General features: G+C 45.0%; 82 protein-coding genes, 1 tRNA gene and 1 pseudogene (1 of these 84 running past the window's edge). 26 read left to right on the top strand and 58 right to left on the bottom strand.

All coding sequences use genetic code 11. The features are described 5' to 3' along the window. Nucleotides 1-129 (top strand): annotated as a pseudogene (locus ACDQ55_RS15175) (IS481 family transposase); the annotation flags it as partial. A gap of 289 nt (nucleotides 130-418) precedes the next feature. Here the strand turns inward: ACDQ55_RS15175 and ACDQ55_RS15170 are convergent. Further along, entirely contained in the window at nucleotides 419-1,528 is a 1,110-nt protein-coding gene (locus ACDQ55_RS15170) for an alkene reductase (RefSeq protein ID WP_420982254.1), read from the bottom strand. Between the two features lie 168 nt (nucleotides 1,529-1,696). Between ACDQ55_RS15170 and ACDQ55_RS15165 the strand changes: the two genes are divergently transcribed. Beyond that, nucleotides 1,697-1,891, top strand: a complete 195-nt coding sequence (locus ACDQ55_RS15165; RefSeq protein ID WP_420982253.1) for a hypothetical protein — start codon at nucleotides 1,697-1,699, stop codon at nucleotides 1,889-1,891. Between the two features lie 193 nt (nucleotides 1,892-2,084). Here ACDQ55_RS15165 and ACDQ55_RS15160 read toward each other — a convergent pair whose 3' ends face one another. The 5 genes from ACDQ55_RS15160 to ACDQ55_RS15140 form a co-directional block, all read right to left on the bottom strand. After that, the gene (locus tag ACDQ55_RS15160; protein ID WP_420982252.1) at nucleotides 2,085-2,888 is read right to left on the bottom strand and encodes a glycerophosphodiester phosphodiesterase family protein; all 804 of its coding nucleotides are present in this window, start codon (nucleotides 2,886-2,888) and stop codon (nucleotides 2,085-2,087) included. A gap of 1,295 nt (nucleotides 2,889-4,183) precedes the next feature. Continuing rightward, the gene (locus tag ACDQ55_RS15155) at nucleotides 4,184-5,662 is read right to left on the bottom strand and encodes a hypothetical protein (RefSeq protein ID WP_420982251.1); all 1,479 of its coding nucleotides are present in this window, start codon (nucleotides 5,660-5,662) and stop codon (nucleotides 4,184-4,186) included. Nucleotides 5,663-6,148: 486 nt separating this feature from the next. Continuing rightward, the gene (locus tag ACDQ55_RS15150) at nucleotides 6,149-6,592 is read right to left on the bottom strand and encodes a VOC family protein (protein WP_420982250.1); all 444 of its coding nucleotides are present in this window, start codon (nucleotides 6,590-6,592) and stop codon (nucleotides 6,149-6,151) included. Nucleotides 6,593-6,722: 130 nt separating this feature from the next. Beyond that, on the bottom strand, nucleotides 6,723-7,457 hold the full coding sequence (locus ACDQ55_RS15145) for a DUF6597 domain-containing transcriptional factor (RefSeq protein WP_420982249.1): 735 nt from the start codon (nucleotides 7,455-7,457) through the stop codon (nucleotides 6,723-6,725). Between the two features lie 445 nt (nucleotides 7,458-7,902). Next, on the bottom strand, nucleotides 7,903-8,376 hold the full coding sequence (locus tag ACDQ55_RS15140) for a DUF1572 domain-containing protein (RefSeq protein WP_420982248.1): 474 nt from the start codon (nucleotides 8,374-8,376) through the stop codon (nucleotides 7,903-7,905). A gap of 653 nt (nucleotides 8,377-9,029) precedes the next feature. Between ACDQ55_RS15140 and ACDQ55_RS15135 the strand changes: the two genes are divergently transcribed. Continuing rightward, a complete protein-coding gene (locus ACDQ55_RS15135) occupies nucleotides 9,030-9,590 on the top strand; it encodes a hypothetical protein (RefSeq protein WP_420982247.1) in 561 nt (186 codons plus the stop codon). A gap of 340 nt (nucleotides 9,591-9,930) precedes the next feature. On the opposite strand, the gene ACDQ55_RS15130 is transcribed toward ACDQ55_RS15135, so the two are convergent. The 3 genes from ACDQ55_RS15130 to rluF form a co-directional block, all read right to left on the bottom strand. Further along, a tRNA-Lys gene (locus tag ACDQ55_RS15130) sits at nucleotides 9,931-10,003 on the bottom strand. 238 nt (nucleotides 10,004-10,241) lie between these two features. Next, nucleotides 10,242-10,952 carry a 4'-phosphopantetheinyl transferase family protein gene (locus ACDQ55_RS15125; protein WP_420982246.1) on the bottom strand — a complete coding sequence of 237 codons (711 nt, stop codon included), beginning with the start codon at nucleotides 10,950-10,952 and terminating at the stop codon, nucleotides 10,242-10,244. Beyond that, nucleotides 10,933-11,676 (bottom strand): 23S rRNA pseudouridine(2604) synthase RluF, encoded by a 744-nt coding sequence (gene rluF / locus ACDQ55_RS15120; protein WP_420982245.1) that lies wholly within the window; start codon nucleotides 11,674-11,676, stop codon nucleotides 10,933-10,935. Before rluF ends, ACDQ55_RS15125 begins: the two co-directional genes overlap by 20 nt. A gap of 279 nt (nucleotides 11,677-11,955) precedes the next feature. Between rluF and ACDQ55_RS15115 the strand changes: the two genes are divergently transcribed. Next, nucleotides 11,956-13,899, top strand: a complete 1,944-nt coding sequence (locus ACDQ55_RS15115; protein WP_420982244.1) for a lectin-like domain-containing protein — start codon at nucleotides 11,956-11,958, stop codon at nucleotides 13,897-13,899. Here ACDQ55_RS15115 and ACDQ55_RS15110 read toward each other — a convergent pair. From ACDQ55_RS15110 to ACDQ55_RS15090, 5 genes are all read right to left on the bottom strand, one after another. Beyond that, nucleotides 13,892-14,902 carry an LLM class flavin-dependent oxidoreductase gene (locus ACDQ55_RS15110; RefSeq protein WP_420982243.1) on the bottom strand — a complete coding sequence of 337 codons (1,011 nt, stop codon included), beginning with the start codon at nucleotides 14,900-14,902 and terminating at the stop codon, nucleotides 13,892-13,894. The genes ACDQ55_RS15115 and ACDQ55_RS15110 overlap by 8 nt on opposite strands. A 74-nt stretch (nucleotides 14,903-14,976) precedes the next feature. Then, nucleotides 14,977-15,777, bottom strand: coding sequence for a type 1 glutamine amidotransferase domain-containing protein (locus ACDQ55_RS15105; protein WP_420982242.1), 801 nt, complete (start codon nucleotides 15,775-15,777; stop codon nucleotides 14,977-14,979). Between the two features lie 62 nt (nucleotides 15,778-15,839). Beyond that, a complete protein-coding gene (locus ACDQ55_RS15100) occupies nucleotides 15,840-16,943 on the bottom strand; it encodes a glycosyltransferase family 2 protein (RefSeq protein WP_420982241.1) in 1,104 nt (367 codons plus the stop codon). 115 nt (nucleotides 16,944-17,058) lie between these two features. Further along, complete coding sequence (locus ACDQ55_RS15095) at nucleotides 17,059-18,105, bottom strand: cyclic nucleotide-binding domain-containing protein (protein WP_420982240.1); 1,047 nt, start codon at nucleotides 18,103-18,105, stop codon at nucleotides 17,059-17,061. 236 nt (nucleotides 18,106-18,341) lie between these two features. Then, nucleotides 18,342-19,529, bottom strand: coding sequence for a M20 metallopeptidase family protein (locus ACDQ55_RS15090; protein WP_420982239.1), 1,188 nt, complete (start codon nucleotides 19,527-19,529; stop codon nucleotides 18,342-18,344). 253 nt (nucleotides 19,530-19,782) lie between these two features. Between ACDQ55_RS15090 and ACDQ55_RS15085 the strand changes: the two genes are divergently transcribed. The 3 genes from ACDQ55_RS15085 (at nucleotide 19,783) to ACDQ55_RS15075 (ending at nucleotide 22,979) form a co-directional block, all read left to right on the top strand. Beyond that, nucleotides 19,783-20,334, top strand: a complete 552-nt coding sequence (locus tag ACDQ55_RS15085) for a gluconate 2-dehydrogenase subunit 3 family protein (RefSeq protein WP_420982238.1) — start codon at nucleotides 19,783-19,785, stop codon at nucleotides 20,332-20,334. A gap of 11 nt (nucleotides 20,335-20,345) precedes the next feature. Then, nucleotides 20,346-22,055 carry a GMC oxidoreductase gene (locus ACDQ55_RS15080; protein ID WP_420982237.1) on the top strand — a complete coding sequence of 570 codons (1,710 nt, stop codon included), beginning with the start codon at nucleotides 20,346-20,348 and terminating at the stop codon, nucleotides 22,053-22,055. Between the two features lie 243 nt (nucleotides 22,056-22,298). Next, on the top strand, nucleotides 22,299-22,979 hold the full coding sequence (locus tag ACDQ55_RS15075) for a DUF2625 domain-containing protein (protein WP_420982236.1): 681 nt from the start codon (nucleotides 22,299-22,301) through the stop codon (nucleotides 22,977-22,979). 16 nt (nucleotides 22,980-22,995) lie between these two features. Here the strand turns inward: ACDQ55_RS15075 and ACDQ55_RS15070 are convergent, their stop codons facing one another. Next, on the bottom strand, nucleotides 22,996-25,362 hold the full coding sequence (locus ACDQ55_RS15070) for a glycosyl hydrolase family 95 catalytic domain-containing protein (protein ID WP_420982235.1): 2,367 nt from the start codon (nucleotides 25,360-25,362) through the stop codon (nucleotides 22,996-22,998). Nucleotides 25,363-25,524: 162 nt separating this feature from the next. On the opposite strand from ACDQ55_RS15070, the gene ACDQ55_RS15065 reads away from it, so the two are divergent. The 3 genes from ACDQ55_RS15065 (at nucleotide 25,525) to ACDQ55_RS15055 (ending at nucleotide 28,909) form a co-directional block, all read left to right on the top strand. After that, nucleotides 25,525-25,782 carry a hypothetical protein gene (locus tag ACDQ55_RS15065; protein ID WP_420982234.1) on the top strand — a complete coding sequence of 86 codons (258 nt, stop codon included), beginning with the start codon at nucleotides 25,525-25,527 and terminating at the stop codon, nucleotides 25,780-25,782. A 294-nt stretch (nucleotides 25,783-26,076) separates the two neighbouring features. Further along, nucleotides 26,077-27,744, top strand: a complete 1,668-nt coding sequence (locus ACDQ55_RS15060) for a lectin (RefSeq protein ID WP_420982233.1) — start codon at nucleotides 26,077-26,079, stop codon at nucleotides 27,742-27,744. 94 nt (nucleotides 27,745-27,838) lie between these two features. Then, a complete protein-coding gene (locus ACDQ55_RS15055) occupies nucleotides 27,839-28,909 on the top strand; it encodes a glycosyltransferase family 2 protein (RefSeq protein ID WP_420982232.1) in 1,071 nt (356 codons plus the stop codon). On the opposite strand, the gene ACDQ55_RS15050 is transcribed toward ACDQ55_RS15055, so the two are convergent. Together ACDQ55_RS15050 and ACDQ55_RS15045 are read right to left on the bottom strand one after the other, a co-directional pair. After that, nucleotides 28,875-29,975 (bottom strand): glycosyltransferase family 4 protein, encoded by a 1,101-nt coding sequence (locus tag ACDQ55_RS15050; protein ID WP_420982231.1) that lies wholly within the window; start codon nucleotides 29,973-29,975, stop codon nucleotides 28,875-28,877. The genes ACDQ55_RS15055 and ACDQ55_RS15050 overlap by 35 nt on opposite strands. A gap of 13 nt (nucleotides 29,976-29,988) precedes the next feature. Next, nucleotides 29,989-31,161, bottom strand: coding sequence for a glycosyltransferase (locus ACDQ55_RS15045; RefSeq protein ID WP_420982230.1), 1,173 nt, complete (start codon nucleotides 31,159-31,161; stop codon nucleotides 29,989-29,991). Between the two features lie 346 nt (nucleotides 31,162-31,507). Here ACDQ55_RS15045 and msrB point away from each other — a divergent pair, with 346 nt between their 5' ends. The 3 genes from msrB (at nucleotide 31,508) to ACDQ55_RS15030 (ending at nucleotide 33,991) form a co-directional block, all read left to right on the top strand. Beyond that, nucleotides 31,508-31,942, top strand: a complete 435-nt coding sequence (gene msrB / locus ACDQ55_RS15040) for a peptide-methionine (R)-S-oxide reductase MsrB (RefSeq protein ID WP_420982257.1) — start codon at nucleotides 31,508-31,510, stop codon at nucleotides 31,940-31,942. A gap of 265 nt (nucleotides 31,943-32,207) precedes the next feature. Continuing rightward, on the top strand, nucleotides 32,208-32,960 hold the full coding sequence (locus ACDQ55_RS15035) for a hypothetical protein (RefSeq protein ID WP_420982229.1): 753 nt from the start codon (nucleotides 32,208-32,210) through the stop codon (nucleotides 32,958-32,960). Between the two features lie 176 nt (nucleotides 32,961-33,136). Continuing rightward, nucleotides 33,137-33,991 carry a sugar phosphate isomerase/epimerase family protein gene (locus ACDQ55_RS15030; protein WP_420982228.1) on the top strand — a complete coding sequence of 285 codons (855 nt, stop codon included), beginning with the start codon at nucleotides 33,137-33,139 and terminating at the stop codon, nucleotides 33,989-33,991. Between the two features lie 135 nt (nucleotides 33,992-34,126). On the opposite strand, the gene ACDQ55_RS15025 is transcribed toward ACDQ55_RS15030, so the two are convergent. From ACDQ55_RS15025 to ACDQ55_RS14990, 8 genes are all read right to left on the bottom strand, one after another. Further along, entirely contained in the window at nucleotides 34,127-35,242 is a 1,116-nt protein-coding gene (locus ACDQ55_RS15025; protein ID WP_420982227.1) for an efflux RND transporter periplasmic adaptor subunit, read from the bottom strand. A gap of 43 nt (nucleotides 35,243-35,285) precedes the next feature. Further along, entirely contained in the window at nucleotides 35,286-38,558 is a 3,273-nt protein-coding gene (locus tag ACDQ55_RS15020; RefSeq protein ID WP_420982226.1) for an efflux RND transporter permease subunit, read from the bottom strand. A gap of 69 nt (nucleotides 38,559-38,627) precedes the next feature. Beyond that, nucleotides 38,628-40,007 (bottom strand): TolC family protein, encoded by a 1,380-nt coding sequence (locus ACDQ55_RS15015; RefSeq protein WP_420982225.1) that lies wholly within the window; start codon nucleotides 40,005-40,007, stop codon nucleotides 38,628-38,630. Nucleotides 40,008-40,109: 102 nt separating this feature from the next. Further along, a complete protein-coding gene (locus tag ACDQ55_RS15010) occupies nucleotides 40,110-41,447 on the bottom strand; it encodes a sensor histidine kinase (protein ID WP_420982224.1) in 1,338 nt (445 codons plus the stop codon). Next, nucleotides 41,444-42,127, bottom strand: a complete 684-nt coding sequence (locus ACDQ55_RS15005; RefSeq protein WP_420982223.1) for a response regulator transcription factor — start codon at nucleotides 42,125-42,127, stop codon at nucleotides 41,444-41,446. The genes ACDQ55_RS15010 and ACDQ55_RS15005 overlap by 4 nt, the downstream gene beginning before the upstream one ends. A 434-nt stretch (nucleotides 42,128-42,561) precedes the next feature. Continuing rightward, on the bottom strand, nucleotides 42,562-45,792 hold the full coding sequence (locus tag ACDQ55_RS15000; protein WP_420982222.1) for a S41 family peptidase: 3,231 nt from the start codon (nucleotides 45,790-45,792) through the stop codon (nucleotides 42,562-42,564). A 398-nt stretch (nucleotides 45,793-46,190) separates the two neighbouring features. Beyond that, on the bottom strand, nucleotides 46,191-47,072 hold the full coding sequence (locus tag ACDQ55_RS14995) for an oxidoreductase (RefSeq protein ID WP_420982221.1): 882 nt from the start codon (nucleotides 47,070-47,072) through the stop codon (nucleotides 46,191-46,193). Between the two features lie 97 nt (nucleotides 47,073-47,169). Continuing rightward, nucleotides 47,170-47,571, bottom strand: coding sequence for a hypothetical protein (locus tag ACDQ55_RS14990; protein WP_420982220.1), 402 nt, complete (start codon nucleotides 47,569-47,571; stop codon nucleotides 47,170-47,172). Nucleotides 47,572-47,845: 274 nt separating this feature from the next. On the opposite strand from ACDQ55_RS14990, the gene ACDQ55_RS14985 reads away from it, so the two are divergent. Continuing rightward, the gene (locus ACDQ55_RS14985) at nucleotides 47,846-48,691 is read left to right on the top strand and encodes a universal stress protein (protein ID WP_420982219.1); all 846 of its coding nucleotides are present in this window, start codon (nucleotides 47,846-47,848) and stop codon (nucleotides 48,689-48,691) included. A gap of 35 nt (nucleotides 48,692-48,726) precedes the next feature. On the opposite strand, the gene ACDQ55_RS14980 is transcribed toward ACDQ55_RS14985, so the two are convergent. The 4 genes from ACDQ55_RS14980 to ACDQ55_RS14965 all read right to left on the bottom strand — a co-directional run bounded on the left by ACDQ55_RS14980 (nucleotide 48,727) and on the right by ACDQ55_RS14965 (nucleotide 51,119). Continuing rightward, nucleotides 48,727-48,912: a hypothetical protein gene (locus ACDQ55_RS14980; RefSeq protein WP_420982218.1), complete on the bottom strand. Its 186-nt coding sequence runs from the start codon at nucleotides 48,910-48,912 to the stop codon at nucleotides 48,727-48,729. 224 nt (nucleotides 48,913-49,136) lie between these two features. Next, nucleotides 49,137-49,685 carry a lipocalin family protein gene (locus tag ACDQ55_RS14975; protein ID WP_420982217.1) on the bottom strand — a complete coding sequence of 183 codons (549 nt, stop codon included), beginning with the start codon at nucleotides 49,683-49,685 and terminating at the stop codon, nucleotides 49,137-49,139. Nucleotides 49,686-49,896: 211 nt separating this feature from the next. After that, a complete protein-coding gene (locus ACDQ55_RS14970) occupies nucleotides 49,897-50,118 on the bottom strand; it encodes a hypothetical protein (RefSeq protein WP_420982216.1) in 222 nt (73 codons plus the stop codon). A gap of 305 nt (nucleotides 50,119-50,423) precedes the next feature. Continuing rightward, nucleotides 50,424-51,119, bottom strand: coding sequence for an HAD family hydrolase (locus tag ACDQ55_RS14965; protein ID WP_420982215.1), 696 nt, complete (start codon nucleotides 51,117-51,119; stop codon nucleotides 50,424-50,426). Nucleotides 51,120-51,198: 79 nt separating this feature from the next. Between ACDQ55_RS14965 and ACDQ55_RS14960 the strand changes: the two genes are divergently transcribed. Continuing rightward, nucleotides 51,199-51,834 (top strand): Crp/Fnr family transcriptional regulator, encoded by a 636-nt coding sequence (locus ACDQ55_RS14960; protein WP_420982214.1) that lies wholly within the window; start codon nucleotides 51,199-51,201, stop codon nucleotides 51,832-51,834. A 39-nt stretch (nucleotides 51,835-51,873) separates the two neighbouring features. On the opposite strand, the gene ACDQ55_RS14955 is transcribed toward ACDQ55_RS14960, so the two are convergent. Further along, nucleotides 51,874-53,277: a hypothetical protein gene (locus tag ACDQ55_RS14955; RefSeq protein WP_420982213.1), complete on the bottom strand. Its 1,404-nt coding sequence runs from the start codon at nucleotides 53,275-53,277 to the stop codon at nucleotides 51,874-51,876. Nucleotides 53,278-53,712: 435 nt separating this feature from the next. On the opposite strand from ACDQ55_RS14955, the gene ACDQ55_RS14950 reads away from it, so the two are divergent. The 4 genes from ACDQ55_RS14950 (at nucleotide 53,713) to ACDQ55_RS14935 (ending at nucleotide 60,478) form a co-directional block, all read left to right on the top strand. Further along, nucleotides 53,713-55,218 carry a ferritin-like domain-containing protein gene (locus ACDQ55_RS14950; RefSeq protein ID WP_420982212.1) on the top strand — a complete coding sequence of 502 codons (1,506 nt, stop codon included), beginning with the start codon at nucleotides 53,713-53,715 and terminating at the stop codon, nucleotides 55,216-55,218. Between the two features lie 21 nt (nucleotides 55,219-55,239). Further along, a complete protein-coding gene (locus tag ACDQ55_RS14945; protein WP_420982211.1) occupies nucleotides 55,240-57,504 on the top strand; it encodes a hypothetical protein in 2,265 nt (754 codons plus the stop codon). A 90-nt stretch (nucleotides 57,505-57,594) separates the two neighbouring features. Further along, nucleotides 57,595-58,977: a radical SAM protein gene (locus ACDQ55_RS14940; protein ID WP_420982210.1), complete on the top strand. Its 1,383-nt coding sequence runs from the start codon at nucleotides 57,595-57,597 to the stop codon at nucleotides 58,975-58,977. After that, the gene (locus ACDQ55_RS14935; protein WP_420982209.1) at nucleotides 58,937-60,478 is read left to right on the top strand and encodes an NAD(P)/FAD-dependent oxidoreductase; all 1,542 of its coding nucleotides are present in this window, start codon (nucleotides 58,937-58,939) and stop codon (nucleotides 60,476-60,478) included. Before ACDQ55_RS14940 ends, ACDQ55_RS14935 begins: the two co-directional genes overlap by 41 nt. Nucleotides 60,479-60,569: 91 nt before the next feature. Here ACDQ55_RS14935 and ACDQ55_RS14930 read toward each other — a convergent pair whose 3' ends face one another. From ACDQ55_RS14930 to ACDQ55_RS14900, 7 genes are all read right to left on the bottom strand, one after another. Next, nucleotides 60,570-63,386 carry a M14 family metallopeptidase gene (locus tag ACDQ55_RS14930; protein WP_420982208.1) on the bottom strand — a complete coding sequence of 939 codons (2,817 nt, stop codon included), beginning with the start codon at nucleotides 63,384-63,386 and terminating at the stop codon, nucleotides 60,570-60,572. A 37-nt stretch (nucleotides 63,387-63,423) separates the two neighbouring features. Further along, nucleotides 63,424-66,165 (bottom strand): M14 family metallopeptidase, encoded by a 2,742-nt coding sequence (locus tag ACDQ55_RS14925; protein WP_420982207.1) that lies wholly within the window; start codon nucleotides 66,163-66,165, stop codon nucleotides 63,424-63,426. Nucleotides 66,166-66,180: 15 nt separating this feature from the next. Then, complete coding sequence (locus ACDQ55_RS14920) at nucleotides 66,181-66,801, bottom strand: hypothetical protein (RefSeq protein ID WP_420982206.1); 621 nt, start codon at nucleotides 66,799-66,801, stop codon at nucleotides 66,181-66,183. A gap of 31 nt (nucleotides 66,802-66,832) precedes the next feature. Beyond that, nucleotides 66,833-68,440, bottom strand: coding sequence for a SusD/RagB family nutrient-binding outer membrane lipoprotein (locus tag ACDQ55_RS14915; RefSeq protein WP_420982205.1), 1,608 nt, complete (start codon nucleotides 68,438-68,440; stop codon nucleotides 66,833-66,835). Between the two features lie 19 nt (nucleotides 68,441-68,459). Further along, a complete protein-coding gene (locus ACDQ55_RS14910; protein ID WP_420982204.1) occupies nucleotides 68,460-72,029 on the bottom strand; it encodes a SusC/RagA family TonB-linked outer membrane protein in 3,570 nt (1,189 codons plus the stop codon). Between the two features lie 210 nt (nucleotides 72,030-72,239). Further along, nucleotides 72,240-73,163, bottom strand: a complete 924-nt coding sequence (locus ACDQ55_RS14905; RefSeq protein ID WP_420982203.1) for a FecR family protein — start codon at nucleotides 73,161-73,163, stop codon at nucleotides 72,240-72,242. A gap of 163 nt (nucleotides 73,164-73,326) precedes the next feature. After that, on the bottom strand, nucleotides 73,327-73,911 hold the full coding sequence (locus ACDQ55_RS14900; protein ID WP_420982202.1) for an RNA polymerase sigma factor: 585 nt from the start codon (nucleotides 73,909-73,911) through the stop codon (nucleotides 73,327-73,329). A 171-nt stretch (nucleotides 73,912-74,082) separates the two neighbouring features. Between ACDQ55_RS14900 and ACDQ55_RS14895 the strand changes: the two genes are divergently transcribed. Further along, complete coding sequence (locus ACDQ55_RS14895) at nucleotides 74,083-75,198, top strand: acyl-CoA dehydrogenase (protein ID WP_420982201.1); 1,116 nt, start codon at nucleotides 74,083-74,085, stop codon at nucleotides 75,196-75,198. Nucleotides 75,199-75,254: 56 nt separating this feature from the next. On the opposite strand, the gene ACDQ55_RS14890 is transcribed toward ACDQ55_RS14895, so the two are convergent. The 4 genes from ACDQ55_RS14890 to ACDQ55_RS14875 all read right to left on the bottom strand — a co-directional run bounded on the left by ACDQ55_RS14890 (nucleotide 75,255) and on the right by ACDQ55_RS14875 (nucleotide 79,143). Beyond that, on the bottom strand, nucleotides 75,255-75,647 hold the full coding sequence (locus ACDQ55_RS14890) for an ORF6N domain-containing protein (RefSeq protein ID WP_420982200.1): 393 nt from the start codon (nucleotides 75,645-75,647) through the stop codon (nucleotides 75,255-75,257). Nucleotides 75,648-76,481: 834 nt separating this feature from the next. Then, nucleotides 76,482-77,453 (bottom strand): aldo/keto reductase, encoded by a 972-nt coding sequence (locus tag ACDQ55_RS14885; RefSeq protein WP_420982199.1) that lies wholly within the window; start codon nucleotides 77,451-77,453, stop codon nucleotides 76,482-76,484. A gap of 261 nt (nucleotides 77,454-77,714) precedes the next feature. Further along, nucleotides 77,715-78,467, bottom strand: a complete 753-nt coding sequence (locus tag ACDQ55_RS14880) for an SDR family oxidoreductase (protein ID WP_420982198.1) — start codon at nucleotides 78,465-78,467, stop codon at nucleotides 77,715-77,717. Between the two features lie 82 nt (nucleotides 78,468-78,549). Next, nucleotides 78,550-79,143, bottom strand: a complete 594-nt coding sequence (locus ACDQ55_RS14875; RefSeq protein ID WP_420982197.1) for a Crp/Fnr family transcriptional regulator — start codon at nucleotides 79,141-79,143, stop codon at nucleotides 78,550-78,552. Between the two features lie 338 nt (nucleotides 79,144-79,481). On the opposite strand from ACDQ55_RS14875, the gene ACDQ55_RS14870 reads away from it, so the two are divergent. From ACDQ55_RS14870 to ACDQ55_RS14845, 6 genes are read left to right on the top strand one after another with little or no spacing between them, the layout of a single operon-like run. After that, nucleotides 79,482-80,207: an HAD family hydrolase gene (locus ACDQ55_RS14870; RefSeq protein WP_420982196.1), complete on the top strand. Its 726-nt coding sequence runs from the start codon at nucleotides 79,482-79,484 to the stop codon at nucleotides 80,205-80,207. Then, nucleotides 80,179-81,024, top strand: coding sequence for a phosphoribosyltransferase family protein (locus tag ACDQ55_RS14865; RefSeq protein WP_420982195.1), 846 nt, complete (start codon nucleotides 80,179-80,181; stop codon nucleotides 81,022-81,024). The genes ACDQ55_RS14870 and ACDQ55_RS14865 overlap by 29 nt, the downstream gene beginning before the upstream one ends. Continuing rightward, nucleotides 81,014-81,568, top strand: a complete 555-nt coding sequence (locus tag ACDQ55_RS14860; protein WP_420982194.1) for a TerD family protein — start codon at nucleotides 81,014-81,016, stop codon at nucleotides 81,566-81,568. The genes ACDQ55_RS14865 and ACDQ55_RS14860 overlap by 11 nt, the downstream gene beginning before the upstream one ends. A 34-nt stretch (nucleotides 81,569-81,602) precedes the next feature. Further along, entirely contained in the window at nucleotides 81,603-82,217 is a 615-nt protein-coding gene (locus ACDQ55_RS14855) for a TerD family protein (RefSeq protein ID WP_420982193.1), read from the top strand. 22 nt (nucleotides 82,218-82,239) lie between these two features. Further along, nucleotides 82,240-83,340 (top strand): toxic anion resistance protein, encoded by a 1,101-nt coding sequence (locus ACDQ55_RS14850; protein WP_420982192.1) that lies wholly within the window; start codon nucleotides 82,240-82,242, stop codon nucleotides 83,338-83,340. Nucleotides 83,341-83,354: 14 nt separating this feature from the next. After that, nucleotides 83,355-84,320 (top strand): hypothetical protein, encoded by a 966-nt coding sequence (locus tag ACDQ55_RS14845; RefSeq protein WP_420982191.1) that lies wholly within the window; start codon nucleotides 83,355-83,357, stop codon nucleotides 84,318-84,320. Between the two features lie 163 nt (nucleotides 84,321-84,483). On the opposite strand, the gene ACDQ55_RS14840 is transcribed toward ACDQ55_RS14845, so the two are convergent. The 17 genes from ACDQ55_RS14840 to ACDQ55_RS14760 form a co-directional block, all read right to left on the bottom strand. Beyond that, nucleotides 84,484-85,305, bottom strand: coding sequence for a DUF475 domain-containing protein (locus ACDQ55_RS14840; RefSeq protein ID WP_420982190.1), 822 nt, complete (start codon nucleotides 85,303-85,305; stop codon nucleotides 84,484-84,486). A 199-nt stretch (nucleotides 85,306-85,504) separates the two neighbouring features. After that, the gene (locus tag ACDQ55_RS14835; RefSeq protein ID WP_420982189.1) at nucleotides 85,505-86,080 is read right to left on the bottom strand and encodes a TerD family protein; all 576 of its coding nucleotides are present in this window, start codon (nucleotides 86,078-86,080) and stop codon (nucleotides 85,505-85,507) included. Nucleotides 86,081-86,493: 413 nt separating this feature from the next. Next, on the bottom strand, nucleotides 86,494-87,219 hold the full coding sequence (locus ACDQ55_RS14830) for a basic secretory protein-like protein (protein ID WP_420982188.1): 726 nt from the start codon (nucleotides 87,217-87,219) through the stop codon (nucleotides 86,494-86,496). 188 nt (nucleotides 87,220-87,407) lie between these two features. After that, nucleotides 87,408-88,370, bottom strand: a complete 963-nt coding sequence (locus ACDQ55_RS14825; protein ID WP_420982187.1) for a D-2-hydroxyacid dehydrogenase family protein — start codon at nucleotides 88,368-88,370, stop codon at nucleotides 87,408-87,410. A gap of 134 nt (nucleotides 88,371-88,504) precedes the next feature. Beyond that, complete coding sequence (locus ACDQ55_RS14820; protein ID WP_420982186.1) at nucleotides 88,505-91,783, bottom strand: carboxypeptidase regulatory-like domain-containing protein; 3,279 nt, start codon at nucleotides 91,781-91,783, stop codon at nucleotides 88,505-88,507. A 10-nt stretch (nucleotides 91,784-91,793) separates the two neighbouring features. After that, a complete protein-coding gene (locus ACDQ55_RS14815; protein ID WP_420982185.1) occupies nucleotides 91,794-92,792 on the bottom strand; it encodes a fasciclin domain-containing protein in 999 nt (332 codons plus the stop codon). Between the two features lie 18 nt (nucleotides 92,793-92,810). After that, complete coding sequence (locus ACDQ55_RS14810; protein WP_420982184.1) at nucleotides 92,811-94,013, bottom strand: fasciclin domain-containing protein; 1,203 nt, start codon at nucleotides 94,011-94,013, stop codon at nucleotides 92,811-92,813. A gap of 24 nt (nucleotides 94,014-94,037) precedes the next feature. Continuing rightward, nucleotides 94,038-95,168 carry a fasciclin domain-containing protein gene (locus ACDQ55_RS14805; RefSeq protein ID WP_420982183.1) on the bottom strand — a complete coding sequence of 377 codons (1,131 nt, stop codon included), beginning with the start codon at nucleotides 95,166-95,168 and terminating at the stop codon, nucleotides 94,038-94,040. Between the two features lie 22 nt (nucleotides 95,169-95,190). After that, nucleotides 95,191-96,498: a hypothetical protein gene (locus ACDQ55_RS14800; RefSeq protein WP_420982182.1), complete on the bottom strand. Its 1,308-nt coding sequence runs from the start codon at nucleotides 96,496-96,498 to the stop codon at nucleotides 95,191-95,193. Between the two features lie 26 nt (nucleotides 96,499-96,524). Beyond that, a complete protein-coding gene (locus tag ACDQ55_RS14795) occupies nucleotides 96,525-98,204 on the bottom strand; it encodes a hypothetical protein (protein WP_420982181.1) in 1,680 nt (559 codons plus the stop codon). 19 nt (nucleotides 98,205-98,223) lie between these two features. Continuing rightward, the gene (locus tag ACDQ55_RS14790) at nucleotides 98,224-101,691 is read right to left on the bottom strand and encodes a TonB-dependent receptor domain-containing protein (RefSeq protein WP_420982180.1); all 3,468 of its coding nucleotides are present in this window, start codon (nucleotides 101,689-101,691) and stop codon (nucleotides 98,224-98,226) included. A 67-nt stretch (nucleotides 101,692-101,758) separates the two neighbouring features. Next, nucleotides 101,759-102,733: a FecR family protein gene (locus ACDQ55_RS14785; protein WP_420982179.1), complete on the bottom strand. Its 975-nt coding sequence runs from the start codon at nucleotides 102,731-102,733 to the stop codon at nucleotides 101,759-101,761. Between the two features lie 73 nt (nucleotides 102,734-102,806). Continuing rightward, nucleotides 102,807-103,400, bottom strand: a complete 594-nt coding sequence (locus ACDQ55_RS14780) for an RNA polymerase sigma factor (protein ID WP_420982178.1) — start codon at nucleotides 103,398-103,400, stop codon at nucleotides 102,807-102,809. A 460-nt stretch (nucleotides 103,401-103,860) separates the two neighbouring features. After that, nucleotides 103,861-106,287 carry a TonB-dependent siderophore receptor gene (locus ACDQ55_RS14775; protein ID WP_420982177.1) on the bottom strand — a complete coding sequence of 809 codons (2,427 nt, stop codon included), beginning with the start codon at nucleotides 106,285-106,287 and terminating at the stop codon, nucleotides 103,861-103,863. Between the two features lie 54 nt (nucleotides 106,288-106,341). Further along, nucleotides 106,342-107,712, bottom strand: coding sequence for an AMP-binding protein (locus tag ACDQ55_RS14770; RefSeq protein ID WP_420982176.1), 1,371 nt, complete (start codon nucleotides 107,710-107,712; stop codon nucleotides 106,342-106,344). 12 nt (nucleotides 107,713-107,724) lie between these two features. Next, nucleotides 107,725-107,970: an acyl carrier protein gene (locus ACDQ55_RS14765; protein WP_420982175.1), complete on the bottom strand. Its 246-nt coding sequence runs from the start codon at nucleotides 107,968-107,970 to the stop codon at nucleotides 107,725-107,727. Between the two features lie 34 nt (nucleotides 107,971-108,004). Beyond that, nucleotides 108,005-108,858, bottom strand: the 3' portion of a protein-coding gene (locus ACDQ55_RS14760) for an MATE family efflux transporter (protein WP_420982174.1). Its footprint extends 553 nt past the window's final position; only the last 854 of its 1,407 coding nucleotides appear in the window; the start codon falls outside the window, past its right edge; the stop codon is at nucleotides 108,005-108,007.

The raw sequence follows: 108,858 nt of genomic DNA, 5'->3' as shown, positions 1-108,858 counted from the left end.
TCTATGCAATCAGATTTAGATGATTGGATGAACTATTATAATGGACAAAGAACCCACAGTGGAAAGTATTGTTTTGGGAAGACTCCCCTGGAGACATTTACAGACAGTATTGGATTGGCTAAGGGAAAGCCTATTACAGACTGGTATTTAGATGCCGAAGTAACTTCCTGATGCTTTATCCACTAAAAATTTGCAGAGTCACAATGAGCGGGTAGCTCGGCAAATTTTTTAGTGGATAAAATATTCATAGATTTACAGCTGATTCGTTGGGCCCAAAATTAGCTGTCTGTCAGATTAAATATTGACTATTACAGTTTACAATATCCGCTAAAGAAACTCATAGAACTTATCCTGCATACAGACATGCCCGTATTGTAATAGCAAACATCTACTACTCTCCCATATAATCTTCCCAGGATTAATTATTTGAATTTTGATAATCCGTATAGCCTTTTTCGCCACCGGTGTAATAGGTACTTGTATCAGCCATCGCTAACGGAAAAGAATTTTGAAACCTCTCTACCAAATCCGGGTTGGCAATAAAAGGAGCCCCAAAAGAAACTATATCAGCATTTCCTGCAGCAATAATCCTGTTGCCGGTTTCCCAACCAAATCCAAGATTAGCCATAAGAGTACCTTTATAAAGCGCGCGAAAATGCTCGTAAAAGTTATCTTTCAAAGACTCTAACACGGTCTCTTTTAAGTCTAAAGATGGGCCAACCAATTCTATAAAAGCAATATCATAATTGTTTAGTTCACTAAATACATAATCAAAAGTTTGAATAGTATCTTCATCCGGTTTAATAATCCCTGCATTAAATGCTGCCGGTGTAAATTTAATACCTACTTTTTTTCCTGGAAAAACGCTAATTAGTGCCTCCAGTATTTCAAATAAGATCCTGCTTCTATTTTCTATACTGCCTCCGTATTCATCTGTTCTCTGATTGGTTGCCTTGCTCAAAAATTGCGGAATGAGTGTATATAACTGAGCATGCAGTTCAACACCATCAAAACCTGCATTCTTCGCATTGATGGCTGCCAGTTTATATTCAGCAACCGTTTCCTTGATTTCTTCAATTGTGTAAGCTTTAGGAGTTACGGTGTCTTTAAATCCTGTTGGGGTATATGATTTTTCCTGCGGATTAACAGCAGAGGGGCCTAAAGGTAAAGCGCCATCCAAATAATCAGGATGAGAGGTAGCTCCCGAATGCACCAATTGCAACATGATTCTGCCACCCTTCTCATGCACGGCATGAGTTACTTTTTCCCAGGCGTCGGTTTGGGCTTGGGTAAAAATTCCTGGGATATTAATGAAGCCGATAGCTCTTTTACTTACCCATGCACTCTCAGTTAATATTAATCCGGCACTTGCACGCTGGGCATAATATTGTACATGAAGTTCGTTGGGTGCCAATTCAGTATTGGTAGCACGAGCCCGTGTAAGAGATGCCATAACAACTCTATTGGGAAGTTTCAAATCGCCGAGTAAATATTCCGTCAATAACGTTTTTTGTTGTTCCTGTACCATGCTTTTTTTGGAACAAATTTGATGATAAAGTCACACCAATGCAATAAGGGTAAAAATATTCGTATAGGGATAATTTTATCCCCTATGGTATACTTTTAGCCTATACCTATTCTTATAGAAAGATATAGATAATGTACGAAAGATAAATTTGTGGGCTTACTATGACCCTTGCACGATACTGCTGCGCTAGAAAAAGCTCTTCAAATAAGCTTTCTTAATCCAACAGATAAATCGATTCTAATGGTTGCCGCAAAAGACATAGGAAAACTGGCAGCAGATTTATTAAAAGAAGAATGGATCAACCAGGAGTCATCAAGAGAGACTTCAAAAAAATGGATCATGCCCATTAGAAATTGGGCATGATCCTGAGTCAGTTTTTAACTATTTTGGGCAAAATTTAGCTTTTAAATTTTGACGTTTACAGGTCAATCTGCTACATATTATTCTCCGATTACTTTTTGGATTTGGTACGGAGTACATGAAAGCAGTACCTTCACTGGCAAATAACAATAAGCCAGCCATAGCGATATTTTAACCGGTGATCATTTTATCGTTTTTAGCGATGTAATTTTCTTTTCTGCAGATAACGCAGCAGTAAAGCCGGTCTGTCTGTCTGAATAACCGTTGCCCCATGCTCAATCAACCAGTCCCAACTGTCTTTTGTATTGCCTTCTTCTACGGCTTTATCGTCATCATGGCCCGCATTGAGCGAAGCCCATAATGAGTTCATCCATATTTTCGATTGCTGCTCAGTAATGAAAGCATTATTCGATAAAACAGCGGCAGTATCTTTCTGAAAAACCAGTTCAAAAGCATAAGGCCTCATGTAATGTAGGTAATCTGTAATAATCTGTTTTGCAAAAGGCTTATCAAGATTTACCACTGGCATATAAATGATACTATCGATTAATACAGGATATCGCTGCTTCAGATCTGCATAGGGAACTTCCGATTTGAAAATGGCCTGCTGCAATGTGCCGGTTTCTTTCAAAATAGCAAATGCCTCGTCATAATAATCGTAGCTCTTATCAAGATTCACCATCACTTTTCCTTTCAGGGCAATCATCACCTCCCGTAAGGTAGGGATGGGGTTATTGGTAACACGGCCAAGACCATTGCGCAAGCGGAACTTCCTGATCTCCTCCAGTGTGTAATCAGCTGGTTTGCCCTTGCCGTTAGCAACACGGTCTATCGTTTCATCATGCATGATAACGATCTCCCCATCTTTTGTTTTCTTCAGATCTAGTTCAACAATATCCACGCCCATGGCTGCTGCATACGTAAAAGCCAGCAATGAATTTTCCGGGGCATTACGCCAGTCGCCACGGTGTGCTACTACCAACACTTTGTTTTGCGCCATACATGTGCCAGCGCAGCATAAAAGAAAACACAATATTTTTATCCTATTCCTCGTCATAACAATCAATATTTAGTACCTACTATTTTGTGAAAAGATTACCTGATTAATAAAAAACTCCCTGAAGAATATCTTCGTCAATATCATTATATTGCGCAGTTAATTGTATTTCTTCCTTTGGTAGAGCCATAATTAAGCGTGCAAAGATAATTCTTCACAGGAATGAATCGGACTTGTGCTGTTAAATAAATAATATTATTTAACAGCACCTATAATATCTTGATACCCATTTCTTTGCATTTAATTTTGAAAGAAAAAATCTCCAATCCGGCAAGCTATAGCATACTGATCAAAATATAAATTATTTGTGCAACGTTCACTTCCTTACTGATATGTAGTATCCGGCCTTAGGTTAAGGGTGACTTCAAAAAAAATGGATCATGTGCAGTTGAACTGGGCATGGTCCTTAATCATTTTTAATCAAAGGGACAAAAATCCAACCCTTAGGCTGAGTCCTGATTCCGGAGAAGCTTTTACACTTACCCCCAAACTTCTGTTCAGCGTTTCCAGTACATCACCTAAAGCCACTCTGTCGAAGACCAGCTCACCATTCGCCAGGGGGAATAATCTGCTGCATTCAAAACCCTATTTGCGTTAAGTCCCGGCTTTGCTTGATATCTCTAAGCCTGTCATAGGCCTGCATATAAACCTTTATCCCAATATTTATTATAAATTCTCGAAAATGCATCGCTACTTCCTATTTTCAGTTCCTGGAGCAATATGTCGTCGCTAGTAACCTCCATGCGATAGATTTTGGACTCTATGCGTCATAAAGGTTAAATTATGGATTCAATATATATATCATCGTAAGACTATATCATAGTCATTGCCGCAATTTGACAATCAGATTCAGAAGGATTTATTCACAAACAAAGCTGGGGCCTTCCACAAAAGACAAGTAGCAGAAGAACTGGTTGCAGATAACGGCAGTTCTGCGGGATGTTTCAATGTTCTCTTTTTTGTTGCCAGCCAGATTGACTTAGAGAGATTTAGCGTTGTATGCTAAAAACAGAAAAGCCGCATAAATCCTGCGATTTATGCGGCTTTAAAACTGCTTGTTTTCTTTATTGTGATCCCGGTCGGATAATTCTCGAACCATTTCCTTGAAAATCTGAAGCAACTGGCTAAGTTATACACTTTAGATCAATGGTAATGTTCTATAAAGAATAGCAAAACATGTCACGTAGTATAAAGAAACATCCGGGTGATTTCAGGTGTTCTTTACTGCTTTAAAGGTATTAATGCCCTGAACCGCCAAGATTATATGACAATGCAACAAATGCTCCAACACGAATAGATTTTTGAGTCAAATCGCTTGCGTCAACATTTGAAAATTGGGCGTAATTACTATAATCTTTGTATTTACTCTTTAAAACATCAGCAAAACCAGCAGACACGCCCAAATTTACCACAAACCTTTTTGTTAAGTCATTACTGGATGGGAAGCCCAAACTCGTTCCTAAATAAATTTTAGTATTGGTCAAATCAGAAAAATTCGGAGAAAGACCACCCGACAAAGTCCATTGAACAGCCCATTTGGTTGTCTGATACCAATGTATGAAAATAACCGGGCTTAATTGAAGACGCTTATTCATGCCATCTTCTCTTAAAACAACCTTTGCAGTATCGGGGCCGGAAGTAACATTATCCGGATTCTTCTGGAATGAATAATCAGAACCGTTACCACCTATATTAAGGGATACACCGATACTAAAGTCGATTCGCGTTCCTCCTACTGTTTTTATTTTATTGGGAAGAATAGCCACCTTAAAGTTTCCATTTTTATCCTTTATTGAATCACTAAGTTGAAGATAGTCACCATTAGCTGTAGCAATAACTCTTGCAGGAATTTTAAATGACGAACTTATTGCAGTTTGAGCATTAACTGAAAATATAGCAACGTTTCTCTGTAATATGGAAAGATTTGCACCAGAATAAGCGTCATTGAGATTGCGTACTCTTTTATTTAAGCTGTCAGCCAATTCGTCGATTTCACTTTTACCATCTGCATTAAGGTCTGATTTTAATAATTCAAGGTCTGAGATATTCCGGGTAATATTTTGAATAGCTTTTGTTAGTAAGGTCAATTTTTTATTAAAAACAGGGACAATATCCTCGATGCTATTAATGCTGTAAACCTTAACTGGAGTAAAGATTGCATCATTCATCGCTTTTATATTATCACATTGAGGATTGTTTATCGCCATTTTTATAATAGTGTCCATATTCATGATGGCTTTTATATTCAGGATATTTATTTCAATACTTGAAAATTCTGATCCAATTTTATCCAGTATCTGTCGCTTATTTTTAATGAGGGCCTTAGCGTCGGGAATTGTCAAATTTGCACGAAACTTTAGTCCCTTAACTTGACAACTCTCTAGTCCTTGTATTGCCCCCACCTCCTTTTCTTCTATAGATTTTGCCGTAGAAATGTCGCTAAAACCAGCTTGCAATGTGCTTAGTCCATCTTGATAATTGTGATTTATGTCAGAAAAATTGGCATATGATCCATATAAAAATGTGTTCACACTATCATATGCTATGGAAATTGTGCTTCCCTCCTTTACATATTTTGGTAAATGCTGTTTGTCAACAAAATCGCCTTTACCTACATTAAATTTTACAATAAAATTGTCTTTAGATGATGTGGTTTGACTCTTTGAGATTGATATAGTAGTCAGAAAAATAATTACAATAAATAATGATCTCTTCATGGCTAAGGTTTGGGATGTGTTTGTGATAATAATGAGGTTAAATATTGGGGATATTCAATATTTCAATTAAATGATTATGATTTGAGGCACAATATTATATAATGATAATTTAAATATCTACAGTAAAAATACTAAAAAAGTCAATAAAAAAAATGAAATAACTATACGTAACATTAAACATTTCAGTCCATGAGGTATTCAGTTTCTATTTTGATTAAAAAATCTCAATTCCAAAATGCAAACTCACTGAAGCTATCAGGCAATTTTATTGCTGCACACCAACTTTTGGCTTACCCATCAGTAATGGTTAAATGACACCTTATGGTTAACAATAAAATAACATATAGATCCAACTTGAAGCATCTTGGCTGCCATATTTGAGAAAAACTGATAGTGCGAAAAAAACCAGCCACAAATGAAGCAGCAAATCATCTCAAAAAACGATTAATTAAAAATGCATACCTAATTTATCACATCGGATAATCGTTATAGGTGATCAATGGATTTATGATCAACAGCATTATGGTGTTCATCCAGCGGGATAAAAGTATTGTAGGCCACTTCCATTATGTTCCCCTCCACATCCTCAAAATAGAAGAACAAACCACCAAAGGGGGGAACCGTAGGTGCTGTCAATATCCTTACTCCTTTGCTTTTCAGCCTGGCATAAATATCCCTGACCTCCTGTTCTGTAGACACATTATAGCCAATTGTAACCGTACGGAAACCGCTGCCTGTTGAGGGTATTCCAATAAAGTCGGCCAACGCCTTACGTTTTCCAATACTAAAGAGAAAGCCGTTCATTTTATAAAAGACGATGTCCTTATTTTCCGCAATAGGTTTCCATCCCAATTTTTCCTCATAAAATTGCTTCATCACGTTAAGATCATCAGCCCCAATTGTTAATACGCTAATTCTTTGTTCCATCATCGTGTTTAATTTTTCTATTGGTTTACAAGCCTGAAGGCTACACAGCAGCCAATGAATAGTTTATTTACAAATTTCATTAGACGAAAATACAAGCAAAAGCGACCTGGATGTTTGGAAAAATCCGACAAAATCAAACCAGAGAAGGTGGTTGCCCGGTGAATTTCTTTATTTCTTTGGAAAGGTGGGCATGATCATAATAACCATAATGAAGTGCAATCTCCAGTAAGCTACTATTGACATCTCTGTGCTTAATAGCATTTAATGCCGCCTGGTTACGGACGATACTGATAAACGTCTTAGGATGTATACCGATTTGCTGTTTAAACCTTCGTTCCAGTTGTCGCTCCGACATAAAGTGTTTTTTCGCCAGATCCCTCACACTGATCCTCCCCTGATGAGTTTGCAAGTCGGCCACCAGATGAGTGATATTATCCTTTCTGGGAGATAGCTCACCGGCAAAAAAATGATTAAGATAGGCCGTAGATTTTTTTGCCGTTTGATACAGATTAGGACAAAAGGCCTTATCCAATTCCAATGTCTGATCAGTGATTTCATGCAGGGAACAATACTGATAAAAGTTCTGGAAGGCAGCGGGCTTAAACCGGATACCAAGCAAATTAGTTCCTGCTGCGACAGTAGCGCTGTTAAAAGTGGTCATCGTTCCTACCAGATAAACTTTTTCTGATTTTATCAAGAACTGGCCATGATCGGTCGTACAATCTGCTCCTAAGTTGAAGATGATATCGATGCAACCGTCCGGTAAAATATGCTGCGTCTTCATCGCTCCATAATCATGGGTAAGCGTCCAGTAAGTATCAATATAATCGGACAAAACAGGATGCGGAAGTAATTCGGTGTATCTCATCTCAAGGGTGAAAGCACAAATATAATAATATCAAAGCAGGTACCGGTTGTCGGTTGGGTTGGGTGTAATTTAATCAGCCCTATTTCCTAAACCGTGGTACTAATAAGCGTTTCAAAGAAAAAAGTTTGCACTAACTATTCCAATGTTACCTTTTTTGTTGCCAGTCAGATTGGCTTGGAGTAGTTGAGCTTTATATACTAACAACAGTTTTGAGGCCGCAGGAATTAAGCAGGTTCAAAACTGTTTATTTTCTTTGATGCGATCATGCTGTAACTATATCAAAAGCTTATAGAGCACCGCTTTCAAACGAATTTTAAAGCACTGTATTCTCTTAGAATAGCTTATTTCGTACGGGTTTGTAGTTGATTTACCAATATACGAAAATCCTTGCTAAATCAGCACAAAATACATTTGCAAATTAACAATGAAGTATACACGCTTTATATCAAGCCAGGACCGGGTTGATAATTTTCTTTATCAAAGAAATCTGCCCAAGGTGATAATGCGTATGCTCAATAACTCCGAGTAGGTTTCTGTAATAATTTCCGTATTTGGGATCTTCAAAATCTTGGAATAATTTTGTTTCATCTAAATTTTCAATGTGTAAAGCTAACTGCTCAGCTTCAGTAAAAGTTTTAGTTACTAATTCCTGCCACTCTTCTTCAGAGGTTATAGGATTTAGATCGAAGCTAAATTTATCACTTGCGTTTAAGGGTTCCCCTTGTAAGACCTTTAAAATAGCACTCACATAATAGTTAATGTGAAAAACCAAAACAGCTATAGTATTTAGGTCATGAACCTTTGCGGTCGCCTGTTTCCAATTTACATCTGCTAATGTGTCTTTAAGGTTTATACTCGTCCAGTTACCGCCAAAATGAACATCCCTGAAGTGCTTTGACACTTGTTTAGTTGAAGTCATAATAAAACATTTGGGTCAATATAAAATAGAGGACGCTTAGTATCGCTTGCTAAGCGATCATTCCTTTCTTGAAAAAATTCAAATCTTTCGATCCACAGTTTTAATATAGTTAATTCGAACTCAGTTCATCCACTTCCATTTCTAAGCATCAATATACTAGAAATTTAGAAATAATTTCCTCTTCTAATCCAGTAAACCGACAAAATTCCACCACTGTCACCGTATCCCCTTCTTTTTCCCATTGGCCTGACATATTTGCTATAGGATCTTCCTTGCGGTGTGCTCACTCCTGCCGGTTATATTCATCAAGTCTTTTGTAAAAAAACCGATTCAATATATTTACACAGTTTGTGAGATAGTGCCTTTATGCCTTAAAATTACAAATCATATAATTTTATCCAAACGGAAAATCCACTCTGAGACGGACTTGGTAAGCGGGATCTAAACATTGTTCATTCTTGAAAATCAAATTAAGTTCAACCTTTTTGAGGTAGACTTGTTAGTTATTCACTTCGTGGGCAAAATAACCCAAACAGTTTTTGTATTCTGTAATACATTCATTCTTTGGTCAAAATCATCCTTTTTAGCATTAGACATTTCCGACTGGCAGTATCCTTAATAATCTTTTAACTCCCTCTTAAAAACCATTTATCATGTCCAAGCAACAAAATCAAACTGAAACTACAGCTGCGTCTACTCTGGATGCCAAATCAACAATCCTGATTGTTGTGGATCGACAATCCACATCACAGTCTTTCAAGGAGAGTAATCATTCATTTACATGCCCTACCGGTACAATTATGATCGGACGGCACCACAGTGGTGATGAAAACGGCCAGACTTTATATATGTATGCAACATTAAAAGCTGTGGATAGTTCCGGTAATACCGTGCCTGGAACATTTGAGGTCGAAAATAGTGGTTGGAGTAGTCCACAGAAAGAATCATCCAGTGATTTCGCGGCTCCCCGCAATCAGGTAATCACAGCAAGAGAGCACCAGGGCGATGAAAATGGCCAAACATGGTATAAGACAGGCCAAATATATTTCAACGACAGATTATGCTATATAGAACCTGAAGGGGATGATCTTAAGATTACTGTTAAGGAATCCGCAGGAGTATGGGCAAAAAAAGATCTTCCTATAATTCACAGAAAGCACACTGGAGATGAGAATGGTAATACGACGTATTACTTTGGGAAGATAGTATCTTAGTGATAATCTCTGGAATGGAATTAAAATAGTTAGAACTCATTTAACCAGAAAATTCGCTATCATGGCGGATTTTCTGGTTAAATGACAATAGAATTCAAATTCTATTGTCTGCATTAAATCACCTTTCAGATGTTATTACAACGGAGGAAATTATGAATGATTTTTAAGTATCCAAAAAATTCATCTATTAAAATTCATCTCAAAAATTGTAACTTAGATACTGATACGTCAACCCAAATAAAACTAAGTAAACCAGAACAGCGAATCTGCACTTTGATAGACTATCAAATAGACCCAAAACTTGAAACCCGCGCCAAGCGCAGGTTTCAAGTTTCTTCCGTGATCCCCTTGGGACTCGAACCCAAGACCCATACATTAAAAGTGTATTGCTCTACCAACTGAGCTAGGGAATCCTTTCCTGTAAAAGGAGTGCAAATGTAGGAATTATCCATTCACTTCCAAATTTTTTTCCTAAAAAAAAATAATTAACCTCAACGACTATATGAAAAAACTACTCTTAATGGCGTAAATCTTATACCTACGGAGCTGATGGGCAATAACAAGAAACAACCTACTATCACTTTCTAGAAAACCAGCATATATACCTCTGGAACCTGAAAAATATAAACGACAAAGCCGCATAGGCTTGCTCTAAACAGCAGGACTAGTAAGCGCTTGCACGGCAATAATATCTATCTGGCTTTTCTCTGGTAATACCAGGGCACAAACAATATTCCCTGCTATCCAGCAAATAGCTTTGTATTGTACAAAATGAGTGAAGGTACATTCGAGCGCACCATTTTCTACAATGGCTGTTTTAATTTGGAACAGGGAAAGGTCGGTCGTAAAACCGGTTTTAAGGACTTTGGACAGCGCTTCTTTGGCAGTCCAGAAGAGTAGCTGTTTTTCTGTGCCGCTATATGGCAATAACGCCATCAGGTCTGCTTCCTGTATGGTAACTGGAGGGATATACGAATAGTTGGTGATCGCCTCTATATCTACTGCCATGGGATGCGATTCCGGGAAAACGATAGCCATTGACACCTCTTCACTGTGCGCAATACTTACCTGCAGGTTACTGTACCCCGGACAATATAGAACTGGCTGACCAAATACGCCGGAGGTGATTCGTATATTGGCAGGCGCTATATGGGTAAAATGAGCAGCAGCCAGCTTTGCAGCGTGGCGGCCTAATAAATATTGTTGCTCGGCGGCGCCGGTCAGGTTGTCTTCTTCTTCCGGGTGTAGAAAGTTATCGGGAGAGGGCAGCGGCAAAGCTGATACAGCCATTACTACCGGAAAAAAACGTTCTGCCCGGGTAACTGTTATCGGTAATACCCTGTTACTCGTCCATTCCTTCATGGTGGTTACCTTTTTCGGTTTTACTGCTATTAGCGACCATATCATTAATGCTGTTGATCTCTTCCTTCGTAAAATACCGCCATTTACCTGGTGCCAGGTCTTTTAACGTCATGTTCATGATACGAACCCGTTTCAATGTTTGCACTTCATAACCCAATGCCTCACACATCCTGCGGATCTGCCGGTTGAGGCCTTGCGTAAGAATGATTCTGAAACGGTTGGGGCCTTCCTGTTGCACGAAACATTTCTGCGTTACAGTACCCAGAATCTGGACGCCATTGCGCATCGCCTTCACAAATTCCAGGTCAATAGGCTTGTCTACTGTTACGATATATTCCTTTTCATGTTGATTACCTGCCCTAAGAATCTTGTTCACAATATCGCCATCATTGGTGAGAAAGATAAGGCCCTCTGAACGTTTATCCAGCCTTCCTATCGGGAAGATACGGGAAGAATAGTTCACGTAGTCGATAATGTTGGTCTTATCCTTCAGGTCTGTAGTACAGGTGATTCCTTTGGGCTTATTAAGCGCGATATACACGGTGGCCTTTTTCTTTTTCAATGGCTCTCCATCTACTTCCACCACATCGCCTTCTCTCACGCGATTACCTTTGGAAGCAAGGTTATCGTTGATGGTTACCCTGCCTTGTTCTATATATTTATCCGCTTCCCGACGGCTGCAGAAGCCGGTTTCACTGATGTATTTATTAACGCTTATATCCATAATTACCCTTGAAATCACCCGCAAATTACTTAAAACCGGGCAAATACGTTATAAAGCCCCAGCAGATGAAATTAATCCACTATTGCCAACATAACTGAATCTGGCGTGCAGTACATTAACCCGGCAGATTCCTTCACACATAAAGATCCATCAACTATGATGGTTAGCCCTTTTTTGGGAGGGCCGGCTAATGAAAACTTAATTTGTCCTTTGATGTTAATCACTAGGTCTGTATCTTGTTCCCTTGGCAAACTATCCACTACCTTGTTATAGCATAATATGAAAAAAAGATTATGCATTATTTGCAGTCTGTTGTTAATAGCATGTACCCAACTACCAGGTCAAACGCTATTACCATATATCCTCAACGGGGCCGCCACCCAGCGCACTTGTAACTGCTATATATTAACACCCGATCAACAAGGTATCAGTGGCACGGTATGGAATAAAAACAAAATCAATCTCCAGCAATCCTTCAACTATGTGTTCGATGTAAATCTGGGTTGTAAAGATGGCAATGGAGCCGACGGCATCGGGTTTATCCTGCAAACACAAGGCACTAACCTGGGCGCCACAGGGCAGGGATTAGGGTTCAAAGGTATTTCTCCTTCCTTAGGTATATTGATAGATACTTATCCCAATAGCGATGAAAACGATCCTCTTTACGATCACCTGGCTATTCAAATGAATGGCATCGCCGACCACAATAGTGCCAGCAACCTTGCCGGACCTGTCACTGCATTAAATGAGCAAAACAATATCGAAGACTGCCAATGGCACCTGTTCCGCATCAACTGGGATGCTAATCGCAGGCATCTGGAAGTAAGTATGGACAATGTACTGCGGTTAGCGCTCGATAAAGACATTATAAACGATATTTTCACCGGCAATCCAGAGGTATACTGGGGATTTGCCGGTTCTACCGGCGGTTATTCCAACCTGCAACAATTTTGCGCCGCACTGCGCCCGCAATGTGACATCAACCCACAACAACTTTTCTGCGATGGTATACCTGTTGATTTTAAAGACAATTCCAGTTCATTCGGAGCCATTACGCACTGGTGGTGGGATTTTGGAGATAACGTTACTTCAAATGTTGCTCAACCTCCTCCGCATGTATACCCTTCAGCAGGACATTACGAAGTAAAACTCGTAATCGCCGACAACAGTGGTTGTATCTCTGATACACAGAAAATCCCCCTTACCATAGAGGCATATCCGGTAGTAGACTTTGGTCCTAATCCACTTTGCCTGGACGCCGATATGCATATGCAAAACCTTACTACTACTACCGTAGGCAATATAAATCAATGGGAATGGGATTGGGGAGATGGTACTATTGCCAATAGTCAAACTCCCTTAGCACCTTATACTACTACCGGATCGCGGCAGGTAAAGCTAACAGCTACTTCTTCCCAGGGCTGCAGCAGCAGCGCCAGTAAAGTCGTAATGGTAGGAAATACGCCCCTGATCAGTGGCCAGGGAGAAAATGTGTGCCTGGGAACTGCCATTACTTTCCAGGCCAATAACCTTACACCGAACGTCCCTATAGCGCGCTGGCACTGGAACCTAGGCAATGGCAATACCCTAATGCAGCAACAAGCGAATTATACTTACCCTGATACAGGCCAGTATACCGTACAGGTATATGCAGAGAGTACAGATGGCTGCCCTTCACCTGTAGTGGAGACGCCTGTAAAAGTAACCGGCGTATATGCCCGTGCCGGAAGAGACACGGTAGTAGCAGCAGGCCAACCACTGCAGTTACAAGCGCAATGGACCAATCCCAATGTATCCTATGCCTGGTTACCCTCTACCGGGCTCACTAATCCTACTGTGGATAATCCACTGGCGCTGCTATACAAAGACCAAACATATCGCCTCATCATTACTTCTCCGGAAGGATGCCGGGATGAAGACGAGATCAACGTTAAAGTATATAAAGGTCCTACTTTTTATGTCCCTACGGCCTTTACGCCCAATAACGACGGCCGTAACGACGTTTTCCGTGTAATTGCGCCAGGCGTACCTTCACTTGATTTTCTATGCGTATGGAACCGTTGGGGGCAGGAAGTTTTCCGGAGCAACAACCTCTCCGGGAGCTGGGATGGTACCTGGGGAGGGCAACCAGCTCCTGCCGGCACCTATGTATGGATGGTACAAGGTGTAGATTATACCGGCAGGCGCTTTAGCCAGAAAGGTACAGTAACACTTATTAGGTAAGCTGGTCAAAAATTTCTTTCAATAAAGAATAAGAATACAGGCGAGCATCCTGGTCATATACATTGGTAGCCACCATCACCTCATCCACCCCTGTATCATCCAGGAAATGCTGTAATCTTTGCTTTACTGTTAACGGGCCGCCAATAAAGGAATAGGTGAGCATTTGCTGTACATGGGCGGCTTCGTATTCTGTCCACAAGCTTTCCATACTGTCTACCGGAGGTGCTAACCGTTGCAAACGGCCACGGATCACTCCCAGAAACATCTGGTAAAACGACGTGGCCAGCCGTTGGGCCTGGGCATCTGTATCCGCTGCAATGACATTCACACCAGCTATAGTATACGGTGCCTGCAGGAATTCGGAGGGTTTGAAATGTTGACGGTATATTTTTAGGGCGGCATGCAATTGCGCCGGCGCAAAATGGCTGGCAAAAGCATAGGGCAAACCCATCGCTGCAGCTAAGTAAGCACTGTCTGTACTGGACCCGAGTATCCAGATGGGAATATCCAACCCTTCGCCCGGAATAGCCCTCACCGCGCCAGTATGGTTATCAAACGAAAGATAATGTTGCAACTCCTGAAGCTGTTCAGGAAAATCATGACCAGACCCTAACCTGTCGCGGCGCAAGGCTCGCGAAGTAATCTGGTCTGTGCCTGGCGCACGGCCCAGCCCCATGTCTATCCGTCCGGGATACAAAGATGCCAGCGTACCGAATTGCTCTGCTACCACCAGTGGCGCATGGTTAGGCAACATAATCCCCCCGGAGCCAACCCGGATAGTATGGGTGCCACCGGCAATGTACCCCAACAATACTACAGTGGCAGAACTAGCTACACTTACCATATTATGGTGTTCTGCCATCCAGAAACGTTTATATCCGACCTTTTCTACATGCTGTGCAAGCCGCATACTGTTATGAAAAGCATCTGCGGGCGTTTGTCCTTCCAATACCGGCGCAAGGTCCAATACTGATAACGGACGTATTAATCCTTTCTTACTCATATACTTCAAACAATTTGTTAATCCAAGCATACAAATTTACAACAATGACTGGCAAGAGAAGGGGTAGATATACTCTAGGTAAGTGGCTGTTCGCCAGCGGCTAAGAGTTGCAATAAATCGTGGGAAAAACGGTATACATCCCCGGGCCATCTGGCCGACAAATAATGCCGGTCCAATACTGTAAAGCCCCTGCGAAGGTGGGTTGCATTATCCCGGAGCAAAGGAAAAGGTCCGGAAAGGAACTGGGTACTATCTGCCAATGCGGCAGTTACTTCCGCCTGTACAGTTACAGGATAAGTAAGATAATAGTCTTTAAGCCACCATCGTGTAAGCTGCCAGGCGGTGATTTCCTGTGATTGTAATAAGGCAGTGGTTTGATAGTTGCGTAATATAGAATACTTCGTTTGGGGATGTTTACTACGGGCAACCAATACTACGCCGTGGCAAATAGCAGCAACTGGTTTTTGTAAGATAAAAAAAGTAGCGACTGTGTTCTGTAATACGGGCGACTCCAGGTATTCCCTCATCCCCTTATCGTGCCCGCCAGGAAGCAGTAAAGCATCAAAGACTTCCGGCCGGATGTCTGTATACTTAAGCGGACTGCAAAAAGCATCAGAGTTAGACATCCGGTGGCAAGCAGCAATTGCGTCTGGGCGGGCCTGCAATAACCATTTCCAGATACCTAACCCTTCTCCTCTCAACATACGCAGATCTGCCATACTACTATATCCATCCGGAGTGGCAAAGTACAGGTCATGACCTGCAGACGTTAACAACCACCATGGGATAGCCGCCTCCGTTGGATCAAACCCATACCTGGGCAATGGCACAAGCACCTTCTTTCGTATGCTTTTTGGCAATGTTGGATCAAACATGAAACAGAAAGATAGCAAAAAAGCTGCAAGTTGCCGAAGTAGTTACTTTTAAATCCGGCCTGTTAGCGGCTAATGACTAATACTACCAATAGTACGATATACAGTAATAGTTTGATAATGCGCCATCTGTTGGTACGGAAATGACGGGGACGGGAAAAATCGATATTGATCCTCCGCATAAAATAATGAACCCTCCCCTTACCTATACTGGTTTTAAACAGCCCCCATTCGTTACTGCATCTCAGCAAGGTCATATAATACGCCACTTGGGGCGCCTTATATCCCATATTGTAAGCCCGGATATAATTAATCAGCATATCCACTAATGGCACAGCTAACAATAATATCAACCATTGCTGCCAACCCAGGTAGATAAAAAATAAAGGAGCGGTTAACAGCAATAGCGCTATGCCTTCTACCGGACTGGGGAATGCGTACCAATTATAGGCTTTAAAACGTGGTAGCAGCAGGGCCATACCTTCTCCATAACGTTCAAAACGTTTATAATGCGGTTGAGCATCGTTCCACCAGGGATGCGTTACTTTCGCCTCTTTTACACAAACAAAACGGGCATTATGGCGCAAGCCTATCTGTGCAGGCAGATCCACATCCTCTCCTCCTCCATTTTTAGGAAAGATGGAAGAAAAACGCAATTCCTGCATAGCCGCACGGTTATACATCATGTTGGCGGTAACGCCCCACATAAATTCCTGCTGCCGCTCTGCAATGGTAAACATCGTAGTAAGCCCGGCTGCCGTAAGCGCCCGCGTGAAACTGTTTATAGGCGCCGGAAAATCCGTTAACCCAATAAAACCAATCGCCTGCCGGTTAGATTCAATCGCTTTTATATATTGAAAGAGTACATCGTCCGCGGCTACAATATCATCATCCAGAAATAAAATCCATTCCCCGCTACCTGCGTTAATGCCTTTATTACGGCTTTCTGCTGCACCCAGATTTTCTTTATTGATAAACAGGTGGATGCTGCCTTCTTGTTCCAATCGCAATATTTCCTTGCCTGGCTGTACTTTTGGATTATCTACTATTACATAATAATTAAACGTCCAGCCGGCAGGTTTGGGTAAATGGATCAACGGTAATAAGTACTGCTCATCCAGCCGGAAAGAGGGAATAATTATATCAATCGTATTGGCAAATGTCAACATAGGGCGCGAAGATAAATAACATTCCTTTTCTTTTGATAAATAAAAAAATACATATATTTACGTCCTTTAATTTATTAACCTGATTAAGGTACCCCCAATGAACAGCCAGCCGGCCTTAATGAAAGGCAATATCTTCAAGCCGGGGAATATCAAGCAAAGTAATACTGCCGCTACTGATAGCGATCAGCTGCTCGCTCTTAAAATCGCCGAGGGTACGTATCAACGATTCGGTAGCAGTACCGGCTACCGATGCCAGTTCTTCCCGGGAAATGCGGATTGTAAAATTTTCCGCTTCCGGTTGCTGGTATTTATTACGCAGATGTATTAAGGCACTGGCTACTTTTTTCCGGAGTGTATTATAGGCGATGCCTAATAACCGGTCTTCCTTCTCAGTAAGGTTCTGCGCCATCATACGTACAAATTCCGTTACCAGGTATGGCGTACGTTTAAAAATTTCTTCGGCATCCTCACGGGGTATCAATAGTAGTTCGGTATCCTCCATAACAATAGCAGTGGCCTTATAGGGAGCATCTTCCAGCAGGGCCACATATCCGAAAAAATCGCCTTTTTTATAAAGTCCGATTACCAGGTCCTTACCATCTTCGTGCGTTTTAACGGTTTTTACCTTGCCCTTTCGGATATAAAACAGATAACGGGGAGTACTGCCTTCTTTATACACCGTTTCCTGGGGGGCCAGGCGCATCGTATTACGATTGGCTGTAAATTCCCGGATCATTTGTTTGAGATTATGCTTTTCTTCCGGCGAATGGCCTGGCAGGGCCATTGCGGCTATCTTAGAACGGTGTAAACGGTTCCCTACTGTGAGTAGCAGGTCGTTGCCCGAAAAAGGCCGCACCAGATAATCATCTGCCCCTAAATTCATCACTTCCCGGAAAGCACGGGCATCATACTGATCTGTCAGGAAAACTACCGGTACAGCTTCCAGCGCCGGCTCCTTACGGATACAACTCAATACTCCTAAGCCATCTATCCCATTCATATTCATCTCACATAAGATCATATCCGGGTGTAGCGCTCTTGCTTTTTCTATTCCAATTTTACCATTTTCAGCGAGCACAACCTCATAATGATTGAGTTGCAGCAGATCTGCGATACTTTCCTGCAACAGTTTGGGGTTACCTATTAACAGAATTTTTTGCATATCCAAAAATAAGGGAAAAAATACTGCAGTGAGCGGGCACAAAAAAAGGGGTGGTAAGAATACCTCCCCTTTAATATTTTAACCATATCCTATGAAAAACCTAAAACAAAGATATATCCATCGGCGTTAGTACTAAGACCTATTTTGTGAACGCATCATTTTTCCCGGTGAATGATATAAAACAGGTGGTAATAAAAAAGTGACCGGTAAAAATCAGGTGTATCACCAACACTTAATTAGTTACCCAAATTTTTTAGCACAAGATAAGCCATCAGTCCTGCGCCGGTTTCCAGGGCTTTCTCATCTGCATCGAAAGTAGCAGTATGTAATCCTGAAACGATACCGCTGTTTTCGTTGCGTACACCCAGGCGATAAAAACAAGCATCTGCTACCTGGGAATAGGAAGCAAAGTCTTCTGCCGCCATCCAGATATCCAGGTCCACTACTTGTTCTTCCCCCAGATAATCAACAGCATGTGCGCGGCTGGTGGCCGTCAGCTTATCATGGTTGATGAGTACCGGATACCCTCTTTCAATTTTAATATCGCAGGTGCCTTCCATACTTTCAGCAATGGATACAGCCATTTTTATAATTTTTTCATGCGCCGCAGTACGCCATTGCTCATCGAGCGAGCGAAAGGTTCCATCCAATTTCACTTCATCAGGAATCACATTATTAGCGCCGTTAGCGATCATTTTTCCAAACGACAATACAGAAGGGGATAGCGGATTTGCGCGGCGACTCACAATTTGCTGCAGCGCAATCACAATATGACAAGCAATTACCAATGGGTCAATGCCTAAATGCGGCATAGCGCCATGACCTCCCTTTCCTCTAACGGTAATGGATATTTCATCGTTACTGGCCATATAGCACCCCGCGCGGAAACCCACCTTTCCTACGAGCAATTCCGGCATAACATGTTGCCCGAGAATACTCTGTGGGCATGGATTTTCTAACACACCCGCTTTAATCATCAGGCTCGCGCCACCGGGGATCACTTCTTCCGCAGGCTGAAAAATAAATTTCACCGTACCGGAAAATTCATTTTTCATCTGGCTTAAAATACCTGCTACGCCTAACAGGGAAGCAGTATGTACATCATGCCCGCAGGCATGCATCACCCCTTCGTGTAAGGAGCGGTAAGACACATCGTTCAATTCATGAATAGGCAATGCGTCAATATCTGCCCTTAGGGCCACCACTTTATCAGAAACGGCGGCTGCACCTTGCAGTAAAGCAACGATGCCCGTATCTGCCATCCGCTCATAAGGAATGCCTAACGCGGTTAACTTTTCTTCTATAAAAATGGCCGTTTGGTATTCCCGGTAAGAAAGTTCTGGATGTGCATGCAGATGACGGCGGTTGGCAGTAGCCTCATCCAACAAACCACTGGCTAATTGCCGGATTCTCTCTTTCAGCATATGGTAATAACTTTTTTATGCAGTATTATTCTCAATGATACAATTTTTTATCCGGACCTCAGCGGCTGCTATTTTTCTGCAGCAGACAAACTTACCTACCGGCCACTCCTCAAAAAACATTGTAAAAACACAGAGATTCTTTTATATTTATTACTTATTTACCGCGAGAACCAAAGAAATAAAACGTTTTTGCAAAAAAGAAGCTATAGATGATGCAAATAAATTCCCGTTTCATTACACAAAATTCCTATTCATGGCAGTGAACAGAAGAGAAGCCTTAAAACAGCTGTTATATGTTTCCGCCGGCCTGGCAATATTACCAGCCTGCCTGCAACATACCAATAGATTATCGTTAACGTTAAAGCACATACAGGTAAACGGCGATCAGGAAAAAATGTTGGCAGAACTGGTGGAAACCATTCTTCCCGCTACCAGCACACCTGGCGCCAAAGCGCTTTCCGCTCATTTGTTTGCGCTCATCATGATAGACGATTGCTATAAAAAAGAAGAGCAACAGCAATGGATGAATGGCCTGAAAGCATTCGACGAAGCCTGTAAAAAACTTAATGGCCATACTTTCCTGAAAAGTACTGTCCCACAAAGAACATCCTTAGTGGCTTCCCTGGAAGCTAACAAAGACGCCAAAGATGACCTGACCTTCTTTTACAAAGCTATTAAACGCCTGACCATCCAGGCTTATACGAGTTCCCAATATTTCCTCACCAATGTAAATGTTTATGAGCTAGTGCCGGCGCGGTATAAAGGATGTGTGCCATTGAAACCCGTTATCCGGAAACTTGCCTAATTGCTAACAATATGAGTAATAATAATACCAGCCTTCAAAACCGCACGTTCGATGCCATTGTAATTGGCTCTGGTATCAGCGGTGGATGGGCAGCGAAAGAATTTACTGAAAAAGGACTGAAAACCCTCGTACTAGAAAGAGGCCGGGATGTAAAACACCTGAAAGACTATCCCACTACTAATATGTTTCCCTGGGAATTTCCGCATCGCGGACAGGTACCCCAGGAAATACGGGAAGCCAATCCTGTAATTAGCCGCTGCTATGCTTTCCATGAAGATGCCATGCATTTCTTCGTAAAAGATAATGACCACCCATACGGCCAACCTAAACCATTCGACTGGATACGCGGCTACCAGGTAGGCGGCAAATCATTGATGTGGGCGCGCCAAACCCAGCGCTGGAGCAACTTCGACTTTGAAGGCCCTGCCAGGGATGGTTTTGCGGTAGACTGGCCTATCCGGTATAAGGATATTGCACCCTGGTACAGCTATGTAGAAAAATTTGTGGGCATCTCCGGTAATAAAGATGGTATTGCCCATCTCCCCGACGGGGAATTCCTACCGCCGATGGAGCTCAGTTGTGTAGAAAATTATTTCAAGGATTTTGTCAAAAGCCACTATAAAGACAGGCACGTAATATATGCCCGCTGCGCCCATCTAACGCAGCCGCAGCAAGTACACCTAGACCAGGGTCGCGGACAATGCCAGAAAAGGGACCTGTGTGCCAGAGGATGTCCTTTCGGCGGATATTTCAGCAGTAATTCTTCTACTATACCCTGGGCGCAAAAAACCGGTAACCTTACTTTAAAACCTTTTTCTGTAGTCCATTCTATTATCTACGACGAGCAAAAAGGCAAAGCCACCGGGGTACGCGTCATCGATACCAATACCAAAGAAATGATGGAATACTATGCCCAGGTGATCTTTGTAAATGCAGCTGCTGTAAATACCAACCTGATATTATTGAACTCTACCTCCCACCGTTTCCCGAATGGATTAGGTAACGACAGTGGCGTACTGGGTAAATATTTCGCTTTCCATAATTACCGCGGACATATCTCTGCACAATACGAAGGCTTCAAAGATACTACCACCGACGGCCGCAGACCTACCAGCGCCTATATTCCACGCTTCCGGAACGTGGCCAAACAGGAAACCGGCTTCCTGCGCGGCTATGCGGCAGGTTTCTCTGCCGGCAGGGGATCACATACCAACACCGATGGCTTCGGTAAAAGCCTCAAAGAACAACTCTTCAACAAAGAAATAGGCCCCTGGAACGTTGGCTCACACATGATGGGCGAAACTATTCCTAAAGAAAAAAGTACGGTTACCCTTGATGCCCAACACAAAGACGAATGGGGCATTCCACTCATCAATATCGACGTAGACTACGACGACAACGATGAAAAAATGCTGCAAGACTTCTTTGAGCAGATGACAGAAATGTATACCAAAGCAGGGTTTACCAATATCCAAACTGGCGACTCCAAACAAGCACCAGGACTGGATATACACGAAATGGGCGGAGTACGGATGGGCCGTGATCCTAAAACATCTATCCTCAATAAATGGAATCAAATGCATACCTGCAGCAATGTATTTGTAACTGATGGCGCCTGTATGACTTCTACATCTACCCAAAATCCTTCCCTCACTTATATGGCGCTTACGGCAAGAGCAGTAGATTATGCCGTAAACCAGCTAAAGAAAGGAAATATATAAATTGATATTTTTTTAATTGCCTGCAATTTATTTAATAAACTGCAGGCAATTTTTTTGGGGCAAAGCCATCAAGCCAGGCAGGGCGCAAGCTATGGTAGGCAGTAAATAGGAGATAGCAAAAGAAATAAGGGATTGAAAAATCTGATAAAAAAACATAAACATATCTTAAAAAAAGGGAGTAAGCAGAATCGTTTATCCCCTTTTGCTTTAAATTGCACGCACCTGTTTAATCAGATAATTATTATGAAATCATTGCAAGAACTGATCGATACCAAAGAACCCGGCTGGGAATTAGTACAGCACTGGATCAGGAACAGTAACAACCCTATAGAAATCCTGCCCAGGGACCCTATCCGTGCGGAGCAGGCACTCTATCAAACCCAGGTGACTACCCACTCTCCTATGGGCGCCATTATATATGAAACCGGCGGCCTCCTGGTAGACCATGGCTGGATCAGGGTATTGGGATCTGGCTGCAAAAAAATGGACCGTAGCTTGCCTGAATGGAACGAAGGTAAAACGTTCACACAAAGTGGAGAGCAGCCTACCTATTTATTAATTGCCGACGATGTGATCGGTGGTTTCTATGCTATCAATAACGGTGGGTTGGCACACAACGAAGGCATCGGCAGTGTATTTTATTTTGCCCCCGACACCATGGAATGGGAAAATATGGAGATCGGCTACTCCGACTTCATCACTTTCTGCTGCACTGGCGACATTGCAGGCTTTTATGAATCTTTCCGCTGGAAAAACTGGCAGGCAGACGTCGCTAAATTAAACGGCATGCAGGGATTCAGTTGCTTACCTTTTCTTTTTACTAAAGAAGGAAAAAATATAAATAGCGTGAGCAAAAGACCTGTTTCCATTGCAGAACTGTGGTCACTGCAACAGGACCTTCAAAGACAATTGAACCATGGATAACCGGATTATAAAATCACTATTCAACAACCGCCATAAGCATCGTTTTCGTTGATTGTATCTCTTTCATATCGCCGTTGATGCGCACTTTTACCTTTGCAGGGAAAGGGCTGCTGATCTTATAATCGGTAACCACACCATTCTTCCAGGCGATATCTACGATATAATTCCCCCTTGCCTTCAAGCCTTTTACACTACCGCCAGCTTTCCAGGCATCAGGCAATGCCGGCAGCAAATCTATGAATCCTGCATGGCTTTGCAGCAGCATTTCCGCTAATCCTGCTGTACCACCAAAGTTGCCATCTATTTGGAAAGGTGGGCCTGCAGATAACAGATTGGGGTAAATGCCTCCGCCTGCGCCATAATTGATATCCGTTTTCAACGTTGGCTTCATGATCTCCGCAAATAATTTCCAGGCACGGTTGCCATCATGCAACCTCGCCCAAAATAATAACTTGTAGGCGATAGACCAACTAGGGCCATCGTCGCCTCTTGTTTCCAGCGTTTTTTTGCAGGCAGCCGCCAATTCGGGTGTGGCCTCCGGCGTAATCAGAGAGGCGGGATAAAGGCCATACAAATGTGAAATATGACGGTGCTGCGGCTCTGGCTCTTCATACGCTTCCAACCACTCCATTAACCTACCGTCTTGCCCCACGCGGCCTGCCGGTGGCAATTGCTTCAATTTTTCTTCCAGCGCATTGCAGAAAACAGCATCTTTATTCAGCTGGCGACCGGCAAAGATAACGTGCATAAACAGCTCCCGGATAATCTGATTGTCGATTGTTGGGCCATTGCAGATGTTAGCCGTTTTACCATCCGGCAGATAAAAAGAATTTTCAGGGGAAGAGGAGGGTGATGTAACCCACCATCCCGTTTTCACATCTCTTATCAACATGCTATTATAAAACTCCGCCGAACCTTTGAGCACGGGGTAAATATCCTGCAAGTATTGCTGATCATTGGTAAAGACATAATGCTCCCAGAGATTATTACATAACCAGCCGGAACCCGACTTGGTAGTACCCCAGGAAGCGCTTTCCCCCGGTTCTGTAAAACCCCATATGTTGGTGATCACGTGCGCTACCCAACCGTCGGCATGATAATAAGCTTTGGCAGTTCTTTCACCTGGCTTCACCAGCCCCTTTACCAGTTCTGCCAGGGGCAAGTCTAGTTCGGCCAGGTTACTTACCTCTACGGGCCAGTGATTCATTTGAACATTTACATCCAGGTGATAATCGCCATTCCAGGGCGTGTGGATCTGGTTAGCCCATAACCCTTGCAGGTTAGGCGGTAGTAAGCCTACCCTTGTACTGCTGATGGTGAGGTAACGGCCATACTGATAGAACAGCACCGGCAATGCATTGTCGGCTGATGGATCTTTACGGAAACTAACCAGGCGCAGATCGGTAGGCAAATGGCTATTGGCGCCCTCTCCCAGGTAGAGGCTAACGCGGTTGAATAAACGCTGGTAAGCAGCAATATGCTGTTGTTTTTGTAAGATATAATTTTTTGTCAGGGCGGCTTTCAACTGCCGGGCAGTTTGTTCCTGATAACCAGGGTTCCGGAAGTCGGTAGCAGTAGCCACGTATATTATTGCTTCACTAGCGTTGCGGATCAACAGCGTATCATTCACCACAATCACCTGTCCGTCTTTACTTTTACCCTGTATCCTGGTCAGGTAGCGCATACCAGGATCAGGGGTGCCGCTCTGCAATTCGCCCAACATCTGTAACTCGTTACCCACCGTTTTGATCGTAGCGCGTTCGGGCCGGCTAATAGCGATACGCACATTTAGTTGCCCAGGTTTGCTGGCAGTTAAGCGGATAATACCTATATCATCGCCAAAGCTCATGAAGTATTCCCGCGTATAGGCAACACCGTTCACCTGGAAACTAGTGGTCGCCATGGCATCATTCAGCGATAAAGTTCTTATATAGGCAGCTGTATCTGTGGTGGGATAATCGTATTGCAACGATAGCTCCCCCAGCATTTGGAAACAACCAAAAGGTACATCCCCGGAGCCTTTTCCGGTGCATACAAACGATTTATCCATCAACGCCTGCGCTTCATCATTTTTGCCTTCGGCTAACAGTTGCCGGATGGCAGGCAATTGCTTCCAGGCATCGTAATTATTAGCATCCTGCGAGGCACCAGACCATAAAGTAATATCGTTTAATACGATCTTCTCGTGATTGATACCTCCGTCTGGCATCATACCTATACGCCCGTTGCCCAGGGGCAGGGTTTCCTCCCATACGGCCGCTGGCTGGCTATACCAAAGCTGCAAAGGCTTTTGCTGTGCGAACAACGGAGCTGCAATAAACTGAAAAATAAATAGGGCCAATAATGCCCCACTGTAGTGATAAAACAATCGTATATAGCTCATATCGGGATTTTTACCAGGCGGATATACTGTTGGCTTCAATAAGGTTGAAAAAATACACTTCATCGAATAACGCCAAATTAACCGGAGAAGTGCAATGAGTACTGTAAACTAATAAATAATTATCTGCCGGCAAAGGAGCAACTGCCGGCAAACCGCACCATCATGGCAGGCGACTGGAAACGTAACCTAATCGGGGGCGTTGGTTACGGTGACGGCAGTATGAAATCACGCCGCACTGCGCCGGAACTCCCGGCTGGATTTCCCCATCACATCTCCCGTAAAAAGGGGATCCTTTCCTTTCTTTCAAAAAAAACTTACCCTAACTTATTTATTAGCCCTTTATTAGGGTTTTCATTAGTGCTTCCCCGCTTAATTGCATTGAAAAATTTCTACGTTAAAACATTTTTTAGAAGGGCCTAAAAAACAAATCCGAAGCATCAGAAGATGCTTCAGTATGCCTCAAAACCAAAATCCCCAATAACCATGGTAACACAATAAGAAAACCGTACTGTCAACAGGGTATTATAGATCCAGGGAAAATCCGGTGTAGTCCCAGACTGCTCTAATAATGCTGTAGAAAACCCTTAACAAACATTCCACTAACATCAAAGTAAATACTCCATGATGAAAAAGTAAATCCGATAGTAATGCCGGGGCTTCCATTATTCCCCCGGGAATCCGTTTGTAATTTTAAACCACTCAATTATTCCACACATGAAAAGCAAGTTGCATCTACTCCTGGCGACCCTTATCTCTTTGTCGGTAGGCTGCTCAAAGAAAGAGGTCAGTCAATTACAATCATTGCAAGATGGAAAGAAAAACGCCATCAGCACTTTGGGGTCACCTGCTGGCGATGTTGTCGGCAAAATTACGGTTGGCTACCAAGGTTGGTTTGCCGCCATCGGGGATGGCTCCCCTATTAATGCGTGGTGGCATTGGACCCAAAACTGGGGTGCCTCACCTTCTTCTTCCAACAACGGCATCAAATCCTGGCCGGACGTAAGGGATTATACCAGCACTTATGCTACTGCCTGGCCTAACCTCAACAACGGTCAGCAAGCCAAACTGTTTTCTTCTTTCACCGACCAAACCGTTAATACCCACTTCCTCTGGATGCAGCAAAACGGTATTGACTGCGCAGCATTACAGCGCTTTAACCCCAATGGTTCCGAAGGCCCCGTACGTGATGCTATCACTGCGAAAGTAAAAACCGCTGCAGAAACCTATGGCCGTAAATTCTACATTATGTACGATGTAAGCGGCTGGACTAATATGCAGTCTGAAATCAAAACCGACTGGACTAATAAAATGTCGGCTTACACCACCTCTTCCGCTTATGCCAAACAAAACGGCAAACCAGTAGTATGTATCTGGGGCTTTGGTTTTAACGACAGTAACCATAGCTGGTCTGCTGCAGTATGCCTGGATGTGATCAATTGGTTCAAAAACCAGGGCTGCTACGTTATTGGTGGCGTTCCTACCCACTGGCGTACAGAAAGCGACGACTCCCGTCCTAGTTTCCTGGCTACCTACAGCGCCTTAAACATGATATCTCCCTGGATGGTAGGCCGCATTGGCAACGTAAACGATGTAGATAATTTCTACACTAATGTAAACACCCCTGACCAGGCTTATTGCAATGACCATGGCATCGATTACCAACCCTGCATACTACCCGGCGACCTTCAGGAACACCAGCGCGCACATGGCGACTTTATGTGGCGTCAATTTTATAACATGGTAAGAGTAGGCGCACAAGGCATCTACATCTCTATGTTCGACGAATACAATGAAGGTAACCAGATCGCTAAAACTGCCGAAAGCTCCGCCTTTATTCCTGCTGGTGCTAATTTTGTAACCCTGGATGAAGATGGCGTGGCTTGCTCTGCAGACTACTACCTGCGTCTTACCGGCGATGGCGGTAAAATGCTGAAAGGACAAATTGGCCTTACCGCTAGCCGTCCTACCCAACCCATTGTTGGTGGCGGCAACCCTATTCCTCCTCCTTACGGACAAACTATTACCCTGAAAGGCAGTAATAACCTATACGTTTCCAGTGAGAATGCACAACAGGCAATGAACTGCAACCGCGCCACTGCACAGGGCTGGGAGCATTTCAGCGTTACCAATGCCGGCAATGGCAAAGTAGTGCTGCTAAACAGTGGCTATTATGTGAGCTCAGAAAACGGTACACAAGCGATCAACTGCAACCGTACCGCTATTGGCCCATGGGAACAATTCGACTGGATTGATAACGGTGACGGCAGCATTTCACTGAAGGGCAACAACGGTGCATATGTTTCCAGTGAAGGTGGCACCCAGGCAATGACCTGCACCCGCACCACTATTGGCGCTACCGAAAAATTTAAGGTGAACCAATAAATAATAATATTTTTATATCTTTGCTACGGATTTTTAAAGGCAGCGATAACGCTGCCTTTATTTTGAAGATATAATGGCCATATTGAATTGAGGTATGAAAAACCCGTTAGTAAGTATTATTGTTCCTGTTTATAACCTGGCGCCTTATTTGCCGCATTGCATTGCATCGCTGTTACAACAAACCTATGCCCCGTTGGAAATCATTTTTGTAGATGACGCATCTACCGATGACTCCTTACAGGTGTTAACTGACTATCAGCAAAAACATACGCACATACAAGTTCACACCCAACCCAACGGAGGCCCCGGACCAGCGAGAAACACCGGCCTGGATCATGCCAGCGGCGAATTTGTTTTGTTTGTAGATGGCGACGACTGGATAGCGCCTGAAACAGTGGAAATGTGTATGCAGGAAGCTTTAAAAGAAGCTGCTGATATTGTTTGCTTCGGATTCAGCAAGGTTTGTAAGCCCGGTAATGAGTTGGAAAATATAAAAGTATTACAGGTATTTGAATACTTCCCGGAAAACTTCTCTCGCAGCGATTTTATAGAAAGCTTTTTTAGTGAGGCCACTCATTGGGCAGATAAGCTCAATACCTCCACCTGCGGCAAATTATATAAAAGGAACCTGCTAACCACTCATCAGATCCGCTTTCGGTTACCTATTTTTGAAGATTCCCCTTTTTTCCTGGAAGCTGTTTACCATTCCCGTATAATCCGTTTCATCAGCGGCAGTTATTATCAATATCTGATCCGGGAAAAAACAAACGCTGAGAAATCTATAACAACACAAGCGATATCAACGCATAAGATTGCACACTTCTATGCAGCCGACGAACTGATGAGGAATTTTCTGCAGTCGAAAGGCATTTTCCATCAATACTGCCGTTCCTTTGAACGCTATCATAATACCAGGATATTGCAATATGGCGGCTATTTTGAAACTTATGTAGAAGCCAACGGCCAATGCCAGCAAAATCAGGATATTTTCCTGCAACAGCTCAGGCAACACCGGCATACACTTACCTTATCCCGCAAGGGATTGTACCGGGCTTTCCGTAAAAGGATCGTATTCCTGAATATTGGCAGTGCCATCAACCTGGTAAGCCCGCGGCTAACAAATACTTTTTTCAGGTGGTATGAAAAAACGCTGGCCCCAAAATAGTATCCAGCTTTTTCATATAAGCGTCAATGCCAAATTGCTGCGTTACCCGCTGGTGTAAGGCTTCGGGAGTAACAGACAATCCGGCGTTATCCAATATTTTATTGAAATGCGCTAAAATAGCCGGATCATCATAAGAAATGTCTGGCGGCAACAAGTGCACACCTGGAAACTGGCGGTCCAACAGGTCGCTGATGGCCCCTACCCGGGTACCTATCACCTGGATACCTACCGACATCGCCTCAAGGGTAACCAGCTCAAAACCTTCAAACAGGGAAGGAACAATCAACAGGTCCCCTGCTGCATAAGCTTCTGCTGCGATATTGTCTATGCCCAGGCCTACTTTCACCGTAGTATGAGTAAATGCAGAAAAAAAACTGGTGGCTGGCGTTTCATTACAGGCAATGAGCAATTGCCAGTCTTGTGATTGTTCTATTACCGGGGCCAGCTGTTGCAGGGCAGCTAATCCTTTTTCCTTTACCAAGCGACCTACGTACAACAAAGTACGGCGGCCAGATGCGGGCTTTCGAATGGGATGAAATCGGGCTGTATCTACACAATTGTTTTGTACGATGATCTTATCTGGCCGTAACTGATACCAGGTGATGAGATCCTGTTTTACTTTATCGGATACTGCTACCACCTGTTTGGCCCTGTTACAGGTCTTTTGTTGCAAAGCCGCTATGCGGCTAAGCCGGGGGTCTGTACGGCCATAAGCTACTTCCATGCAATGATAACTACCATGTATAAAGTTAAAATCTGCCGGAAAAAACGGCGTGGATTCCCCCTGTACAATTACCACATAGCGGGTACGCTTATACAACCATAGCCAGGCCGAAGTATATCTTGCCAGGTAAATAGTTCTTCTCTTTCTAAAATGCCGGTACTTGAACAATTGCTGTAAAAGCTTTCCGAAAAAAGTTTGATGCAACAGAAATTCCTCATCGATAACACGGGAGTCGATCCCACGGCTACGAAAATATTCATCCAGATAATATACCACCCTTTCCACCCCGCCGGCCTGGGTTTTCCCATTAAATGAGATCTGTATTGCTTGCTTGGATTTCATGTTGGCCATACTGTTACCGGATACCCAGTGCTTTGTCAAGTTTCTGGTAAGCTCCTGTGATGGAAAAATGTTGATGAAAAGAAGCCAGGCTTTGCGCACTCACGGTTTCATAAAAGCTCCTGTCTTCCAACAAACGTATAATATTCGCAGCAAACTCTTTGGGATCATTGGCACATAAACAGCCATTGTTGGTTTTATCCGGCAAACCATCCAATCCACGGTCTGTACAAACAACCGGTAAGCCATGCGACATCGCCTCCACCACTTTTACCTTTACCCCGGTACCGGTGAGCATAGGACAAATGGCAATGCTCGCCTGCAGGTAATATTCATCCAGGTCATCTGCAAAAGCAATGCGGGTCACATTCTTGTACTCCTCACTGATATGCCCGGTAATAGGCCCAATGGCACAGATCTTTAAAGATGCTGGCAATAGAGGGTATACTTCCCTGAAAAACCAGGCTGAAGAGATTAGATTATGCGGATTATCTGTAGCTACATATACCAGGTCGTAAGTTTTTTCTCCCAGTGGCTGCACCTTAGGAGGCGGCGCCATCATCATCGGGATATGTTTTACTTTGCCTTTCAGAAATTGGCTAAAAAAGTAGGTTTCCTCCGGGGAAATCGCCCATACCTGATCAAATTGGGCCACCCTTCTCAGCTCATCCCCCAGCGCTACTCCTCTGTCAAAGCCGATATCATTCTGATGCTGGGAGGCCAGCAAATCGTGGGTATCTATAATAGTGACAGATTTTCCAACATGCGGGTTATCCAGGATAAGGTCTGCCCAATAGGCATAGCTGATAATAATATAATCGTAGGTTTGTTGTTGCAGGAGGTCGTCGAAATGCTTACGCAGGTTCCAGGTAGTGTGATTAGGAATAGAACCTGGCACCAGCTTAAGCTTACGTTCGAAGAGGATGTGCCATAATTTATAGGAAAAAAAGTATTTCACCGGATTTTTCTTTACCGGTTTGCGTTGCATCACCCATATATTTTCTGCCAATCCACTGTTCTCAAAAGCTTTAACACTTTCCGGGGTGTATTGGCCCCAAACCAACTTGGTAATAAAATCCACTTTAAAGTCACGTGCTTTAAAATATTTAAGCAGATTTAATGCGCGCGTCCGGCTTCCACTGTTCCTTTCTACTGGATTTAACGGAAAGAAATAAAGTATCCTTTTCAATTGTTGAGCTTATTTTTTACGAAGCTGCAAAATTACAGCATTTTAACATAAAAAGCAGCCAACAGCAAACCATGAGCAACAGTTTACAGAAAAATAGCAGGCCCGGCGCCAGGCAAAAGACCAACGTTTTCCGGAAAGGGCCTTCCGTATACGTATCTTGTATCGCTAGCGGCAGGAATAACGTAATTTTTCCCGTACTTGTAAGGTTTGGGGAGATAAGGCGTCTAATTCATTAAATACCGGGATAAAGCGGTAAATTTAGCAGATGAGAGTATTATATCTTTTAACGCTGTTACTGGTTACACAGATTGCCTGCCATAGCCAGAACAGCAGTAAACAGCCTACGATGAATAATCCTTATTATTCCAGGACGGATACGCATACCCTTCATGTGACCAATGCCGAATGGAAGAAAATATTACCGCCAGAATTATACGCCGTGGCAAGGGAAAACGCTACAGAACGGGCTTTTACGGGTAAATACTGGGATGCCGACGCCAAAGGCACCTATTATTGCGCTGTATGCGGTAATCCTTTGTTCCGGTCGGACGCCAAATTTGCCAGTACCTGCGGCTGGCCAAGTTTTTTTGAGCCAACAAGGGCCAACAGTGTCCTGTATAAGGAAGACAACTCCTATGGCATGCATCGGACGGAAGTGATCTGCGCCCGCTGCGGTTCACACCTGGGGCATATCTTCGACGATGGCCCTCCTCCTACCCACAAGCGGTATTGTATGAACTCTGTATCATTGGATTTTGAACCAGATTCCGGCGCCCGATAAAGGCGCCGGCTTCGTATCCCTTCCGTTTCAGTACCGCTACCGCCGGTAATCAGATGAGCTGAATTTCAACACGATAATCTATATTATTTTTCTTATGAAAAAGTAAAAAAAATGACTATAGATAATCATCAAACTACCAATAGAAAACACCCAGGCGATAGCATCTGAATAAAATATTTTTCCAGACCTTACAACTGATGGTTAAATTAATTGTTTTAGGATGTTACATCCCTGGGAATGCTTTTTATATAAAAAAATTAAGACAATGGGGCATCGTGTTTATTTGATTAAAAGCAACGAAGTAACATCTGCCGTTTTATTTGAGGCAAATAATATCCTTCCTTTTTTCTGGCTGACATTAATACGGGAAAAAGATCTGGATGATGTAGAACTAGCCATGCGGGAAGCTTACCAACACATGAGCACCAACACCGGCGCCCCGGAAACCGCCCGCATCCGTGTTGCTAAACAAGTCGCTATCACCAACGGCCAGGCAACTTATCCCTTTATGGAAGAAAACTTCCCGGATAGATTACAACTATACCGTGACTTTATCGGGTACCTGGACAAAAACATCGCAGAAAACGAAGTATTAATACTGGATACCTTCGCCCTTTCTGCCATAGAAGGCATAGATCCACTTATCCATTTTCTGAAAGAAGAACTTAACGCCCTGGACATGTTTGACGGGGAAAAAATGAGCGATTATTTCAATGATGGAGATATTACTACCCTTACCGGGCATGGCGCTTTTCCCGGCGAAAATGCTGCCACCTACGCCGTGGCCTACAAATCCATTCCTCCCGAATTACCGGACGGCGAAGAATTACGGGCTGTAAACAAAACCTCACTGCCAGCTGCAATCAGCGTAATTGTGGCCGGCGCCATTTTGTTATATGTGCCTTATAAAGGCTATCTGAAAGAAGGCATTACACTGGCCATGGCCTTCTGCGGACTGATAGCCTTGATAGTGCTAATCATGGGCTGCCGCAGGCTGCTGGCGGCAATCCGGAAATAAACGGCCAGCTATATCAAAAATATGTTCCCCTGGAAACTCCGCAGGCCCTGCAGTTGACGTAAATGCCACCGCTGGCAAAAAATATATAGAAAATAAAAAAAATTTAAAGATATTACCCTGCTTACCGGATGCCCGGGAGCACCGTCATTACTGCAACCACGTAAATAAACAACCATATGTCATCAAGAAGGAATTTTCTGTTACACACCGCTATGGGTATGGCAGCCACCACCATATCCCCTTTCAACCTGCTAGCCCGGAATAGCCATTATAACGATCACACCCCTACGCTACCGGATGAGGCCATCGGCATAGCCGGCTACACCTTTGCTAAATTCGACCTGGATCAGGCTATTGCTATCATGAACCGGGTGAACATAAAAAACATCTCTGTAAAAGATATTCACCTCCCTCTCAACAGTAGCCAGGAGAAAATACAGGAAGTATTGGGTAAATTTTCTGCCGCAGGCATAAAAGTATATGCGGTAGGCGTTATCTATATGAAAACGAAACAAGCCGTAGACGAAGCTTTTGAATATGCCAAGCGTGTAGGCGTTCCATTGATAGTGGGCGTTCCCAACCCGGAACTGCTGGACTATACAGAAGAAAAGATAAAAACTTACAATATCCGCCTGGCAGTGCATAACCATGGCCCGGAAGACGCCCTCTACCCCGGTCCTAAAAACGCATACGACCTGATTAAAAACCGCGATGCACGGATGGGCATCTGCCTGGACATTGGCCATGCTATCCGCGCCGGCGAAAATCCGGCCAAAGCCATTCTTGCCTATAAAGACCGGATCTTTGACCTTCATATTAAAGATGTAACTAAAGCCGAAAAAGATGGCAAAGCCATAGAAATAGGCAGGGGCGTTATCAACTTCAAACAACTGATCAGCGCATTGGATAAGATCAAATATAGCGGCATTTGCAGCATAGAATTTGAAAAAGACATGAATGACCCATTACCTGGCATCGCAGAATCTACCGGCTTTTTCAGAGGTGTAATCAATACCCTGCACCGGGAGTAAACTTTGCATACCCATATTGCCAGGAAACACTAAAGCCGCCCCTGTTAATATCGGACGGCTTTAGTTATTATCTTAAATGTAAAAGGCTTACCACAGAATTTAAAGATAGCATGCTGAATAATCGCTGATATCTACCTAATGCAGTTTTACGGCAGGCACGCTCACATCATCCCTTACCTCTTCGCTCACAGTGGTGATCAGGGTATCGCCGGCATTCAATGGCCCGAATACTTCCGTTTGCCCCTCTCCACTTCCGCCGGTAGTAATAGGTACCCATTTGGTTTTCCCGTTCTGTACCTTTACTACGTATATGCCTTTGGTAGAATTGAGCACAGCGCTGGAAGGCACTAAAAAGTTATTGGTAGTGCTGTTCAACGGCACCACTACTTCCGCCACCATACCAGGTAACAGGATTTTATCGTTGTTGATGACATCTACTTCTGTATGCTGTGAACGGAGCATGATGTCTAACGCGCCAGCCAGGCGAACCACCCTTCCTTTGAACTCACGGTTGTTGAGCGAACGCACCTTGAAAGTAACTTCGCTATGGTTGTGGAGGTAACTGGTATAAGCTTCCGGTACACTTACCACCAGCCTTAGTCTCTTTTGTTCCTGCAAGGTAAAAATGGGCAGTTCAGAGCCTTTACCGGCAGGTCCTACGTATGCGCCGGCACTCACATTACGGGCGGAGATCACACCGGAAAAAGGCGCACGTACTTCCAGGTAGTTACGGGTATCCTGTATTTCGCGCCAGGCAGCTTTAGCGGCATCCAACTGCGCCAGATCAGATTTCTGCCGGGCATTGGAGATGTCGAGGTCATTCTGGGAAACAGTTCCCGGTGTTTTGCTGGTTTCTAGCAGGCGGTCGTAAGTAGCCTTACTGGATACGTATATGGCTTCCTGTGATTTCAACCGGGATTCAGCGCCATGCAACTGCGCAGTTAATTCTGGTGCTTCCATCACGGCCAGCAGCTGACCCATTTTTACTTCGCTGCCTACGTCTACATTCAGTTTCTTCACAAAGCTGCTCACTTTAGCGTATAGGTCTACCTGTTGGAAAGCGATCAGCTCACCAGGTATTTGTATAGAGGAGGATAAACTACCTTTTTCCAGGATGAATGCCGGCAGTGCAGGAGCTGCTTCCGCAGCAGTGGTTGTTCCTTTATGGCCGCCGGAGCCACAACTCTGCAGACCTGCAATGATAATCATCGCAAACAATAAAGGAAAAGAGATACGAAAACCGCTATTCATAAAATGTATTTTAATAAAATCAGATGTTGTTGATAATACTATATTATTTTTTATCATCTTCAGGAATGTAGTGAATACTTTCTTCATCCCTCGGATCCAGGGATACGCTTTGTGTACTTGTTTTCTGCTGTCCCCAGGCGAAGGTCAGCGGCAAAATAAACAAGGCCGCGAAGGTAGAGGCGATCAAACCACCCACTACAGCCCTACCCAATGGAGACGACTGGTCGCCAGCTTCTCCGAAGCCGCTGGCCATTGGGATCATCCCTACCACCATGGCCAAGGCAGTCATCAGAATAGGACGCATACGCAAAGCTGCCGCCTCTCTGGCAGACAATAACGCATCGCCATTATGCTTACGGATCTGCTCTGCATTGGTGATGAGCAATACCGCATTGGAGATAGATACCCCTACCGACATGATCATCCCCATATAGGACTGCAGATTCAATGTAGAATGGCACAGCATCAATAAAGTAAGTGAACCTAACAATACTGCCGGAACGGTAGCCAACACAATCGCCGACACCTTAAAGGATTGGAAGTTCGCAGCCAACATCAGGAAGATCACTACAATAGCCACCAGCAAACCGGATTGCAGGCTATCCAGTGTATCCGTAAGCGTGCTGCTCAAACCAATCAGCTCTGCACTTAATCCACGGGGCAGCTTACCCAGGTTAGCAATTGCCTTTTTTACATCTACCGAAGCCCCACCCAAATCTTTATTATACAGGTTAGCCGTTACCGTGATCATGGGCATCGCACCCAGGTCATCAATTTCGCCATAAGTGGTATCGTTAGTGAGGGTAGCCACATCTCCCAGCACAGGACGGGTAGCATTCCTTAACAACGGGATCTCAGCTATCTGGTTTCTACTGTTCATTTTATTTTCCGGCACTTCCACCTGTACGTTATAACTGTTGCCGTTTACTTCATCCACCCAGATATTTTTTTCCGTTAAACGGGAAGAAGAGGTGGAAGCAGTCAGGGAACGGGCCACATCCCCCATATCCACTCCCAGCTGTGCAGCCCTGATACGGTCGATATTAATATCTATCGCCGGGTATTGGGTCGACTGTCCTAACTGCACATCACGTAAGTAGCCAATCTTTTCCAATTCAGTGACCATTTTCCTGGCATACAGTTCGTTCATTTTCTTATCACGGCTGGAGAACCTTACTTCTACCGGCGTAGGAGAGCCCTGACTCAGGATTTTATCCGTGAGCTCTATCGGTTCAAAAGATAATTTCATGACGGGGTCAATGGATTTCGCCTTTTCCCGGATTTTATCCTTCAGGTTATCGAGGTTCACTTTATAGTCTTCTTTTAAGGCTACCTGTAATACAGATTCCTGCGGACCTGCCATCCAGAGGAAGATAGGATTGATGGAAAACTGTTGCGGGTGAGTGCCTACGAAAGCGGAAGTGATAGCTACATTTTCCTTACCCACAATATCACTGATCCCCTGGGTAAGCTTAATAGTTTCCGCCTCTGTATTCTCTATACGGGTACCATCGGGCAGCCTCATTCTGATCTGGAACTGGCCACCGTTCACCTTGGGCAATACATCACGGCCAATAGCGGAAAACAACAACACCACAGCACCCCCTACTATCACGAAGTAGGCAATCACAATAGGCTTGCGGTAAGGCATTATACGGGCTATAAAACGGAGATAGCGGTTACGGAAACGTTCGAAGCGGCTCTGCTTTCCAGTACGGTCGCTGTCGGCCTGCTGTAACAATACTTCCTTCTGGTCCCAGGTATTTTTTTCACCGGCCAAACCGGAAGCGGCAAATTCTTCTGCATCCGACATGTCGGAACCATCCGCTCTTTTGTGATGCTTTACTTTCATGATCCAGTTAGCCATTACCGGTACAAAGGTTTGGGCCAGCAGGTAAGAAACCACCATAGCAAAACCGATGGCCAATGCCAGTGGCAAAAACAGTGAACCGGGGATACCTCCCATGGTAAATGCCGGTGCAAACACTGCCAGGATACAAAACAGGATAAGCAATTTAGGGAACGCTATTTCCACACAGGCATCCCAGATGGCCAGCGGCTTGGGCTTATGCATATCCAGATGCTGGTGTATATTTTCAATGGTCACTGTACTTTCATCTACCAGGATACCAATAGCCAGCGCCAAACCACTGAGGGTCATGATATTAATAGTTTGCCCGAACAGGCTAAGGAAAAGTACCGCGGAAATGATACAGGTAGGAATGGTCATGATCACGATCGAGGCGCCTCTGGGGTCGCCCAGGAACAGCAACACCATCAAACCGGTAAGCACCGCGCCAATGGCGCCTTCTGAGAGCAGGCTCTTTACGGAGTTAATCACGTAGGTAGACTGGTCAAATTCGTAGCTCAGCTTTACATCGTCAGGCAATTGCGCCTGCATGGTAGGCAGCGCTTTTTTGAGGCGCTGCACCACTTCCCAGGTAGATGCATCCGCACTTTTCGCTATGCTGAGATAAACAGAACGGCGGCCATTTACAAGGGCATAGCCCGCGGTAATATCCGCGCCGTCTTCTACGGTAGCTACGTCGCGGAGGTATAAGTTCTGTACGCCTCCTTTGAACAAGGGTATATTTTCGAAATCCTTTACTGTACGAATAGTGGTGTTAGCGGGCGTTATATAGTTATCGTTGCCGATACGCACGTTACCGGAAGGAGCAGTTTGATTGTTGAGGCGCATGGCTTCCACCATTTGGTCTGGCGTGAGGTTATGCTGACGGAGCAGCACCGGATCGGCTTTGATCACCACGGTACGGATGTTCCCTCCAAAAGGCGGAGAGGCAACCAAACCAGGAATAGAGGTAAAAGACGAACGTACATATACGTTGGCCATATCCAGCAACTCATTATTGTTCCGTTTATCGCTGCTGAGTACGAGTTCTCCTACCGGCAAGGTAGACGCATCAAAACGGATGATGAAAGGCGGATTGGAACCAGGAGGAAAGGCGGCCTGTATCCTGTTGGAAAAGGAGCTCACCTCTGCGGCAGCCTGGGCCATATTGGTACCCGGGTAGAAGTTGATCTTCATCAGGGTAAGACCCTGTATATTTTTGGTTTCAATGCTTCTAACCCCATTAACGAACAGGAATATATTAATATACTGTTTAGCAAAATAAGCCTCCATCTGGGCGGGCGTATACCCACCAAAAGGGTGCGATACATAAAGTACCGGCATATCCAGTTTAGGAAAGATATCGATCTTGATTGTACTCACCGCTTTAACTCCAAAGAAGAACAAAGCAGCTACCAGTACCAGGATGGTAATAGGTCTCCTTAATGCAAAACTGATTAAATTCATAATAATGAAGTATTGATAGATAAAACCACCATCATTGTTAGTTTCCGTTTAACTATAGCGATGGCACTACTATTCGAAAAGGCTGAAATCACCTATTGCAGCGGCTTTTAGTAACAAAGCCTGCCATACATTGGTATAGGCAATGTCCCTGTCTGTTTCTGCCCGGATCAGTGCATACAATGCCTGGGTAACATCTACCAGGTTGGTAAGTCCGTTGCGGTACAATACCGTTTTCTGTAAATAGGCGTCCGATGCTGCCTTCACCTGTACCGGCACTTCACGGTAATTATCTAGTGCGTTCTTTATTTTGGTATCAGAGAGGTCTAATTGCGCGAGGATTTCCTGATCGGCCAGCTCATATTCATATTGCAATCCCTGGCTGATCTTTTGTTGCGATCTTACCTGGCGGGAGATGCGGAAAGGCTGCGTAATATTCCAGCTAACGCCTACCCCAAATAAGAAGTTGCCGATATTGGGCTTCACACCATTCCAGTAACCGTGGGTAAAATCTGTTTGATCTGTTGAATACCCCGCACCAAAGCCCGACCCTCTGGTCTGTAAAACACCTACTAGTGTAAACGTAGGGTAATAAAGGGTTTTATAATATTTAGTGGTTTCATCGCTCACGCTAATGCGGCTTTTGTACCATTGTAACACCGGGTGTTTATCTGGCGAAAAAGGCTCCGATGGAATAGCCGGGATACGTGTCACATAAATTGAATCCAGCAAAAAAGGCTGCGGAGGAATACCCAGCAACTGCGCCAACTGATTACCTTGTTGCTGTTCAAAGTCGATAGCATTGGTAAGGGCTATTTTGGCGCTGGAGTATTCTGCATTGGCTTGTGAGGAATCCACACCTGCAATCAAGCCATTTCTTACCCTGGTAATTACTACCATACGGATAGTATCTGCCCGGTCCAGGTTTTCCCGGTAAGAACGGGTCAGCTGTTGGGCAGCTACCAGGTTTAAATAAGCGGACGCCACTTTTATTTTATGCTTAAAAATCTCTTGCCGCCAATCTTTATCGTCTTGTGTAGCGGTTGCTACAGCGGTCTTCACTCTTTCCTTTGCCCGTCCGAAAGCGAAGAAATCCCAGTTGATATTAGTCAGGTACAATGCGCCAAAAGCGGCGTTCCAGTTCTGATGGTTCAACGGTAGCCCGGAAGAAGCCACTGCTAAGCCTCCAAAGCCATAGAGCGGGCCAATCTGACTATTTACAGTACCATAATCCTGTTCTAAAGAGAGGTTGAAATTGGGTAGATAATCGCGTTTGGCCTGGGACACCAGATCACGGGCTGCGGCAGCATAACTGGCTTTGGCCCGGATAGTCCCGTAATTCGCTACAGCCGTATCAATGGCCTGTTTTAGGGTAAAAACCTGTTGTGCGTATAGGTTGCTGTTTGATAGGAATGGCAATAACACTAACAGCAAGGATTTCTTACTCCACATAAATGGTTCTTTTTTACAACTAAAATGTCTTAGAGCTTCAATCACAAAGAGACAGTCACATTTTGAAGGAACTTTGAAGGCAAATAAAAGTTCGACTTATCTTCAAAAAGAAAAATATGGCTGTGCAACAGTATTCCCCACCGGCTTTATATCCGGCAGGTTAAACGGCATGGCATCACTTTTATAAAAATATACTTGCAAAATATGCCATCCACTTTCATATACATACGTCACGGCATAGTTGTTCACTTCACAGATCTGTTTTACAATTGCCAGGCCGAGTCCTATACTGTCGTTACATTGGTTGCTTTTCTTAAAACGGCGGAACATTTCATGTGTAGGCATTACCGGTGGTAACCCGGTATTGCTGATGCGTAAAAACCTATTGGTCAGCTCCATACGGATCTGTCCTCCCTCCTGGTTATGCCGGATCGCATTACTCAGCAAATTGCTGATCAGCACTTCTGCCAGGGCAGGATGTATATGTAGTGGAATATGCTTATCCAATGAGGTGGTTAACGCAATTTCCTTCATCATGATCCAGTCTTCATAGGTAGCAATCACCGTTCTGACTACCGTGCAAAACCTGATGCTGTCTTTTGCTTTATATTCCTGGTTTTCCAACTTGGTGAGCAAGATCAGGGAGCGGTTAATATGGGATAATTTTTCTATCGCATTCTGCATGTCGCCAATCAGGGCGGCCTGCGTGCTGTTAATATTGGTTTCAGACAAAAGCTCCAGTTTACTCCGCATCACCGCCAATGGTGTTTGCAGCTCATGGGAAGCATTTTCACTAAACTCCTTGACTGCCGCATAGTCTTCCTTTACCCCTTCAGTCATTTTTAGTAGAAATGCATTCAATTCCTTAAATTCTTTAGTACTGGTAGGGGGAAACTGCACATGGTCTTGTTTTTTAAGGTCAAAATGCTTGATCACCTTCATGGTATGGTGAAAAGGAGACAAAATAACCCTGGAAAGCAAACGGGCAGTAAAAGCCACAGCCAACACTATCAACAGCATTTTCCAGACAACGGCACCTAGCATACCCCGGAATATTTCTTCAGAGTTGATTACAAAATTGTAAGAGGAAATACGGTATTGCTGGTTGCCCACCTGATAGAAGGAGCTAACCGTAATGCGGCATTCCTTCTCCGCTGTAAGGTCATCTGCCACACAGTCTTCTTTCTTTACCTGCACCTTTTCACCCGGCAAGGAGCCGGGATAGAGACTGATTTCTATGGGCCTGCCATGGGTGTAATGGTCTGTCCGCTCTCCTGCCATGAGCTGCATTGCCACCCGGTCGTTCACCTCCTTCATCCGCTCAATTTCTGCCGCATCCAGATGCTTTTTAATGTTATTACGGGAGATCAACATAGCAACCGGGGTTACCAGGAATACGATACCGATAAACCAAAGGGTTATCTTATTCAGTAGCTTCATGATTTGGAAGTATTAAACTTATAGCCTAAGCCATACACCGTTTCTATATAGTCTGTACCTGCTGCTGCACCGATCTTCTTCCTTAGGTTTTTTACATGTTGGTAAACGAAATCAAAATTAGCCAGGTTATCGGTATAATCTCCCCAGAGGTGGGCGGCAATAGACTGCTTGGAGAGTACACGATTTTTATTCACCACGAAATACAACAATAAATCAAATTCTTTACGGGTAACATCTAACAAAACACTGTGCACGCGGGCCTCGATGGTGTCGGTATTCAGTTCTATTTCGTTGAAGCCCACCAGGTTAGTTCCGTCCAGCTTTTTGCGGCGGTAAATAGCCCGGAGACGGGCGTGTAGTTCCGGCAAGTGGAAAGGTTTGGTCACATAATCATCTGCTCCTCCCTCTAAACCGTTTACTTTATCATCCAAGGCGTCTTTTGCCGATATAATCAGGATACCGCTACTGATGTTTTCCTTACGGATAAACTTGAGCAAGTCCAGACCATTGCCATCTGGCAGCATAATATCCAGGAGGATACAATCGTAGGCAAAAAGCGATAGCTTTTCCCTGGCCGACTCAAAGTCGTATACCGGTTCACAAACATACCTTTCACCGTTGAGATAGTCTGAAATACCACTGGACAGTTCCCGATTGTCTTCTACGATCAAAACTTTCATATGTATGCGTATGGGGGAATATAAAGTTAACGTGATTAAATGATTTATCTGATACCCCTCTGATACCAGAGTGATATTAACAGATGATTTTGAAGTGAACTTGAAGTTAGGGAGATAACTTTTTGCAATATCGTTTTCATTTAATCAAAATTCGTATCTCTTTGCGGCCATTAGCGTACATGGTTACACACTACAAAGCCGACCAAACCAGATCTGGTAATGGGAAAGGGAAAAAAGGTGGGCACGGCCCATCAGCTGGAAAACGGGGAGATGATGTAGAACCATAAATAATAAAAGGATACCTTTCTGCAACAAGGAAGAAGTATCAAAAGTAAATCAGGGCCTGCAATTACCTATAGGTATCCTAATAAAAGCGGCTGTCTCCTTCTGCAAATAGAGGAAACAGCCGCTTTGTTAATTGATCCTACTTGTGATTACCTGATCTCCTGTAACATTTCTTTCACCGCTGCTTCCAGCTGGGCATCTTTACCTTTCAAGAATTCTCCGTAAGGCAATGGCACTCGGATATCTGGTTCTATCTGTAAATTTTCAGTAGGACGGCCTTCTTTGCCAATTGTACCTACCATTGGGATACCAAATACCAAACTGGGATCTATCTGGGTTTCCCACCATACAGCCGTGCCTGTACCCGGTACTGGCATACCTATCAGCTTACCAAGATGTCCTTGTTTATAGATGTAAGGGAAGATAAAGGCATCGCTGTAGTTACCTTCGCTGATCAACACACAGCTAGGCTCTTGCCATTGTGTGCCGGGCTCTCCTCCCTTCAACCTTTCACCCTGTGGAGCAAATTCTAGGTACTTTTTACCGCTAAGGAAATTATACAGGTCATCATGCAACCATCCGCCACCATTAAAGCGGGTATCTACAATTAATGCTTTCTTATCCCTGCTCGTTCCCATTACTTCTTCGTATACAGAACGGTAGCTGGCATCGTTCATGCCTTGTACATGCACATAGCCTACTTTCCCGTTACTGAGCTTGTCTACCATGGCGCGCATAGCGTTCACCCAACGTTTATACATGAGGGTACCTTCCTCGCCAGCGGTAATAGGCTTCACCGTTTCTTCCCAGCGGGCCTTCGTAGCCGGATCGTATATCGTTACCAATACATTATCACCTGCTTTACGGTTCAACAAGCTGGCCCAATCCGCTTTAGCTGTAACCGGAATACCATCTATCTGTTCAATGATATCGCCCTTTTTCAGTTTGCTGGCAGCCTTATTAAAAGGACCTCCTGCAATAATCTCGTCGACTTTGATACCATCGCCGGCAGCTGCCTCATCGTACAGCAGGCCAAGGGAAGCAGTAACGTCGCCATTCTGCAGCTGCGGAGAATAACGGCCACCGGTATGGGAACCATTCAATTCTCCTAACAGCTCACTCAGCAGCTCTTCGAAATCATAATTATTACTGATATGCGGCAGGAAGCGTGCGTAATTATCACCATACATTTTCCAATCCATATTACGGAGGGTAGGATCATAGAATTTCCCTTTCACCTGTTTCCATGCATGCCAGAAAATATATTTGCGTTCCTCTTCTTGATTGAGGGAAAGTTCTGTGCTAATAGACACCGGTGTGATCTTACCACTGCTGGCATCCACTTTCACTACGCTGCCCCGGTTGCTCACAAAAAGGGTATTACCGTCTTTGCTAAGTGCAATGTCACCGGGAGTACCGCCCAGTTTAGCCAATATCTTCGTTTCTCCGGTTCTGGGTTCTGTTACCCAGAGATCATACCCTTTCTCAAAAGCGGCCATATAATAAAGCTTAGACGCATCTTTACTTATTACATAATCGCTGATTGAAGCACTGTTGATCGTTAAGCGTACCTTCCTGTTTTCCAGGTTGCTGAAATCTGGCTGGAAGCCTTTTTTCGTATCGGCAGAATCTTTTGCTTTCAGTGTGGAGTCTTTCGCTGCTTTACCACCAGTCGCTTCCTGTTCTTTCAGGAGGTTGAATTCGTCTTTCGAAAGCTTATACCGGTCGAAAGCTGCCTGGTCGAAAAATACCGCATAGATATCCACTTCCCTGCTGCCTTGTTTAGCCAACGACTTGCGGCCTTCACGGCTGCTGGCCCAGGTCAGCATTTTGCCATCGGCAGACCACTTGCTGTTGTTTTCCCCAAATCCGCTGTTCACCGGATAGATGATTTCCCCTTTTCCATCAGTAGCTATCAACGCAGCATTTTTGTTATTGAAATATCCTTGCTGGTCGTCTGTTACAATCCATTTGCCATCAGGGCTCCAGTCAAAGCTCCAGTCGCCATCGGAATAGGAGTGATTATGACCGGCAGGCAGCAGGGTACGGCTTTTACCGGAAGCGATGTTAAAGATTTTCAGCACATTGCGGTTCTCTACATAAGCGATCTCCTTGCCATCAGGCGAGAATACCGGCTGAAACTCTTCCGCCCCGGTGGCAATTACCGGTTCTTCCTTTAACAGGGTAGCAGCAAAAAAATATGGTTCTTCTTTACGTACTTTGGTGGTCTGGTAAATATCCCAGCTGCCGTTGCGCTCTGCGGCATAGATCAGACGTTTGCCATCTGGCGACCATTGTACCATCCTTTCCTGCTGGGGCGTATTGGTAATCCTTTTGGTGGTATTGCCTTCCACACTGGTTACAAATACCTCTCCCCGGGCAATAAAGGCCATTTCCTTTCCATCTGGGCTCATGGCAAATTGAGTGGTATTGCCATTTACCGGTATATTCTTTACCACTCCGGCCCTACCGTCGTTAAATATTTTCACGTTGAGCTTACGGGGCTGTTCCCCTTCTTTCAGCGTATATATCTCACCGTTATAGGTAAAGCAAAAGGTGTTATTATCTGTTTTAGACAGGTTACGCACCGGATGTTGGGTAAAGTGCGTAAGCTGCTTCATGCTGGCCTTATCTGTTTGCGAAGCAGCAAACAGGTTCTGGGAAATACCATCTTTCTCACTCAGATAATATACCTGGTCGCCATTGCCAAATACCGGCTCCCTGTCTTCTCCTTCAAATCCAGAAACCTTTTCGTAGCTGCCTTTCGCCACATCCAATACCCAGATATCCCGGGTAACAGCAGATACGTGATGCTTACGCATCGGATCTTCATACCCCTTCCTATCCTGAAAAATAATTTTATCACCGGCTTTATTATAGTGTGCTACATCGGCGCCAGCTGCACTAACCAATACCGCACGGCCACCGGTTACCGGTACCGTATACAGGTTCCTGAACAACTTATTAGGAAACCTTATACTAGCTGCAGGCGCATTCCGGGCGCTTCCGAAGAGCACCTCTTTATTATCTGCCGTAAAATCGTAAGGAAAGTCTCCGGCACTGTTAGTGGTTAATCTAACCGGGGCGCCACCCCCAGCGGGCATTACAAATACATCGAAATTTCCATAGCGGTCGCTCGCAAACGCAATGTATTTTCCATCATGACTCCATACCGGCATCATATCATGCGCTTCATGGATCGTAAGTGGCACAGCCACCCCACCTTGGGCGTCTACCCGGTAAATATCTCCCTTATATCCGAACGCGATAGTATTTCCATCAGGAGAAATAACCGGATTTCTCAGCCATAAGGCATTTTCCTGGGCATAGGAGGTAACAGCCATTAATGTGACTGCACACCCGAATAATAATTTCTTCATAAGCGATTTTACATCAGTTATTATTACACAGCAAAAAAGCTGGGCTCGTAAAATAAAAAAACAACGCTTTAATTCAAACCAAAAGTGGATAAACGGGCTATGACCATTTTATATGGATCAAGCCGGTGCATTGTCATCCGGGTATCAGCAATTAGCTGCTGGCCGGTGTACAAGGCCCTAAAAGGTACGGAACCCATTGATGCAGGGGAATGAAGCAGGAATATACGAGTATAGGGGCGTAAAAAGCGGGCGTATCAAAAAACAATACGCCCGCTTTTATTCGGGTACCTGATGGAGACAAATGGGCCGTTTAAGCGATGCTCATAGACTCCATTTATTTTTGATCCTCAGATAATTCTTCTTAAAACTTTTGGCTACTGGGTAGCTAAAGCTTTAAGCTATTTCTTTGCGCCAAATTTTTGTGCCGCTTCAGAATTGAGGAAATCTACAGCATCATCATGGTCTGTGGACAAACTTACCGGCAACCATTTCTCCAGGTCTGCAGTTCTTGCAGCGTCAGCTTGTTGCACAAAGCCTACAGCTTCGCTACCTAATAGCAAGTGTATTGGTGGAGCGGGATCATAGGCCAAATCCACCATTACTTTGGCAGCTTTGTCCGGATCGCCCACGGGCACATACTGGTCGCTTTTCAGAAAGCCGATGACCCAATCGACCGTAGTTTCATAGCCTTCCACATGAGGGGCAAAGGTCATAGATGCACCTCCCCAGTCGGTGCGAAAACCACCTGGTTCTACAGCTGTTACAAAGATGCCCAGTGGCGCCACTTCGCGGGCCAAAGCTTCTGAGAAGCCACCCAAACCAAATTTTGCCGCCTGGTAGATAGTCAATCCGGCATTACCTACCCTGCCGCCTACAGAGCTGATCTGCAAGATACGGCCGGAGCGTTGCTGACGCATATGAGGCAATACGGCACGGGTAATTTCAATTGGCGCATAGAGGTTTGTTTCCAACTGGCTACGCACTTGCTCTTCTGTAAAAGCTTCTGTAGCGCCGGTAATGCCAAATCCGGCATTGTTTACCAACACGTCTATCCTGCCAAAATGCTTGACTGCGGCTGCTACTGCAACAGCAATCTGTGCATTGTCTGTTACATCCAGGGCTACCGGATATATCTGATCCGGGTATTTTGCTACCAGATCATTCAATTGCTCCGGATGCCTGGCCGTTGCCACTACCTGGTCGCCTTTCGCCAGTACTGCCGCTGTAAGGCTACGCCCTAACCCACGGGAACTTCCTGTGATAAACCAAACTTTTGCCATAATTATGAATTTTGATTTAGACAAAGGTCGTAGGTATTGGGTTGCGGGACTTTGTTACACAGCTCAAATATGATTTACTGAGCAGCTCAACTGCTTTTTATTTCAGCTCGCGCACAGTAATTCTTTCTTCTTCTCCCATCATCCAGGAATCACCTTTTACCGTCACTTTATCACCTGTGTTCAGGGTTTTGTATTGAGCAGGGTCTTTCAGGTTAGCGCGACTGATCGTAGCGGCATAGGTATGGCCATCTTCTCCCTCAATTTTTGCGGTGTAGCCATCTTTTCCATTTTCAATTTCTTTCACCTTTCCGGTAATTTCTTTTTCGTTGGTAGCAGCAGTATCAGCTACTACTGCGGTGGTATCTGTTACCGTAACGGGTGTTTCCTGCACTGCAGAAGTACTGTCTTTTGTTTCCTGGTGGGAAGCAGATTGCTGACAAGCATTCAATGACAAAGCTGCTAACAACATGGCTCCTGGAATTACTACTGTGGTTTTCATTATGTATGTACAGTTTAGGTGATTAAAGGGGCCAAGTTCACAAAATTTCTACAAATGCCAACGATCTCCACAAAAAATTATTACGAAATGATGTCGGTCAATGCCGGATAAGCCTGCTTCGACTGCCTATTTTAACTGATGTTCACATACGAGCACAAATGCGCGTAACATCCAATATCTGACAGATTTTGGTGAACATAAGCCTTATTAAATTGTTTACGCTTACTGACAGGTATCTTACGCAAGCGTTCATCTATCAAAACTTTCTTTGCATATGGAAACCATGCTTATATTAACCGATTTCTCAGAAAGTGCTTTACGGGCCGCCGAATATGGGGCCGAGTTGGCAGGCCCACTGAAAGTAAAACGTATTTTATTATACCATGCTTACCAATCCGTTTTCCCTGGCACTGATTTACCGGAAAGCACTACCGTGAGTGCAAAGCAACTTTACCTGAACAGTATGCAAAACCTGTCGCGGCTGCACGACCTGCTCACCACCTTTATTACACCAGCGCAGCCTATCACCATTGAAACACTGGCGGAAGATGCATCTTTATCTGCACGCATTAACCATTTATGTAAAAAGGAGCATGTGGATATTATCGTAATGGGAGTATCCGGCAGATCTGGCCTAGAAAAACTATTATTGGGTAATACTACCTCAATGATGATCGGGGAAAGCAAAGTACCGGTGTTGATTGTTCCTAAGGATATTATCATTGGCAAAGGGGTGAAAAATATTGTTTTTGCCACTGATTTGAAAGACAATTCCGTTATACCTATGCATGGATTATATGAGTTTCTGGATGCGTTCCCTGGAAAAGTAAGGGTAGTAAATGTAGCTCCGGGCACCCCCGAAACCTATTCTGCCGATGCCCGGGAAAACATCGCAGAGCTACGTAATATCTTCGAAAGATACGATCCTGCTTTTGACTATATCAACGAACGCAATGTAGTAAGTGGCATTTTATCTTATGCTAAAGACCACGACGCTTCCCTGATTATGGTAGTACCGCTTAAACACGGTTTTTTCGCAGATGTTTTCCGGGAAGGCATTGCCAAGAAGCTGGCTTACAATTCATCTGTACCATTATTGTCGTTGCCACCCACACATTAGCCAACAGTAGCAACACGTATGCACATCGCTATTGCTCAGGCATCGTCATTAGTATTTTTAATGAGTCCGATACCAGAGGCGAAAAAGATCAGACCAATGCCGCCTACCACTATCAGTTCACGCCAATGCATATCCTGTTTTACAAAACCATAACCGCCATAAATAAGACCAACAATACCCAGCACGGTTAAAACAGTGCCGAAAACTCTTTTTACATTCATAATATGACTGCTTATTTCAATCTGTCAAACAATATTTATGCCGCCAGCTGTCTGTATTAGGGTGTAACGATTCATTAATACTAATTTACTTAGTACCCCTATCAATAAAAAAGCCCCGAAAAACCACTACAGCATGGCTCTCAAGGCTTTTTTACATTATTCAATTTGCTTTCTGCAACAAAAATACTAATTAATTTAGTATTTCCTAATACTTATTTCATTTTTTATGAATAATATTGATCATGCCGGGTCCAAACAAGTGCGGGGGTATTATACCCCAACTGCTTTGCTTTTGTCAGAAAACGTGCTTTAATGTCGGCGGGGATACTGGGTGTGCGGGAAAGTATCCACATGTAATCCAAGCTGTTACCTACTACCAATGCATGCCGGTAATGTTCATCGATATCTATAATGCTGTACCCTGCATAAAAGGGACCAAAGAAAGAAACTTTCAACCGTCCCTGATCCGTATGTTTTACAAATCTGGCTTTGCCGGTAACCTCTTTCCAGGCTTGCCTTTCCATATTAAAACCTTTGTTGACTACCTTTATGTTACCATGGTTATCCAGCGAATAGGTAGCGGAAACATTTGTAAGATTTCTTTCAAACCGGTAGTTCATTCTGGCTATTTCGAACCAGGTGCCGAGGTATTTCCGCACATCAAAGGGAGACACAGCCCTGGCGCCTTTAGGAATGGTTACTTTGCAATTGCTGTACAGGATAATACCCACAGCCGCTGCTGCCGCAATCGCAAACAATTTTTTGTTATTCATGTCGCTGATTTTAGTGATTACATGCAAGATGCAGTTCCACAAATACTCTGCCCCGAAAGCGCCCGGCATTTTCAGGCACTATCCCCTACTATAGTGTTGCCTTTACGCTACAAAAGGAGGTTAACGGGTTACATTGTTCAGCTTGTCTGATGCTTTTGTACTGCACCTGTAGAGATAATACAAAATGATTGTTGCGATTGTTTAAAGGCATTCACCGCTCTTCGGGCAATGCGTCTTTCAACGCAAAATATACTTCATCAAAAACAGCCAACATCATTTCACGGTCGGCATTACTGAAAGAATTGTCTTTTAATTTTCTGTAGAAAGTAGGCTTGCTCCAACTGCATTCTTCGCAGACCCTGTCTCTGAAATTGACCGAAACGGCAATTAATAATTTGTGAACGTTTAACAGGAAGTTTTTCGCGTTACTCATAGTTTTTTAAAGATTTATGGTTAAAAAAAAGAGAAACAATTTCACGCGATGGAAGCTATTGTCGATAGATGAAGCAAAGGTACGGCTTCTATTAGTTTTTCAATATTTTCATACAAAATAAAATAATTCCGGCGTTGGGCATATATAGCAATACAAATACTTTCAGCTATCCTGAAACGGGCAGCTATGCGTATACGATAACGCTGTAAGCTGATACAGGGCAATAATGGGATGAGCGTAGGAAAACAGCAAAGCAGCGGAAGAAATGAACATGATTTCTTTCGCCCTGATAGCTATCCTCAATGTTATACAACGAGGTGCTGCAATATATCTGCAATGGTGTTCATCTGATAAAAACGGGGCCCTTCTACATGATGATCAATACGTTCATGCAGCCAGGTAGTATGATATGGAATATGCACCGCATGGCCTCCAATAGCCAGTACTGGCAATACATCTGATTTCAGGGAATTACCGAGCATCAGAAATTCTTCCGGGCGGCAATCAAGACGGCGTAACAACCTTTCGTAGTCGCGTTCTTTTTTATCGCTCATGATCTCAATGTGATGAAAGTACCGCTCCAATCCTGATTTTTTCAGTTTGCGTTCCTGGTCTAGCAGATCGCCTTTAGTAGCTACAACCAAACGATACTTGCCGAACAATGTTTTCAGCACATCTTCTACCCCGTCGAGCAACTCTATGGGCTTATTCAGCATTTCCTGACCATATTGTATCACCTTATGGAATATTTCCGGGTTGGCGGTATTTTCGGATACCCGCAATACGGTTTCTAACATACTGAGTATATAGGCTTTAATGCCATAACCGTAAAGCTCCAGATTAGCCATTTCTGTTTTAAACAGTTCTTGCGAGATGGTATGCTGAGGCAGGTAATCTTCTAACAAACCACAAAAGCGGGTTTCTGTTTCCTGAAAATAAGGTTCATTTACCCAAAGTGTGTCATCTGCATCAAATGCTATGACGTTGATTTGACCGATCATTGTTATTTTTACATTTTTCCGGCGGTAAAATAATAGCCATTTTAAAATTTAACGGGACAAATGTCCCACCCTCAATCGTATGTTACGCACCAATCCCGGGTTCACTGCCTTCATGGAGCAGTACACTGCAGAAAAAGGCATTACCCTGAAAGTTTTTGCGCCCGGCGCACGGATGATCCGGCAGGGAGATACCATTAGCCAGGCATATATTATCCATGAAGGTATTGCTAAATGTTATATTTCGGAAGATAACGGTAAGGACTATATTTTCGAGTTCCTGGGCAAGGGAGAGGTTACCGGCGACCTGGAAGCAATCAGGAAAGATAAATGCTTATGCAATGTAGAAGCCATTACAGCAGTAACGGCCTATAGTATACCGCATCCGCTCTTCATGGAGCTGGTGCAGCATAACCCGGTATTCAATGCCTTATTACTGGAGGAGCTGGCCATCCGCATACAGCAAACTTGCCGGCGGGTATCTTACCAGCAGTTATACCCGGTAGAATATGCGTTGTTACGTTTGTTGGCCCTGGGAGCCGATCAACATATTTCGCTGCCCAAAAAAGACATGGCTGCCTACCTGGGCATTTCTTTAAGAAGTTTTAACCGCACGGTGAAAGAACTACGGGAAAAAGACATCCTGGATAAAGAAGAATTGAATATAGGATTAAACAGGAAGCAACTAATGGAAATATTACGGCGGTTTGAAGAATAGAAACAGCCGTCTTCCCGCCCGGAAAGACGGCTGCATCAATTATTTCAGCAAACGCCACTCACTCAACTGAAAATCTACACTGCCATTGTTGGCTGTTACATACAAGGCATAGTATTTATAAGCCGTAGTATTGGAAATAGTATACTGGGTAGTTTGGTTCCGGGAAGCAAAAGATTGATTGGTCCGGGTATCCAGTACTGTCCAGTTGTTACCATCGTTAGAGCCTTTCAGCTGCCAGCTTTTAGGATCGCGGTCTGCCGCATCGTTACCGGAAGTAAGGGTATACGATTTTACTACCTGACCGCTGGTAAACAGCAGCTGCATCCAGAAATTGGTAGGAAAGCCACCTACGAACAACTTACTGCCATATACATTGTCTGTCAGTTTTAAGGAGCCTTCTGTTGCAGAAGCGCCGCCACTGTTATCTTTGCTTACAGTAATAGTACCTGAATTGGTAATATCATTAGTAGGATAGGTAATAGCAGAGAAATCAGATTTGGCCTGTTTCAGTTGGGCAGTCCAGTCGTTGCCGCTTTCATCTTTGTTACCAAAAGCATTCAACGCCAACAGTTTCAGATCAGTGTTGGCAGCACCGCTCCAATAATGTACAAATTCACCGAAGTTCATACCACGGGTATATTCCGGATAAGTAGCAATCCCATTGTTATAGGTGCCTTTAGGAAAATACTGTGCCAGTAAAGAGAAGAATTTATTGAGCGTAGCAGCCCCTCCATAGTTATGATATACTGGATAGAACCAATCCCGGAACCAATAAGTATTAGCACGGGGAAAATTATCTGTTTGGGTGATCTTCATATTATACCAGCGGGTAACGTCGCTGCTACGGCCTAATGCCTGGTATACGTCGTACTGATAGATCTCCATCCATTTACTATCATGCCAGATGCCGAAAGCAGGAGAACTATGTACGCCTTTGGAAGCGCCTTCCACGATATGTCCTACTTCATGGGTAGTAAGATCAATATCATTGCCGGTACCACTAATCCAGGCATTAGGATCGGCGGAACCTACATCAATTACATTGTGATAGTCATGGCTGGCATCCATATAAGTAGATGGATGTCCGCCGGAATATTTTCCTGCATGCAATATCACATACAGGCGGGAATCTTCCCCAAAAGCGCTGTAGGTGCTTTTAGTATAGTTCCATACCTGTGCGAGGTAAGTAAAAGGCCAGGTAATGCTGCTGTTTACATCCTTGTCGAAGTACACGGCTACACTGGTATCATAAAATACGCGGTTCAGCAATTGGTTATGCTCAAACCAATGCTCCTGCCAGGTGGCGGGCGGGAGAGTTACCACCTGGAATTTTTGTCCCTTTGCGGAAATAGGTTGGAGATCACTGTCAGGATGACCTTTTTTCTCGCATCCTGAAAGTACGCTCAGCCCAATAATGGCTGCAGCAAACAATGCAACTTTCATACGTCTTTTTTTAATTTGATTATTAAAAAGGGAATCTGTGGGCTTTCATAATTAAAAATAAATACTGCGACAGAGCAGCGCTACAATCGACTTCTCAATTTATTTTGGTTGAATAACGGGGTAGAAATTAAATATAATCTTGATAAGTACTTGTCAACGGATCTTAAACAATTGTAAACAGATCTTAAAAACACTGCAGCAATAAGACGATGGATAGCGGAAATACTTATTTTAGAAGCGAAACTTCTTGCTGTATTAACATAAATAATTTTGTCAGTTCATAAAAATGCGCTTACTTTATTTCTCCCGGTAACCATCAATATAAAATATCTCAAAATAATCTATAAAAATGTGTCCATGAATAACCCTTCATGTCCTTGATTGTCTGTTGTCTTTTTATTCCGTTTACTCATATAACCAAAACACTCAACAGTTATGCAAAGCAACTACCAACGCTTTCTTGGTCCTGTATTCAAAAGAGCCCGGCTACTGACTAGCCGGCTTGAAGCTACCCGGCGACAGATCAACATTGGAGGAAAGGAAGGAGTCCATACCTTTCTAAGCGAAGCTGCATTAACAGAACAGCCAGTCTCCATCCCTCCGGAATTTAACGCAAAAGACTATTTTACTTTCCTGCTGTATATCGACGCAGAAATTGAGCATGGGTTGATGCTGCAATACCTCTATGCCGCCTATAGCCTTGGCGGGCCACAGATACCTGAAACAGGCGACTTCCGCACACGGGTAAGAACCTGGCAGGAAACGATTTTAGGTATTGCCAAAGAAGAAATGGGACACTTTATCTCTGTACAGAACATCCTGAAATTAATTGGCGCACCTTTGCACTTCGACCGGCAGGATTATCCCTGGGATACACCTTTCTATCCTTTCCCTTTTAAGCTGGAACCACTTACGCTCGATTCCCTTGCTAAATACGTATATGCAGAAGCGCCACAAGAGTGGATCGACAGTGATGACCGGTGGGCAAAAGAAATTAAGCAAAAAGTAGAAGGCTCGGTACCTAACCCCCATACGGTAGGCGCTTTATTCGATGTATTGAAACAATTGGTGCAGGATACAGACCGGATCGGCGACGAAGTGTTTCAGGCAAACACCTATCCCTTCCAGGGCAAATTCGATGAATGGGGCCGTGGCTATCAGGGTGGCGCTAGGGGCAACACCCTGCACGGCAGTCCTACCGGTACCCCAGATGTACTGGTGATGCCGCTGGCCAGCCGCGACGATGCACAAAATGCCTTAGAGTCCATTGCAGAGCAGGGAGAAGATACCACCCAGGGAACAGAAAACCCTTCCCACTTTACCCGCTTCCTCCTGATATACCAGGATATGACCGATATGATAAATACGGCCGGCTCAGCATGGGCGCCCGCACGCAACGTTGCTGTTAATCCATATATAAAAGAAGGAGATGAAGACGGCGACAGTGATCCTTCAGGAGGACAAGTAGCCGGGAATGATGAGCGTGACGCTATTACAGACCCAAGAACTATTAACTGGGCGCATCTGTTCAATCTCCGTTACCGGCTGCTGCTGAATTTCCTGAACCATAGTTTTGTATTAGAAGAAGGTTTGAATACCGCCGGCGCTACTACCCCAAGAGGATTGATCATTAATTCCACTTTTGGTGAGATGTATAACCTGCGCAGCATTGCCGGTGTACTGGTACAACTGCCACTGGGCGATGGCTCCCAAAAAACGGCAGGCGCTCCTTTTCTGATTCCTTACACCCTGCAACTGCCTGTAGGTGAGCATAACAGATGGCGCACGCATGCCGATGTAATAGAAGCCTCTACTGCATTGATCACGCAAATGTTGAATGATCCGCAGGAAACTAACCAACAATATCTTAAGGGCTTACGGGAAGCTGATGCCCAATTAACAGATATCATCAATGAAATGCTACAGGTAAAAGCTTGCTAACACCTACTCAAAACAATCATTATGGCAACAACAATAAAAGAAATCCGTATACTGCCTCCCTTTGCAATATCCAGGTTGGGCTCCGCCACTACGCCAGTGGAAGCCTACGATCTGGAAATCAATGACGATCAGCCCCTGGGCTTCCGTAACATTGTACCCAAACCTACTTTTACTATTACCAGTGATGGCATAACCGCCACTACTCCTTCCAAAATAACCTTTAAAGAGGCCGCCAGCACCTCGGATACAAATGGTAAAATCCGCCCGGTAGCTCCCTTCCTGGAAGTATTTGCCATTACTTCCGATGCTCCTGATCAACTGGTACCACTCACTACCACCTTGCTGCAAAGCGCTGGCTTTCAACTGTCAGACATCACTTGGCTGATCAAACTGGGCAACAATAAAATACAGCGCAGAACGGGCGACAACAACGACAGCATCCAGGCTACCGTTACTATCAGCGGAGCAGACTATGCTTCCAAGCCTGTAAATGGTACCTGCCCTAACTTTGTAGACAACCAAAAAAAGCCGCTGCCCCTGGGTTCAGTGCAATTTATTAAGCCCAATGCCGAATATCCGGAGATACGTCTCCGTTACACACCGGCAGGCGGGAAAGTGTATGGCGCCTCCCTCAACAGCAAGAAGGCACCTGACCAAGATCCCACACCAGATCCTAATATTACAACAGATGCCCAGCTACTCTATAAACCGGATGGCCCCTGGACCAAATATTTTGAAGGACCGGATTTCGACCCGACTTATACTATGCCGGGTCAAATTTTCGCCGGATACTCCGACGACGACGGCAACCAATACAGCTGGGGCTATCTCGATGATGAATGCGATGGTATTGTGCAGGTAAACCTTGGCGACCTTGTGGCGATGGCGCATATCTGTGCCGGCCCTCCAGCTTTTGCACCAGATGTATTGCCCATCCGCGCTATCTCCGACGAACTGGAACAAATTATCTTGGGCATAGAAAGAAATGACGATGTTCCCATTGCCGAAGTAGAAGAAATTGTACGCCGTGCTTTTGAGTCTATTACACTCATGAACACCTCCGTGATGAACGGCAACCCTATCAATGGCAGATGGAACGTTGCCAGCACCATGGCCCGGCAGGATACCAACGACTTTGGCCGCCTGTTTGAGCCGATTATGGCCAGCTCTATTGTAGACAACCTGGCACTGCGTAGCCTGCACGAAAGAGTGTTCAATGGCCTGAGCACCGGCATGGCAGCCTGGTTTGCGGATGCCCTGCGCCACCCGGATAAGATAGGTGATCTTTCCAATGAAGAAAGACGTAAAATGCCCGGCCTGATGCGTGGCGCCGATGGCCGCGCCCTTACCCTCACCCGGCGTATGATCAATACCGTGATCAAGGCAGCTGAAGCAGCCATTATCAACGATACCCTAAAAGCTGAGCAACAACCCACCTCGGTCCCGGCAAACGATCTGGTAGCCCAGGTCAACTACCGCGGAGATGGCAACCCTTATTCAGTATTGCCCAGAGCGGCCATCTCTAATTGCTTCCCTGGCCTGGAATCTGATTTCCGGAATATATGGCGCAATTTCTTCGTAGGCCTTGTCCTTAGCGAAAACGATAACTATGTGTTGGATGATAAGTCGGGCCATGGGCTCAAGGGGCACCGCCTTGTAGCCATCACAGTAGGCACTACCAACTCTTTTACGATGGTAATGGGAGAAGGCCCCGTATTCCCCGGCGGCGCTAGCGTTCCTCTCATTACGGCAGATAACCCGCAAGGCGCTGCATTCATGGAATGGTCTAATCTGCTGGCCCTGTTCAACTTAAAAAGCGGGCAAAGCGCTTCCCTGACATTTACCGCCGCACCAGCAAAATTACCGGTATTGGTAACGGCAGAGCAAATAAAGGATCATCCGGAAGACTTTGTCACCTATAATTTCATCGTAGAACAGATCTTCATCGGTAATTCAGCGCAGATCACGCAAAACTTGCTGTCACCCGGCGATCTTACCCAAGGCCTTTGCGCCCCCTGGCAGAACGATTACCGGGAATGTGCCTGCTATTATTGGGCTGCTACCCGTCCGGACTACGTAAACGTAGAACCTTGCGAAAATGGCCTCAGTAAAGGAGATATGTGGCTTGCCAAAAAACGTACCGGTAAATACATACCCGATAACCGCCTGGACACACGGCTGTTCTCTTACAATGACTTGTTCCAAAACTGGGAAGGCGAGCTTAACTTCATTGTTAATGGACGCGATGCACTCACCAGCGATGATCCTGAACCAGATTGCAAGTAGTATTTAGTGGCCAGCCACTAAATAACAGCTCACTACTACTTTTATCATCAGCCACCAGCGGCAAGCCGCTGGTGGCTAAAAGCCATTTCGATGTCCTCCACAGCTTCACCTGTTCATCAACACCCGCTGTCTGTAATAGCAGCCCAACTCACCTCGCAGATCACCCAACAATCCTTGCCTGGCTCCACGCAGGTACATATCATTCCTTCTACCGGCACAGACCAGTTATTAGTAAGTAACGGCAGCCGCTTGCACCGGATCTCCCCAGCTATCCGGCAACGGTTCGAAACGCTGATTGCCGCAAAAGATGAAGCAGCGATCACCCGTGAATTAACCGCCATGGGCCTAGATACAACGCCACTGATAGATGACACCCCTCTGCAAGATCCTGGGCTGTATGCCATCTCGCTGGCCATCGCACAGAAATGTAACATGGGCTGCACCTATTGCTATGCAGATCAGGGCGACTTTGGCGGACCCGCCAAAAATATGCATCTGGACACCGCTAAGCAATCGATCGATCTGCTGCTGAAAGAAGCCAAAGCCGGCAGCAAGGTACAGGTTACCTTCCTCGGCGGAGAGCCACTGATCAACCGGAAAGCCCTGCGGGAAGCCACCGCTTATGCAGCAACAACCGGCGCTCAAAAACAAGTGCAGGTGAACTTTTCTGTAACCACTAATGGTACTTTGCTAAAGCCGGAAGACGCCAGCTTCTTCGAAGAATACGGCTTTGCCGTAACCATCAGCCTGGACGGCATCGGCGCACAGCACGATCAGCAAAGGCCCATGAAAGATGGCACGGGCACCTATGCACGCATCATCGAAAAGATACAGCCTTTGCTGGCAGCGCAACGGCGGATGCAAGTATCCGCCAGGGTAACGGTAACGCCTGCACAGCATAACCTGGAAGAAACATTACTGGAATTTATCCGTATGGGTTTTCATAGCGTAGGGTTTTCCCCGTTATTACGTTCCTCCAATGGAAAAGATGAAATGACCCCAGACGACCTGGCCGTTATGCTGCAAGGCATGATTTCCTGCGGCCTGCTCTTTGAACAACATGTAATGCAGGGCAAACGTTTTCCTTTCCTGAATATGATCAACGCCCTGAAAGAAATAGCCAAAGGCACGCACCGCCCCTACCCTTGCGGCGCCGGCGCCGGCTACATGGGCGTTTCAGCAGACGGAGACTTGTTTGCCTGCCACCGTTTTGTGAACGAAGCTGCCGGTAGTATGGGCAATATCTATGAAGGCCCCAACGCAACATTACAAAACAACTGGCTACAAAACAGGCATGTACACCAACAAACACCCTGTAATAGCTGCTGGGCCAAGTATTTATGCGGTGGCGGATGCCATCACGAAGTACTGGAAAAAGGCCGCACTGCCTGCGACTACATACGTGGATGGCTACACTATACCATGCAGGCGCATGAACGTATCAGCCGCCTGGCGCCAGACTGGTACCGTTAATCTTTTATACTGCCATTATCTTATCACTGCATACATGCATAGTTACGACGTTGTTATTATCGGAGCCGGCCCGGCAGGCAGCTGCGCCGCATTACGCTTACTCTCACTGGGCTACCGTGTGGCACTGGTGGAAAGTGAACTTTTTCCGCGGCCGCAAATAGGAGAATCCCTTTCTCCAGGCATCCATAATATTTTCGACTACCTGGGCGCCGCGCAACTGCTGCAGGAAGACCACTGCCTGCAACAATTACCTGCCCAGGTGATCTGGGAATCTACCACTCCGCTGATACAAACAGCGAACATGCGCGGCAACAACGCCATGGTAAATCGTGGCTTACTCGACAAAGGCCTACTCGACCTGGCTATCACCAAAGGGCTCACCGTATTTCAACCGGCCCGGTATGAACGCAGCGATTGGGATGGCGATACCTGGCAAGTATATATCCGGCAGGCAGCCTGCCAACTCTCCATTTCAGCCTCCTTTCTGCTCGACGCCCGGGGACGGCGCGGACAGCATCATCAACAACGTCTGCTCACTGCGCCACCAATGGTAGGGATATGGGCGTATACCCATGCCCGTAATATGCCGGCTGCTACCTGTGTAGAAGCGACTGAAAATGGCTGGCTATGGGGCTCCCCAATGCATGATGGCCGCTATCGCATTATTGCTTTTACCAGCCCCCAGCACCTCAAAGCACAGCCACTTGCCCAAGTATACCACCAGATGCTGAAAAAAGCGCAGTTATTCCACCCGGCCGTACATCAAGGTCCACTCTCCTACTTGCAGAGTTGCAAAATACTGTCATACGCCCATCAACAACCCTGGCTGCACCGGCGGCTGCAATTAGGCGAAGCCGCTTTTGCTATCGACCCACTATCGTCTACCGGCGTAGAAAAAGCTATGCGCTTTTCCTTGCAGGCCGCGATTGCCGTCAACACCATTCTGAAAAACGGCAGCGAGCAAATGGCCCAACAATTCTATGAAGAGCGCATGACGGAATCAATTGTAAACCATACACAATGGACTTCCCAATATTACGCACAAGCATGGCCCGGCCCGGCCCATTCCTTCTGGCAGGAACGTTCACAGGTAGTACTACCACCCACCCTACCTGCTTTACCCTTTGCCCAACGGCTATACAAGGCATTACAACAAACGCCCCATCCGCGGCAACCACCTCCCGAAAAAAACATCCCTATCCAACAGGAGCTGGAAAGGCTCTGGCATGGACAGGTACAGGTATCTGCAGCACTCACTTATATACAAGTACCTTGCGTAGTAGATGATCTTCTTGAGATAAAAACAGCGATACTCCACCCTAACCTCCAAAGGGAAATTGCGTTCCTGGAAACTGCAGAAATATTCCCGTTGCTGCGTATGGCCCACCAGGCACAAACCTTTGGCGGTTTACTACAACAATGGAGTAAAGTAATCCCTCTTGCCACCGCCGCTAAAATAGGAGTATTCCTGTGGAACAAACAGATACTTTGTGAACAATAGCAAAAGCGGTTTACCTTATTTTACCTGAATAAAAGCGGGTGTATCAAAAGTCTGATACACCCGCTTTCATGATCTGCAGTTTATCCATTCATCAATCTTTCTTCCTGATCAGTTGCACATCTTTACCCACCATTCCGTACAAATCATTAAACAATAATTTGAAAGTGCCAAGCGACTGCCCACGGAAGGTGATCTCGGGACCAAAAGCATAGAGCATACCTGCTCCTACTGGTGCAGAAAAAGCGGCCACACCATCTTTCAGGTAAGCCTGCCCCCAGGCCCAACCGCTATGCAATGGCTTGTCGGTAGTAAACCAGGCAATAGGTTTTACCCCCTTTACAATAGCGTCTGCATCCAGTTTAAATACAGGACTATTATCAAAGTTAACATCCACTAATGACGGAAGCCCCCAGGCAGCCGGGTGGGTACTATCGAAGGTAGCCTGCAGGATGCTGCCGGGCACAAAGTATTTGGTGCCGGGCAACGGTTTTTCTTTGCCAGCCTTGTCTGTTTCCACCAGCGCGTTATGCACAGGTAACCCCAGGTGATAAGCCAGATTGGTACTCGAACCAATGGTGATCACAGTGCCACCTTCCTCCAGGAACTGTTTAATTGCCGGAATGGATTTTTCTTTAGTGATCTTGCCCAGGTAATGCCGGTAATTAGCCGGGATTTCTTCCGGTTGTGGGTCTTTGAACATATATCCATTACGGTTATTATCTCCTCCAACAGCCGGTATGGCACGGGTAGCGAATATAATTGCATCATACTTTTTACGGAGATGACCAGTATCTATATCCTGCGGATAAATGACTTCAAAAGGGAAATGGTATTGCTCCATGATCCAGCGCATCCAGCCGGAAGGCATAGATCCTCCGTAAGTATCCCAAAGGGCTATACGCATAGGCATTACACTCACTGTAGCTAATGGGCGTTTATGGATGCCCGTAGCTTTTAACCCCAATGTGACAGCCGATTGTTCCAAAATTTGTTTCGCTTTAGCGCTTGCCGGCACATAGAAAGCACCCACTATTGCCTGCTCATTACCGGGAACAGGTTGCGACAAACGGTATACTTTTACGCCCGCTTTCATCAGGTCGTTCACAGCAATGAACGCGTTATTTTCACGGGGGCTCAGTAAATAGCCGGCATTGCCAGCCGTAACAGTTGCTTTAGGCGGCAGCTGCAACTCGCCATAGGGCAATTTTTCAAAAGGCCCGTCAAAACCGTCGAGCACACGATCAAACTGGATACCCATCTGAAAGGCTAATGTCCAGCCGGCCGCATCATAAGGGCGAACAGGCGGGCCGCCCGGATATTGGAAATCGTTGGGATGATCTTGCGGCTCAAACATATCCAATACATGCGGACGGAAAGCTTGATTTGTTTTCACGATATAAGAACTTGCCGGATACTGTTTGCCCCCTACAGAAAAAGCCGCAGTCGCCTGTTGAACTTGTATGCCTGCTTTAATTAAGGCATTGATAAATTTCACGGCAGTAGCAAAATCCGGTTGATCCGCCGATAGCACGTAGCCACGGGGATCACGCGTATCCGGGTTTTTATATACTGCCTCATAATATTTCATGGGGATATTGTTGCCCCGTGTCATCCAACCATAAGGATCACCATCATCTTTCTTGTCTTCACTATCGGCATTGCCTTGGTCTTTTTTGTAAGCAGCGGTAATGGCTTCCGCCCCCTTAGGTGATAATGTCCAGGAATCCTGGTTTCCTCTTTCTATCGCGTTCCTGCCCATCTTATAAATATTGAACAATACCTCATCCCTTTGACGGGCTGCATAATCAAGCACGGCGTAATTCAACGATACGGAATAGTCGATCGAAGTCCGGAAATGCCACTCGTTCTGAGGCTTCACCGGGTTGGGTGTAGCTCCATTAGGAATAAGACGCTGCGGCACCACCGGTATTTTTTCCGGCGTAGGATTACCAATAATTTCAGTTAGGATTCCAATCATATTATGGAACTGGGTAGTGGTACGTAAGCCGCCATTATACCAGGTAGAAAAACTGGAACCATTCAAACGGGTGTATCCTGGTTTATCTTCTGCATTCAAGCGGTTGTACATCGCAGCACCCAGGGCGTCAATACCAGTAATCATCAGCGGATCAAAGAAAAAATTAAAAGGATCCCTGTAGGGAGGACCTGCCAGCACTGAACCTTCAGGCCCTCTCTGATGATGGTTGTACATGATCTGTGGCATCCATTCAAGGAATAGTTGCTTGCCCATGTTCATACTCTCCTTCATATTCATGATATAGAAGTCGCGGTTATTATCATGGCCTATGTATTTCTGGTATAATACGGGTAATTTGTCTATCGACCTTTTCAAAGGATCAGTTTCCCTCATGTACCAGTTAGCCACCAGTTCTTGTCCATCAGGATTAGCATGCGTCATCAGAATAATTACGTTATTGAGTATACGTAATGTTTCCGGATCTTTTCTGCTCACCAATTGCCAGGCGGTTTCAATCAACTGGTGGGAACCTACTACTTCCGAAGCATGCAAACCGCCATCGATCCATACGATGGCTTTTCCTTCCGCAGCCAGGGATTTGGCCTGATCGATAGTCAAACTTTCCGCTCTGGCCAACTGTTGGGAAATCTTTTTATATTTTTCCAATTGATGGATATTTTCCGGAGAAGAGACGATCAGCATATACTGGTTCCGCCCTTCTTCCGTAAGGCCAATATCTACCAGCTTCACCCGGTCTGAAGCCGCTAACTTTTTGAAGTAGGCAGCTGTTTGAGTATAGTTGGCTAACTGGTAATCATCTCCTATGTTAAACCCAAAATGTTCTTTAGGTGCAGGAATAGTTTGTGCCAATGCAGTAGTGGTGCAAAACCAGCCTATCGCTGTGATAGTGATCAATAGCTTTCTTTTCATACAGTATTTTGGTTGAATTATTTACCGCTGATATATCTTATAATGATTGATACAATTGATTAAACAGTAATTTGAAAGTACTGTGTGACTGCCCTCTGAAAGTGATTTCCGGGCCGAAAGCATATAGCCGGCCTTTACCCACGGGCGCTACAAAAGCGGCGATGCTTCCTTTAAGATATTGTTGTCCCCAGGCCCAACCACTGTGCAGGGGCTTCTCATCAGAAAACCACAATATTTTTTTAATGCCGGCTGCATCTGCTCCATTTCCCAATTTAAATACCGGGCTGCGCTCAAAATAAACATCGTTCCTCGCAGGCATTCCAAAAGTAGCGGCCAACGTGGTATCGATATCCGCCAGGAGCAAACTGCCAGGAATATAATACTTGTTACCACTAAGCGGCTTATTCTTTTCCATCAACGCATTTTGTACGGGTAACTGCAGATGATAGGCCAGGTTGGTGCTAGTGCCGATAGTAACAATCTGACCTCCCGCTGCCAGAAAAGCTTTCAGCTGAGGAATGGAAGTATCTGCGGTGATCTTACCCAACCAGGAACGGTAGGCCATGGGTAACTCTTCAGGCTTAGGAGGCCTGCTGTCACCACGGGCTAATTTAGGTTTACCGGTATCCGGGATAGCGCCGGTAGCGAAGATGATCATATCATATTTACTGCGCAGCTTTCCGGAATCGATAGCCTGTGTATAAATAAATTCATAGGGAAAATGGTATTGTTCCATCAACCAACTGATCCACCCTGCAGGAATAGACCCGCCATAGTTGTTCCAGATAGCGATACGCATAGGCTGTAACGCGATTAGTCCGGCAGGACGCCGGTCACTCATGCTAACGGGTACACCCAATTCAGCTGCATCCTTATCTAATATACTTTTTGCCTTAGTAGAAGCAGGTATATAGAAGGCGCCGGCACCTTTCACGCCTACGGGTAAACGAAATACCTTTACACCAGCTTTCAGCAGATCGTTCACGGCAATGAAGGCATTGTTAATGCGGGCATCTATCAGATATCCCGATTTCGCTGCTGCCACCTTATAGGGAGGGGGCGACTGTAACTGGCCATAGGGGAGCTTTTCAAAAGGCCCGTCGAAATCGTTCAACAAGCGAACGAATTGTACGCCCATCTGGAAAGCCAATGTCCAACCGGCTGCATCGTAAGGACGGATAGGAGGACCACCTTCATACTGGAAATCGTTCGGATGATCTTGCGGCTCAAACATGTCCATTACATGCGGACGGAACGCCTGTGCTGTTTTCACGATATAAGAACCCACGGGATATTGCTTTCCTCCAATACTAAATGCAGCAGTAGCCCGCTGCACCTGTATTCCCGCGTAGATCAGGGCATTAATAAACTTCACTGCCGTAGGAAAATCAGGTTGATCTGCTGGCAAAATATACCCACGGGCATCACGCAGCTGGGGGGCATTCAGTACGGCAGCATAATATTTAGCCGGGATCGTGTCTTCCCTGCCAAAAGAAAACTCGCCACCGCCTTCTGCTGTTTTAGTACTATCTGTTTTTTTATTATGCTGATATACTGTTTTAATGGAATCGATATAACGGGGATAGAAAGTCCAGTTATCCCTGCTGCCACGGGTAATAGCGTTGCTGCCCATCCGGTAAATATTATACAACAGGTCGCTACGGTACCTGGCAGCATAATCAAGTACCGCATAATTGAGTGATACCGAATAATCGATGGATTGCCGGAAGTACCACCACTGGGGCGTTACCGGGTTAGGCGTGGCCCCGTTTGGAATAAGCCGTTCTGGTACCAAAGGCACCAATTCAGGCGTAGGCCCTCCGATAATTTCAGTTAACAAGCCTACCATATTATGAAAATAAGGCGCCGTGCGTAAGCCACCGTTCCACCAGGTAGAGAACTGGGAACCGGCACGTTGGGTGAAGCCAGGCTTTCCTTCTACGTTGAGGCGGTTATTCATGGCCGCGCCCACCGCGTCTATACTAGTCACGATCAGCGGGTCAAACACGTAGTTGAAGGGATCGCGGTAGGGAGGCCCTGCCAGTACAGCACCTGCGGGACCGCGCTGGTGGTGGTTGTACATAATCTGCGGTATCCATTCCACAAACAATTGCCGGCTGATGTTCTGACTTTCCTTCATATTCATCATATAAAAGTCCCGGTTATTATCGTGCCCTACATATTTTTCGTATAGCCGTGGTATATTCATCGCCCGTTTCAGGGTATCCGGCTCGCGCATATACCAGTCAGACACCAGTTCCTGCCCGTCGGGGTTGGCATGCGCCAACAGGATAATATCATTGTCTAGTATGCGCATAGTTTCCGGGTCATTACGACTTACCAGCTGCCACATCGTTTCTATCAGCTGATGGGCGCCCACTACCTCAGTTGCATGCAGGCCTCCATCAATCCATACCACCGATTTCCCTTCAGCAGCCAAGCTACGGGCTTGCTGATCCGTTAGCCCTTCTGCATGCGCCAGTTGCTGAGCGATAGTTCTATAGCGGTCTAGTTGTTTGATATTCTCCGGAGAGGAAACGATGAGCATATACTGATGCCTGCCTTCTTCTGTGAGGCCAATGTCTACTAACTTTGCACGCGGGGAAGCGGCGAGTTGCTGAAAATAAGCGGCTGTTTGTGTATAGTTGGCCAGTTTATAATCATCCCCCATATTAAAGCCAAAATGGGCTTTAGGAGAAGGGATATCCTGTGCCTGGGCTGCCATGCCCATTTGCAGGGCAACGGCAGCTGCCGTCAGGTATGGTATGATTCGCTTCATGTATGTATATTAGTTTTACTGTTTCTTAAACCGCACGCCTACACGACAATCGCCAGGTTCTCCCCTGGCTTCATCGCAGATGTTATTGAAAAAAGTCACTACCCTGCGCCCGTCTCCCAGGTTCAGGATAAACTTAAACAGGAAATAATCGTTCACCGCCACCTCGGATAAGTTGACGTGGTTCATGTTAGCTAAATCCGCTGCTGTAAAGGAATAGGCTTTTGGAAAAGTAGCAACTGTTTCATACAAATGATCATTAACGCCTACAATACTGGGCAACGGGAACTGTGCAATATTGGGATATTGATTTCCCGGAGCAGAGATCACTAACGGATATGCGGGTACGCTGACTTCCGCTTTGTTGTAGCTGGCATATACTTCAATGGACTTTACCGTTTCTTTCCCAAAGCCTTCCCAATTGAGGGTAAAGGCAAATTCCTGCGCCGCCACATCCGGATCTTTCAGATTAAAGAATGCTACCTTGCCCGCCTGCCTGGTAGGCAGGGCGGTTTTGGTGGTATCTATCGTTATGATCGGTACAGCCGTATAGGTATAATGTTCCCATTCATACTTTACCTTTTTACAGGATAACGCTATCGTTGAAATAAGCAGTATGGCAATTATTAAGTGCTTCATAAATATAATTTTAGTCCTGCAATTTTTATACTTATTTATCCCAGAACACCGGAGTAGTTTGCTGGGCAACCTGTATCCGACTGGCGTTATCTCCCAAACTGGTATTGGCAGTGAGCTCTGTTTCAGAATAATAAAGCCGGAGAGGGAAAGTGTTCAAGGGCGACAAAGGCGCCCGCAGCACAGGCAGCCCGGTTCTCCGGTAATCGGTATAAGCCTCCATGCCGTTGCCGTATTGGGCAATGTATTTCTGCGTCATTACCAGCTCCAGTTTACCGGCATCATTGGCCACATCAAATTTTACCAGCTGTTTATCGGCAAAATCATTGATCAGGGAAACCGGCAGGGAAACGCCCCCATTGGCGGCGGCATAAGCGCTTACGCTATTGAGGTGGGCAACAATGCCGTCGCGGAATGCCGCCCGGGCATCATCACCGGTATTCAATGTAAGCGCTGCCTCTGCACGAGCAAATTTTATCATCGCATTTGTGATAAAAGGCATGATACCAGCACCGGTGCCGTCTGTGGGACCTACTACTTTAAGGACACCGGTAGCGCCGTTATTGGTTAGAAATTGGTTAGCTGCAGGCAGGTTATTGATTGGTGCATTGTCGTACAGCCCTCCTGCCGGATAAATGCCAAAGGTGGAACGCCGGTTCAAATCGGCCGGGGCTGCAGTGCCATCACCAGGATTCCGGCCATAATAGCCATTGCTGTTGGAAGAGTTGTTTAATCCTGCAGTGGCATTCTGCCGGAAAATATAATACCGCAGCCGTGGATCATCATTGTTAAATAATAGATCGATGAGCGACTGGCTCATATAAAACGTTTTGCTGCCCTGGTACTCTGCACGGTGCCAGGGATGACGGTTATTGGGATTCTGTCCCGGACCGAAACGGAAAGTGAAGTCGTTGGCATTAGCATTACTATTGCCGCCGATCAATCCTACCGGATCCTGTAACAAAGCTTTGATCGCTGTTGCAGAACGGGCCGGATCTACCAACCGGAGTTGGTTATATAGTTTTAACTTCAGCGAATTGGCCATCATTAGCCAGGCACTCTTGCTTCCGCTGTAGATCAGGTCGGAAGATGCCGGCACTAACGTGGCGGCAGTCACTTTACCTGCATTCGCAATGCCAACATCAATCAGTTTTAGCAAGTCTTCATAAATATCACCGCCTTTATCGAAGGCCGGGCTCACATTTTCCTGCCCTTGCTGGGTTTGATAATAGGGAATATCTCCCCACATATCTACCATAATGCTAACCAGGTAGGCCTTTTCCAGTTGGGCAACAGCCACATAACCCCATTGCTCCTGGGCCTTGCCGGCGCTAATCACTGCTTCCAGGTCGTTGAGCGTTTGAGTATAAAATCCATCCCATGAATCGTTAAAACTGGTGCCTTGTTGCTGCAAGCGGCTAAGGCCGGATGAAAATACCGTGTATTGCATAAAGGTAGCCGTACCACTGTTGAGCTGGTACATATTAGCTGCCATCGATATCTCTGTAGAAGGCAGCAACAACGATAACTGGGCCGTGGTAGGGTTATTCGGATCTGTATTGATATCTACAAACTTCTTGCAACCGGTAACTGACAGCAATACTATTAACCCTAATGTATATACGAAATATTTAAATACCATGATACTATCAGGTTTAAGGTCAGAAAGAACATTTCAGGTTTAGGCCAAACCGCCGGGTTGTAGGCACTGCCAGGTTGTCGTAGCCCTGGGAATTACCTACTCCCAGGGAGCTCACTTCCGGATCAAAATGCGTGTATTGGGGGAAGTTGGGAGCTTTGTACCATAAATTACGGCCGCTCAGGGAAAGGAAGGCCGACCCAAAGGGCGACTTCCCTAAGAAGCTTTTAGGTATTTCGTAGCCCAGGGAAATTTCGCGGAGGCGGAATACCGTTGCATCAAACACCGCTCCTTCATTGATACCACCATTACCGGGCCCCATGCTGCCGCTGAAAAAATGGTCTTCCCAAGACAAGGCAACATTATTAGGGATCTTATTACCTTTATCATCGTGCAGGGCTGTTTGTGTATTGATATCACCCAACACGCCGGGAGATACAATCATGAACTCCCGGTTTTCCATATCGCGCGTAACGCCCCTGGAAAGCATTTCTGCTACTGTACGGGAATATAGCTGCCCACCTTGCTTCCAATCGAACAACACACTAAGCGAGAAATTTTTATACTGAAAAGTGTTAGTGATGCCCATCATAAAATCCGGGTTGGGATTGCCAATTGCTCTCAGTGCGCCGGAAATCAATGGTTTGCCGGTATTAGGATCAATGAGCACCTCTCCGTCTTCGTCGCGGGCATAGGCGGTACCTTGTATAAGACCATAAGGCTGGCCTACAATATGCACACTGCTGGTACCATTAGCGCCTCCATAACTGAAACGCTCGTATCCACCCAGATTTACAATCATGTTCCGGTTGCGCGTAAAGTTAGCGGAGATGTCCCAGTTAAAGCCATTAGTGATTTGTATCGGCGTCAGGTTCAAGCCTATTTCCACGCCTTTATTTGTGGCTTCTCCCAGGTTCAGGATTTGCGAAGTATAACCGGAAGAAGGGGCCGCCGTTACCTGGAAAATCTGCGAAGTACTCTTCTTATTGTACCAGGTAAAGTCAACGCCTATACGATTATGAAAAAACTGCAAGGCTGTACCTAACTCCAGTTCTGTGATGAATTCTGGCTTCAGGCTGGCGTTGGTAAGCAGGTCTGCCTGCGTTACCACATTGTATACGATGCCTCCTGGTGGAGTAAAAGGTAGTCCTACATTGGCCGGCGAGCCAGTAGCCCCCAACACCGGGTTTATCTGGTAGAAGTTTTGGGTCTGATAGGGAGAAGCTTCGTTACCTACCCGGGTATATCCTGCCCTAACCTTACCCAAGTTCAGGACATTCCCAGATAACTTTAGCGCTTCTGTAAATACGAAAGAACCATTGATCCCGCCATAAAAGTAACTGCGGTTGTTGGCAGGCAAAGTAGAAGATACATCATTGCGCCCTACGAGGTTCAAGGAAGCAAAGTTTCTATAATCGAATGTAACATCAGTAAAAAAAGCATAATAGCGCTGCTTCAGGATATTACGGTTATTAGTGAGCTGTATGGGAGTTACAGAGCTGGTATTGTTCATGTCTGCCAGGTCTGCCACGATGATATTGTCGCCATAAAAAGCTTTACGGTCTGTTAAGCGCTGATTTACGTTATTACCCAGAATAACGCGGAGGGAAACATCCGGCAACAGCCGCCTTGTGGCGGTCAGCAACAGGGTATTATCCAGCTCCTGCCGGTAAATATTATCAGCAGTGATACTGCCATTGGGGTAAGACGAACTGCCTTTGCCCCTCACGTTAAGACGCCGGTCGGTATAGGCATTAAAACCAATGGTGTTCTGTACATTGAGCCATGGCAGAGGATCAAAACCCAATACCAGGTTACCATAATACCGGTCTACCGCACTGGTGGAAGGACTGTGCTTTACGGACCAATAAGGATTATCAACTCCCGTATAATCATATACGTTACTACCATCTATAGGATTCTCATAAGGATAATGGGTCAGGTCATAGCTGGTAGGTACATACATCAGCGTCGACATAATCGATCCTGTTGTTCCCCCAACGGGTGGCGTTTTCTGCCGGGTAATCACATAATTGATAGATCCGCTGGCGTAAAATTTATTATCCAGTTTAATGTTGCCACCTACGTTTACGGAAGTACGGTCTATTTCATTACCAGGTACTACGCCTTTATTTTGGGTATTGGAGAAACCGGCGTTAAAATTACCTTTCTCACTGCCGGAAGAGATAGTGATCGCATTTTCGTATACGCTTCCCTGGCGGAAGAAGTTCTTTGCATTCTCTTTTGCGTACGACTTGTAGGGTACCAGTATAGGCGTTACTCCATCGGCCTCATAGAACTGCGGGAACACCGCGGAACTGAATTGCCTGGTGAGCTGGTGGGGAATAGTACTGCGGGAAGGCAGCATGCTTTTCACCCCTTCGAATGGTTGCCCCCAAGAGGCGTATACCCCTTGCCGGTAGTCGTTATTGGTACCCTGGCCGTATTTGGTTTGATATTCCGGCAAACCAGATACTTCCTCTATGGAATAACCGGTATTATAGGTAATTTCGGTGCCTTTGCGGCTTTTCTTTTTACCTGCTTTAGTAGTAATGATAATAGCACCATTGGCCGCCCGGGAGCCATATAAAGCAGCGGCAGCGGCGCCCTTCAGTACAGTCATGGTTTGTATGTTGTTAGGATCCAGGTCAAAAGCACGGTTGGTAACACCCACGCTCCCTACTGTAGCCGCACCCACATTAGCAAAGCTGGAATTATCAAAAGGCACACCATCTACCACAAATAAGGGTTGATTATTGCCATTAAGCGAGGAATTACCACGGATGGTAATGTTGGTACCACCTCCGGCCACACCGCCCGCCGATTGTATATTTACGCCAGCTACCTTGCCAGTAAGGGCCCTTACCGGGTCTGGCTCCGACTTCTGGGCTAACTTATCTGAGTTAACGCTACTCACAGCATAACCCAGGCTGTTCTTTTGCCGGGCTATTCCAGCTGCTGTTACCACTATATCCTGCAATTGTTTCACCGCAGCTTTTAACCGGATAATACCAGCATCAGCCGCTTTCACCTCCACTACACTATAACCAACAGCAGTAACCACCAGGATAGCCCCTTCTTTTACGCTTAAAGTGAAAGCGCCATCCGGCCCAGAAGTAATGCCATTAGCCGTACCTTTTTCTACAATGGTAGCACCGGGAAAAGGCTCATTGGTTTCATTCAATACCTTACCTTTTACCACTATATCGCCGGGTGGTGTAGTGGTAGCTTCAGCAACAGTTACCGGATTTTCTTTGAGGATGATATAACCATCGTTCACCACGAAGCCTATATCCAGGCGGCCTAACACCCTGTCCAACACTTTACCCAACGCTTCCTGATTAGCGCTGGCGGTTACTTTGCGATTAAGCGCAATACGGCTGGAACTGTATACGAACTTCACTTCCGTTTCGCTGTGCAATTTGTTCAGCAAGCCTTTCAGGCTCATATCTTCTGCCTGCAGCGACACTTTCTTATCAAGAATGCCTTGCGAGTAGCCGTTGCCGATATATGCTATACTGAACAATAATACGCCCGATGTAGCCTTCCTGCATTTGGAGAGGAAAGCACTTGTTTTTAAATTTATGAGCATAGACCTTGTACTTTGTTAGGTGGCTGATAAAATTTGACAAAGAAATCCCCTATCCGCGCTGTTACGCGGTCAGATAAAATAGGGTCACCATGACATGAGCTGGTGGGGCTGTTACCCTACCCCCGCTTTTTAAGAGGCCTGGTGTTGATAGTTGGTCATGCTCATTTGTGTGCTACGTGTTGCGATAGTGGTTGATAATAGGTTCATTTTTCACTTTTTTTGTGTGAGTAAAATAGTTTTTCCTTTGATCTCAAAATCCAGGTTGAGGACCTGGCAGATCATTTCCATCGTATATTGTAAAGACTGGCCGGTAAGATCCGCAGTAATCAGGTTATTATTAATCTCTGTATCCTGCAATTGAATATCTACATCAAATTTTTTTTCTATTCTCCCTATCACGGTTTGCATAGCAGCATCGTTAAAGCTCATGTTATATTCCGTGTCCTTCATGATTTCACTCATGCTGGTATCCTCCCTTTTTTGTGGGGTGAGTGCAGCGGTACCGGGCGTATATACTGCCTGCTGATCCGGATAAAGAATAAGGCGCGGCCGCTGCGGCGTACTAAGTGCAATTTTTCCGGTAAGCACTACTACCTGTGTTTCCGTGTTGGTATGCCTGATATTGAAACTGGTTCCCAATACGGTGGTAGTAAGATGGCCACATTTTACCAGGAAAGGGCGCGCCTCTTCTTGGGCTATTTCAAACAGGGCCTCTCCCTCCAGGATTACCTCCCTGCTCCCCACTCCAAAAGCGGCGGGATAGATAAGGGTACTGTTGCCTTTTAACCATACAATAGAGCCATCTGAAAGAATTTGTTTTTTCGTTTTACCGGCAGGGGTATGCCACGATACCAACCGGTGGGGCGCTGCCAGGTCCAGCAGAAAGTTGCGTTCCAATACGCCGGCTACCACCAGGCAGGCTATGCAGGCTGCTGCTTTCCAGTTACGCAGCATTGATTTTACCAGGGCGCTTCGCCTGCTTTCACGGATACGGGCCTGCAACCGTTGGTAGCCTTCCTTTCTGGCTATCTCCTTTTCTTCTTCCGGCAGTGCCTCGAATACGCCATCTGTACCCGCAACATCTAACCACTGTTCCAGTTTTGCGGTATTCGCTGTATCCAACGTGCCACTCAAATATTGATCAATTAGTTTTTTTAGTTCCTGGTTGTTCATCCCTTTGGCAGACTTACTATTTAATCCGGAATAAATAACATCTTCTAAAAGGTAGTATATTAAGTGCGCTGAAACACCTACGTCTTTTTATATTTTTTTTTAAAGATGGAAAAGCTGGTGTTCACTACATTATTTCAGATGCCCATATCTGTGGTAAAATCAACGCAATACACCAATAATGATGCAGTACCATTCTGAGTTGCCGTAATGCTTTGGTAAGGTGGTTTTCTACTGTTTTGTGGGAGATATTGAGGATCTTGGCAATATCAGTCACAGAAAGGTGTTCATGGCGGCTCATGCGAAATACCTGGCGGCATTTTTCCGGGAGGCGGGCCATCTCTTTCTCCATCGCATTTTTAAGATCTGTGGCAGCAATATTTTCTTCGTTGGAATTATCCGCCTGCTCCTCCGGATGATGGGCAATGTGGCTGATATAAGCCTTACGGATACGGTCTGATTTGATATAATTAAACAGTTGGTACTTTACCGCTGCAAATAAATAAGCTGAGAGGGAGTGGGTTAACTGCAAAGTGGCCCTTTTAGCCCAGAGGGAAAAAAATACTTCCTGTATAATTTCCTCTGCTATTTCTTTGCTTTGGCATCTGTTGTAAACGTATCCGTAAAGACGGGGCCAATAAGTATGATAAATTACCTCATAAGCACTCATATCACCTTCCTTCAACAAGGCAAACAGGCGCGCGTCATCCAATAAATTATATTTTTTTACAATATTCAATATTTTTCTTCATTCAGCTGTTATAATCATAAACTAACAAAAAATAAATCATATTTCATAGTAAATAAATTCAAAATAACAGGAGTAAGCGACCAAAAATCACACAATTAGGTTTATAGTTATATTTGCTGCGATAATCATGCAATGAAAGAACACATTACACACCTGATTGAAACATATGCACCGCTTTCGGAAAACAGGAAAATGTTGCACCCGGCTTTACTGGAGCTAGCCTATGAAGAAGGATGGTTTAAGCTTTTTGTTCCAGTAGCCTATGGAGGTCCGGGCAAATTGCTACCGGAGATATTACGGCTGGAAGAATCACTAGCGGCTTTGGATGGCAGCCTGGCCTGGACAGTAACGCTCTGCAGCGGCGCCGGATGGTTTGCCGGGTTTCTGGACCCAACACTGGCCCAAACCCTTTTTTCCGACAGGAAAGTTTGCTTTGCCGGTAGCGGCGAAGTAGGCGGCATAGCCGTAAAACACTCAAACGGCTATACGATCAGCGGAACCTGGCGATATGCCAGTGGCGCTATGCATGCCACCGTATTCACTGCTAACTGCCAACTGCAACATCCCAACGGCACCAGTATACTAGACAGCAACGGAGCTCCGCAAGTGCTTTCTTTTATCTTAAAAAAAGAAGAAGTAACTATTATACCGGGCTGGTCGTACTTCGGGCTGATTGCTACCGGCAGCCATGCTTTTGAAGCCAAAGCAGTACAAGTACCACTGAACAGGGAATTTAAGATCAATGAACATATACAGGTAAACAGTCCTGGCTTTAATTACCCATTTCTCCAACTGGCAGAAACCACACTGGCCGTGAACAGTGCCGGCATGGCCGCACATTTCATCCGCCTGGCGGCAATAGCGTTCCGCGAACGCACTGGCAGAAAAAGCTATACCTCCCGGCAAGTAGACTTCTTTGATCATACCCTCGCCGAAAATGAACATGCCTTGCAAACCAGGCGAACCATTTTCTACGAGACCTTTGATCAATCCTGGCAAACTTTACTTAACAGCGGACATATCCCGGAAGAACAACTTACCGCAGTGAGTGATGCAAGCAGAAAACTGGCCCACACTTCCCGTAAAGCCGCCGATGCTTTATTTCCCTATTGCGGCCTGGAAGCAGCCCGGTCGGAAACAACCATCAACCGGGTATGGAGAGATCTTCACACTGCCAGCCAGCACTCACTGCTTACGTTTGAGGTTAATGCGTCTCCTCCAGCACCAGACCCGATGCACGTTTCCTGATCACTTCCTCGTCGATGACATTTTTTTCAAAGACCTGCCCACTTACTGCTTACCACCTATCTTTCCCCTTCATCATGTCGCGTAAAACCGATCATATTACGCGGCTCCTGCGGTGGACTTAGTAATTCCTTTAGGTATTCAAAGATCAGTTGTATATCTGCATCCTGGCCACTGGACTTCTTTTCCAGTTGTTCCAGTTTCAATAAAATATCTTTATGTGCAGACAGCATTTCCCGCATCTTCACAAAGATTTCAATAATACGGATGCTTACCTGTATGGCCCTTTCACTACGCAATACATTTGCCAGTATTAACACGCCATGTTCTGTAAAAACATAGGTAAAATAGCCACCAAGGTGCTTTTTGGATGGTATCGCATTTTGCGATACCATGCCTTCCACCTCATCCTCTAACAACTGGAACATAAAGTTTTCAGGGAACCTGTCCATACAGCTTCTTGTAAGCCATCCAATACATTCTATTCATATGCCTCTGTAGAACTTACCTATTTATGCCATGCCAGATACTGTACCTTTCATTACTCCTTCCGGTAAAAATTATTTTCTCACTTGATGCAGGTAATCCATTAATTCATACACTTGGAAGCTCTCTAACGTCATATTCCTGGGCCCAGTTCTTCGTTTGGCATGTATTATGAGCTTACCTTCTCTTAACGGTAAATCAGATCCTCTACTTCCTCCACACGCAAGCCCTGATATACCAGCAGACTTAATATCACCCTGTTGTGTCTTCTGGATAAATATTCATTTCCTGCGGTGGTAGCAGCTTTCCGGATTCAGCAGCAGTGCTGCATGGTGACGCTTTATGGGCTTACACGCAAGAAGAAAGGGTTGTCACAAGCGGATCTGGGGTGCATGATTGGAACTCCCGACGATATGATCATTTACCCTTAACTTCATTGATATGACACTAAAGAGATTTTAAAGTAAAGAAGGCATATAATTTATAAAACGGAAAATCCACAGACAATGCCTGCGGATTTCCGCTTCTAAAGGGGGAGCCTACAACTATCTAAAAAAGCACATATTCGTTAAACAGAAGTCCTACAAAAATACCTGTAGGACTTCTGTTTAACTATATAGCTAAATCAGTGTCTCATTTTAAGTGGCAACCAGATAATTGATAAGGATAATATGACATTCAGGTCTTAATCATACGAGTACTTAAACGATAACACCCCTGCCGGTGAACCACGGCAGGGGTGTTAGTATCCATCTTCAATTTATCATATTTGCCATCGTAATGGCAATCATTTCATTGCTTTATTGCGACCAACCAGTCGGCTGCCTGTCCCAACGGTGTTGTTTCAGCTTTTGCAATAGCGCTTCGGGCAAGCCCTTACCATCGCTAGCCGACATATTTGCGTTCACATTTTTCAGTTTACGCATACCCGGAATAGTAGTGGCAATATCCGGATTACTAAGAATAAACCGCAATGCCATTTCTGGCATCGACATACCTTCGGGCAATAAAGGTTTCAGTGCATCGGCATGCTCCACGCTGGAAATTAGATTTTCAGGCACGAAGTAAGAAGCGCGCCAGTCGTTAGCGGGGAAAGTAGTTTCTTTTGTGAAAGTACCTGTTAAAGTACCTTCATCGAAAGGTACCCTGGCAATTACACCGATATTTAACTCTTTGCACAAAGGCAGCAGATGATCTTCCGGCGCCTGGTCAAAAATATTATAGATCACCTGTACGCCGTCTATTAAACCTGTTTTCAGGGTTTCCAGGCAATTATCTGGCTCCCAACGGTTTACGCTCACGCCCCAGGCCCTTACCTTTCCTTGTTGTTGTAATTTTGTAGCAGCTTCTTTCCATTCATCCAAACCAGCCCAGCTATCTTCCCATACATGGAATTGTTGCAGGTCGATGGTTTCCACGCCGAGATTCTTCAAGCTCTTTTCTGTATACGCTATAATATAGTCCGCCGGAAACACATCCTGGATGTTATACTCTGGCTTAGACGGCCATTTACGGTTCTTAGGCGGTATCTTGGTGGCCACGTACAAACGCTTACCAGCATGCCGGCGGATGGTTTTGTTCAAGATCTCTTCACTTAAACCATCACCATAAGCCCAGGCAGTATCAAAAAAATTACAGCCCAGTTCTATAGCATGGTCCAATGCCTGGTTTACCTCCTGCTCTTCCGAGCCTGTCCAGCCAGCCATGCCCCACATGCCATAACCTACTTCACTGATCTGCCAGCCGGTTCTTCCAAATTTCCTGTATTCCATAATAATTAAATTTATGTAGGTAACTTAAATGCTGCTAAATATACAACATCCACTCACATCGTTGCATATTCTTTACAACAAAGAAAGTAATATGTACTTACCGTATTATTATACACAGTACCGGAAATGCAAAGCCTGCCAGAAAAAAAGCTTATTCTCCCTGAAAACGGGGGACAATTAGATATATGCTGAATACAACAAGCGCTGGTGGCCTATTTCCCCCAACGCTTGTTGTATTAACCAATAAGCCTGGTAATGCGCTTAAAGTGAGCGTATACCGCCGTCGAGTAACAATTCGGCTCCAGCCATAAAAGCGCTGTCGGCGCTGGCCAGGAAAAGGGAAGCCGCCGCCATTTCTTCCGGTGTGCCAATTCTTTTCACAGGTGCAAAGGCTGCCATACCAGCTTTAACCGCGGCCGCTTCTTCCGGTGTATTGGTAACGGAGTCAAACACAGGGGTATCTGCCGGACCAGGGGTCAGTACATTTACGCGAATGGAACGGTCGAGCAACTCCGCGGAAAAACTGCGGGCCAGTGATCTTACTGCCGCCTTAGAAGCGGCATAAGCCGCATGTTGAGGCACGCCTTTTTCTGCTACTACAGAAGAAGTGAGGATCACCGATGCGCCATTATTCATATGAGGCAAGGCTTTTTGAACGGTGAAGAAAGTACCTTTGAAATTAATGTCCGATATCTTATCAAACATTTCTTCCGTAAAATCGGCTAATGGCGCCAGGGCATATATGGCTGCATTGGCTACCAATACATCTATTTTTCCCAGTTGGGCCTCCACTTGCTGGAATATTGCTGCCAGGTTGGCCAGGTTGCTCACGTCTCCGGTGATACTAATAGCCTGGTTACCAATGCTGTCTACTGCTTTTTTCAAATTGTCTTTGTTCCTGCCGGTAATAGCCACCTTGGCGCCTTCAGCAGCAAACAGTTTAGCCGTAGCCAAACCAATCCCACTGCTACCGCCGGTGATAACGGCTACCTTATTCTTTAATTTGTCGGACATGATATATTATTTAGTCCCACAAAGTTGTGCAGTACCTAAATCAATAAAAATGAACCAGTTCAAAAAATAATGTTGAAGTAGTTCAACTTTTCTTCTTCAATTTATGGTGGCGGATCTTGGAAAGGAATTCGGTTGTCATTCCCAGATAGGAAGCCAATACGTATTGTGGCATACGCTGTACCAGGAGCGGATATTTTTCCAGAAAATCAAGGTAACGCTCCTCTGCAGATTGCGTAAGCCCTGCTATAATCCGGCGTTGCAGGAAAGCGGCCCAACGTTCTGCCTTAATGCGGAAAAAAGTTTCAACCAGGCGGGAAGAGTTTTTTAAGCTTTGTTCCTCTTCATAACCAAGTTCCAGAATAATACTGTCTTCCAACGCTACAACAAACATCGTAGCCGGCGCTTGAAAAACATAGCTATTATAATCGGTGATCCACCAATCATCTATAGCCAGCTGAATGGTGCGGTCTTCTCCTTTCTCGTCGACCACATAAGCACGGAAGGCTCCTTTCACCACCAGATGGCGGCTACGGGCTACAAATCCCGGCTGCACAATCAATTGACGTTTCTTCACCCGCTTCTCCCTGAAGGAAGCAAACATCATTTCCGCTTCTGCTACTGTTAGCAATGGCATTCTCTTTCGCACGTGCGTCAGGAAAAAATCGAATGTGTTCATGACAAATGGAAGATTCATGGAATACTTTGGACCCCGCAATTTAAATAATCATCTCCGGCAGGAAAAATCCATCTTCAACCCTTGTATATAAATTTTAATTACTATATATAATTAACCAACTTCATTTTTAAACCTTTACATCCTGTATTTTTCATTACATTACGTATAGTTATCACAGTGGTCAAGTGAACGGAGATACGATTTCCTACCTTCCTTATTATCAATATCTTATTTCATAAAAAATAGCGGTTTTTAAATCGAAGAAAAGCTTATATTACGTGCACGCCCGATGCCATGTGCCCAAAATACCCGACACAAAATATACTAAGCCACTGTTCATGAACATATACCAACATTATTCATTTGATCTTTGGTTAACACTGATAAAATCGAATCCTTTGTTTAAACAGGAAAGAACCCGGTTTTTCTTTGAACATTTTAACCATCGCGATAAAACAATAGCAGAAGTAGGAACGATCTTCCGGCAGGTAGATCTGATGTGCAATGCCATCAATGAAAAAACAGGGGGCAATATAGATGCAGAAGAAATGTACCTGATGGTGATCAGTAAAATGAATGACCACCGCTATTCTTTTCATGACCTGGACCTCGCAGAATTGTACCAGGAAATGGAAAAATTGGTATTGCAATACCCTCCGACGCGCTATTGTTCTGCCACCCTACCGGTTTTACAACAACTGAAAGCGACGGCTGGCAGCACTTTCAGCCTGTTAAGCAATACCGCGTTTATTAAAGGCCGTACTTTGAGGCTGGTATTGCAGCAGTTGGAGCTGGCGCCTTTTTTCGACTTCCAGTTATATTCTGACGAAACAGGCATGTCGAAACCCAACGAAAAAATGTTCCGGCTGATGCTGGACACCGCAGCGGCTAACCGCTCCACCTCCATTACAGATCTGAACAAGGTTATCCATATAGGCGATAATATCAGGGCAGACATTGATGGCGCTCATAGGGCCGGCATTCGCACGCTGTTAATCAACTCCAATCATACGTGTATCTCAAGTTTACTAACTGATGACAACGACCACCTATTCATTGTATAAAATCACGGACAGCCGCCACATCGGATTTAGCCCGGATGCATACAGCCGCTTTAAATTCGGAGATGAAGCAGTGGCCGAGCAATTCGGCATTCACCTGGCGGAAGGATTTATTGCCCACCATTTGCGCCATCATCCTATAGTACAAATGGTAGTGGTATCCAGCCCCTACTCCTTTATCCCTACCGCTACCTTTGCCATGAAAAACCATTTCGTTTTCCACCTGAACAGGTGGTTGGCTGCCAACGGACATCCCGTGTTACAAGAAACCAAAGTACACCGGACCATCAGCTACAAGGAAGATTACGGGCAACTGGATGCCGCCCAGCGGTTGCAACTCATTGGGAATGATCGCTTCCATATCGACAAAGCTTTCCTGGAAGGAAAAAAGGTTTTATTCCTGGACGATATCCGCATCACCGGCGCCCATGAAAGAATGATCCTGAAAATGACGGCAGATTACCAGCTCTCCAATGAACTGTTCCTGCTCTATTTTGCAGAACTCAAAAATCCCGACATCCACCCCAACATTGAAAATTATTTGAATTATTATGCAGTAAAATCTATTTTCGACCTGTCGCCCATTATTCAGGGAGAACACTTTTTTATCAATACCCGGATCGTAAAATATATACTTAATTACGACTTTGAGACATTTTGCATTTTCTTGCAGAACCAGACCGATAAATTTGTGAACCTACTGTATAATATGGCATTAGGCAATGGCTATCATACTATTGAGGCCTACCAGCGGAACATGGATTTTATTTATCAACACTTATTTAACAGAAAACATAAAAGCATAGAACATGGCAATTAATTTGCAAAAAGGACAGCGGCAGGCGATTAATGCGCCTAAATTCACCATTGGATTGGGTTGGGATGCCAATAGTTCTTCTACCGGCAGCAGCTTCGACCTGGACGCTTCTATTTTCATTCTGGGAGAGAATAAGAAGATACTATCTGATCACCATTTCGTTTTTTATAATAACCTGCTTTCTCCGGATGGTAGCGTAGAACATACGGGCGACAACCTCACCGGCGACGGCGGCGGCGATGATGAACAAATTAAAATAGACCTTTCCAAAATAGACGGCCAAGCCACCGAGATCTGTGTAGTAGTAACCATACACGAAGCCGATAGCAGACGCCAAAACTTTGGCCAGGTAAGGAATTCATATGTGCGCGTATTCGATTCCACTACTAACGAAGTATTGCTGAAATATGAACTGGAAGAAGACTTTTCCATAGAAACTGCCGTTGAATTTGGCCGGATCTATAAACGCAACGACGAATGGAAGTTCGAAGCTGTAGGCGCAGGCATGAAAGGCGGCTTACAGGATTATCTCAATAAATACAATTAATCTACCTCCATCTTACTAAAATAACCCATTAACAATGGCTATCAATCTTCAAAAAGGACAACGCATCAACCTGGAAAAAAGCAATGGCGCCAAACTGCAGCACGTATGCGTAGGCATCAATTGGGGCGCAATTGAAAAGAAAGGATTATTCGGATTAACCAGATCAAAAGAAGCCGTAGACCTGGATGGCAGCTGCGCCTTGTTCAATGAACAAAAGCAGCTGCTGGAAGTGGTGTATTTCGGCAACCTGAGATCCAAAGATAACGCAATACAACACAGTGGCGACGACCTTACCGGTGATATGGGCGGCGACGACGGATTGGATAACGAAGTGATTACTCTGGATTTTTCACGCCTCAACACCAATACCAACTACGTGGCCTTTGTGCTCAATAGCTTCCGTGGACACGATTTTGGCACTATTCCTTACGCGTCTATCCGCATCTATGAGGGTACCCCTTCCCGTGTTACCGAAGTATTTGCTAAATATGACATCGCCAGCGGCGCTGGTTTTGCAGGTCATATATCTATGGTGATGGGCGTTTTTTATAAAAAGAATGGCGAATGGAAATTCAACGCTATTGGCGAACCTACCAAAGACAAAAAACTCCAGGAAACCGTTAATACCGTTGCACAACTCTATTTATAGTAGCTATTTAATCTGATATCTCATGGATACAAATATAAACAATACAGCACAGGCCCTCACTCCGGTGCGGTTAGATAAGGAAGGAAATGTAAACCTGACCTCCCTAACGCCTGACGAAAACCAGAAATATATTGCCATTAATAAGGCCATCGATACCCGGGATGTTAACTCCATCCTTAACTACGGCACCGAAGTACAGCATTCCATGGAACGTTACAGCAACGAATTCCTTACTTCTGTACGTACCCACAACTCCGGAGAAGTGGGCGGACTGATCAACGACCTGCTTGCAGAACTGAATTACATTGATGTAGATGAGCTGAACCAAGGCGGCTTTAAACAGCTTTTATCCAAAGTACCTTTCCTGAAAAAAATCGTTTTTGATGCCCAAAAACTTTTTCAGAAATACGATACTGTGATCAATAACATTGATAAAATCACCAATAAAATAAAGGCCGGCCGCATCAACTCCCTGAAAGATAATAGCTCCCTGCAAACCATGTTCGACAACAATGTGTCTTACATCAAGCAAATGGAGGACCTCATTATTTCAGGCCAGCTGAAATACAATGAGCTCTCAGAACAATTGGCCCAGATGGAACTGAACGCCGCCAATTACAACGACTATGAAATTGCCGACCTCCGCGACTTTGTTAACCGCCTGGACAAACGCCTGGCAGACATGAAGATCGTAAGGTTTATCATGCTGCAGTCGCTGGCACAGATCAGATTGGTGCAAAACAACAATACTTCTATTGCAGAAAAAGCCCAGTCGATTATTACCACTACCATCCCGGTATGGAAAAATCAGCTGACTATCGCCGTAGCATTACAAAGGCAGAAGGCAAATGTAGATATGCAACGGAAAATTTCCGACACTACCAACACCATCCTGCAAAAAAATGCCGACCTGCTGAAACAGAACAGTATTGAGGTAGCTAAAGAAAATGAAAAAACAGTGGTATCTATCGAAACCCTGAAAAGGACAACTCAGTCATTGATCGAAACCCTGCACGAGGTGAAGAAAATCCATGACCAGGGAACCGAAAACCGCAAAGTGTTAAATGGTGAACTACAAAACCTGGAAACAGAATTGAAGAAGAATGTAACCAATGTTGGATAATTGTGTTTTAATTGATGGAAGAGCACCTGGCAAGCATATTAAAGGATTCCAATAAAATCATCAGCAAACTACAGTTGCTGTCGGTATTTTTTGAAGAAGAGGTGATCTATAAGATATATCTCCGCACCCAGGTGGTTCATAAATTATTTGAAACCAATACAGAAGAACTGGATCTAAACAAACTGGAATTATTTCACTTACAATATACGGCTACGGTAATTGACCTGCTGAAAAAAATAAAGACCAGTAATGAGAAAAATGTGAGTCTTTTATTTGACGAAATTCAATTGAATAAAGAATTGATCGAAAAAATAAATGACTCCGTCTTCTCAGAAAAAAATTTCAACCTGGATAAACAACGGCAAGCGCTCAAGATCAATCTGTCTTTGAGAAAGCTTTACCAGGTGCTATCAGATGATACGGATGAATATCCGCTATCCAAAAATATCAATGCTTTCAGTGCAAGGTTTGCGCAAGATTTTTTTTATGATATTCCTCCAGATACCATTCAGGCGCTGATCTCCTTCCAACCGGAAGAAGTATACCGGAACAGCCATGCTACCATTCAAAAAAAGTTGCTGGGGTTACTATGTAAAATAGATTTCAGAAGCGATTTTTTTTGCGGATTAAAAGCGGGTAATGCGATCATAGAAGTATATCAGTTAACAAACCTTGACCGGCATTTTTTATATTTCCCGGCAAAAAACCTGTTCCTTTTCTGCGATATGTCACAGATCCCGGGAGTAGACTGGTCTAACACCATTTCCAAAAAAGCCAGGATTGCACAGGAACTATCAGATAAAAATGATCAGCTGGAAAACCAGGCAAAAGCCACCAAATCGGCCCTGCCGACTAATGTAAAACCGCTTCTGCAGGAGTATTATGAAAAAATATCAGATGTAAACTTTCTACATAATATTGGTAATTATGACGTGCAGACCAATATCCTGAAAACTATGCTGAACACTAATATCATCTAACTAAAAAGAAAGGTACACCAATATAGCATACACAAAACTACCTTTCATACACCTGAATAAAAAGAAATAAAGCGCCTGTGAAGCGCTTAAATAAAATCCCGATAATAAAAATAGGATGTATCAAAAATCTGATACATCCTATTTTTATTATATTTATCACGGCTTACTTTTCCAGTTCTGCCGCTGTAGCTTTCTTATCTGTTGCTTTTACCCCGGAAGATTTTTTAGGAAAATTGAATAACGCAGAAGTAATGATGGGCACAATAAAGATGGCCACAGTGAGGATAGAAGTCAATATATCTGCCAATGAGCTTTCCAGGAACTGCGTAAGTGGGGATTCCGGGAAGAAATGCTCGAAAATAGACAAACTCAGTTTAAGCCCCAGCACACCGATTACCACAAAGGCAGCGCCTTCCAGGAAAGAGAATTTCGTCATGAGTTTCACAAAGGTTTGGGCTACAAAGCGCATCGCGAGGATACCAATGAATACACCCAAACATACCAGCACGATATTATCTGTAAAAGCTACGGCAGCAAAAATATTATCGATGGAAAAGGCCATATCCATTAGCTCCACCAACGCCACAGTAGCCCAAAAGGGACCAATAGCGCCTACTGTAGCTCTATATAGCCAATTCTTCCCCTTATCTATACTTTCTTCTTGTAACTCTTCTTCTCCCCCGCTGAGTTTTTCCTTCCACCAATTAAAGGTCAGGTACAGCAGGTATAAGCCTCCCAAAGGCTTCAGCCACCAGATCTTGATCAGGAAGGCAGCGAAGAGCATGGCCAATCCGCGGAACAAATAGGCGCCCACGATACCATATTTCAGCGCACGGTCTCTTTTATGCTCTGGCAGGTCCATTACCATAGTAGCCAATACAGCAGCATTATCTACCGACAGCAGGCTTTCGATGATCACCAGGTTCCCGACCACAATCAGAGAAGGTAAAGGGTTATCAATAATTTGTTGGATTAGTTCATTCATCTTACACTCAAATTTTATAGGTTATAATTACTATCGTAAAATTGGCAGGTTGGTTGCCCCTCTGCTCAGGAGTAGGTTGTCTTTTAATTCGTTTATAAAGCTATCGACTGCGTTCCCTTTATCATTCTTATCCAGGTTTACTATCAGACCTTTTGCTAAGTTAATCGCCATAGGTGAGGAATCAAAGAGATGAAAGCAATTATTTAATGATCTGTCCTTTGAAATATTTAGAAAGGAAAAATGCCAGGTCTTCTTTGTATCCAACACCAGCGGCTTCAAAACGCCATTTGCCCTCTTTCAGGTACAAGCGGCCAAACTCCACGCCAGTTTCAATGGAAAAGTCTTCATCCAATTCATACTTAGCTACTTCGCTGCTGGTAGCATCATCCACAATACGAATATATGAATTTCGCACCTGACCGAAGTTTTGCCTTCTGGCGGAAGCATCATGTATGGTAGCTACAAAAAGGATCTGTTTTACCCGGGAATCCACTTTCGACAGATCCACCTGTATCACTTCATCATCCCCTTCCAGGCTATTACCTCCGGTAGGATCATCGCCAGTATGATGCAGCGCACCATCTGGAGAATCTGTATTGCCGTAGAAAACAAAGAATTCTTCCTGAACAATCAATTTATTGTCGTCTATCATAAATGCAGAAGCATCAAGATCGAAGGCATAACCGGTACCTTCGTTCGGATTCCATCCCAATCCAACACTCAGCTTTGTAAAACCAATATCTATACGTTGTCCTTTTTGTAAGTTAATCGCCATTTTCCAAGAATTTTATATATAAGTTGACTAAAGCATAGTTGTACTGCCTTATTGCGAGATCGCTATACCGTAACACCGGCCATAAACAGGGAGCTGGTTGGGCATACCTCTTTAAAATGATGGCAACAGATTTACTAAATCACCTGGAACATAGCCGGATCAGTAAGTTTAAATAATATAGCTATTTTTTTGATACCGGATCATTGCTATGGGTATTATGCAAACATTTTAAAAGCATATTCACATATAATAAATAATAATATATACTAAAAATTGCAAGATAAGGAGAAATTTAAACAGGCTGGGGGGAAATCTTTATTACCGGAGAAAAGAGGGTATTGGAAGGAGAGAGCAGCTAATAGCTGTTGGCTATTAGCTGCTGGCGAAGAAGTGAAACCTCCTCTCTTGTACTGTTATTTTTTTACCGTGAATACGGGATCAGCAGTGTAAGCTGCCCAGAGTTCATCCAGGGTTTTACCGGTTTGCTGTTGCCAGATAGCCGCAGTATAAGTATGGGCGCGCAGGCTTTCATCCAGCGTTTTTACGATACCAGCTTTACGGTTGGCTTCCAGCCAGGCCAGGAAACGGGCCGTAATGCGGTAGCTGTTTGTATAGTGTTGATCAGCATTGTAATCCGGCAGGCTCCAACGAGCGCCAGGATTGTCTACGCCAAACTGGTAGCGCACATAATCGGCAATTCCTTCCGTTAACCATCCTGGGCCAATGCTGCGACGGTAGTCCTGCACAATATGCATTACTTCATGCGTCACTACATCTATATCGGTAGGCGTTCTCAGCATCCACTTCGGATTATATCTTACCACGCCGTTGGTAGTAGCCGCCACACCGTCATAGGCTGGGTCTACATCAAATACCACTTTTTTCAGGGTAGCTGGATTGTAGGCTTTAGCCAGTTCAGGGTATACCTGGAAAAAGGTTTCAATCATCCTTTGCTTTACCGCAGCACCGGCTTGGGCAAAGTCGGCGTCCTGGTTAACAAAGATCAGCGTATATCCGTCGCGGGTAATGGAATCGCGGCTGATAACGGTTTGCTCCTTTGGAGGATGCACCGGGCCGGCATGGGTCTTACTGATGCCTGCAGCCAGGCAAAACAGCGATACAGTGATAAAAGGCTTCATGTTGATAATTGTTTTTTAATAACATCATATAACCGGCGTACCGGCTCCGGCCCCTTAATGGGCCAGGCTTAAATATACAAGCCTCCACCCCTAATAAACAAAGGAGGACGGCAAGATATGACACAACCGTGAAAAATCGATTTAGCAAAATAATCCGTTTATATAAGTAAAAAACGGTATACATCACACTATAACACCTCAGGGTTTGCAATATTTACAGGCTTACCAGCTATAAAATGCAAGATATTTTCAAACGCCGAGCGGAAATACAGTTCATAACTGTTTTCTTCTACATACCCTAAATGCGGCGTACACACAACATTAGGCAGCTGCAACAATGGGTACATCGGATCGTATATAGGCTCCTGTTCATATACATCCAAACCGGCAAAACCAGGCCGGCCTTGCTGCAATGCTTCCAACAAAGCGCCTTCTTCTACCAAGCCGGCCCGCGACGTATTAATAAATACTGCTGTAGGCTTCATTTTCAACAAATCCTGTTCTTGCACAATTCCACGGGTAGTTGCTGTTAAACGCAGGTGCAGGGACACTACATCCGACTCGCGGAAAAAATACGCCTTGTCGGACGCAGCACTGTAACCATCTGCCACCGCTTCATTCCTTGAGGCTTCGCTTCCCCATACCAATACCTTGGCCCCAAAGGCCCTTGCATACCCTGCTACCAATTTACCAATCCTGCCATATCCCCAGATGCCCACCGTTTTACTATGCACGGATGTACCTATATTTATTTGCCATTCGCCCGCTTTCATGGCTGCAATGGCTGCCGGTAATTTCCGTAATGTATTCATGATAAGCACCCACGTGAGCTCGGCCGGAGCAAAAGAAGACCCTGTGCCTTCCGCTACAGCAACTTTATGCTGTGTGCAGGCCGCCAGGTCCAAATGGCCGGATACCTTCCCAGTCTGACTTATCAGCTTCAATGCGGGCAATTTATCCAGTAAATCCAATGTGATTGGCGTTCTTTCACGGATCAATACAATAATGGAAATGTCTTGTAAAGTAGCCGCCAGTGCCGAAATATCTCTGACAGATTTGTCCAGGATCAACACCTCATGTCCTTCCAGTAGCTTAAAACAGGAAAGCGCCCGCACCGCGTGCTGATAATCATCTAATATGGCTATTTTCATGGGATGTGGTTACTGTTTACTACAAGTTAAACAATATGCGGGAAAAAGCTTTATGCCCATCAGGCACCCAAATAAAAAAGGGGCTGACCATGATTTATGGTCAGCCCCTCGTATACTCGGTTTAAGCGAATATACTAGAAAGAATAACGAAGCCCTATCTGCCCCTGGGCACGGGAATTGAAATAGTCGATGGACCAGGCATTTCCGGGTTGCAGGAAGGTATACACCGGATAATTCCCAACATTTTGTTTAGTGGGGAACAATACTGGTGTAAGTCCCACACTAGCAGTGGAATTAAACGTATTAGGCGAAAAATAAACGCGGCCCCAGTTACTGCTGAGCAGATTGGTGAGGTTCATGATATCGATGGTTAGCGTTATAAAACGGCTGCTCTTATTGAAATGGAACTCCTGCGACAAATGAAGGTCGGCGGTAGTATTCCATGGAGTACGTCCGGCATTGCGTTCTGTAAATTTACCCCGGCGGGAACTCAGATAGGCATTACTGTTCACATAGGCATTAAAAGCAGCTGCCTGGCTGGTAGCTGTCACCAACTGACCTGCTGCATCGGTATAATCCTGGAAGAAACGCGCTGCCTCTGCCTCAGTGGGAATGTACACTTCACTTACTTGCTGTGGCAAACCCTGTACACTATTGTTTACAATACCATAGGTAAAAGGACTCCCCGACTGCGCGCTAACCAATAAACCAATATGACTAACCCAATGCTCATCCCAGGCCTTTTGATAGCTAACGTTCACCAATATACGGTGACGGATATCGAAATTAGACCAACTTAAGCCGGCACTATTCGGGTTCAGCGCCTGGTTCAGCTGCCAATTGCTTTCCATAGAGTTACGGATACCATTAAATGCATCTTTAGACATTCCGTAAGTATAGGCCATGGAAGCATTCCAACCAACGTTAAAATGCTTGCTGGCTGTAGCGGTTAGCGAGTATCGGTAACCCAGGCCCGTATTGCTCAACTCGTAGGCATTGGAAAAACGGGCATCTACAGATCCGTTATACACCGGGAATTGATGCGCCGGATCGAAACCGTAATAACGCGGATCGTCTTTCATATTTACCTGCTGGAAATAAACATCCTTTACTGTTTTCGTGTAAATACCTTCTATGCCCAACTTATAGCCGCTGTTGGCGGTATAATCCAGGGCAATACTAGTGCGAAGCACTTGCGGCATCACAAAATTATTATCTACTACGTCTACCTGTGTTTGCCCGGCGTTAGGGTTATTGGTTACCACGCCGTTTTTCCCTATAAAGTCAGCAATGCCGTTAGGCCCCGGCTTCAAAGGATCGGTTCCCGGCGCAAATGGTTGCTTATCCGACTTCTGGTCGTAGGAACCATAATGGACGCCAGTATTGTAGAAAGCATATCCTAACCAGGCCAGGGGTATACGGCCGGTGAATAAGCCGGCGCCTCCTCTTAAAATAAGGCGCTGATCGCCTGTAACATCATAGCGGATACCTATCCGTGGCGATACCTGCACCTTGGTGAGGTAACTGTTGTTGATCCGGCTCAACGGCGTATAGGTATAAGTGTTACCAAAGAAATCATCTGTCATAGCCGTTCTTGTTGCATCGCTGACAGGCTGTTTATCAGGTACAAAAGCGTAATCCGCCCGGATGCCTGGAGTGATCTGCACACGGTCCGACAAGCGGATTTCATCCTGCATATATGCTCCCAGCATATTTACATGAAAACGGGCTTCGGGATGCGACAAAATATAATCCCTGGTATTATCCTGATAGTTATAGCTACCTCTTATCCGGTAAGGATGGTTATCCAAATAATCCTGTATGCTTAAATAATCTACCCTTCCATTCCAAGAGTTTACAAAACCATAGTTGATATTATACAACTCATTATGCGTACCCAATAAAAGTGTATGCTTGCCCGTATGCCAGGTAAAATTGTCGGTGATCTCCCAGGTTTTTTGTTGCATGTTGAAGATAGATGCCTCCCGGTCTGTTCCCAGGTAAATGGTAGTACCGGGTGTACGGCCCATGATCTGCACTTGTGGCAGCGAAGGATCAGATAACGGATTACGGCTGTCCTGCATAGACGTATACCCCACGATCAGGCTATTGGAAAGGCCGTTACCAAAACGCGACTTCAATTCAGCCACTGTAGAAGACTGGTTATTCACCTGCTGATAAGCCATAGCACTAAAACGGAAGTCCATTTGGTCGCGGTCCATATTTACAGCGCGGGAGCGGATCGTATTATTACGGATAGAAAGCTGATGTTGCTCATTGATATTCCAATCCAGGCGGTTGAAATATTTTTCGGAGTGGGAATAGCTGTTGTAAGCCCCTGCCGTTCCCGGATCAAACGCCTGACCGTAGCGGCTCAGCGTGGCCTGGCGGATATCTTCCGCATCTTTCTGGCTGAAGATCTGCGCGGTTTCCGGCTGCCCTGCCATCAGTTGAGCCGGGTCTTGCCTGCGGGTCACTTCTTCATTCGTAAAAAAGAACAGTTTATTTTTAATGATAGGTAACCCTACCCGGAAACCGGTTTGGTAATCATAAAAATCGCTGCTCATTTTTCCCAGGCTACCTGTTTTGTCTTTCCCGGTAATGGCTCCATTACGTCCAAATGCATACACGGCCCCTGTTACGGTGTTGGTACCGCTGCGGGTAACCGCGTTGATACTGCCGCCTGTAAAGTTACCGATCTTCACGTCGTAGGGCGCCAGGTATACCTGCATGTCTTCAATGGCATCCAGCGAAATAGCATTGGTACGCGTACTGGAGCCCGGGGTACCGGAAGTACCGGTAATACCGCCTGCAGAAGGGCTAAAACCGATCGCATCGTTATTGATGGCGCCATCAACGGTAATATTATTATACCGGAAATTCGTTCCTGCGAACGAGTTATCTTTCGATGACTGCGGCACCAGGCGGGTTACATCCTGTAAACTGCGGGAGATCATCGGCAGGTTGCTCAACTGGGTCCGGGTAATATTTTGCCCTGCGCCATAAGTATTAGCAGCGGGCTTCCGGTCCGACTTCACCTCCACCCCGGATAATTGTGTAAAAGCATCCCTCATCACAAAATTCAGCTGCTGTGGCTCCCCTAACCGCACTGTAACCTGGTTCATGCCTGTAGCCTGTTTCCCCATCATGGTAACGGCTATACGATAAGGACCGCCTATACGCAGTCCGGGAAGATAAAAGTGTCCGGTATTATCTGCACTGGTATGATAAGTGGTACCGGAAGGTTCATGCACAGCGGTGATCACCGCTCCGGGCAATGCCTGCCCCGTACTGTCAGCTACTTTACCTATCAGGCTTCCGTCTGTTTGCTGTGCATAAACGGTAACCATGTTGCCAACCGTTAGTGCCAATAACAGCAACAATAGCCTGGTCATTTTATTTAAAAGAAACATACTCATTCATTTATTGCGTTAATACCTGCGATATATTGTGCACAACACCGTTACCGGCCAGCACATTGCTCTTAGACAGTGTAGCTTTGGCTGTGAGTCCCGACTGCTGGATATTGATGCCGGAAAAACGCCCCGGCTGCGTACTGTTAGGAATAAGGGTAACAATGGTAGCAGTACCCCCCAGCATTTGTTGCGTATAGGTGTTAGCGTTAACATCTGCTTTCAGGATATAATCATATACAAAGTTCATTTCTGCCGCTATATGGCCTTTCACCAACTTTTCCAGCTTGGTGGGGTCCATCTTATAAACACTGTCTACCGACGCAATTCCTATCGCATTAAAAGCAGCATTTACAGGCGCAAAAACCGTATAAGGCCCGGCAGTCTGTAAAGTAGCCGCCACTCCGCTTCTGATAATAGCCGCGTTAAAAAAAGATAGATCAGGATCACCGGAAACTGCTTCCTGTACATCGGTATAGGCAGAAGGCACCAACACGGCATCTATTACATTGATCAACCCGTTGGAGGCAGCTCTATCCCGTGTGCTTACCCTGGCGCCATTTACTACTACAGCTGTATCCCTTGCATTAGCCCAACGGGTGATAAACAATACCTTACCACCAGCCGAATAAAAAGGCTTATTAAATGCCATCGGCAACGAATCTAACCGTATCTGCCCATGAAGCACATGGTAAGGCACCAACGCATTCATAACACTGCCGGCTGTGATAATGGCGCCGCCGGTGGCATATCCCGCTGTCTTAAATGCATCGTTTGAGGGACCTAATACGGTATAGGACCCAGTTCGAGCAAGCGTGTCGCTATATGCTGTAACTCCCAGCGCGTAGTTAAACAGCGACAAACTGAAATTATTGTTTACTACTGCCGCTATACCATTATGCGCATTGATATCTGCCGGCTTGCTTTCATCTTTTGTACAAGCAGTCAGCAACAGCGCACTTGCTACCCATACACACCATTGAGGGTGACGTAAAAATTTATATTTCATATCGAATAAAATAGTAGGTTAAGGAGTGGTCAACAACAGATTATCTACCCGGTGTACAACGCCATTTAGTGTAGTAATGTCCGACTGCCCTATAATAGTGGCCCCACGCCCCAGTAGGGCGTCTTGCCGGTGTAAAGTAATGGTACTGCCGCTATGTTGAAAAATAATAGCCCCCCCTATGCTACTACCATTATCCCGGGCACTATAGGGAGAGGTAAGCAAGTCGCTGGTATATAAATAACTGCAACCAGTGTTTACACCTCCGAACGCGTACAACAAACGATGGTTCGCCAGCACAGAATCCATGTTAGTAAGTAACTGCGTACCATTTCCGCTACTTGCCAGCACCGATTTCCCTATGTATGCGTTGATATCATCGATAGAATGGAAGCCTGCCTTTCTGAAAGCATCATTTACCGGTACAAATAAAACGGCGAAAGATTGGCTGCCAGGCGTGTAAGTACTCGGCCCCAGCATCAACATGGAAGTATCATTGAATGTAATATTGTATATGTCTCCCAGTATCCCCTTCTGCTTGTACAAATCATTGCTTCTTCTAAGCGCAGCCATATAAAAACTAAAGGCGGTATCGCGGGTCAGCACTTCATACATTTCATCCTGTGGCTTGGTGACCAGGCTATCTATCATAAAAATGGTACCATTAGTAGCAGCAATAGCCTTTGCATTCACTTTTACTACTTTACCATTCAATAACAGGGAATTGCCGGAAAAGCCAACTGTTATACAATAGAAGTAAGGCCAACTTTTGGTATACACCGTTGGCATAGTCCTTCTTAATTGAGGATCGGGATACATCAGCGGGTAAAAGCTTGTTCCATTGGGCATAGTACCCATGTTTACCGGAAAATTACCGGGCAACGCAAGGTATCTTACCAGGCTATCTGCCATAGCAAATGGCATATCTGCCGTATACCCTGCCGCCAGCAGGGCCTTGTCTGTAGGTACAAACAAGGTATAGGGAGCTTGCTTAACGCCACCGCTAATGCTATCCATATAACGTTGTATACCTGAACGGTTAAACGCCGCTTTATAAATAGTGGCTTCCGGAATAGCGTCTAGCAAGGCGGTGAGGCTTTTAGTAGCATCGCCTGTATAGGGAAACGGCTTACCTATTGGCTTCGGCGGTTCTTCGGTTTTAGTACAGGCAACCATTAGTACCAGCAACATCAGGCTGTTTATATAAGCTGATAATTTCATCATTGTAAACGATTTAAATAAAATGGTCTATCGGGCTACCTTAGCGGGCATCACCAAAAGATCAGACAACAAATGCAGTACGCCATTGCTGAGCGTATAATTCACATACGTACCGTTGAATGAATTTAACCCCAGCCCTGCCTGCGCTTCCTGCAGGAAAGGAGTACCCTGCGCCCCATACGCATTATCGGCATAAGGCCCTACAGACACCAATACTTTGGTAGTGGCAGATTGCGCTGTTACCACTCCCATACCAGTACCAAAAGGTTGCTGCCCGATCACGGTTTTATAGGCAGGAGATGGAGAGGGGAAGGCCAGGTAGATCACACCCGTAGGAGGAGGCAGTTGAAGAATATCCAGCAGAAAAACGTGGTTGGGCGTAAGAAAATATCCGCCGAAAACTACCGGATCGTAACGCGCTACATCCATACGATTGATACTATCGAGTGTAATACCATAACGTTCAAAAGTAGAATCCAATGGCGCAAATACCGTAAAGGGCCCATCCCCTTTCAACTTGTCCCAAAGGCCAAATTTTTTAAGTCCGGCTACCAGATGGGATAAATTCCCCCTCGACAGCAAAAAGTCCTGAATTGTATAGGGAAGTACCTTCACGGTATTGGGCATAGGGTAAATCACACCGTTTAGCCTTGTGATCCCATATGTAACAGTAGTACTGCTGAGAGAGGAAGTGCTCTGCACATTTACACCATTCACTACCAGCGCAGTACGGGTATCGGAAGAACGGGAAAGATACAACTCCACCCCGTTGATATTTTTATACCGGTTATCAGACGACAAGGGAATATCGTTCAAGAACAGTCTGCCAGGGAGTATATGCGTCCTTACAAAATAGCGAAGGCTATCTGTGGTCCACTTATCAAAATCGGTGGCCTGGTAAATACTGTCTTTATTCAATGCCGCATTTACAGGGGCAAATATTGTATAAGAGGCTGTTGCTTTATTGAGGCTATCGAGTAACCCCGATTTTTGCAAGGCAGCGGCAAAGAGCGAAAAGTCGAAGTTATTCTTCAGGTAATCGCTGACGGTACCTATCTCCTCTGAAGTTTGCTGTGCTTCAAAGTCCGGCTTCTTGCAAGCAACTGTCAAACACAGGAACCCTGCTGTTATCCAAAAAAGAAATAGCTGTTTATTCATCTGCATGATATTATATTATTGGTCAGTTAGCGGGTGGCGCATACACACGCTGCACACTCATTAGGTATACCTGGTTATTAATAATTTCAATGGAACTGATCGTAGCAAAAGAACGTTGCTGGTAAATGCCTGATGCCGTATATTTAATCAGGTTAGGTATCCAGCAGCTGGCTACATAAGCATTAGATACCTTGGGAGGACTTTGACGGGCTGCAGTACCGGTAGTACCTTTTCCATCGTTGCTGCCATTACTGCAAGCAATAGCGCCAAACGTAGGGTTAGCCCCTGCCATACCGCCCCCCACAGATACAGCACCGGGCACTGGTGCCAAACCAGGTGCCAGCATCGCAAACAATTCCCACTGCCGGCTAAGGATACCGCCACTGGTGTCTTTAGCGGCAAACATAGGAATAGCTACATAAGGCGCTACACCTGCTACATGCGAACGGACAAGGGTACCCAGCCAGATATTATTATAGCTGCCAATAATGTTGGTGCCAATCTTAGCCCCATTTACATAAGGATAAGCGCAATCATCGGTAAACAGGGTATAAAATACATTCAAGGTATCTCCAAAAGCAGTGCATTTATTACTGGCATTATAATATGCCTGTATACCAAGCGCCGCTTTACCAGGATTGGCAGCAGCATATCCTTCTGCACTGAGGTTATAGAAGTTTACATACAGCAGCGAATCTGCAAAAGGCATCTTAGCAAATTGCTCTTGCCGTACATACAATTCCACCGGTATTGGATAGTCTGTGGATACGTTCTTTAATAACACCTGCATGGTATATATTTCCCCAGGTACAAAGTTCAGGATACTGTCTACCAACAGGTTTTTGCGGTCGCGATCTTGCAAACTAAAAAACGGTGTAGCACTAATAGGACGGTTATAGAAAACCACCCGGTGCTTGCCGGAAGGTATCTGCGCCCAGCTAGACAGATTGATACCGTTTACAATTGGCGCCACCAGCACTTTTTCACTGCCTGGATATTCCGTGTTCTTATAGGAAGTATTACCAGCGTTTACCGGATAAGGCGCTGCATAAGCGCTCCGTTTATCCAGAAAATCACCCAGTATTTTACCTCCGGTGATCAGGCCGTCTGCATTGTATTCCGGATCAATTACCATCGCCAAGAAAGGAGGTGGCTGGTCTTTGCTGGTAACGTTTACATCATAGTTAAGGCTATTGAACACACGCAGGTAAGCGGCTCCTTCAATCACATTATAAGCAGTTTTCCGGCAGGCTGTCATCAACAGTTGGCTGCAAAGCAACAGTGGCAGCACCCATATTTTCCAACTGCGCCCCGGAAGATTTATATTCATATGCTTCATTTATTTAGTATTGGCGGTTATTGATTATGCTTGATTACAACCATAGCTGGCTGTTGGTCGTTATTACTACGCCCTATTAACGCTACCGTATATACGCCGGGCTCTGCGCCTGACTTCCCATTCGGAAAAAAGAAGGCAGGCATCCTTATAAAATCTGCAGGCGTGAGCACAGGCACACTCACAAGCCGGTTGCCTGGCAGCACCCCAGGACGGGAACTGTAAGCCTGTATTATATTACCAGTAACAATGCGCAAGTCTATATAAGGATAGGGCACAGCAAGCGCATCAGCGGCCTTGCCCGGTTGCAGGTTTTGCGCTGCTAACGCACTGGAAAACCGGTCTTCGGTAAAGAGGGCGCCATTGCTTCTGGTAAATGTTACATAAGGCAAATCAGGACAGAGATTCAAGAAGCGGGTTTGCACCAGCATACCAAAATTAAGCGGATCATATAAGCCATTGGCGGCATCAGAGCCGTCGTTGCCCGACCACATATTTCGTACGCCGCTCATATTATTCTGCACTACCAGCAGATCTGTAACTGCACTTTTATTGGGATAAGCCCATATGCTGAGATTATCGCCGGCATTTACCTGTATCTCTTTCTCCGCCAGTATTTTGCCGGCAGCATCGGTTACTTTCACATGATGTGCACCCTTTACAAGTGTTACATAGTCGCCAGCCTTTCCATAGTCTGCTGCCTGGGCCGGTAAATTATCGATAACCGTTTGTATACCCTTTTCACTTACGGCATTCACTATCTGTATACGGCCAAAGGTGATGTTTACCGGCGGTTCTATATCGGTTACCCCGGTGGCCGCATTAGGGTACAATTGATATTCTTTGTTCTGGTAACTGCCACTCGTTAAGGCTACCGCTATAGTATACACGCCACCAGGTTGATAAGCGCGTACCGGCGCATAATACACCTGCGAACTATTTAAACCATAGAGGGTATCTGAATCGAGAGAGGTCAATATCGGCGTTTTACCTGGTATCTGCCGGTTACTGCCATCTATCAGTACCTTAAACTGATAAGTACCATACGGCAGCTCTATATAGTCTGACCAGGCATGATTGCCAATACCGGAAGTGGTAGCGCTTACACGGGCGCCATCGGCAAATGCAAGACTTAATTTATTGGTAGCTCCTTCTCCCAGTGCACTAGACAGATTCACCAAACGTATGCGGAAATGACTGGGATCGGCCGGCGCAACGGTGGTACGCGGTACCGGAGTAACGCTGTATATGCCTTTCACATCCTTAGCACTGGTACCCAGGTAATAGTCCCAGGGATGATTATAATCGTCCTGTACCCGGAAAGAATCAGCAATGAAATCGGCCGTAGCATTTTGCGGTTGCCCGATTTTTACATAAGCCTGTCCGCTGGCATCCAGGAACTGCTGTGGCAAAAACCAGGCGCCACTTAACTTTCCGGTATTAGGAAAATAAGGGGTAGGATAAGGAACAGGAGCACCGCCCGCTGGCGTTAGATGCCAATCTGTGAGCTTTATATTATTCACTATCAGGTCTGTACTGCCACTCAACTGTATCAGCCGCACACCGGATTTAGCCATGTTACGGTTATCCGGCTGATGGCCCACACGTGCATCTATTTTATCCTTGCTACAGGCCATGGCCAGCAAACAGGTAAAAGCCAACAGGGTATAGCGAATCACCTTCTTGTTAATGATACTCATTTTATGGATAATTTTTTATTTAGAACAAGTTGTAGGTAAGGCCCATCATATATTCTGTACCACGCTGATAACTCCTGCGGATATACTTCGTACCAAAATATTTACCACCGGTGCCAGGATTGTTATATGTTTCTTCGTAAGGAAGGTTCAATAAGTTTTTGGCATATCCTTTAAACAACAGGCGTTTGGTGATCTGCTGACTGAAAACAAGATCCACCACCGGCAGCGGCCTGCTGTAAAGATCAGGAGCGCCATCCATATTCACCTGTATCAACCGCTCTCCTACCATATTAAAGGTGGCTGTAATATCTGTACCGCTATGGGCATTGGCATAGTTGAAGAAAATGTTCATGGAGTATGGCGCCTGTTCAAACAATGGACTTTTAGTAGGCGATTGCCTATCAATGATACGCGCAGCCACTAAACGTTCCGGGTTCTTGGCTACATTACTTTCTGCTATCATTACGTTAGCTCCCAGGAAGAAATAGTGCAATGGCTTCCATAAGCGTCCCAAATTTTTCACTACCTCTAACTCCACTCCCAGCAAATGACCGGTATTAGGGTTATTGCGGTAAGACACCGTAGGGAATTCCGGATATAAGGCATTCACCCCATCAGAATTTTGTATGAATACCCGCTCCAGCTGTTGGTGGATAGCTTTACCAAATACGGAAGCCGACAACACTTCGCCTGCATTGGGAAACCATTCCCAACGAAAGTCGTAACTGCTGGTTTCCTGGTTTACCAGGCCCGGATTACCTACTACCAATGCCTGTTGGAAAGGATCAAATTCGAATACGTTGGTGAGCTCCCTTATTTCCGGACGGGCCAGCGTAGTGCTGTATGCCAAACGGAAGTTCATCTGCTCCTGCAAGGTATAAGTAAGGTTAAAAGAATAATAAGGCTTGTATTCCGTAATATACTTCGATACCGGATTGGTAAACACCAGGTTTATACTGCCATCAGACAGCGACGGATCGATGTATACGTTAGACGTATCGATCCGGCTCTGGATATTGGTTTTCTCGAAACGTACACCACCTGTCAGGCGCAGGTCTTTCAACGGATGCAGATCGAGCATGCCATAGAAAGCGTTTGTTTCATAAAAGCCCTGGTAGTTATTGGGCGATTTCTGCGTATTATACAGATAACCACTGGTAAGCGGCGCGCCTTCTCCTGTGGAGGTACCCGGCTGGTGAAAACCGATCTGGCTATATCCCACCAACTGATCGAGGTTACCATATACCTGGTAAAGCGGGTATTGTTTCAATACCGAGAAATTAGATCCCGGCAGGGACAATACATTTTCCCCAAAACTGCGTTCCCGGTACAGGTAATTGGCACCAAACTTAAAAGACTGATCCAGTCCGCGTATACCAAAAGGCAAAGTAATATCCGCCTTATAATTATAGTTGTTTTCCGACAGGTTACGGAACCGGCGGCCATTAGGATCCGCCTGTATTTTACCATAAGGGCCATAACCATTTACATATCCGGATACCAGTGAATAAAAATCGGTAACAGCGATGTACTGATTATTGCTATTATTAGGATAAGGCGCTATCAGGTAATTTCCCCCCCCGGCAGGCCGGTAGTCTGCCAGGTTCACAAAACGGTAGTCGGGATCATCCTGCATCGATCTGGAAGACGCACCATTATAACTTAGGCGGGGCGCATATTTTCCCTGGCCGAACTTGTGCTCTCCCTGTAGTGTAAAAGTGTTGAATGTGCGGTACGTTTGTTTGAGTGAATAGATATTACTATATACGGGGCCGTTAAGTCCGGTAGTATAGTCGTACTGCCCGGAAAGGCTGGTGGCCTGCGTTTCGGCACCACGGCTACCCATATACTGGAAGCTGATCTCATGGTTGGGATTAAAGCGGTAAGCCAGCCCGCCTAGGATACCATAATTCAGTGTTTGCGTGCCCGTATTTTCCCGGTACCGTACATACCTACCGAGATTAGGTGTATTGGGCGTAATATACGCCGGGATATTGCGGGATTCATCAATAGCCGGGTTACCAGTCATAACGCCCTGGTATATACTGTATTGGTTTAATATACCATTACTCACATCGGTAGAACGGCTGTAATAGCTGCCGCTGAGGATCAATCCGAGGCGCTGCTGCCCGGGAAATTGCCAGGAATTGCCATAGGTAATATTATAAATACCATTGAGCGGCGCTTTTTTATAACGGGTGGTCAGTACCGGATCAAAATGGTGCATGATATTATTGATGCGGTTAGCTTCTTCCAGCAAAGCAGGGTCACTTTTACCGCTGTTGATCAATTGCTGCATTTGAGAGAGGCCACCAGGATATTGATGGCTCAGGTTCAGGAAATCCGGTTGCAGATCGTGCGATTTCACCCGTTGCCCCAAAAATCCCATATCACTGTTATAGAAACTATTTACCTTACCACCCAATCCAATGTTCGAATTAAGCCCCGTTTGCGCCGTAAATGAAAGTGTTTGCTTTAAAGGGATAGAGCGGGTTTTCAATTCTACAATTCCTCCGGAAGCATCTGCTGGCTTATCCGGCGTCATGGTTTTATACACCATGATATTATCCAGCAGGTTTGCCGGTATGAGATCCAGCGGTATAGTACTCCTGTCAGGATCAGAAGACGAGAGACGGGCGCCATTCAGCTGGGCAATCACACTGCGATCGCCCAGGCCCCTTACTGCCACGTATTTATCATCTGTGATTGTAACGCCGGAGATGCGCTGCAATGCCTGTGCGGTAGTAATACTACCGGTTTTTTCAATGTTCTGCGCGCTGATACCATCAGCTACAACGGCGGAATTTTTTCTTTCATCCAACAGGGCAGCTTCATTATTCAACCGCCGCCGGGAGGCTACCGTTACACCTGATAATACACGATTATCCGCTACCAGGTGGATGCTCATCTCCGAATGATTAGCTACGGTGATCACCTGACTAATGTATCCGGCCCTGGAGAAAATAACCAGGTCGCCGGCAGCAGCTGTGCGGATCTCAAAATCACCATTGCGGTCAGATAATACCGATCCCGGTTTGCCTTGTATATAGATCTCCACCTCCATAACAGGTTTACCCGTTTTGGCATCCATTACACGCCCGGTGATGGGGTATGCGCCTCCGGCATTAACTTTATCGGAGGTAGTGGTTACCTGCACAGAAATGTTGTTGCCGGTTACTTTAAATTCCAGCGGCGCCATGGTCTTTAGCTTTTCCAGCGCTTCGCCTAAAGTACCATTTACGGTAAAAGCGGCCACCTTCACTTTGCTTAGCTCTGCGGCAGTGTAAAAAAAGGAGCAGGAGGCTTGCTTACTCAAATTGGTGATCACTGCCAGCGCGGTGGTGTTTTCCAGCCGCAATGCTACTTTTTGCCGGAGCGAGCTTAATTGTGCCTGGCATGCCAGGCTTAGATGTCCGAAAAGGACTACCCATAGCACGACCCTTAGGAATTGGTTATTCGCCAATTTCTTTTTAATCTTGTGATTCATTTTTTACTTGTTAATTACACAGGTTTTCACAAGGAGGTTTCCCAGGACCTCCTTGTGCTGTTTTTGGTTATAGTTGATTGATATAAATAATGCCGTTTCGTTCGTGGTAATGCAGGCGGTGTATGAAGAGGATGTTGTCCAGCACAGTTTGCCACTGTCCGGATTTAAAATCGCCCGTTACCCTTTTATTTTTTATTTGTTCCTGGTCATATTTTATGGAGATACGATACTTGTCGGCCACTCTTTCTAATACATCTGCCAGCGGCAGTTCATCAAACGACAGGTAGCCGTTTATCCAGTTTCGTATAGTCGTTGCAGAGAAAGCTGCCACACCCCATTTCTGTTCTGCTTTGGAATAACGCAACATTTCATTGGGGTGCAGTAGTATCCTGCCATGCGTTTGCTGATCTTCCACGGCCACGCTGCCATGCACCAACGCTACACGTATCTCTGATTCGCCAGGATATGTTTCTATGTTAAATCCGGTACCTAATACGCGGGTATCAATATTTTCCGAGGAAACAATAAAAGGACGCAGACTGTCGCGGGAAATTTCAAAATAACCCTCGCCGGTAAGCCGTACATGCCTTTCCTTTTTATTGAACTGTCCCTCATCATACTCCAGTTTAGAATGGGTATTTAACCATACCTCCGATCCGTCGGGCAACGTTATGTGCGCTATCTGCCGGCCAGTGGCACTAATAGTAGTATATACAAGACGTTTGCCAGCCTCTGAGCCACGGCGCTGCAGCCACCACCAGGAAAATACCACCAGGAATACCACTGCTGCTGCAGCTATCCTGTAAAGCAGCCTTACCACTGGAACGTGTGTACGAATTTCCGGCATAGGCGCTTCTTCCGCAATCAATATCCGGTGCAGCATTTCCAGCTTTGCCAGGTTCAGCTCCTCCCCTTGCAGGGAGGGATCCGGCATGTTTAAAGTTAACATCCACTGGCGGATGATCATTTTTTCTTGTTCGGTTGCCTCACCGCTATACAAGCGGTTGAGCATTGTTTCCAGTAATTGTTGATGATGCTCCATACATATAGTTAGAGCATATCTCGAAGAAAATCCCGGATATAGTGTGTTACCAAAATGTTACCAAACAAAAAAATCAGGACTTGATAAACAGCGCGAGGAATGGAAGCATAGTAGTGGCAGGATAAGAATCCGCGAAGTTTTTCAGGCGACGCATGGCGTCACTCAACTGGTTTTTAACCGTTTTGGGAGAAATACCGTACAGGGCAGCGATTTCCTCTACCGATCTGTTTTCATAACGGTGCATTACAAAAATTTGCTTCATTCTTTCAGGCATACGGTCTAACTCACCAGCAATGGCAATATTAATAGCCGTTAGCTCGGCTTCCATATCCTGGACATTATAGTGTGGGTCTATACTTAACTCGTTTTCCAGGTATGCCTGAAAATGTTGCAGGTGTTTTCCTTTAAGGCCATTGGCCCGCAGCCATCCAAAAATACGGTAATACAGGCAAGTAATCAGGTAAGACCTGGTTTTAGAGCCCTCCAGTTCCAATTGAGGAAACTGTTGCCACACATAGGTAAAAGTATCCTGCACAAGGTCCAGAGCGTCCTGGGCATCCCCTGTTTTCTTATTCGCTATCTGATAGAGAATATCCCAATAATTCAGGTAGAGATCTTTAAATCGCTCTTCTGGAGTCATGCCTTGTACCGTTTCAGACGGAGACAAATTAAAACACTTTGTTCCAAACATCCAGCATTGGTATGTTATCAATTTATTAACGCAACACACTACTCTATCGTATAGGGGTTATTGTTACTGGTATTTTCCTTGATACTTCAGCCATTGCATTTCTTTCGCAGCCATCCTTACTAGCTTTAAGTATCCATATTACTGTAGTCATTTTATTATCTCTCAAAAAAAAAATTTCAAACAAGCTGCCTGCAGGCATCTACGTGGAACAAACCACCCGCAGGCAAAAGATATATCGGCCAACTGTATATACAGCAGGATTGATACTTTACGGTTATATCAAAAACAAAACAGGCATGGCTCTCCATGTCTGTTCCTGTTTTTGACATAACTACCTAAAATGGAAGCGCTGAATGCCGGCAGTTTATTCATGCCTAAAATAAAGGGCTGAGCTGCCAGGTGCAGCTCAGCCCTTTATCTGTTACCATCAACGCTATTAAAATCTTACTGTAGCATTAGCAGAGCAATTAAACGGCATTTGCGGATTAATTACGCCCTGGCCAGAAAAATATTGCACATTGGTGATATTATCGAATTTGAGTCCCAGACGGAACCTTCTTACATCATAAAACACCGTAGCATTCAACAGGGTATAAGAAGGAAAAGTAAAGATACCGGTGGGAGCAGCATTAACGGTTAAATAATCACTCACATAATTACCGCCAACACCCACGCCGAAACCATGGAGCTTACCAACAGGAATAGTATAGCTCACCCACGCATTGCTAATATCAGGGGGACCAGCAGAAACGGGCCTTCTGCCTTCCAGGTCTTTGGATGTGCGAATCAGTTTACTGTCGTTATGGCTATAACCTGCCACAATATTTAACCCGGCCAATGGCGTAGCCACCAGCTCAACTTCTACTCCTTTACTGATTTGTGTGCCATCCTGCACGGTAATGGCATAATCGGTACCATTTACAGTGATGGAACCGTCACGGGTAATATTATCTACTTTAATGTCGTAATAGCTGGCGGTAAAAGACAAGTGGTTGTTCAACAGGTCTAATTTTACGCCGCCCTCCCACTGATTGGCATGCTGCGGTTTAAAATTGCCGGAAATATCAGGCAGGGGCTGCGTTACCGGCGCTACATTACTGAAACCATTCATGTAGTTACCAAAAACAGATACCTTACCTGGCAATACTTCGTATACCAGGCCAAATTTAGGCGACAATGCCGTTTGACCATAGTTACTGTTGGCCACTATCTTATTGGTGGCAAAATCACGGGTACCATTACTTTCAAAGCGGTCTAACCGTAAACTCAGCATGGCCAGTAAATTGTCTGTAATATTCACTACATCAGACGCATATACGCTGTACACATTACTGGAGGTATGGTTTACCACAGGTGCTGCAGTACTGGCAGTAATTTTATTGACTGCTGCTGCATAAGATAACATCACATATTTTTTACCAGGGTCGCTACCACTGATGGTATCATATTTAATAATAGGAGAATTGTCATTATCTGCAGTCTGATTAAGGTAATCTAAGCCCACGAGTAAACGATTACGTATGCCGCCTATACGAAAATCGCCATTAAAATTCTGTTGAACAGAGGTGCTGGCGCCACTGGAGTGCTGTAGCTGTACGTTCCGCTCCAACAAATCATCACTGCTATTACCACGCACAAACTCGTATTGGTACATCCCATTCGTTTTGCGGATATTCCTGGAAAAATTAGTGCTGGAAGTCCAGCCATTACCCAACTGGTAATCTGCCCGGCCATGGATATTGGAAGACGGCGCTTTCAATGTAATATCATTACTAGTATAAGACCTCGACCAATCGAAATGCAACTCGTCTGGTGTACGGGCAAAGAGCTGGCGGGTGCGGCTCAGGAAAATGATGGAAGGATTAGTGCCTTCATAATTATAAAACTCGGCGCCTACGTTAATGGTAAAACGATCATTTACGTCGTAGGTAATAGCCGGCGCAATAAAAAAAGATTTCCTGAAACCCGCATCCTGAAAGCTATTACGGGTATGATAGGCAGTATTCACCCGAGCCCTCAATGTTCTGGCTTTGTTAACCGGGCCATATACATCTGCTGTAAGACGGCTCAAATCATAGCTACCGGCAGTGTAAGACACTGCCCCGCCCAAGGTATCGAGCGGTTTTTTGGTAACTACGTTGATAAGGCCGCCAAAAGTAGTGAGAGCGCCGCCATACAGGGTACCGGAAGGACCTTTGATTACTTCCACAGACTCAATATTGGCCACATCTATTTCTCCGTTAGTTTGTCCGGGGATACCATCTATCATGGATATACGCGTAGGAAACCCGCGGAGGTTATAATATACAGCGCCATCCCCGCTGCGGCCAATACTGCCTTGCATCTTTACGATACCCGGCACATTTTTCAACCCTTCGCTCAAATCGGTAGTTACCTGTTCTTCGAGAAGTTTATCCGAAACAGTAGAATACACCTGGGGATTTTCCAGATAATCCAATGGCATTTTAGCCACATATTTACTGGCCTTATCTAATAACTTGCCTGGCGTAAGGGAAGTTATCACTACTTCCTGCAAGCTCACCGAACTTTGGCTCAGCGTAATATCCAACTGCTTCTCTTCTCCGCTGGCTATACTTACATTTCTCCTGACGGGTGGCAATCCCAATACAGAGACTTTTATGGTATAATTACCACTCTTTAAATGATCGAACCGGTATGCACCTGCCTGATCCGTTACCTTTTCCAATTTTGCTTCCACCAGCATCATGGAGGCATCAGATACCGCTTTACCGTCTGATGTAAGTATTTTGCCATAAAGAGATGCGTTTGCCTGCGCCCATGACTGGCTGGCAAACAAGGCCATGCAGCCTGCAAAGGCTGCTGATAGTAGATGTTTGTTCATTAATAACTCTTTTTTCCGGAACATTTACATGATAATGATGATATATTATATATACTACACCCAAACAGCTACGGAGGTATAATCCACCTTGCCATTAGGCGTTAAAGGAATACTTGCTACATATTTTACCTGCAGCGAGCCGGGATGCAGGTTCATTTTGTCTCTCAGCACGTTCTTTACGGCTTCTTCACTTAATTGTTCATCCAGGTGGAATATCGACAGCACCTTATCTTCAATACCTACACATACAAAAGTTTGTCCACCTAACTCATTTTTAAGGATCAACTCTACCTCATCCAGATTAATCCGGGTACCATACAACTTCATGATCCGCTTGATCCGGCCGGTGATATAGTAATACCCTTCTTCATCTTCGCGGGCTATATCGCCGGTATATAACTTATTAGTATGATGGAAATATGCCAGGTCCTTACTTTCATTGGCATACCCACCAAAAACATTCGGCCCATAATAGATCAGCTCACCAGTAGAGCCATCTATTTCAAAACGGCCATTTTTAATAGGAAAACCGATCGACGTTGCTTTCTTCAACAGGTCTGAAGGATGCAGGTAAGCCATACGTCCTGCCGCTTCCGTTTGACCATACTGTGTAAAAAACTGCTTGTTATACGTATCCGTATAAGCGGCGATCACTTTGATCAATGCATGGTTCAGCAGGCCGCCCGTTTGCGTCATATAACGCAGCGAGGCACAATCTTTCCGGAAAAAACCAATGCGGTGTAGCATTTCATATACATAAGGCACTCCGCCTATGGTACTACAGCCATAATGGTTAAAATCATCCCAAAAAGCCTTTTGTAACACATCCCGGTTAGTGCATAGGATTTTTCCTCCTGCTATACAATTGGTAGTAAAAATAGAAAGGCCATATACGAAAATAATGGGCACATTCAATGGTGCCACGTCCTCATCGGTAATTGGCATATAGTCCAGGATGGAATATGCATTCTGTACCAGGTTTTCGTTGGATAACTTTACAAATTTAGGAGACCCTGTTGTACCAGAAGTACTTAATAATAACTTGATATCTTCGTGTATCAGCACATCGGGTTTTAACCGGTTTCTGAATAGTGTAATATTATTGCCGGCGGTATAGCTATCGAACCCTCTCAGCCCGGCTCTCTCCGGGTCGTATACGTAATAGGGCTGGTACCTTTGTTCCAGTTCTTCCTTAAACTGTTCATTCAATTGCGGACTTAATAAAGACACGGCAAACCGGCTATCCAGAAAGTTCAATAACACTTCTATCGAACCGATCAGGTTATCACAATATATAAACACAATTCCCCGGAGATCATCTATCTCCAGGGATCTGTGAAAATCGCTTACCGGGCGGATATCGCCAGACAGGGCATCAATAAACGATAGTTTATTGTTGCCCTGTATCAGATCATACAGTTTCATTCGCTGATTATTTTATGAGGCGAAAACCACATTATATTTCTGTAACAATGTTTTGATCTTCCCTACACTGCCCATTTCCAGCACATCTTCCATATCGATGCCGATACTGAAAGCCTGCTCTATACCTGCCACCACTTCCAGATGAGTCATTGAGTCCCATTCAGGGATACCCTGGTAGGCCATATCATCAGTAACCGTATCTACAGGGATCGACAAAGCAACGGCCATTACTTCAAACAATTTTTGCGAGTTATTCATGTCTATATGCATTTAAAGATTTGTAATTAATAAATCAGACTTTTTTCAGTTTCCATTTTCCTTTCCTGAAAACGATGATACAACTGGCCGCCAGCACAATTTCCGACAACAAGATTGCCGTGAATATACCATGGGGGCCCATATCCAGAAATATCCCTAACAGATAGGCCAATGGCAGCTGGGTGATATAAAACATGAGTATATACAACAACGTTACCTTGGTTACTTCCCCTGCGGCATTAAGCGCCCTGGAAATCACCATAGTATAACCTAAAAGAATATACGCAATGGAGATATAATGTAGATAAGTTACCGCATTGCCTGCCACTGCAGGCACGTTGGTGAAGAAACTTACAGCCGGATCGGCAAAAAACTGCCAGCCAACAGCCACCAACAACAAAAAGCAGGTATTAATAACCCCTGCTTTCCAAACAGACTGCTCAGCCCTTTCCGGCTGATCAGCTCCCATATTCTGACCAGTAAGGATTCCTGCCGCATTGCCAATGCCCCATGCCGGCATGGTGAGTACAGAACTGATGCGTTGCGCTATTACGTAACCAGCCAAAGCATCGCCTCCAAAGTGCGATACAATGCGGATCATCAGCAGCCAACTGGAAGAAGGGATCATGTATTGAAGCATTCCACCAAAAGCCAGTTGTATAATCTTCCGGATAATGCCAGGCACAATGAGCAATTGCTTTCTGCTGATGCACATCACAGATTTACCACGCAACAGATAAACAGCCTGGTACAAGACTCCTACTACCCGGGCCACTACGGCCGCCAGGCCTATGCCCATTAAACCCATGGCTGGTACCCGGCCCCATCCGAAAATAAACAACGGGCATAAAACAATGTTCACCGTATTAGACAGCCACAAAGTACGCA

Origin of the sequence: Chitinophaga sp. 30R24 (assembly GCF_049056765.1) — a bacterium.
Classification (GTDB): Bacteria; Bacteroidota; Bacteroidia; order Chitinophagales; family Chitinophagaceae; genus Chitinophaga.
The sequence above is the reverse complement of the archived record's forward strand: the minus strand, read 5'-3'. Positions and strand labels throughout refer to the sequence as shown.

What these genes read in the sequence shown, in the direction of transcription:
- ACDQ55_RS15170 (WP_420982254.1), bottom strand. Translation starts at nt 1,528, where the DNA reads ATGGTACAGGAACAACAAAAAACGTTATTGACGGAATATTTACTCGGC.
- ACDQ55_RS15160 (WP_420982252.1), bottom strand. Translation starts at nt 2,888, where the DNA reads ATGGCGCAAAACAAAGTGTTGGTAGTAGCACACCGTGGCGACTGGCGT.
- ACDQ55_RS15155 (WP_420982251.1), bottom strand. Translation starts at nt 5,662, where the DNA reads ATGAAGAGATCATTATTTATTGTAATTATTTTTCTGACTACTATATCA.
- ACDQ55_RS15150 (WP_420982250.1), bottom strand. Translation starts at nt 6,592, where the DNA reads ATGATGGAACAAAGAATTAGCGTATTAACAATTGGGGCTGATGATCTT.
- ACDQ55_RS15145 (WP_420982249.1), bottom strand. Translation starts at nt 7,457, where the DNA reads ATGAGATACACCGAATTACTTCCGCATCCTGTTTTGTCCGATTATATT.
- ACDQ55_RS15140 (WP_420982248.1), bottom strand. Translation starts at nt 8,376, where the DNA reads ATGACTTCAACTAAACAAGTGTCAAAGCACTTCAGGGATGTTCATTTT.
- ACDQ55_RS15135 (WP_420982247.1), top strand. Translation starts at nt 9,030, where the DNA reads ATGTCCAAGCAACAAAATCAAACTGAAACTACAGCTGCGTCTACTCTG.
- ACDQ55_RS15125 (WP_420982246.1), bottom strand. Translation starts at nt 10,952, where the DNA reads ATGAAGGAATGGACGAGTAACAGGGTATTACCGATAACAGTTACCCGG.
- rluF (WP_420982245.1), bottom strand. Translation starts at nt 11,676, where the DNA reads ATGGATATAAGCGTTAATAAATACATCAGTGAAACCGGCTTCTGCAGC.
- ACDQ55_RS15115 (WP_420982244.1), top strand. Translation starts at nt 11,956, where the DNA reads ATGAAAAAAAGATTATGCATTATTTGCAGTCTGTTGTTAATAGCATGT.
- ACDQ55_RS15110 (WP_420982243.1), bottom strand. Translation starts at nt 14,902, where the DNA reads ATGAGTAAGAAAGGATTAATACGTCCGTTATCAGTATTGGACCTTGCG.
- ACDQ55_RS15105 (WP_420982242.1), bottom strand. Translation starts at nt 15,777, where the DNA reads ATGTTTGATCCAACATTGCCAAAAAGCATACGAAAGAAGGTGCTTGTG.
- ACDQ55_RS15100 (WP_420982241.1), bottom strand. Translation starts at nt 16,943, where the DNA reads ATGTTGACATTTGCCAATACGATTGATATAATTATTCCCTCTTTCCGG.
- ACDQ55_RS15095 (WP_420982240.1), bottom strand. Translation starts at nt 18,105, where the DNA reads ATGCAAAAAATTCTGTTAATAGGTAACCCCAAACTGTTGCAGGAAAGT.
- ACDQ55_RS15090 (WP_420982239.1), bottom strand. Translation starts at nt 19,529, where the DNA reads ATGCTGAAAGAGAGAATCCGGCAATTAGCCAGTGGTTTGTTGGATGAG.
- ACDQ55_RS15085 (WP_420982238.1), top strand. Translation starts at nt 19,783, where the DNA reads ATGGCAGTGAACAGAAGAGAAGCCTTAAAACAGCTGTTATATGTTTCC.
- ACDQ55_RS15080 (WP_420982237.1), top strand. Translation starts at nt 20,346, where the DNA reads ATGAGTAATAATAATACCAGCCTTCAAAACCGCACGTTCGATGCCATT.
- ACDQ55_RS15075 (WP_420982236.1), top strand. Translation starts at nt 22,299, where the DNA reads ATGAAATCATTGCAAGAACTGATCGATACCAAAGAACCCGGCTGGGAA.
- ACDQ55_RS15070 (WP_420982235.1), bottom strand. Translation starts at nt 25,362, where the DNA reads ATGAGCTATATACGATTGTTTTATCACTACAGTGGGGCATTATTGGCC.
- ACDQ55_RS15065 (WP_420982234.1), top strand. Translation starts at nt 25,525, where the DNA reads ATGGCAGGCGACTGGAAACGTAACCTAATCGGGGGCGTTGGTTACGGT.
- ACDQ55_RS15060 (WP_420982233.1), top strand. Translation starts at nt 26,077, where the DNA reads ATGAAAAGCAAGTTGCATCTACTCCTGGCGACCCTTATCTCTTTGTCG.
- ACDQ55_RS15055 (WP_420982232.1), top strand. Translation starts at nt 27,839, where the DNA reads ATGAAAAACCCGTTAGTAAGTATTATTGTTCCTGTTTATAACCTGGCG.
- ACDQ55_RS15050 (WP_420982231.1), bottom strand. Translation starts at nt 29,975, where the DNA reads ATGAAATCCAAGCAAGCAATACAGATCTCATTTAATGGGAAAACCCAG.
- msrB (WP_420982257.1), top strand. Translation starts at nt 31,508, where the DNA reads ATGAATAATCCTTATTATTCCAGGACGGATACGCATACCCTTCATGTG.
- ACDQ55_RS15035 (WP_420982229.1), top strand. Translation starts at nt 32,208, where the DNA reads ATGGGGCATCGTGTTTATTTGATTAAAAGCAACGAAGTAACATCTGCC.
- ACDQ55_RS15030 (WP_420982228.1), top strand. Translation starts at nt 33,137, where the DNA reads ATGTCATCAAGAAGGAATTTTCTGTTACACACCGCTATGGGTATGGCA.
- ACDQ55_RS15025 (WP_420982227.1), bottom strand. Translation starts at nt 35,242, where the DNA reads ATGAATAGCGGTTTTCGTATCTCTTTTCCTTTATTGTTTGCGATGATT.
- ACDQ55_RS15020 (WP_420982226.1), bottom strand. Translation starts at nt 38,558, where the DNA reads ATGAATTTAATCAGTTTTGCATTAAGGAGACCTATTACCATCCTGGTA.
- ACDQ55_RS15015 (WP_420982225.1), bottom strand. Translation starts at nt 40,007, where the DNA reads ATGTGGAGTAAGAAATCCTTGCTGTTAGTGTTATTGCCATTCCTATCA.
- ACDQ55_RS15010 (WP_420982224.1), bottom strand. Translation starts at nt 41,447, where the DNA reads ATGAAGCTACTGAATAAGATAACCCTTTGGTTTATCGGTATCGTATTC.
- ACDQ55_RS15005 (WP_420982223.1), bottom strand. Translation starts at nt 42,127, where the DNA reads ATGAAAGTTTTGATCGTAGAAGACAATCGGGAACTGTCCAGTGGTATT.
- ACDQ55_RS15000 (WP_420982222.1), bottom strand. Translation starts at nt 45,792, where the DNA reads ATGAAGAAATTATTATTCGGGTGTGCAGTCACATTAATGGCTGTTACC.
- ACDQ55_RS14995 (WP_420982221.1), bottom strand. Translation starts at nt 47,072, where the DNA reads ATGGCAAAAGTTTGGTTTATCACAGGAAGTTCCCGTGGGTTAGGGCGT.
- ACDQ55_RS14990 (WP_420982220.1), bottom strand. Translation starts at nt 47,571, where the DNA reads ATGAAAACCACAGTAGTAATTCCAGGAGCCATGTTGTTAGCAGCTTTG.
- ACDQ55_RS14985 (WP_420982219.1), top strand. Translation starts at nt 47,846, where the DNA reads ATGGAAACCATGCTTATATTAACCGATTTCTCAGAAAGTGCTTTACGG.
- ACDQ55_RS14980 (WP_420982218.1), bottom strand. Translation starts at nt 48,912, where the DNA reads ATGAATGTAAAAAGAGTTTTCGGCACTGTTTTAACCGTGCTGGGTATT.
- ACDQ55_RS14975 (WP_420982217.1), bottom strand. Translation starts at nt 49,685, where the DNA reads ATGAATAACAAAAAATTGTTTGCGATTGCGGCAGCAGCGGCTGTGGGT.
- ACDQ55_RS14970 (WP_420982216.1), bottom strand. Translation starts at nt 50,118, where the DNA reads ATGAGTAACGCGAAAAACTTCCTGTTAAACGTTCACAAATTATTAATT.
- ACDQ55_RS14965 (WP_420982215.1), bottom strand. Translation starts at nt 51,119, where the DNA reads ATGATCGGTCAAATCAACGTCATAGCATTTGATGCAGATGACACACTT.
- ACDQ55_RS14960 (WP_420982214.1), top strand. Translation starts at nt 51,199, where the DNA reads ATGTTACGCACCAATCCCGGGTTCACTGCCTTCATGGAGCAGTACACT.
- ACDQ55_RS14955 (WP_420982213.1), bottom strand. Translation starts at nt 53,277, where the DNA reads ATGAAAGTTGCATTGTTTGCTGCAGCCATTATTGGGCTGAGCGTACTT.
- ACDQ55_RS14950 (WP_420982212.1), top strand. Translation starts at nt 53,713, where the DNA reads ATGCAAAGCAACTACCAACGCTTTCTTGGTCCTGTATTCAAAAGAGCC.
- ACDQ55_RS14945 (WP_420982211.1), top strand. Translation starts at nt 55,240, where the DNA reads ATGGCAACAACAATAAAAGAAATCCGTATACTGCCTCCCTTTGCAATA.
- ACDQ55_RS14940 (WP_420982210.1), top strand. Translation starts at nt 57,595, where the DNA reads ATGTCCTCCACAGCTTCACCTGTTCATCAACACCCGCTGTCTGTAATA.
- ACDQ55_RS14935 (WP_420982209.1), top strand. Translation starts at nt 58,937, where the DNA reads ATGAACGTATCAGCCGCCTGGCGCCAGACTGGTACCGTTAATCTTTTA.
- ACDQ55_RS14930 (WP_420982208.1), bottom strand. Translation starts at nt 63,386, where the DNA reads ATGAAAAGAAAGCTATTGATCACTATCACAGCGATAGGCTGGTTTTGC.
- ACDQ55_RS14925 (WP_420982207.1), bottom strand. Translation starts at nt 66,165, where the DNA reads ATGAAGCGAATCATACCATACCTGACGGCAGCTGCCGTTGCCCTGCAA.
- ACDQ55_RS14920 (WP_420982206.1), bottom strand. Translation starts at nt 66,801, where the DNA reads ATGAAGCACTTAATAATTGCCATACTGCTTATTTCAACGATAGCGTTA.
- ACDQ55_RS14915 (WP_420982205.1), bottom strand. Translation starts at nt 68,440, where the DNA reads ATGGTATTTAAATATTTCGTATATACATTAGGGTTAATAGTATTGCTG.
- ACDQ55_RS14910 (WP_420982204.1), bottom strand. Translation starts at nt 72,029, where the DNA reads ATGCTCATAAATTTAAAAACAAGTGCTTTCCTCTCCAAATGCAGGAAG.
- ACDQ55_RS14895 (WP_420982201.1), top strand. Translation starts at nt 74,083, where the DNA reads ATGAAAGAACACATTACACACCTGATTGAAACATATGCACCGCTTTCG.
- ACDQ55_RS14890 (WP_420982200.1), bottom strand. Translation starts at nt 75,647, where the DNA reads ATGGACAGGTTCCCTGAAAACTTTATGTTCCAGTTGTTAGAGGATGAG.
- ACDQ55_RS14885 (WP_420982199.1), bottom strand. Translation starts at nt 77,453, where the DNA reads ATGGAATACAGGAAATTTGGAAGAACCGGCTGGCAGATCAGTGAAGTA.
- ACDQ55_RS14880 (WP_420982198.1), bottom strand. Translation starts at nt 78,467, where the DNA reads ATGTCCGACAAATTAAAGAATAAGGTAGCCGTTATCACCGGCGGTAGC.
- ACDQ55_RS14875 (WP_420982197.1), bottom strand. Translation starts at nt 79,143, where the DNA reads ATGAACACATTCGATTTTTTCCTGACGCACGTGCGAAAGAGAATGCCA.
- ACDQ55_RS14870 (WP_420982196.1), top strand. Translation starts at nt 79,482, where the DNA reads ATGAACATATACCAACATTATTCATTTGATCTTTGGTTAACACTGATA.
- ACDQ55_RS14865 (WP_420982195.1), top strand. Translation starts at nt 80,179, where the DNA reads ATGACAACGACCACCTATTCATTGTATAAAATCACGGACAGCCGCCAC.
- ACDQ55_RS14860 (WP_420982194.1), top strand. Translation starts at nt 81,014, where the DNA reads ATGGCAATTAATTTGCAAAAAGGACAGCGGCAGGCGATTAATGCGCCT.
- ACDQ55_RS14855 (WP_420982193.1), top strand. Translation starts at nt 81,603, where the DNA reads ATGGCTATCAATCTTCAAAAAGGACAACGCATCAACCTGGAAAAAAGC.
- ACDQ55_RS14850 (WP_420982192.1), top strand. Translation starts at nt 82,240, where the DNA reads ATGGATACAAATATAAACAATACAGCACAGGCCCTCACTCCGGTGCGG.
- ACDQ55_RS14845 (WP_420982191.1), top strand. Translation starts at nt 83,355, where the DNA reads ATGGAAGAGCACCTGGCAAGCATATTAAAGGATTCCAATAAAATCATC.
- ACDQ55_RS14840 (WP_420982190.1), bottom strand. Translation starts at nt 85,305, where the DNA reads ATGAATGAACTAATCCAACAAATTATTGATAACCCTTTACCTTCTCTG.
- ACDQ55_RS14835 (WP_420982189.1), bottom strand. Translation starts at nt 86,080, where the DNA reads ATGGCGATTAACTTACAAAAAGGACAACGTATAGATATTGGTTTTACA.
- ACDQ55_RS14830 (WP_420982188.1), bottom strand. Translation starts at nt 87,219, where the DNA reads ATGAAGCCTTTTATCACTGTATCGCTGTTTTGCCTGGCTGCAGGCATC.
- ACDQ55_RS14825 (WP_420982187.1), bottom strand. Translation starts at nt 88,370, where the DNA reads ATGAAAATAGCCATATTAGATGATTATCAGCACGCGGTGCGGGCGCTT.
- ACDQ55_RS14820 (WP_420982186.1), bottom strand. Translation starts at nt 91,783, where the DNA reads ATGTTTCTTTTAAATAAAATGACCAGGCTATTGTTGCTGTTATTGGCA.
- ACDQ55_RS14815 (WP_420982185.1), bottom strand. Translation starts at nt 92,792, where the DNA reads ATGAAATATAAATTTTTACGTCACCCTCAATGGTGTGTATGGGTAGCA.
- ACDQ55_RS14810 (WP_420982184.1), bottom strand. Translation starts at nt 94,013, where the DNA reads ATGATGAAATTATCAGCTTATATAAACAGCCTGATGTTGCTGGTACTA.
- ACDQ55_RS14805 (WP_420982183.1), bottom strand. Translation starts at nt 95,168, where the DNA reads ATGAATAAACAGCTATTTCTTTTTTGGATAACAGCAGGGTTCCTGTGT.
- ACDQ55_RS14800 (WP_420982182.1), bottom strand. Translation starts at nt 96,498, where the DNA reads ATGAATATAAATCTTCCGGGGCGCAGTTGGAAAATATGGGTGCTGCCA.
- ACDQ55_RS14795 (WP_420982181.1), bottom strand. Translation starts at nt 98,204, where the DNA reads ATGAGTATCATTAACAAGAAGGTGATTCGCTATACCCTGTTGGCTTTT.
- ACDQ55_RS14790 (WP_420982180.1), bottom strand. Translation starts at nt 101,691, where the DNA reads ATGAATCACAAGATTAAAAAGAAATTGGCGAATAACCAATTCCTAAGG.
- ACDQ55_RS14785 (WP_420982179.1), bottom strand. Translation starts at nt 102,733, where the DNA reads ATGGAGCATCATCAACAATTACTGGAAACAATGCTCAACCGCTTGTAT.
- ACDQ55_RS14775 (WP_420982177.1), bottom strand. Translation starts at nt 106,287, where the DNA reads ATGAACAAACATCTACTATCAGCAGCCTTTGCAGGCTGCATGGCCTTG.
- ACDQ55_RS14770 (WP_420982176.1), bottom strand. Translation starts at nt 107,712, where the DNA reads ATGAAACTGTATGATCTGATACAGGGCAACAATAAACTATCGTTTATT.
- ACDQ55_RS14765 (WP_420982175.1), bottom strand. Translation starts at nt 107,970, where the DNA reads ATGAATAACTCGCAAAAATTGTTTGAAGTAATGGCCGTTGCTTTGTCG.